General features: G+C 63.3%; 108 protein-coding genes and 1 pseudogene (2 of these 109 running past the window's edge). 44 read left to right on the top strand and 65 right to left on the bottom strand.

Annotation, left to right across the window (positions count from 1 at the left end; all coding sequences use genetic code 11):
- The 3 genes from AC25M7_RS03125 to AC25M7_RS03115 all read right to left on the bottom strand — a co-directional run.
- Window positions 1-933: the 5' portion of a 5-(carboxyamino)imidazole ribonucleotide synthase gene (locus AC25M7_RS03125; protein ID WP_028689976.1), read on the bottom strand. It extends 150 nt beyond the left edge of the window; only the first 933 of its 1,083 coding nucleotides appear in the window; the start codon lies at window positions 931-933; the stop codon falls past the left edge of the window.
- Between the two features lie 10 nt (window positions 934-943).
- Window positions 944-1,435 carry a 5-(carboxyamino)imidazole ribonucleotide mutase gene (gene purE, locus AC25M7_RS03120; RefSeq protein ID WP_028689977.1) on the bottom strand — a complete coding sequence of 164 codons (492 nt, stop codon included), beginning with the start codon at window positions 1,433-1,435 and terminating at the stop codon, window positions 944-946.
- A gap of 171 nt (window positions 1,436-1,606) precedes the next feature.
- The gene (locus AC25M7_RS03115) at window positions 1,607-2,536 is read right to left on the bottom strand and encodes a LysR substrate-binding domain-containing protein (RefSeq protein ID WP_028689978.1); all 930 of its coding nucleotides are present in this window, start codon (window positions 2,534-2,536) and stop codon (window positions 1,607-1,609) included.
- Window positions 2,537-2,717: 181 nt separating this feature from the next.
- Between AC25M7_RS03115 and aspA the strand changes: the two genes are divergently transcribed.
- The 4 genes from aspA (at window position 2,718) to AC25M7_RS03095 (ending at window position 7,578) form a co-directional block, all read left to right on the top strand.
- Window positions 2,718-4,142: an aspartate ammonia-lyase gene (gene aspA, locus AC25M7_RS03110; protein ID WP_028689979.1), complete on the top strand. Its 1,425-nt coding sequence runs from the start codon at window positions 2,718-2,720 to the stop codon at window positions 4,140-4,142.
- Window positions 4,143-4,310: 168 nt separating this feature from the next.
- Window positions 4,311-5,303, top strand: coding sequence for an AraC family transcriptional regulator (locus AC25M7_RS03105; RefSeq protein WP_028689980.1), 993 nt, complete (start codon window positions 4,311-4,313; stop codon window positions 5,301-5,303).
- Between the two features lie 128 nt (window positions 5,304-5,431).
- Window positions 5,432-6,472 carry a histone deacetylase family protein gene (locus AC25M7_RS03100; RefSeq protein ID WP_207851223.1) on the top strand — a complete coding sequence of 347 codons (1,041 nt, stop codon included), beginning with the start codon at window positions 5,432-5,434 and terminating at the stop codon, window positions 6,470-6,472.
- Between the two features lie 2 nt (window positions 6,473-6,474).
- A complete protein-coding gene (locus AC25M7_RS03095) occupies window positions 6,475-7,578 on the top strand; it encodes an extracellular solute-binding protein (RefSeq protein WP_028689982.1) in 1,104 nt (367 codons plus the stop codon).
- Between the two features lie 112 nt (window positions 7,579-7,690).
- Here AC25M7_RS03095 and pdxR read toward each other — a convergent pair whose 3' ends face one another.
- Complete coding sequence (gene pdxR / locus AC25M7_RS03090; RefSeq protein WP_088851467.1) at window positions 7,691-9,220, bottom strand: MocR-like pyridoxine biosynthesis transcription factor PdxR; 1,530 nt, start codon at window positions 9,218-9,220, stop codon at window positions 7,691-7,693.
- 90 nt (window positions 9,221-9,310) lie between these two features.
- Here pdxR and AC25M7_RS03085 point away from each other — a divergent pair, with 90 nt between their 5' ends.
- Genes AC25M7_RS03085 through AC25M7_RS03075 form a run of 3 tightly spaced genes read left to right on the top strand, consistent with a single transcriptional unit; the run spans window position 9,311 to window position 11,077 of the window.
- Complete coding sequence (locus AC25M7_RS03085) at window positions 9,311-9,940, top strand: FMN-binding negative transcriptional regulator (protein WP_182324023.1); 630 nt, start codon at window positions 9,311-9,313, stop codon at window positions 9,938-9,940.
- Window positions 9,941-9,951: 11 nt separating this feature from the next.
- On the top strand, window positions 9,952-10,398 hold the full coding sequence (locus AC25M7_RS03080) for a GNAT family N-acetyltransferase (protein WP_028689985.1): 447 nt from the start codon (window positions 9,952-9,954) through the stop codon (window positions 10,396-10,398).
- Window positions 10,399-10,405: 7 nt separating this feature from the next.
- Window positions 10,406-11,077 carry a GNAT family N-acetyltransferase gene (locus tag AC25M7_RS03075; protein WP_207851224.1) on the top strand — a complete coding sequence of 224 codons (672 nt, stop codon included), beginning with the start codon at window positions 10,406-10,408 and terminating at the stop codon, window positions 11,075-11,077.
- Window positions 11,078-11,144: 67 nt separating this feature from the next.
- On the opposite strand, the gene AC25M7_RS03070 is transcribed toward AC25M7_RS03075, so the two are convergent.
- The 3 genes from AC25M7_RS03070 to AC25M7_RS03060 form a co-directional block, all read right to left on the bottom strand.
- Complete coding sequence (locus AC25M7_RS03070) at window positions 11,145-11,423, bottom strand: helix-turn-helix transcriptional regulator (RefSeq protein ID WP_307943364.1); 279 nt, start codon at window positions 11,421-11,423, stop codon at window positions 11,145-11,147.
- Window positions 11,420-11,596 (bottom strand): hypothetical protein, encoded by a 177-nt coding sequence (locus tag AC25M7_RS03065; RefSeq protein ID WP_486970721.1) that lies wholly within the window; start codon window positions 11,594-11,596, stop codon window positions 11,420-11,422. The genes AC25M7_RS03070 and AC25M7_RS03065 overlap by 4 nt, the downstream gene beginning before the upstream one ends.
- Window positions 11,597-11,661: 65 nt before the next feature.
- Window positions 11,662-12,561, bottom strand: coding sequence for a homocysteine S-methyltransferase family protein (locus AC25M7_RS03060; RefSeq protein ID WP_028689988.1), 900 nt, complete (start codon window positions 12,559-12,561; stop codon window positions 11,662-11,664).
- Window positions 12,562-12,667: 106 nt separating this feature from the next.
- Here AC25M7_RS03060 and AC25M7_RS03055 point away from each other — a divergent pair, with 106 nt between their 5' ends.
- Together AC25M7_RS03055 and AC25M7_RS03050 are read left to right on the top strand one after the other, a co-directional pair.
- Window positions 12,668-13,489, top strand: a complete 822-nt coding sequence (locus AC25M7_RS03055; RefSeq protein WP_028689989.1) for an ABC transporter substrate-binding protein — start codon at window positions 12,668-12,670, stop codon at window positions 13,487-13,489.
- A complete protein-coding gene (locus tag AC25M7_RS03050; protein WP_028689990.1) occupies window positions 13,486-14,307 on the top strand; it encodes an amino acid ABC transporter permease in 822 nt (273 codons plus the stop codon). The genes AC25M7_RS03055 and AC25M7_RS03050 overlap by 4 nt, the downstream gene beginning before the upstream one ends.
- Before the next feature lie 67 nt (window positions 14,308-14,374).
- On the opposite strand, the gene oadA is transcribed toward AC25M7_RS03050, so the two are convergent.
- The gene (gene oadA / locus AC25M7_RS03045; RefSeq protein WP_028689991.1) at window positions 14,375-16,183 is read right to left on the bottom strand and encodes a sodium-extruding oxaloacetate decarboxylase subunit alpha; all 1,809 of its coding nucleotides are present in this window, start codon (window positions 16,181-16,183) and stop codon (window positions 14,375-14,377) included.
- Window positions 16,184-16,194: 11 nt separating this feature from the next.
- The gene (locus tag AC25M7_RS03040) at window positions 16,195-17,610 is read right to left on the bottom strand and encodes an acetyl-CoA carboxylase biotin carboxylase subunit (protein WP_050707570.1); all 1,416 of its coding nucleotides are present in this window, start codon (window positions 17,608-17,610) and stop codon (window positions 16,195-16,197) included.
- Between the two features lie 203 nt (window positions 17,611-17,813).
- On the opposite strand from AC25M7_RS03040, the gene AC25M7_RS03035 reads away from it, so the two are divergent.
- Window positions 17,814-18,761 carry a LysR family transcriptional regulator gene (locus AC25M7_RS03035; RefSeq protein ID WP_162175253.1) on the top strand — a complete coding sequence of 316 codons (948 nt, stop codon included), beginning with the start codon at window positions 17,814-17,816 and terminating at the stop codon, window positions 18,759-18,761.
- Here AC25M7_RS03035 and AC25M7_RS03030 read toward each other — a convergent pair.
- Together AC25M7_RS03030 and hexR are read right to left on the bottom strand one after the other, a co-directional pair.
- Window positions 18,703-18,921 carry a PA3496 family putative envelope integrity protein gene (locus AC25M7_RS03030; protein WP_069015985.1) on the bottom strand — a complete coding sequence of 73 codons (219 nt, stop codon included), beginning with the start codon at window positions 18,919-18,921 and terminating at the stop codon, window positions 18,703-18,705. The genes AC25M7_RS03035 and AC25M7_RS03030 overlap by 59 nt on opposite strands.
- Window positions 18,922-19,020: 99 nt before the next feature.
- Window positions 19,021-19,887, bottom strand: coding sequence for a transcriptional regulator HexR (gene hexR / locus AC25M7_RS03025; protein WP_023630201.1), 867 nt, complete (start codon window positions 19,885-19,887; stop codon window positions 19,021-19,023).
- 103 nt (window positions 19,888-19,990) lie between these two features.
- Here hexR and zwf point away from each other — a divergent pair, with 103 nt between their 5' ends.
- Entirely contained in the window at window positions 19,991-21,433 is a 1,443-nt protein-coding gene (gene zwf / locus AC25M7_RS03020) for a glucose-6-phosphate dehydrogenase (RefSeq protein ID WP_028689995.1), read from the top strand.
- Here the strand turns inward: zwf and AC25M7_RS03015 are convergent.
- A complete protein-coding gene (locus AC25M7_RS03015) occupies window positions 21,430-24,306 on the bottom strand; it encodes a putative bifunctional diguanylate cyclase/phosphodiesterase (protein ID WP_288519406.1) in 2,877 nt (958 codons plus the stop codon). The two genes, zwf and AC25M7_RS03015, sit on opposite strands and share 4 nt — an antisense overlap.
- A 239-nt stretch (window positions 24,307-24,545) precedes the next feature.
- On the opposite strand from AC25M7_RS03015, the gene uvrD reads away from it, so the two are divergent.
- The 3 genes from uvrD (at window position 24,546) to AC25M7_RS03000 (ending at window position 28,398) form a co-directional block, all read left to right on the top strand.
- Window positions 24,546-26,729 carry a DNA helicase II gene (uvrD, locus tag AC25M7_RS03010; RefSeq protein ID WP_028689997.1) on the top strand — a complete coding sequence of 728 codons (2,184 nt, stop codon included), beginning with the start codon at window positions 24,546-24,548 and terminating at the stop codon, window positions 26,727-26,729.
- A gap of 299 nt (window positions 26,730-27,028) precedes the next feature.
- On the top strand, window positions 27,029-27,877 hold the full coding sequence (locus AC25M7_RS03005; protein ID WP_062360080.1) for a Tim44 domain-containing protein: 849 nt from the start codon (window positions 27,029-27,031) through the stop codon (window positions 27,875-27,877).
- A gap of 113 nt (window positions 27,878-27,990) precedes the next feature.
- On the top strand, window positions 27,991-28,398 hold the full coding sequence (locus AC25M7_RS03000; RefSeq protein ID WP_028689999.1) for an SMI1/KNR4 family protein: 408 nt from the start codon (window positions 27,991-27,993) through the stop codon (window positions 28,396-28,398).
- Window positions 28,399-28,541: 143 nt separating this feature from the next.
- Here AC25M7_RS03000 and AC25M7_RS02995 read toward each other — a convergent pair whose 3' ends face one another.
- Entirely contained in the window at window positions 28,542-30,302 is a 1,761-nt protein-coding gene (locus AC25M7_RS02995) for a cation:proton antiporter (RefSeq protein WP_028690000.1), read from the bottom strand.
- Between the two features lie 326 nt (window positions 30,303-30,628).
- Here AC25M7_RS02995 and AC25M7_RS02990 point away from each other — a divergent pair, with 326 nt between their 5' ends.
- Complete coding sequence (locus tag AC25M7_RS02990) at window positions 30,629-31,114, top strand: acyl-CoA thioesterase (protein WP_023629682.1); 486 nt, start codon at window positions 30,629-30,631, stop codon at window positions 31,112-31,114.
- Here the strand turns inward: AC25M7_RS02990 and pdxY are convergent.
- On the bottom strand, window positions 31,111-31,983 hold the full coding sequence (gene pdxY / locus AC25M7_RS02985) for a pyridoxal kinase PdxY (RefSeq protein WP_069015987.1): 873 nt from the start codon (window positions 31,981-31,983) through the stop codon (window positions 31,111-31,113). The genes AC25M7_RS02990 and pdxY overlap by 4 nt on opposite strands.
- Before the next feature lie 120 nt (window positions 31,984-32,103).
- On the opposite strand from pdxY, the gene AC25M7_RS02980 reads away from it, so the two are divergent.
- Window positions 32,104-32,496 carry a DUF3301 domain-containing protein gene (locus AC25M7_RS02980; protein WP_023629680.1) on the top strand — a complete coding sequence of 131 codons (393 nt, stop codon included), beginning with the start codon at window positions 32,104-32,106 and terminating at the stop codon, window positions 32,494-32,496.
- Here AC25M7_RS02980 and AC25M7_RS02975 read toward each other — a convergent pair whose 3' ends face one another.
- The 3 genes from AC25M7_RS02975 to zigA are packed head-to-tail and all read right to left on the bottom strand — an operon-like array spanning window position 32,497 to window position 35,346.
- Window positions 32,497-33,471, bottom strand: a complete 975-nt coding sequence (locus tag AC25M7_RS02975; protein ID WP_197865980.1) for a CobW family GTP-binding protein — start codon at window positions 33,469-33,471, stop codon at window positions 32,497-32,499.
- 52 nt (window positions 33,472-33,523) lie between these two features.
- Window positions 33,524-34,141, bottom strand: a complete 618-nt coding sequence (locus AC25M7_RS02970) for a DUF1826 domain-containing protein (protein ID WP_028690003.1) — start codon at window positions 34,139-34,141, stop codon at window positions 33,524-33,526.
- Complete coding sequence (gene zigA, locus AC25M7_RS02965; protein ID WP_028690004.1) at window positions 34,138-35,346, bottom strand: zinc metallochaperone GTPase ZigA; 1,209 nt, start codon at window positions 35,344-35,346, stop codon at window positions 34,138-34,140. The genes AC25M7_RS02970 and zigA overlap by 4 nt, the downstream gene beginning before the upstream one ends.
- 110 nt (window positions 35,347-35,456) lie before the next feature.
- Between zigA and AC25M7_RS02960 the strand changes: the two genes are divergently transcribed.
- A complete protein-coding gene (locus tag AC25M7_RS02960) occupies window positions 35,457-35,834 on the top strand; it encodes a hypothetical protein (RefSeq protein ID WP_028690005.1) in 378 nt (125 codons plus the stop codon).
- A 24-nt stretch (window positions 35,835-35,858) separates the two neighbouring features.
- The gene (gene folE2 / locus AC25M7_RS02955) at window positions 35,859-36,740 is read left to right on the top strand and encodes a GTP cyclohydrolase FolE2 (protein WP_486970720.1); all 882 of its coding nucleotides are present in this window, start codon (window positions 35,859-35,861) and stop codon (window positions 36,738-36,740) included.
- Window positions 36,741-36,744: 4 nt separating this feature from the next.
- Here folE2 and AC25M7_RS02950 read toward each other — a convergent pair whose 3' ends face one another.
- Entirely contained in the window at window positions 36,745-37,272 is a 528-nt protein-coding gene (locus AC25M7_RS02950) for a DUF3617 domain-containing protein (protein WP_028690007.1), read from the bottom strand.
- Between the two features lie 130 nt (window positions 37,273-37,402).
- On the opposite strand from AC25M7_RS02950, the gene cls reads away from it, so the two are divergent.
- On the top strand, window positions 37,403-38,842 hold the full coding sequence (gene cls, locus AC25M7_RS02945; RefSeq protein WP_486970719.1) for a cardiolipin synthase: 1,440 nt from the start codon (window positions 37,403-37,405) through the stop codon (window positions 38,840-38,842).
- 35 nt (window positions 38,843-38,877) lie between these two features.
- On the opposite strand, the gene cfaB is transcribed toward cls, so the two are convergent.
- Window positions 38,878-40,062, bottom strand: coding sequence for a C17 cyclopropane fatty acid synthase CfaB (gene cfaB, locus AC25M7_RS02940; RefSeq protein WP_028690009.1), 1,185 nt, complete (start codon window positions 40,060-40,062; stop codon window positions 38,878-38,880).
- Between the two features lie 215 nt (window positions 40,063-40,277).
- On the opposite strand from cfaB, the gene lpdA reads away from it, so the two are divergent.
- A complete protein-coding gene (gene lpdA, locus AC25M7_RS02935; protein ID WP_486970718.1) occupies window positions 40,278-41,678 on the top strand; it encodes a dihydrolipoyl dehydrogenase in 1,401 nt (466 codons plus the stop codon).
- A 33-nt stretch (window positions 41,679-41,711) separates the two neighbouring features.
- Here lpdA and hcnC read toward each other — a convergent pair whose 3' ends face one another.
- The 25 genes from hcnC to rpmH form a co-directional block, all read right to left on the bottom strand.
- Window positions 41,712-42,962: a cyanide-forming glycine dehydrogenase subunit HcnC gene (gene hcnC, locus AC25M7_RS02930; protein WP_062360072.1), complete on the bottom strand. Its 1,251-nt coding sequence runs from the start codon at window positions 42,960-42,962 to the stop codon at window positions 41,712-41,714.
- Between the two features lie 2 nt (window positions 42,963-42,964).
- Window positions 42,965-44,359 (bottom strand): cyanide-forming glycine dehydrogenase subunit HcnB, encoded by a 1,395-nt coding sequence (gene hcnB, locus AC25M7_RS02925; RefSeq protein WP_486970717.1) that lies wholly within the window; start codon window positions 44,357-44,359, stop codon window positions 42,965-42,967.
- Window positions 44,356-44,670 carry a cyanide-forming glycine dehydrogenase subunit HcnA gene (hcnA, locus tag AC25M7_RS02920; protein ID WP_028690013.1) on the bottom strand — a complete coding sequence of 105 codons (315 nt, stop codon included), beginning with the start codon at window positions 44,668-44,670 and terminating at the stop codon, window positions 44,356-44,358. The genes hcnB and hcnA overlap by 4 nt, the downstream gene beginning before the upstream one ends.
- Window positions 44,671-44,808: 138 nt before the next feature.
- Complete coding sequence (locus tag AC25M7_RS02915; RefSeq protein WP_028690014.1) at window positions 44,809-45,279, bottom strand: hypothetical protein; 471 nt, start codon at window positions 45,277-45,279, stop codon at window positions 44,809-44,811.
- 166 nt (window positions 45,280-45,445) lie between these two features.
- Window positions 45,446-47,281 (bottom strand): glutamine--fructose-6-phosphate transaminase (isomerizing), encoded by a 1,836-nt coding sequence (gene glmS / locus AC25M7_RS02910; protein ID WP_028690015.1) that lies wholly within the window; start codon window positions 47,279-47,281, stop codon window positions 45,446-45,448.
- A 12-nt stretch (window positions 47,282-47,293) separates the two neighbouring features.
- A complete protein-coding gene (locus AC25M7_RS02905; RefSeq protein WP_028690016.1) occupies window positions 47,294-48,061 on the bottom strand; it encodes a DeoR/GlpR family DNA-binding transcription regulator in 768 nt (255 codons plus the stop codon).
- 287 nt (window positions 48,062-48,348) lie between these two features.
- The gene (glmU, locus tag AC25M7_RS02900) at window positions 48,349-49,716 is read right to left on the bottom strand and encodes a bifunctional UDP-N-acetylglucosamine diphosphorylase/glucosamine-1-phosphate N-acetyltransferase GlmU (RefSeq protein ID WP_197865893.1); all 1,368 of its coding nucleotides are present in this window, start codon (window positions 49,714-49,716) and stop codon (window positions 48,349-48,351) included.
- Between the two features lie 121 nt (window positions 49,717-49,837).
- The gene (locus AC25M7_RS02895) at window positions 49,838-50,257 is read right to left on the bottom strand and encodes a F0F1 ATP synthase subunit epsilon (RefSeq protein WP_028690018.1); all 420 of its coding nucleotides are present in this window, start codon (window positions 50,255-50,257) and stop codon (window positions 49,838-49,840) included.
- A 44-nt stretch (window positions 50,258-50,301) separates the two neighbouring features.
- A complete protein-coding gene (atpD, locus tag AC25M7_RS02890; protein WP_028690019.1) occupies window positions 50,302-51,678 on the bottom strand; it encodes a F0F1 ATP synthase subunit beta in 1,377 nt (458 codons plus the stop codon).
- Window positions 51,679-51,705: 27 nt separating this feature from the next.
- Complete coding sequence (atpG, locus tag AC25M7_RS02885; protein WP_028690020.1) at window positions 51,706-52,566, bottom strand: F0F1 ATP synthase subunit gamma; 861 nt, start codon at window positions 52,564-52,566, stop codon at window positions 51,706-51,708.
- A 48-nt stretch (window positions 52,567-52,614) separates the two neighbouring features.
- The gene (atpA, locus tag AC25M7_RS02880) at window positions 52,615-54,159 is read right to left on the bottom strand and encodes a F0F1 ATP synthase subunit alpha (protein WP_028690021.1); all 1,545 of its coding nucleotides are present in this window, start codon (window positions 54,157-54,159) and stop codon (window positions 52,615-52,617) included.
- A 21-nt stretch (window positions 54,160-54,180) separates the two neighbouring features.
- Window positions 54,181-54,717 (bottom strand): F0F1 ATP synthase subunit delta, encoded by a 537-nt coding sequence (locus tag AC25M7_RS02875; protein ID WP_023628561.1) that lies wholly within the window; start codon window positions 54,715-54,717, stop codon window positions 54,181-54,183.
- Window positions 54,718-54,729: 12 nt separating this feature from the next.
- Window positions 54,730-55,200 carry a F0F1 ATP synthase subunit B gene (locus tag AC25M7_RS02870; protein WP_023383136.1) on the bottom strand — a complete coding sequence of 157 codons (471 nt, stop codon included), beginning with the start codon at window positions 55,198-55,200 and terminating at the stop codon, window positions 54,730-54,732.
- 57 nt (window positions 55,201-55,257) lie between these two features.
- Entirely contained in the window at window positions 55,258-55,515 is a 258-nt protein-coding gene (gene atpE, locus AC25M7_RS02865; RefSeq protein WP_003097235.1) for a F0F1 ATP synthase subunit C, read from the bottom strand.
- A gap of 144 nt (window positions 55,516-55,659) precedes the next feature.
- On the bottom strand, window positions 55,660-56,529 hold the full coding sequence (gene atpB / locus AC25M7_RS02860) for a F0F1 ATP synthase subunit A (RefSeq protein WP_028690022.1): 870 nt from the start codon (window positions 56,527-56,529) through the stop codon (window positions 55,660-55,662).
- 16 nt (window positions 56,530-56,545) lie between these two features.
- Complete coding sequence (locus tag AC25M7_RS02855) at window positions 56,546-56,953, bottom strand: F0F1 ATP synthase subunit I (protein ID WP_008092225.1); 408 nt, start codon at window positions 56,951-56,953, stop codon at window positions 56,546-56,548.
- A 149-nt stretch (window positions 56,954-57,102) separates the two neighbouring features.
- Window positions 57,103-57,975, bottom strand: a complete 873-nt coding sequence (locus tag AC25M7_RS02850) for a ParB/RepB/Spo0J family partition protein (RefSeq protein WP_028690023.1) — start codon at window positions 57,973-57,975, stop codon at window positions 57,103-57,105.
- Between the two features lie 9 nt (window positions 57,976-57,984).
- Window positions 57,985-58,776, bottom strand: a complete 792-nt coding sequence (locus AC25M7_RS02845) for a ParA family protein (RefSeq protein WP_028690024.1) — start codon at window positions 58,774-58,776, stop codon at window positions 57,985-57,987.
- A gap of 18 nt (window positions 58,777-58,794) precedes the next feature.
- Window positions 58,795-59,445: a 16S rRNA (guanine(527)-N(7))-methyltransferase RsmG gene (rsmG, locus tag AC25M7_RS02840; protein WP_062360051.1), complete on the bottom strand. Its 651-nt coding sequence runs from the start codon at window positions 59,443-59,445 to the stop codon at window positions 58,795-58,797.
- A complete protein-coding gene (gene mnmG, locus AC25M7_RS02835) occupies window positions 59,442-61,334 on the bottom strand; it encodes a tRNA uridine-5-carboxymethylaminomethyl(34) synthesis enzyme MnmG (RefSeq protein WP_062360049.1) in 1,893 nt (630 codons plus the stop codon). The genes rsmG and mnmG overlap by 4 nt, the downstream gene beginning before the upstream one ends.
- Before the next feature lie 528 nt (window positions 61,335-61,862).
- Window positions 61,863-63,233: a tRNA uridine-5-carboxymethylaminomethyl(34) synthesis GTPase MnmE gene (gene mnmE, locus AC25M7_RS02830; protein ID WP_028690027.1), complete on the bottom strand. Its 1,371-nt coding sequence runs from the start codon at window positions 63,231-63,233 to the stop codon at window positions 61,863-61,865.
- Window positions 63,234-63,320: 87 nt separating this feature from the next.
- On the bottom strand, window positions 63,321-65,003 hold the full coding sequence (gene yidC / locus AC25M7_RS02825; RefSeq protein ID WP_486970716.1) for a membrane protein insertase YidC: 1,683 nt from the start codon (window positions 65,001-65,003) through the stop codon (window positions 63,321-63,323).
- 2 nt (window positions 65,004-65,005) lie between these two features.
- Window positions 65,006-65,251: a membrane protein insertion efficiency factor YidD gene (gene yidD, locus AC25M7_RS02820; protein ID WP_011536514.1), complete on the bottom strand. Its 246-nt coding sequence runs from the start codon at window positions 65,249-65,251 to the stop codon at window positions 65,006-65,008.
- Window positions 65,244-65,645 carry a ribonuclease P protein component gene (rnpA, locus tag AC25M7_RS02815; RefSeq protein WP_011536515.1) on the bottom strand — a complete coding sequence of 134 codons (402 nt, stop codon included), beginning with the start codon at window positions 65,643-65,645 and terminating at the stop codon, window positions 65,244-65,246. The genes yidD and rnpA overlap by 8 nt, the downstream gene beginning before the upstream one ends.
- 13 nt (window positions 65,646-65,658) lie before the next feature.
- Complete coding sequence (gene rpmH / locus AC25M7_RS02810) at window positions 65,659-65,793, bottom strand: 50S ribosomal protein L34 (protein ID WP_003253163.1); 135 nt, start codon at window positions 65,791-65,793, stop codon at window positions 65,659-65,661.
- A gap of 581 nt (window positions 65,794-66,374) precedes the next feature.
- Here rpmH and dnaA point away from each other — a divergent pair.
- The 4 genes from dnaA to gyrB are packed head-to-tail and all read left to right on the top strand — an operon-like array spanning window position 66,375 to window position 72,589.
- On the top strand, window positions 66,375-67,901 hold the full coding sequence (gene dnaA, locus AC25M7_RS02805; RefSeq protein WP_062360044.1) for a chromosomal replication initiator protein DnaA: 1,527 nt from the start codon (window positions 66,375-66,377) through the stop codon (window positions 67,899-67,901).
- Between the two features lie 40 nt (window positions 67,902-67,941).
- A complete protein-coding gene (dnaN, locus tag AC25M7_RS02800) occupies window positions 67,942-69,045 on the top strand; it encodes a DNA polymerase III subunit beta (protein ID WP_486970715.1) in 1,104 nt (367 codons plus the stop codon).
- Between the two features lie 15 nt (window positions 69,046-69,060).
- A complete protein-coding gene (recF, locus tag AC25M7_RS02795; RefSeq protein ID WP_028690032.1) occupies window positions 69,061-70,164 on the top strand; it encodes a DNA replication/repair protein RecF in 1,104 nt (367 codons plus the stop codon).
- A gap of 4 nt (window positions 70,165-70,168) precedes the next feature.
- Window positions 70,169-72,589, top strand: coding sequence for a DNA topoisomerase (ATP-hydrolyzing) subunit B (gene gyrB / locus AC25M7_RS02790; RefSeq protein ID WP_028690033.1), 2,421 nt, complete (start codon window positions 70,169-70,171; stop codon window positions 72,587-72,589).
- A gap of 75 nt (window positions 72,590-72,664) precedes the next feature.
- Here the strand turns inward: gyrB and AC25M7_RS02785 are convergent, their stop codons facing one another.
- Complete coding sequence (locus tag AC25M7_RS02785) at window positions 72,665-73,963, bottom strand: sigma-54 interaction domain-containing protein (RefSeq protein WP_062360041.1); 1,299 nt, start codon at window positions 73,961-73,963, stop codon at window positions 72,665-72,667.
- A gap of 246 nt (window positions 73,964-74,209) precedes the next feature.
- On the opposite strand from AC25M7_RS02785, the gene AC25M7_RS02780 reads away from it, so the two are divergent.
- From AC25M7_RS02780 to AC25M7_RS02770, 3 genes are read left to right on the top strand one after another with little or no spacing between them, the layout of a single operon-like run.
- Window positions 74,210-75,094, top strand: coding sequence for an MBL fold metallo-hydrolase (locus AC25M7_RS02780; RefSeq protein WP_028690035.1), 885 nt, complete (start codon window positions 74,210-74,212; stop codon window positions 75,092-75,094).
- Window positions 75,095-75,135: 41 nt separating this feature from the next.
- Window positions 75,136-76,416 carry an NAD(P)/FAD-dependent oxidoreductase gene (locus AC25M7_RS02775; RefSeq protein WP_028690036.1) on the top strand — a complete coding sequence of 427 codons (1,281 nt, stop codon included), beginning with the start codon at window positions 75,136-75,138 and terminating at the stop codon, window positions 76,414-76,416.
- The gene (locus tag AC25M7_RS02770) at window positions 76,413-77,231 is read left to right on the top strand and encodes a sulfite exporter TauE/SafE family protein (protein ID WP_241411255.1); all 819 of its coding nucleotides are present in this window, start codon (window positions 76,413-76,415) and stop codon (window positions 77,229-77,231) included. Before AC25M7_RS02775 ends, AC25M7_RS02770 begins: the two co-directional genes overlap by 4 nt.
- On the opposite strand, the gene AC25M7_RS02765 is transcribed toward AC25M7_RS02770, so the two are convergent.
- Entirely contained in the window at window positions 77,220-78,107 is an 888-nt protein-coding gene (locus tag AC25M7_RS02765; protein ID WP_028690038.1) for a LysR family transcriptional regulator, read from the bottom strand. The genes AC25M7_RS02770 and AC25M7_RS02765 overlap by 12 nt on opposite strands.
- A 174-nt stretch (window positions 78,108-78,281) precedes the next feature.
- Between AC25M7_RS02765 and AC25M7_RS02760 the strand changes: the two genes are divergently transcribed.
- Both AC25M7_RS02760 and AC25M7_RS02755 read left to right on the top strand, forming a co-directional pair.
- Window positions 78,282-79,931 carry a GMC family oxidoreductase gene (locus tag AC25M7_RS02760; protein WP_486970714.1) on the top strand — a complete coding sequence of 550 codons (1,650 nt, stop codon included), beginning with the start codon at window positions 78,282-78,284 and terminating at the stop codon, window positions 79,929-79,931.
- Between the two features lie 97 nt (window positions 79,932-80,028).
- Window positions 80,029-81,648 (top strand): MFS transporter, encoded by a 1,620-nt coding sequence (locus tag AC25M7_RS02755; protein ID WP_028690040.1) that lies wholly within the window; start codon window positions 80,029-80,031, stop codon window positions 81,646-81,648.
- 271 nt (window positions 81,649-81,919) lie between these two features.
- Here the strand turns inward: AC25M7_RS02755 and AC25M7_RS02750 are convergent, their stop codons facing one another.
- From AC25M7_RS02750 to glyQ, 4 genes are all read right to left on the bottom strand, one after another.
- Complete coding sequence (locus AC25M7_RS02750; RefSeq protein WP_028690041.1) at window positions 81,920-82,690, bottom strand: lysophospholipid acyltransferase family protein; 771 nt, start codon at window positions 82,688-82,690, stop codon at window positions 81,920-81,922.
- A gap of 65 nt (window positions 82,691-82,755) precedes the next feature.
- Window positions 82,756-83,283 (bottom strand): D-glycero-beta-D-manno-heptose 1,7-bisphosphate 7-phosphatase, encoded by a 528-nt coding sequence (gene gmhB / locus AC25M7_RS02745; RefSeq protein ID WP_028690042.1) that lies wholly within the window; start codon window positions 83,281-83,283, stop codon window positions 82,756-82,758.
- 4 nt (window positions 83,284-83,287) lie between these two features.
- A complete protein-coding gene (gene glyS, locus AC25M7_RS02740) occupies window positions 83,288-85,342 on the bottom strand; it encodes a glycine--tRNA ligase subunit beta (protein WP_062360031.1) in 2,055 nt (684 codons plus the stop codon).
- Complete coding sequence (gene glyQ, locus AC25M7_RS02735) at window positions 85,339-86,286, bottom strand: glycine--tRNA ligase subunit alpha (RefSeq protein WP_011531473.1); 948 nt, start codon at window positions 86,284-86,286, stop codon at window positions 85,339-85,341. The genes glyS and glyQ overlap by 4 nt, the downstream gene beginning before the upstream one ends.
- An 83-nt stretch (window positions 86,287-86,369) precedes the next feature.
- Between glyQ and AC25M7_RS02730 the strand changes: the two genes are divergently transcribed.
- Both AC25M7_RS02730 and AC25M7_RS02725 read left to right on the top strand, forming a co-directional pair.
- Window positions 86,370-86,921 (top strand): DNA-3-methyladenine glycosylase I, encoded by a 552-nt coding sequence (locus AC25M7_RS02730; RefSeq protein WP_028690044.1) that lies wholly within the window; start codon window positions 86,370-86,372, stop codon window positions 86,919-86,921.
- A 41-nt stretch (window positions 86,922-86,962) separates the two neighbouring features.
- Window positions 86,963-87,850 carry a lysophospholipid acyltransferase gene (locus AC25M7_RS02725; protein WP_028690045.1) on the top strand — a complete coding sequence of 296 codons (888 nt, stop codon included), beginning with the start codon at window positions 86,963-86,965 and terminating at the stop codon, window positions 87,848-87,850.
- A 117-nt stretch (window positions 87,851-87,967) separates the two neighbouring features.
- On the opposite strand, the gene AC25M7_RS02720 is transcribed toward AC25M7_RS02725, so the two are convergent.
- The 5 genes from AC25M7_RS02720 to def form a co-directional block, all read right to left on the bottom strand.
- The gene (locus AC25M7_RS02720; RefSeq protein ID WP_028690046.1) at window positions 87,968-88,276 is read right to left on the bottom strand and encodes a tetratricopeptide repeat protein; all 309 of its coding nucleotides are present in this window, start codon (window positions 88,274-88,276) and stop codon (window positions 87,968-87,970) included.
- Between the two features lie 11 nt (window positions 88,277-88,287).
- Window positions 88,288-89,661, bottom strand: a complete 1,374-nt coding sequence (trkA, locus tag AC25M7_RS02715; RefSeq protein WP_028690047.1) for a Trk system potassium transporter TrkA — start codon at window positions 89,659-89,661, stop codon at window positions 88,288-88,290.
- Window positions 89,662-89,685: 24 nt separating this feature from the next.
- A complete protein-coding gene (gene rsmB / locus AC25M7_RS02710) occupies window positions 89,686-90,996 on the bottom strand; it encodes a 16S rRNA (cytosine(967)-C(5))-methyltransferase RsmB (protein WP_069015957.1) in 1,311 nt (436 codons plus the stop codon).
- Window positions 90,993-91,925 (bottom strand): methionyl-tRNA formyltransferase, encoded by a 933-nt coding sequence (gene fmt / locus AC25M7_RS02705; protein ID WP_062360027.1) that lies wholly within the window; start codon window positions 91,923-91,925, stop codon window positions 90,993-90,995. The genes rsmB and fmt overlap by 4 nt, the downstream gene beginning before the upstream one ends.
- A gap of 62 nt (window positions 91,926-91,987) precedes the next feature.
- Complete coding sequence (def, locus tag AC25M7_RS02700; RefSeq protein ID WP_028690050.1) at window positions 91,988-92,494, bottom strand: peptide deformylase; 507 nt, start codon at window positions 92,492-92,494, stop codon at window positions 91,988-91,990.
- 208 nt (window positions 92,495-92,702) lie between these two features.
- Between def and dprA the strand changes: the two genes are divergently transcribed.
- Both dprA and tsaC read left to right on the top strand, forming a co-directional pair.
- Window positions 92,703-93,800, top strand: coding sequence for a DNA-processing protein DprA (gene dprA / locus AC25M7_RS02695; RefSeq protein ID WP_186595184.1), 1,098 nt, complete (start codon window positions 92,703-92,705; stop codon window positions 93,798-93,800).
- 39 nt (window positions 93,801-93,839) lie between these two features.
- Complete coding sequence (gene tsaC, locus AC25M7_RS02690) at window positions 93,840-94,397, top strand: L-threonylcarbamoyladenylate synthase type 1 TsaC (RefSeq protein ID WP_069015955.1); 558 nt, start codon at window positions 93,840-93,842, stop codon at window positions 94,395-94,397.
- Between the two features lie 543 nt (window positions 94,398-94,940).
- On the opposite strand, the pseudogene AC25M7_RS02685 reads toward tsaC, so the two are convergent.
- A pseudogene (locus AC25M7_RS02685) lies at window positions 94,941-95,917 on the bottom strand (NADPH:quinone reductase).
- Window positions 95,918-96,050: 133 nt separating this feature from the next.
- Here AC25M7_RS02685 and hemF point away from each other — a divergent pair.
- Genes hemF through AC25M7_RS02670 form a run of 3 tightly spaced genes read left to right on the top strand, consistent with a single transcriptional unit; the run spans window position 96,051 to window position 98,005 of the window.
- A complete protein-coding gene (hemF, locus tag AC25M7_RS02680; protein WP_011531485.1) occupies window positions 96,051-96,962 on the top strand; it encodes an oxygen-dependent coproporphyrinogen oxidase in 912 nt (303 codons plus the stop codon).
- Between the two features lie 25 nt (window positions 96,963-96,987).
- Window positions 96,988-97,812 carry a shikimate dehydrogenase gene (gene aroE, locus AC25M7_RS02675; RefSeq protein ID WP_062360019.1) on the top strand — a complete coding sequence of 275 codons (825 nt, stop codon included), beginning with the start codon at window positions 96,988-96,990 and terminating at the stop codon, window positions 97,810-97,812.
- Window positions 97,781-98,005, top strand: coding sequence for a hypothetical protein (locus tag AC25M7_RS02670; protein ID WP_139121014.1), 225 nt, complete (start codon window positions 97,781-97,783; stop codon window positions 98,003-98,005). The genes aroE and AC25M7_RS02670 overlap by 32 nt, the downstream gene beginning before the upstream one ends.
- A 125-nt stretch (window positions 98,006-98,130) precedes the next feature.
- On the opposite strand, the gene AC25M7_RS02665 is transcribed toward AC25M7_RS02670, so the two are convergent.
- From AC25M7_RS02665 to betC, 3 genes are all read right to left on the bottom strand, one after another.
- Window positions 98,131-99,696: a SulP family inorganic anion transporter gene (locus AC25M7_RS02665; RefSeq protein ID WP_486970713.1), complete on the bottom strand. Its 1,566-nt coding sequence runs from the start codon at window positions 99,694-99,696 to the stop codon at window positions 98,131-98,133.
- 149 nt (window positions 99,697-99,845) lie between these two features.
- Complete coding sequence (choX, locus tag AC25M7_RS02660) at window positions 99,846-100,769, bottom strand: choline ABC transporter substrate-binding protein (protein WP_028688723.1); 924 nt, start codon at window positions 100,767-100,769, stop codon at window positions 99,846-99,848.
- A 14-nt stretch (window positions 100,770-100,783) separates the two neighbouring features.
- Window positions 100,784-102,301 (bottom strand): choline-sulfatase, encoded by a 1,518-nt coding sequence (gene betC / locus AC25M7_RS02655; RefSeq protein ID WP_069015951.1) that lies wholly within the window; start codon window positions 102,299-102,301, stop codon window positions 100,784-100,786.
- A 109-nt stretch (window positions 102,302-102,410) separates the two neighbouring features.
- Between betC and AC25M7_RS02650 the strand changes: the two genes are divergently transcribed.
- Together AC25M7_RS02650 and AC25M7_RS02645 are read left to right on the top strand one after the other, a co-directional pair.
- Entirely contained in the window at window positions 102,411-103,307 is an 897-nt protein-coding gene (locus AC25M7_RS02650) for a choline sulfate utilization transcriptional regulator (protein ID WP_486970730.1), read from the top strand.
- A 51-nt stretch (window positions 103,308-103,358) separates the two neighbouring features.
- The gene (locus AC25M7_RS02645; protein WP_028688720.1) at window positions 103,359-103,691 is read left to right on the top strand and encodes a DOPA 4,5-dioxygenase family protein; all 333 of its coding nucleotides are present in this window, start codon (window positions 103,359-103,361) and stop codon (window positions 103,689-103,691) included.
- Window positions 103,692-103,789: 98 nt separating this feature from the next.
- Here the strand turns inward: AC25M7_RS02645 and trpA are convergent, their stop codons facing one another.
- Both trpA and trpB read right to left on the bottom strand, forming a co-directional pair.
- Entirely contained in the window at window positions 103,790-104,599 is an 810-nt protein-coding gene (gene trpA / locus AC25M7_RS02640) for a tryptophan synthase subunit alpha (RefSeq protein ID WP_186595188.1), read from the bottom strand.
- A complete protein-coding gene (gene trpB / locus AC25M7_RS02635) occupies window positions 104,596-105,813 on the bottom strand; it encodes a tryptophan synthase subunit beta (protein WP_028688718.1) in 1,218 nt (405 codons plus the stop codon). The genes trpA and trpB overlap by 4 nt, the downstream gene beginning before the upstream one ends.
- Window positions 105,814-105,923: 110 nt before the next feature.
- Here trpB and AC25M7_RS02630 point away from each other — a divergent pair, with 110 nt between their 5' ends.
- Window positions 105,924-106,817, top strand: a complete 894-nt coding sequence (locus tag AC25M7_RS02630; RefSeq protein ID WP_486970712.1) for a LysR family transcriptional regulator — start codon at window positions 105,924-105,926, stop codon at window positions 106,815-106,817.
- Here the strand turns inward: AC25M7_RS02630 and AC25M7_RS02625 are convergent.
- On the bottom strand, window positions 106,814-107,140 hold the full coding sequence (locus tag AC25M7_RS02625; protein ID WP_028688716.1) for an ElaB/YgaM/YqjD family protein: 327 nt from the start codon (window positions 107,138-107,140) through the stop codon (window positions 106,814-106,816). The two genes, AC25M7_RS02630 and AC25M7_RS02625, sit on opposite strands and share 4 nt — an antisense overlap.
- A 150-nt stretch (window positions 107,141-107,290) precedes the next feature.
- Here AC25M7_RS02625 and AC25M7_RS02620 point away from each other — a divergent pair, with 150 nt between their 5' ends.
- Entirely contained in the window at window positions 107,291-107,506 is a 216-nt protein-coding gene (locus tag AC25M7_RS02620) for a dodecin (protein WP_011531496.1), read from the top strand.
- Window positions 107,507-107,608: 102 nt separating this feature from the next.
- Window positions 107,609-107,830: a DUF1161 domain-containing protein gene (locus AC25M7_RS02615; protein WP_028688715.1), complete on the top strand. Its 222-nt coding sequence runs from the start codon at window positions 107,609-107,611 to the stop codon at window positions 107,828-107,830.
- A 72-nt stretch (window positions 107,831-107,902) separates the two neighbouring features.
- Here the strand turns inward: AC25M7_RS02615 and AC25M7_RS02610 are convergent, their stop codons facing one another.
- Window positions 107,903-108,907: an LLM class flavin-dependent oxidoreductase gene (locus AC25M7_RS02610; protein ID WP_028688714.1), complete on the bottom strand. Its 1,005-nt coding sequence runs from the start codon at window positions 108,905-108,907 to the stop codon at window positions 107,903-107,905.
- Window positions 108,908-109,059: 152 nt separating this feature from the next.
- Here AC25M7_RS02610 and AC25M7_RS02605 point away from each other — a divergent pair, with 152 nt between their 5' ends.
- Together AC25M7_RS02605 and AC25M7_RS02600 are read left to right on the top strand one after the other, a co-directional pair.
- A complete protein-coding gene (locus AC25M7_RS02605) occupies window positions 109,060-109,485 on the top strand; it encodes an OsmC family protein (RefSeq protein WP_028688713.1) in 426 nt (141 codons plus the stop codon).
- Window positions 109,486-109,560: 75 nt separating this feature from the next.
- The gene (locus AC25M7_RS02600) at window positions 109,561-109,794 is read left to right on the top strand and encodes a DUF1161 domain-containing protein (RefSeq protein WP_028688712.1); all 234 of its coding nucleotides are present in this window, start codon (window positions 109,561-109,563) and stop codon (window positions 109,792-109,794) included.
- Between the two features lie 39 nt (window positions 109,795-109,833).
- On the opposite strand, the gene AC25M7_RS02595 is transcribed toward AC25M7_RS02600, so the two are convergent.
- Together AC25M7_RS02595 and AC25M7_RS02590 are read right to left on the bottom strand one after the other, a co-directional pair.
- The gene (locus AC25M7_RS02595) at window positions 109,834-110,247 is read right to left on the bottom strand and encodes a PA0061/PA0062 family lipoprotein (protein ID WP_028688711.1); all 414 of its coding nucleotides are present in this window, start codon (window positions 110,245-110,247) and stop codon (window positions 109,834-109,836) included.
- A gap of 55 nt (window positions 110,248-110,302) precedes the next feature.
- Window positions 110,303-110,722 (bottom strand): PA0061/PA0062 family lipoprotein, encoded by a 420-nt coding sequence (locus AC25M7_RS02590; protein WP_028688710.1) that lies wholly within the window; start codon window positions 110,720-110,722, stop codon window positions 110,303-110,305.
- Between the two features lie 88 nt (window positions 110,723-110,810).
- Here AC25M7_RS02590 and AC25M7_RS02585 point away from each other — a divergent pair, with 88 nt between their 5' ends.
- A protein-coding gene (locus AC25M7_RS02585) for an aminopeptidase (RefSeq protein ID WP_486970711.1) crosses the window boundary here: on the top strand, window positions 110,811-111,565 show its 5' portion. 316 nt of this gene lie beyond the right edge of the window; the window shows 755 of its 1,071 coding nt (coding positions 1-755); it begins with the start codon at window positions 110,811-110,813; its stop codon lies beyond the right edge, outside the window.

Genomic DNA, 111,565 nt, shown 5'->3' with positions numbered 1-111,565 from the left:
GTCCACTGGCGGTACTTCGCCGATGAAGTTGAGCATGGCGCTCTCACCCACCTTGGCGGTCGAACCCAACGGCAGGCCGGCGACGGCACGCAGGTGGTTCTCGAACTGGCTGCATTCGCTGCCTTCTATGGTCCAGTGCCCGGAGTTGTGCACGCGCGGGGCGATCTCGTTGGCCTTCAGGCCGCCGTCGACCTCGAAGAACTCGAACGCCATGACACCGACATAGTCCAGCTTCTGCAGCACGCGGCCGACGTAGTCTTCGGCCAGGGCCTGCAGCGGATGCGCCTCGCTGGCCACCGACAATTTCAGGATGCCGCTGTCGTGGGTGTTGTGCACCAACGGGTAGAAGCGGGTTTCGCCATCGCGGGCACGCACGGCCACCAGCGACACTTCGCCGGTGAACGGTACGAAACCTTCCAGCAAGCAGGGCACGCTGCCCAGCTCGGCGAAGGTGCCCACCACGTCCTCAGGCTTGCGCAGGACCTTCTGGCCCTTGCCGTCATACCCCAGGGTACGGGTCTTGAGCACGGCCGGCAGACCGATGCTGGCGACGGCGGCATCCAGGTCCGCTTGCGAGAGGATGTCGGCGAAAGCCGGGGTCGGAATCCCCAGGTCGCGGAACATGCTCTTTTCGAACAGACGATCGCGGGCAATGCGCAGGGCCTCGGCACTCGGATAGACCGGCACGAACTGCGAGAGGAAGGCGACGGTTTCGGCCGGCACGCTCTCGAACTCGAAGGTCACCAGGTCGACTTCGTCGGCCAACTGGCGCAGGTGGTCCTGGTCGCCGTAGTCGGCGCGCAGGTGCTCGCCCAGCGGCGCGGCGCAAGCGTCCGGGGCCGGGTCGAGGAAGGCGAAGTTCATGCCCAGCGGGGTGCCCGCCAGGGCCAGCATGCGGCCCAGCTGGCCGCCACCGATTACACCGATCTTCATAGCGTCAACCTCAAGCCTGGCGCGGGTCTGGATTGTCCAGAACGGTGTCGGTCTGCTCGGTGCGGAACTGCTTGAGCGCCGCGTGGAACTGCGGGTACTTGGCGCCCAGGATGCTTGCCGACAGCAGCGCGGCATTGACCGCGCCGGCCTTGCCGATGGCCAGGGTGGCCACGGGAACCCCAGCTGGCATCTGCACGATCGACAGCAGCGAATCGACACCCGACAGCATCGACGACTGCACCGGCACGCCCAACACCGGCAGGTGGGTCTTGGCGGCGCACATGCCCGGCAGGTGGGCGGCGCCACCGGCACCGGCGATGATCACCTCGATGCCGCGGCCTTCGGCCTCCTCGGCGTACTGGAACAGCAGGTCCGGGGTACGGTGGGCGGAAACCACCTTCACCTCGTAGGGAATGCCGAGTTTTTCCAGCATATCGGCGGTGTGGCTAAGGGTGGACCAATCGGACTTGGAGCCCATGATCACGCCAACCAGTGCACTCATCGTCGAGCCTCTTCGCTTGTGCGCCCGCAGGCGCGTCAAAAAACAACAAGCCACGCGGGACGACCGGCGTGGCTTGTTTGCTGATCATGACCGGATCTATCCGGTCGAGGGGCCGCGCAGTATAGCGTAACGCGAGGCGATCACGGCACCCCCGGCGACCAACTGTCGCCCTTATTTTTCGGGGGTTTGGCTGACTTTCGGGTCAACTGAGCCACCCTCCAGCTTGCGCCACAGCAACCGCACGTTGGCCTTGCGCACCAGCGCGCAGCGGTACAGGCGGATTTCCAGCGGCACATGCCACTGGCTGCCGCCACAGATCACCAGTTCGCCGCGCTCCAGCTCGCCGCGCATCGACAGCCTCGGCACCCAGGCGATGCCCATGCCTTCGAGGGCCATGCTCTTTAGACTGTCGGCCATCGCTGTTTCATAGACAGTGGTATAGCGCAGGTTGCGCTGGCGCAGCAGCAGGTTGACCGAACGGCCGAGGAAGGCACCGGCGCTGTAGGCCAGCAGCGGCACGCTGCCCTCGCCCTCCAGGTCGAACAGCGGCTTGCCGTCCGGGCTAACGGCGCACACCGGAAGCATTTCGGTGGTGCCCATGTGCAACGACGGGAAGATCTCGGCGTCCATCTGCAAGGCGGCGTCCGGATCATAGAAAGCCAGCATCAGGTCGCAACCGCCCTCGCGCAATGCATGAACGGCATCGCCAACGTTGGTGGCCACCAGGCGCGTGGCGATGTTCAAGCCATCGTTACGCAGCTGCGCCACCCAGCGCGGGAAAAAGCCCGACGCCAGCGAGTGCGCAGCCGACACCTGAATCACCTCGCCCTGCCCGCCCTCAAGGTGATGCAAATGGCGGAGAACTTCGCTCAACTGGTCGACAACGGTACGCGCGGTGACGAGAAACAGCTGGCCGGCCTCGGTCAGTTCGATCGGTGTGCGGGAACGATTCACCAAGGTCAGCCCCAACGCCGCCTCCAGGCTGCGTATGCGCCGGCTGAAGGCCGGCTGGGTGACGAACCGGCGCTCGGCCGCCTGGGAGAAACTGCGGGTTGAGGCCAGGGCACTGAAGTCCTCCAGCCATTTGCTTTCGAGGTTCATCGACTACTCCGCAACGCGTGCACCAAAATGGAACACGCTCGATTGTCAATCGGCGTCACATCAAACCGTATGCCGTTTGTGCATAGGTTAGCGTGCAACAGCATTGGCCGCAAAATCCGGGCAGCCCTAGCATTGGCGCCATTCCGGCAGGTGCCGGGTCAAAATCGAGATGATATCCATCATGTCCTCCGCTGCATCGTTCCGCGTCGAAAAAGATCTGCTTGGTACCCTTGAAGTCCCTGCCGATGCCTACTACGGCATCCAGACTCTGCGCGCTGCCAACAACTTCCACCTCTCCGGCGTTCCGCTGTCGCACTACCCGAAACTGGTAGTCGGCCTGGCGATGGTCAAGCAGGCTGCTGCTGACGCCAACCGTGAGCTGGGGCACCTGAGCGATGCTAAGCACGCTGCCATCACTGCAGCCTGCGCCCGACTGATCAAGGGTGATTTCCACGATCAGTTCGTCGTGGACATGATTCAAGGCGGTGCCGGCACCTCCACCAACATGAACGCCAACGAAGTCATCGCCAACGTCGCGCTGGAGCACATGGGCCACCAGAAAGGTGAGTACCAGTACCTGCACCCGAACAACGACGTGAACATGGCGCAGTCGACCAACGACGCCTATCCGACCGCGATCCGTCTGGGCTTGCTGCTGGGCCACGACGCCCTGCTGGCCAGCCTCGACAGCCTGATCCAGGCCTTCGCCGCCAAGGGTAAAGAGTTCGACCACGTACTGAAGATGGGCCGTACCCAGCTGCAGGACGCCGTACCGATGACCCTGGGCCAGGAATTCCGCGCCTTCGCCACCACCATGACCGAAGACCTGCAGCGCCTGCGCTCGCTGGCGCCGGAACTGCTGACCGAAATCAACCTGGGCGGTACCGCCATCGGTACCGGCATCAACGCCGACCCGGGCTACCAGGCCCTGGCCGTGCAGCGCCTGGCGACCATCAGCGGCCAGCCGCTGGTCCCAGCTGCCGACCTGATCGAAGCCACCTCCGACATGGGCGCCTTCGTGCTGTTCTCCGGCATGCTCAAGCGTACCGCGGTCAAGCTGTCGAAGATCTGCAACGACCTGCGCCTGCTGTCCAGCGGCCCACGTACCGGCATCAACGAAATCAACCTGCCAGCACGTCAGCCAGGCAGCTCGATCATGCCAGGCAAGGTCAACCCGGTGATCCCGGAAGCCGTCAACCAGGTGGCCTTCGCCATCATGGGCAACGATCTGGCACTGACCGTCGCCGCCGAAGGTGGCCAGCTGCAGCTGAACGTGATGGAACCGCTGATCGCCTACAAGATCTTCGACTCGATCCGCCTGCTGCAACGCGCCATGGACATGCTGCGCGAGCACTGCATCGTCGGCATCACCGCCAACGAACAGCGCTGCCGTGAACTGGTCGAGCACTCGATCGGCCTGGTCACCGCCCTGAACCCGTACATCGGCTATGAAAACGCCACCCGTATCGCCCGCGTCGCCCTGGAAACCGGCCGCGGCGTGCTAGAACTGGTGCGCGAGGAGAAGCTGCTGGACGAAGCGATGCTCAACGACATCCTGCGTCCGGAAAACATGATCGCTCCCCGTCTGGTTCCGCTGAAGGCGTAACCCAGGCCGCTGCAAACAGTCTCACCAGGTCGAGGGACTAGACACCTCTCAACCTTTCAAGGGCCCGAGCGCACGCTCCGGGCCCTTTTTTTGTGCCAGGGATTCGATATCCCTCCAACGGCACACAACTTGCTCTCCAAAGCTTCTCAGCCCAATGGGACGCCGAGCATGCTGCACAGCCACCTCACCACCCTCAACGCGGTTTCGCTGATCCTCCAGGTGTTCCAGGAGGCCGGCGTCGACCCGCGGCAGCTGCTCGCCGGCAGCGGCATAGGCCCGGCGGACCTGGGCCACGCCGATGCGCGCATCACCACCCAACAGGAGCTGCAGGTGTGCGCCAACGCCGTGGCCCGGCGTGAGGACATCGGCCTGGAACTGGGCCGGCGGATGCATGTGTCGTGCTACGGGATGCTCGGTTACGCCCTGCTCTCCAGTGCCACTTTGGGTGACGCCCTGCGCCTGGCGCTGAGTTATCCGGCACTGCTGGGAACAGTCTTCCAGCTGCGCCTGGTGGATGACGGCCAGCGAGTCTGGCTCAGCGCCACCGACCATTACGACGCCCCCGGCCTTGCCGCCTTCAACGCCGAGTTCTGCCTGGTGTCGCTGAAGGTGATCTGCGATGACCTGCTCGGCCGCCCGCTGCCGCTGCTGGCGGCGCGCTTCGAACACTCGCGTCCCGGCTACCACACGCTCTATGACGGTGCGTTCCAGTGCCCGCTCGGCTTCCAGGCCAGCGACAACGCCTTTGCCTTCGAGCGCCGCTGGCTGGACATGCCACTGCCGCTGGCCGACCCGATCACCCACAAGGCCATGGGCGAACGCTGCAGGCGCCTGAACCTTGAGTTCACCGGACGCCAGGCCTGGCTCGGACGCATTCGCCAGCTGCTGGTCCAACAGCTGGATGCCGCCCCCGGGCTGGAGGGGCTGGCACGGCAAATGAACTGCTCGTCGCGCACCTTGCGCCGGCACCTGCAAGCGCTGGGCAGCAGTTATCAACAGCTGCTCGACGAGTTGCGCTTCGAGCGGGCCAAGCAACTGCTGGCCGAAGACCAGATGCCGATCTATCGCATTGCCGAATCGCTGGGATTCAGCGAGACCGCGAGTTTCAGGCATGCCTTCCAGCGCTGGAGCGGCGTTGCGCCCAGCCATTTCCGCGGCTGACCACACCGCGATAGCGGTCGGCACAGGTGATGGCCATATCTATCCCCTTTTGGCCATTCATGCCGTTCTCCCTGCATCAGGCCAGCCAGCACAATCGGCCCACGCCAGTCATAAACGGAGAACAACACGTGCTGACGATCTATTCCGATGACCACCGCCTGCACCATGGCCGCTGCGAGCTGATCGACGGCCAACTGATGCCCTGCTTCGAAATGCCTTCCCGCGCCGACCACGTCCTGGAGCAGGTGCAAAAGCGCAACCTCGGCCCCGTGCAAGGCCCCACCGATTTCGGTCGCGCCCCGCTGCAACGTATCCACAGCACCGACTACCTGAACTTCTTCGAAGGCGCCTGGGCTCGCTGGGCCGCACTGGGCCACGACGGCGACCTGCTGCCCTTCACCTGGCCGGCGCGCACCCTGCGCCAGGTCAAGCCCACCGGCCTGCACGGTGAACTCGGCTATTACAGCTTCGACGCTGGCGCACCCATCACCGCCGGCACCTGGCAGGCCGCCTACAGCGCGGCGCAAGTGGCCCTGACCGCCCAGGCCGCGATCCAGCAAGGCGCCCACGCGGCCTTCGCCCTGTGCCGCCCGCCGGGACACCACGCCGCCGCCGAGGTGATGGGTGGCTACTGCTACCTGAACAACGCCGCCATCGCCGCCCAGGCCTTCCTTGACCAGGGCCGGCGCAAGGTGGCCATCCTCGATGTCGACTACCACCACGGCAACGGCACCCAGGACATCTTCTACACCCGCAACGATGTGTTTTTCGCCTCGATCCACGGCGATCCGCAGGACGAGTTCCCGTTCTTCCTGGGCTATGCCGACGAAGTCGGCGAAGGCGCGGGCGAAGGCTGCAACATCAATTACCCACTGCCCGCCGGCAGTGATTGGGCCGCCTGGAGCGCTGCATTGGAAGATGCTTGCCAGCGCATCGCCGCCTACGACGCCGAGGTACTGGTGATCTCCCTCGGCGTGGACACCTTCAAGGATGACCCGATCTCCCAGTTCAAGCTCGACAGCCCGGACTATCTGGAAATGGGCAAGCGCATCGCCCAGCTGGGCAAGCCAACCTTGTTCGTGATGGAGGGTGGCTACGCTGTGGAGGAAATCGGCATCAACGCGGTCAATGTGCTGGAAGGCTTCCAGCACGCCCAGCCAGGAGCCTGAACATGGTCCGACTCAAGCGTCTGCTCGCCCCGCTCATCGCCACCGGCCTGCTCGCCGGCGCGCTCCAGGCCCATGCCGACCAGCGCACCCTGCGGGTCTACAACTGGTTCGACTACATCACCCCGCAGACCCTCACCGACTTCCAGAAGGACAGCGGGGTGAAGCTGGTCTACGACATCTTCGACACCAACGAGGCACTGGAGGCCAAGCTGCTGACCGGCAACTCCGGCTACGACGTGGTGGTGCCGTCCAACGTGTTCCTCGCCAAGCAGATCGAAGCGGGCGTGTTCCAGCCGCTCGATCGCGCCAAGCTGCCCAACTGGCAACACCTGGACCCGGCGCTGATGAAGCTGATCGAGGCCAACGATCCCGGCAACAAGTTCGCCGTGCCCTACATGTACGGCACCGTGCTGATCGGCTTCAACCCGGACAAGGTCAAGGCGGTGCTCGGCGACAACGCCCCGGTGGACAGCTGGGACCTGATCTTCAAACCGGAGAACATCGCCAAGCTCAAGCAGTGCGGCGTGGCGCTGCTCGATTCACCGTCGGAGATCCTGCCGCTGGCCCTGTCGTACCTGGGTCTGGACCCTAACAGCGGCAAGCCGGCCGACTATCAGAAAGCCCAGGACCTGCTGCTGAAGATCCGCCCGCATGTCACCTACTTCCACTCTTCCAAGTACATGGCCGACATCGCCAACGGCGACATCTGCGTGGCAGTGGGTTATTCGGGCAGCTTCTCCCAGGCCGCCAACCGCGCCCGCGAGGCAAAGAATGGCGTGACAGTGGACATGCGCCTGCCCAGGGAGGGGGCACCGATCTGGTTCGACATGCTGGCGATCCCGAAGAACGCGGCCAACCCGGAGGATGCCCATGCCTTCATCAACTACCTGCTGCGGCCTGAGGTGATCGCGCCGATCAGCGATTTCGTCGGCTACCCGAACCCGAACAAGGATGCGAACGACAAGGTCAGCCCAGCGATCCGCAACAACCCGAACCTGTACCCGACAACGGAGGCGATGGCCAAGCTGTATACCTTGAAGCCACTGCCACGGGATGCCGAGCGGGCACGCACCCGGGCCTGGACCAAGATCAAGTCGGGAACCTGATGGGGTTGGGGCCTGCTCTGCAGCCCCTCGCCGGCAAGCCGGCTCCTACAAAGGCATGCGCAGTTACTGTGGGAGTCGGCTTGCCGACGACGGGGCGCAGAGCGACCTCAATTCAGCGCCGCCAAGCCTTGCGCAGACGCATCAACGCATCCGCTATCTGCGCCTCCGGCACCGCGGCAAACCCCAGCACCAACCCTGCCCTGTTATCCACTGGCTCCTCGCTATCCTCCAGCCAGTAGCTGCTCAGCGGATTGACCTCCACCCCCACCGCTTCCGCCCGAGCCACCAGCTCCTGCTCCCGCGCGAAGTTATCCACATCTACCTTCACATGCAGCCCCGCTGCCACCACGGGCATGGCCCCCAGCCCCGGCACGTCCTGCGGCCAGCCTGCCTTGAGCACATTGCGCCGCGCCAGCGCAGCCCGGCGCATGCGGCGGATATGCCGCTGGAAATGCCCCTGGGCCATGAATTGCGCCATCACGCACTGGGTGCCGACCTCCGAATGGCGTACCGCCAGCGCCCGGCATCGACTGAACGCCTGCACCAGACGCCCGGGAAGCACCAGGTATCCCAGGCGCAAGGCCGGAAGCGCGATCTTGCCGAAGGTCCCCACGTACAGCACTCGCCCCTGGCGGTCCAGCGAGGCCAGTGGCGCCAGCGGCACACCGCTGTAACGGTACTCGCCGTCGTAGTCGTCCTCGAGGATCCAGCCATCCTGGCGCTCGGCCCAATCCAGCAGCGACAGGCGACGGGCCAGGCTCATGGTGACGCCCGTGGGGTACTGGTGGGCAGGCGTCACGTAGGCCAGCCGGCACTCGGGCATCTCGGTCAGCCTTGCGCAGTCCATGCCCTCGGCATCCACCGGCACGCCCTTGAGCGTGGCCCCGGCCATCGCGAAGGCATGCCCGGCAGCCCGGTAGCCCGGGTTTTCCACAGCCACGCCATCGCCCGGTTGCAGCAGCAGCTGTGCACAAAGGCTGATGGCCTCCTGCGCGCCACTGGTGATCACTATTTGTTCAGCCGTGCAGCTAAGCCCCCGCGAGCGTCGCAGGTAGGTGGCAATCAATTCACGCAGCTGCCACTCACCGGCCGGGTCGCCATAGCCCAGCATCGCCGGGTCGGGATTTCGCCAGAAACCCGCTTGCAGCTTGGCCCACACCTCGAACGGGAACAGGTCGAACGCCGGCACGCCGACGCGAAAAGCCTTGGGCGCCCCGCCTCTGGGCAGCGGCAAATGATGATTCTTCAGACGTTGCAGGGGCTCGCTGATGACTGCCTGCCTGGATAAATCCTCAGTATCTGAAGCACTATATGTGGATAAGTCTGTTGATAACCCCAGGGATAACCCTGTTGATAATTGTGTGGATAGTTTCGGCAGCTGGCTCACATAGGTGCCATCGCCAACCCGGCTCTCGATGAAGCCCTCCGCATACAGCTGGTCGTAGGCTCGCACCACGCTGTTGCGCGACAGCATCAGCATCGCCGCCAAATCGCGGGTGGCCGGCAACCGCGTGCCGCTGCCCAGGCGCCCATCCAGCACCCTGGCGCGCAAGGCATGGTAGAGCTGCTGGCTCAGCCCGCGGCGGCGGTCCAGGACAATACCCGCGGGGTCGAAAGGCAGAGGATGGCAACGTTCGCTCATGACATTGGACCTATGAAAACAGCCGTGAATGGCTCTTACCTAGAGCCAATAGCCTGCCTAGCATGGGGTCATTCAGCAAGGACATCCAGCATGTACAACAACAAGTCCCACCAGGAACACGACCTCGACCGCCTGCACCGGCACATGCTGCAAACCCGCCTGGCGCTGCTGGTCAGCCAGGGTGACCAGGGCCTGCTGGCCACCCACCTGCCCGTACTGGTCGAGGCTGGCGAAGGCGAGTTCGGCACGGTCTACGCCCACCTGGCCCGGGCCAACCGCCAGTGGCAGGACCTGGAGCAAGGGGGCGAGGCGCTGCTGGTGTTTCCCGGTGCCGATGCCTACGTCAGCCCGAGCTACTACCCGAGCAAGGCGGACAACCCCAAGGTGGTGCCGACCTGGAACTACCTGGCCGTGCACGCCTATGGCCCGGTCGAAGTTATCCACAACGCCCAGTCGTTGCTGGACATTGTCACCCGCCTCACCGAACGCCATGAACAACACCGCGACGAGCCCTGGAAAGTGTCTGACGCCCCAAGCGACTACCTCGACGGCATGCTCCGCGCCATCGTTGGCATCCGCCTGTCCATCAGCCGCCTGCAAGGTGCGCGCAAACTGAGCCAGAACCGTTCGGCGCATGACATTGCCGGCGTGCGCAAAGGCCTCAGTGCCAGCAATGACCACCTGGACAACCAACTCGCCGCGCACATGCGCGATCTTTGAAGGACAAGCCCATGACCCCCGTTACCCTGCGCCCGGTCGGCACTCACGATCACGCCGCCTGGCGCTCCCTGTGGCAGGCCTACCTGCGCTTCTACCAGACCGAGCTGGCCGACGAGGTCTACCTCAGCACCTGGCAGCGCCTGCTCGACCCCAACGAGCCCACCCATTCGACCCTGGCCTGGGTCGACGACAAGGCGGTGGGCCTGGTCAACTTCATCTACCATCGCACCAACTGGAGCATCCAGAATTCCTGCTACCTGCAGGACCTCTACGTGGACGGCGAGCAACGCGGCCTGGGTATCGGCCGACAGCTGATCGAGCATGTTTACGCGACGGCCAAGGCCGCCGACTGCACGAGGGTGCACTGGCTGACCCACGAGACCAATGCCACCGCCATCAGCCTGTACGAACAGATCGCCGATCGGCCGGGCTTCATCCAATTCCGCAAAGCACTGTAGGCCGAACATGAACGACGCATTGAACTGGAAGCCCGCCGGCACCCCGAAGGCCGAGCCCCTCGAAGGCCGTTTCATCCGCCTGGAAAAACTCGACCCGGCCCGCCATGGCAATGACCTGTGGGAAGTACTGCAAGGCCCGGGCTCGGACCCGTTGCTGTGGGACTACCTGCCCTACGGCCCGTTTGCCGAGCGCGCCGGCTTCGACCACTGGCTGCAAGGCAACGCCGCCAGCCGCGACCCGCTGTTCTACAGCGTGATCGACCGCGCCAGCGGCCAGGTCCAGGGCATCCTCAGCTACATGTCGATCGTCCCGGAACAGGGTCGCTTCGAAATCGGCCACATCGCCTTCGGCGCCGCCATGCAGCGCACGCCCAAGGGCACCGAGGCGGTCTACCTGCTGAGCAAGCTCGGCTTCGCGCTGGGCAACCGCCGGCTGGAATGGAAGTGCAACAACGCCAATGATCGCTCCAAGCGTGCAGCGGAGCGGTTCGGCTTTGTGTTTGAAGGGGTGTTCCGTAACCACATGGTGGTCAAGGACCGCAATCGGGATACCGCCTGGTACTCGATTACCGATGCCGAGTGGCCGGCCGTGGCGGTGGGGTTCGAGCGTTGGTTGAGTGAGGAAAACCAGCAGCCTCAGGGGCAGTTGCTGACGCTGGAGGCATGTCGCCTGGGTTGAAGCAGTGCGGGGCAAGTCGCATCGGCGCACCGCCGCTCCCACGCTTGCGACTTGCCCCGCGATGCAGTCAACCGATCTGCCGGTGACGACTGACCACACCCATTTTCAAGCCGAACGGCTTGAACACTGCATTCAACGACTTGAGCGTGGGGTTGCCTTCCCCCTGCTCGATCTGAATCAGCGTGCGAAACGAAATCTTGCACATCTTCGCAAACTGCGCCTGCTGCATCTTGGCCACCTCGACACGCAAGCGGCGCACTGCCGCGCCGAGTTCCAGGCTGCCGTCGGCTATACCTTCGCGCACAGCATCGATCAACAACCCGCGCACATCGATGGAAACTGTCATGCCAGCCCCCAGGCAGTCAGCCGCCGTTGCAGTGAGCCGAGGGCAATGGCCGGATGGTTCATTACCGCATCAGAGAGCCCCATATCGGCCAGGACGTCCGGCAATGCCAGCAGGCTGCCGGCATCCTGGCGCAGGCGCTGTAAGGCCTGCTCCGGATCCATCAGGGGCGCCAAGGCATCAATTTCTGGGATACTCGTCCCATTGGCCCACCCTCAGCGGCAGGCCACGATCTACCTCATCAAACCAATTTCGCCTTGAGCTCGGCAATGTGCTCCGGGCCGATTCCGCAGCAACCGCCGACCAGACTGGCACCGCGCTGGCGCCAGTTCTGTGCCCAACTCAGGTAGCCCGGTGGGTCCAGGTCTTCACGCAGCTCGTCCAGGCCATCATTGGCCGTTGCATCCTTGGGCTGGGGTGGGAAGGCGTTGGCGTAGGCACCGATGGCGATATCGGCACCCAGGCGCTCGAATGCTGCCTTGGCGGCATCGATGGCATCACCGATCACTTCGGGCTGGCTGCAGTTGAACAACAACACCTGCGCACCAAGCGCGGCAACGGCTTCGGCGGCTTGCGCGACCGGTTCGCCCGAGCGCAGCCGTGGCACGTCATCGACGTCTTCATCGCGCAGGGTGAACGACACCCAGAACGGCTTGCCATCGCGCGGCAGCTGCGCGTGGATGGCACGCACTTCCGCGATCGAACTCTGGGTTTCCGCCAGCCACAGGTCGACATGCTCGGCCAGGCCTTCAAGCAGCGGCGTCAGCACTGCGGCGACCTGTTGCGGCTGGAACAGGTCTGGGCGATAGGAACCGAACAGCGGCGGCAAGGAGCCGGCAACCCGCACCTTGCCCCCGGCAGCATCGGCAGCCGCCCGTGCCAATTGCCCTGCGGTTTGTGCCAGGGCGTAGCCCTCTTTGGCAAAGCGCGCTTCGCCGATATGAAACGGCACCACCGCATAGCTGTTGCTGGTGATCACTTCGGCACCCGCCGCGATGTAGGCAGCATGGACGGCCACTACGGCCTCCGGCGCCTCGCTCAGCGCCAGCGCCGACCACTCCGGCTGACGAAACGGCGCACCCCGGCGCTGCAATTCCCGCCCCATGCCGCCATCCAGAATAACCAACGACCGTTCGCCCATATGCCATTCACTTATATTGATATGAATAAAATTCACTAGTTAGTACATGTTTATAACTATTAAATATCAAACATCCTTTATTCAAGCACTTTTTCCAGGTATCTCCATGCGTTTACCAACCTTGCTGGGCGCCGGTCTCCTTGCCCTGAGCGCTGCCACTCAAGCCTTCGCAGGCGCCACGCTGGAACGTGTGGAAACCCGCAAGGAACTGGTCAATGTGCTGATGGAGAGCTACCCGCCGTTCTCTTTCCTCAACGAGCAAAATCAGCTCGACGGCTTCGATGTGGACGTGGCCAAGGCAGTCGCCGAAAAGCTGGGGGTGAAACTGCGCCTGGAAACACCCTCCTGGGACGTGATCGCTGCTGGCCGCTGGAGCGGCCGCTACGACATCTGCATCTGCTCGATGACGCCGAGCAAGGCGCGCGCCGAAGTTTTCGACTTCCCGGTGCAGTACTACGCCTCGCCGGCGGTTATCGTGGTCAACGCCAAGGACGAGCGCATCCACTCGGCCAAGGACCTGAACGGGCGCAAGGTCGGCCTGACCAGTGCCTCCAGCTACGAGAGCTACCTGAACAAGAACCTGGTGATCGAAGGCGCCGAAGACCGCAAGATCGACTACCCCTTCGACTTCGTCCAGGCCGCCCCATACGACACCGACAACGTTGCCTTCCAGGACCTCGGCCTGGGCGCCGGCGTGCGCCTGGATGCAATCCTGACCAACCTGGTGACCGCGCAACCCCGCCTGAACCAGGACAAGCGTTTCAAGCTGGCCGGGGCGCCGTTGTATGAAGAGCCCAACTCGGTGGCCATCGAGAAAGGCGACCCAGAATGGGATGCCAAGGTGCGCCAGGTGTTCGCCGAGCTGAAAGCCGAGGGTACGCTGGCGAAGCTTTCGCAGAAGTGGATCGGCGCCGACATCAGTAAATGAATGCACATCAACCTGCTCCCAAACCCGTCGCCACAACGACGGGCTCGCGCCTGCTCGGCTTTCGCAGCCGGCTGTACCTGACGTGGCTGGTATTGTTGCTGCTGTTCGTGGGCTTTTTCTTAAACTTTGATCTGAAATTTTCGATCATCGTAGAGAAATTCCCCAACCTTGCAGGCTTCCGGCTTGGCCCCAACGGCTTTTTGCAAGGCGCCGCGCTGACCCTGTTCCTGTGCATCTGCTCGATGTTCACCTCGGTGCTGCTGGGTTTTGCCGCCGCCTTGGCAAGGCTGTCCAGCAGTGCGGTGCTGTTTGGCCTGGCGAGTTTCTACACCTCGTTCTTTCGCGGCACACCGCTGTTGATCCAGATTCTGCTGATCTACCTGGGCCTGCCACAGCTGGGCCTGGTGCCGGGCGCCATCGCCGCCGGGATCATCGCCCTGTCACTGAACTACGGCGCCTACCTGAGCGAGATCTTCCGCGCCGGCATCATCGGCGTCGCCGTCGGCCAGCGCCAGGCTGCCCTGGCCCTGGGCATGCGCCCGGCAGCGATCTTCTGGCACATCACCCTGCCCCAGGCCATGCGCACCATCATCCCGCCGAGCGCCAACCAGTTCATCTCAATGCTCAAGGACTCGTCGCTGATTTCGGTGATGGGTGTCTGGGAAGTGATGTTCCTGGCCCAGTCCTACGGCCGCTCCAGCTATCGCTACCTGGAGATGCTGACCACCGCGGCGGTGATCTACTGGGTGCTGTCGATCCTGCTGGAGCTGGTGCAGGCCCGGCTGGAGCGGCATTTCGGCAAGGGTTACCAACGCTGAGCGGCAGGCGAAAAAAAGGGGAGCATTCGCTCCCCAGAGGTTAACCGCTTGTAGATGAAGGCTTATCTCAGCCTTCGATCTCGATCAGGATCTCGCCCGGGGTGACCCGGTCGCCCTTGGCCACATGGATGGCCACGACCTTGCCGGCGATCGCCGCCTGCACTTCGGTCTCCATCTTCATGGCTTCGGTGATCAGCACCGCTTGACCGGCCTTGACCACGTCACCTTCCTTGACCAGCACATCGACGATGTTGCCCGGCATGCTGGTGCTGACATGGCCCGGCTCGCTGGCCTGCTTGCGCTTGCTGCCGCCACCGCCGACGAACTCGTTGAGCGGCTCGAACACCACTTCTTCCGGCATCCCGTCGATGGACAGGTAGAAGTGGCGCTTGCCTTCGGCCTTGACGCCCACGCCGGTGATGTCGACGCGGTAGGTCTCGCCGTGCACGTCGATGACGAACTCGGTCGGCACGCCCTCACCGCCCACCGAGCCCACCGCGCCGGCTTCCGGAATCGGCAGCAGGGCTTCGGGCTTGAGGGAGCCGGCTTCGCGCTCCTCGAGGAACTTGCGGCCAATGTCGGGGAACATGGCAAAGGTCAGCACGTCTTCCTCGGAATGCGCCAGGCTGCCGATATCGGCACGCAGCTTGGCCATCTCCGGCTTGAGCAGGTCGGCCGGGCGCACGTCGATCACTTCCTCGCTGCCGATCGCCTGGCGACGCAGCTGCTCGTTGACCACGCCCGGCGCCTTGCCGTAACCGCCCTGCAGGTACAGCTTCACCTCGTTGGTGATGGTCTTGTAGCGCTCGCCGGCCAGCACGTTGAAGAACGCCTGGGTACCGACGATCTGCGAGGTCGGCGTCACCAGCGGCGGGAAGCCGAGGTCTTCGCGCACCCGCGGGATCTCCGCCAGCACTTCGTTCATGCGGTTGAGCGCGCCCTGCTCCTTGAGCTGGTTGGCCAGGTTGGAAATCATCCCGCCCGGCACCTGGTTGACCTGCACGCGGGTGTCCACGGCGGTGAATTCACTCTCGAACTGGTGGTACTTCTTGCGCACGGCGTAGAAGTACAGGCCGATCTCCTGCAACAGCTCCAGGTCCAGGCCGGTGTCGAACTCGCTGCCCTTGAGGGCGGCGACCATCGATTCGGTACCTGGGTGGCTGGTGCCCCAGGCGAAGCTGGAGATGGCGGTGTCGATATGGTCGGCGCCGTTTTCCACCGCCTTGAGCTGGCACATCGCGGCCAGGCCAGCGGTGTCGTGGGAGTGGATGAACACCGGCAGCGACTGTTCGGCCTTCAGTGCCTTGACCAGCTCGCCGGTGGCGAACGGGGTCAACAAGCCGGCCATGTCCTTGATCGCCACCGAGTCGCAGCCCATGGCTTCCATCTGCTTGGCCTGCTGCACGAAGGCGTCGATGGTGTGCACGGGGCTGGTGGTGTAGGCGATGGTGCCCTGGGCGTGCTTGCCGGCGGCCTTCACCGCCTCGATGGCCACGCGCAGGTTACGCACGTCGTTCATGGCGTCGAAGATGCGGAACACATCGATGCCGTTGACCGCCGCCTTGGCGACGAAGGCCTTGACCACATCGTCGCTGTAATGGCGGTAGCCCAGCAGGTTCTGCCCACGCAGGAGCATCTGCAGGCGGGTGTTGGGCAATGCGGCGCGCAGCTTGCGCAGGCGCTCCCACGGGTCTTCCTTGAGGAAGCGCACGCAGGCGTCGAAGGTGGCGCCGCCCCAGACTTCCAGCGACCAGTAGCCAACTTTGTCGAGCTTGTCGCAGATCGGCAGCATGTCTTCGGTGCGCATGCGGGTGGCCAGCAGGGACTGGTGGGCGTCGCGCAGGATTGTGTCGGTGACAAAGATTTTCTTGGACATTGTTCGGTTCCTCACAGGCCTGCGTGCGCGGCGATGGCGGCGGCGATGGCCAGGGCCAGCTCTTCGGGTTTGCGCTTGATCGAGTAGTTGGTCAGTTCAGGGTGGCTTTCGACGAAGCTGGTGTTGAACTGGCCGCTGCGGAATTCCGGATTGCGCAGGATTTCCTGGTAGTACGCGGCGGTGGTCTTCACCCCCTGCACGCGCATGTCGTCCAGGGCCCGCAGGCCGCGGTCCATGGCTTCTTCCCAGGTCAGCGCCCATACCACGAGCTTAAGGCACATGGAGTCGTAGAACGGCGGAATGGTATAGCCGGTGTAGATCGCCGTGTCGGTGCGCACGCCGGGGCCGCCGGGGGCGTAGTAGCGGGTGATCTTGCCGAAGCTGGGCAGGAAGTTGTTCTTCGGATCTTCGGCGTTGATGCGGAACTGCAACGCGAAGCCACGGTGCTGGATGTCTTCCTGCTTGATCGACAGCGGCAGGCCGGAGGCGATGCGAATCTGCTCGCGGACGATGTCGATGCCGGTGATTTCCTCGGTGATGGTGTGTTCCACCTGCACCCGGGTGTTCATCTCCATGAAGTACACCTCGCCATCGGCGAGCAGGAACTCCACGGTACCGGCGTTCTCGTAGTCCACCGCCTTGGCCGCGCGCACCGCCAGGTCGCCGATGTAGGCGCGCTGCTCGGGGGTCAGTTGCGGGCTCGGGGCAATCTCGATCAGCTTCTGGTTGCGGCGCTGGATCGAGCAGTCGCGTTCAAACAGGTGCACCACGTTGCCGAAGCTGTCACCGAGGATCTGCGCCTCGATGTGCTTGGGGTTGACGATGCATTTTTCCAGGAACACTTCCGCCGAGCCGAAGGCCTTGGTGGCCTCGGAGATGACACGGGGGAAGTTCTGCTCCAGCTCTTCACGGCTGTTGCAGCGGCGGATGCCGCGCCCGCCGCCACCGGAGGTGGCCTTGAGCATCACCGGGTAACCGATGCGGTCGCCTTCGCGCAGGGCTTCATGGATATCGGCGACGTTGCCTTCGGTGCCGGGGGTGACCGGGACACCGGCCGCGATCATGGTGCGGCGTGCCTCGGTCTTGTCGCCCATGCGGCGAATGACATCGGCGGCCGGGCCGATGAACTTGATCCCGCGTTCGGCGCAGATCTCCGCAAGCTCGGCGTTTTCCGACAGGAAACCGTAGCCTGGATGCAGGGCATCGCAGCCGGTCTCGACAGCAAGGTTCACCAGCTTGCGCGGGTTCAGGTAGCCGGCCAGGGGCTCGGCACCGATGCTGTAGGCCTCGTCGGCGCGCTTGACGTGCAGGGCGTGACGGTCGGCGTCGGCGTAGATCGCGACGGAGCGAATGCCCATCTCGGCGCAGGCACGCACGATCCGAACTGCGATCTCACCCCGGTTGGCGATCAGGATTTTTGTTATCACTGGAGTCTTCCCAAAGCCGTAGGAACAGACGAGCCGGTTTTACCGGTCGGCGCGTGACCAGACGTCGCTGGCCAGTCGCATATTCACCCTAGCGCCGAAGGTCAATAAACAAAAATCAATATTTGTTAGGGATAGTATTAGCAAAAGCTTATAGTGAGGTAACAAGGTTTTGCCGGAGCCCCGGAAAAATGCGTAAGTCCTTGATGCGTATGACTTTGCGTCAACTGCAGGTGTTCAACGAGGTGTGTGATCTGCGCTCCTACAGCCGGGCGGCCGAGGAGATGGCGCTGACGCAACCCGCCGTTAGTCTACAGATCCGCCAACTCGAGGAGCTGGTCGGCCAGCCGCTGTTCGAGTACGTCGGCAAGAAGCTCTACCTGACCGAGGCAGCCGAGGCGCTGCAACGCGCCAGCCGGGATATCTTCGGGCGCCTGGAAAACCTCGACATGCAGCTGTCGGACCTGCAGGGCTCATTGCAGGGGCAGCTGAAACTGGCGATCGAATCCAGCGCCAAGTACTTCGTGCCACACCTGTTCGCCGCCTTCAAGCAGCGCCACCCGGAGGTCAACCTCACCCTCACGGTGGTCAACCGGGCCCAGGCGATCCGGCGCCTGTCGGACAACCGCGACGACCTGACCATCATGTCCATGGTGCCCCAGGACATGGGCCTGGAGTTCCTGCCCTTCCTCAACAACCCGATCATTGCCGTGGCGCCGCCGGACCATCCGCTTTGCAAGCTCGAACAGCTGCGCCTGCAGGATCTCGAGCCTCATGCCCTGCTGGTCCGCGAGCAAGGGTCGGGCACGCGCAAGGCCTGCGAGGAGTTCTTCAAGGACAAGCGCGTGCACTTCACCCAGACCGTCGAGGTGGCCTCCACGGACGCCCAGCGCGAATGCGTGGTGGCCGGCCTGGGCATCGCCCTGCTGACCCGCCACGCGGTCAATCTGGAGCTGGCCACCGGCGTGCTCAGGGAACTGCCGGTGGAAGAGCTGCCGCTGTACCGCAGTTGGTGCCTGGTGCAATCCAAAAACAAGCGCCAGTCGCCGGTCGCCCTGGCGTTCCAGGCGTTCATCCGCGGTGAACGTGCGCAGATCAGCGGGCTTGTGGAGCGTTTCTCGGGTAAGTTGCCGCCGAGACCTGCCACACCGTGATGGCTTGCAGGTCGGGGTAGTCGGCCAGCTCGCGCAGCAGCTGGCGCTGGTCGCAGTAGCTTTCGATCGCGCGGCGGAACTCCATGCGGCGCTGGTCCTTTTCCTGCTGCTTGCGAGCCTTGGCGTTGGGTTGGTACACACCTGCGTGATCATGTGCCATTGCCTGTCTCCCAAATAGGATGCGGGAGTTTCAGACTGGCCTCAGGGGTTTACCGTTTTGCGGTGAAATAGTGACGAAATGATGAAATCTGCGTATCGCTCAGTCGTCGGTGGCCTTGATCGACTTGGGCGACAAACGCAGGCTGCGCAAGCTGCGCTTCACGCTCTTGAGGTGGTTGACCAGGCTCGGCCCGCGGGCCATGGCCACGCCCATGGCCAGCACGTCGATCACCACAAGGTGAGCGATGCGCGAGGTCAGCGGGGTGTAGATCTCGGTGTCTTCATGCACGTCGATGGCCAGGTTGACCGTCGACAATTCGGCCAGCGGCGTCTGGCTCGGGCACAGGGTGATCAGGTTGGCGCCACTTTCACGCACCAGGTTTGCGGTGATCAGCAGGTCCTTGGAGCGCCCCGACTGCGAAATGCACACCGCCACGTCGCCCGGCTTCAGGGTGACCGCCGACATCGCCTGCATGTGCGGGTCGGAATAGGCCGCAGCGCTGAGCAGCAGGCGGAAGAACTTGTGCTGGGCATCGGCCGCCACCGCGCCAGAAGCGCCAAAGCCGTAGAACTCCACGCGCTGGGCCTGGGCCATGGCGGTCACCGCCTGCTGCAGCGCCTGCGGGTCGAGGTGCTCGCGCACCTCCATCAGCGTGTGCAGGGTGGTGTCGAAGATCTTCAGGCTGTAGTCAGCGACCGAGTCGTCTTCGTGAATCGCGAACTGGCCGAAACTGGCGCCAGCGGCCAGGCTCTGCGCCAGCTTGAGCTTGAGATCCTGGAAACCCGAACAGCCAATCGCCCGGCAGAAACGCACGATGGTCGGCTCGCTGATCCCCACGCTGTGCGCCAGGTCGGCCATCGAACTGTGCATGACGGCAGCCGGATCGAGCAGCACATGGTCGGCCACTTTGAGTTCCGATTTGCGCAGCAGGTGCCGCGATTGGTCGATATGTTGCAACAGATTCACGGGCTGGACTCGGTTATGATCGGCGTGCCGGGATGTAGCTTTCTTGTAGTTATACTACATGCTTGCCAACCCGCCCAGCTAAACGAACGTGGAGAGTGGTGGTTTGACGATTCCTTGCGACATCCTGGTTTTCGGCGGCACGGGCGACCTGGCCCTGCACAAACTGCTTCCCGCGCTTTACCACCTGTATCGCGAGGCCCGCCTGCACAATGCCGTGCGGATCATAGCCCTGGCCCGGCGCCACCTGTCGCGCAACGACTACCTCAAGCTCGCCGAGCGCCATTGCCGGGCGCAGATCGCCCGCCAGGACTTCGACGAGGACGTCTGGCAGCGCTTCTGCGCACGCCTGGACTACTTCCCCATGGACGCCGCGCAGAGCGCCGACTTCGGCCGCCTGGCCCGCTACCTGGGCGAACCCGGCGGTTTGACCCGCATCTACTACCTGGCCACCGCGCCCAAGCTGTTCGTGCCCATCGCCAACCACCTGCGCATCGCCGGCCTGGCCGACAGCGAGGCGCGCATCGTGCTGGAGAAGCCCATCGGCCATTCGCTGGAGTCGGCCACCGCGATCAACGAGGCCATCGGCGCGGTGTTCAGCGAACCGCAGGTATTTCGCATCGACCACTACCTGGGCAAGGAAACCGTGCAGAACCTCATGGCCCTGCGCTTCGCCAATGCCCTGCTGGAGCCGGTGTGGCGCAACGGCCAGGTCGACCATGTGCAGATCAGCGTCTGCGAGACCCTTGGCGTGGAGAACCGTGGCGCCTACTACGACCGCGCCGGCGCCACCCGCGACATGCTGCAGAACCACCTGCTGCAATTGCTCTGCCTGGTGGCGATGGAGCCGCCGGCGCAGTTCGAGGCCGAGGCGGTACGCGACGAAAAGGTGAAGATCCTTCGCGCGCTCAAGCCCATCACCGGCCAGGACGTGCAGGACAAGACCGTGCGCGGCCAGTACGGCGCCGGCAAGATCGGCGGCCAGGAAGTGCCGGCCTACTACTTCGAAAAGGACGTGGACAACGACAGCGACACCGAGACCTTCATCGCGGTACAGGCGCACATCGACAACTGGCGCTGGGCCGGCGTGCCGTTCTACCTGCGCACCGGCAAGCGCATGACACGGCGCTCGTCGCAGATCGTCATCCAGTTCAAGCCGGTGCCCCACGAGTTGTTCAGCGGCGGACAGGTCAACCAGTTGCTGATCCAGCTACAGCCGGAGGAGCACATCAGCCTGCGCATGATGACCAAGAGCCCGGGCAAGGGCATGCGCCTGGCGCCGGTCGAACTGGACCTGAACCTCGCCCAGGCCTTTGCCCAGACCCGCCGCTGGGACGCCTACGAGCGGCTGCTGCTGGATGTGCTGGAAGGCGACTCGACGCTGTTCATGCGCCGCGACGAGGTCGAGGCCGCATGGGCCTGGATCGACCCGATCCTGCAGGGCTGGGAGGAACACTTCCAGGCGCCACGCCCCTACCCCGCCGGCAGCAATGGCCCGGAACAAGCCAACAGCCTGCTGACACGCCAAGGCCAGGCCTGGCATTTTTAGCGCAACAGGTCGGCCGTCGAGCGATCAAGCAACGCGCGGAACGAGGTCGCGTCCACCGGCCGGCTGATCAGGTAGCCCTGCACCTCATCACAACCATGCTCGCGCAGGAACTGCAGCTGCTCGCGGGTTTCCACCCCTTCGGCCACCACTTTCAGTTGCAGGCTCTTGGCCATGGCGATAATCGCCCGGGTAATGGCCGCGTCCTGTGAGCCTTCGAGCAGGCCGCGGATGAAGGCCTGGTCGATCTTCACGTAGTCGACCGGGAAGCGCTTGAGGTAGCTCAGCGACGAATAGCCGGTGCCGAAGTCGTCGATGGCCAGCTTCACTCCCAACGCGTGGAGCTGCTCGAAGGTGGTGATGATGTGCTCGACGCTGTCCAGCAGCTGGCTTTCAGTCAGTTCCAACTCCAGCAGGTGCGGCGCCAGGCCGGACTCCTGCAGGACCTGGCGCACCAGGCTGACCAGCTTGCCTTGGCGCAGCTGATACACCGACAGGTTGACCGAAACGCGCACCTCCAGGCCCTGGCGCAACCATTCGCACGCCTGCCAGCAAGCCTGGCGCAGCACTAACTCACCCATGGGCGCGATCAGCCCGGTCTCTTCGGCCAGCCCGATGAACTCGCTGGGCGGCACCATGCCCCACTCGGGGTGCTGCCAGCGCACCAGCGCCTCGGCCGCGTGCAACTGGCCGGTGCGCAGGCACAGCTTGGGTTGGTAGTAGACCAGTAACTGGCGATCGTCGATGGCCTTGCGCAGCTGGTTCTCCAGTTGCAGGCGTTCCAGAGTGCTGGCGCGCAGGCTCTCGGTGTAGAACTGAAAGCTGTCGCCGCCCAGGTGCTTGGCGTGCTGCTTGGCCATGTCGGCCTGGCTGACCAGGGCATTGAGGTCCTGGGTGGCGTCGGACAACAGGCTGATGCCCACCGATGCACTGATCACCACCTCGTGCCCGCCGACGCGCTGAGGCACACGCAGCTTGTCGAGCAGCCGGGTGGTGACGCGCACCAGGCTCGACAGGTTGGTGTAGCCGTCGAACAACACGGCGAACTCGTCGCCGGACAGGCGCGCCACGGTGTCGGCCTCCGGCACCGCGTTGGCCAGGCGCTGGGCCATCTTCTTGAGCAACTGGTCCGCCAGTTCATGGCCCAGGCTTTCGTTGAGCAGCTTGAAGCGGTCCAGGTCCACATGCAGCAGCGCCAGGCTGCGGCCGTTCAGGCGCATGCGCTGCGCCGCCTCGTGCAAACGCAAGCGGAAAAGTGCGCGGTTGGCCAAACCGGTGAGGTCGTCGTAATGCGCCAGGTAGCGCAGGCGCTCCTCGGATTCGCGGCGTGCGGACAGGTCGGTGAAGAAGCCGACGATATTGACGATTCGTCCCCGAGGGTCATTCACGCTGTTCAGTTGCAACCACTGCGGGTAGAGCTCGCCGTTCTTACGCGCCTCGACCAGCTCGCCCTGCCAGTGGCCCTGCTGCTCCAACGCCTGGTCGATGGCCTGGCTGTGGCGGCGGGCATCGCGGCTGCAGGGCAGCTCCAGGGCGTTGCGGGCGATCAGCTCGGCCCGGCCGTAGCCGGTGACATCGCAGAAGGCCTGGTTCACCGCCAGCAACTGGAAGTCCGCGTCGAGAATGGCGATCCCTTCGCTGGCCGCCTCGAACACCGTCGCGGCCAGGCGCTGCTGCTCTTCCTGTTCCTTGCGCGCGGTGATGTCGCGGCGGGTGCCGAGCATGCGCAGGACCTTGCCCTGGCCATCGGACTCCACCGCCCGCCCGCAGTCCTCGATCCAGCACCAGTGCCCCTGGGCGTGGCGTACCCGGTACTCGACCCGGTAGTCCTCGGTGCGCCCCTTGAGGTGCTCGACCAGCGTGCGTCGCAGCACGGGCAGGTCGTCGGGATGCAGCCGCGGCTTGAGGTCGGCGCGCACCGAGCGTACCTGCTCCGGATCCAGGCCGAACAGCGCATGCAACTGGGTGTGATGGACCTCGTCGGTTTCCAGATTCCAGTCCCACAGCCCAAGTTCGCTGGCCTGCAAGGCCAGGGCCAGGCGCTGCTCGCTCTTGCTCAGGGCCTGGTTGGCCAGGTCCAGCTCATGACTGCGTTGGGCCACGCGCTGCTCGAGGCCGGCATGGGCCTTGCGCAGGTCGTCCTCGGCCCGTCGCCGTTGGGCGATCTCTGCATTGAGCTGACGGTTGAGGCCCTCACCATGACGCTGGGCGTTCTGCAGGTGCTCGATCAGCGCCTGGTTCTGGAAGCGGCGCAGCAGGCCGCGCTCGATCAGGCGATTGACCTGCCAGGCCACCACCATCAGCGCCACCAGCAGGATCAGCCCCAGCCAGCCCCAGCCGCGCTGGTGTCCGGCATCATAGACGAATAGAAACGCGATCGGCGGCAGCAGGCACGGCAGGGCGAAGCTGAGAAACGCCGGCAGGCTGACCGCGTAGGCGACACTGGCCGACAACGCCGCCGCGCCGAGCAGGCCGAAGACCCAGGCCTGCTGCACGAAGTTGTCCGCCGGCGCCAGGGCGATCACCGCGCAGGCCAAGGTCAGGCCACTGAACGCCGAGCCGAGCAGGAACATGCGCCGCCAGGTCGGCTTGGCCTGGCGCGCCGGCGTCGCCGCGTCGAAGGCCGCCACCTGGATCACCCGAAGCGCCACCAGCGCCACCAGCCAAGCCATCCAAACCCCGACCAGCAAATAGCGCGCAGGGCTCCACAGCAGCCAAGCGCAGAGCAGGCCGTTGAGCAACATGAACAAGGTGGGCAGCAACGAGCCCTGGTACAGCAGGCGAGTACGCTCGATCGACAGCTGGGTGGCGAATTGCCTGCGAACGCTCCTTGTCGTCTCCGGCGATGCTCCGATCGCCGCGCAATCCTGGGTCATATTGGCTGGGTTCTTTTGTCTTCTTGTTATGGCTGACCGCAAATGTGCAGGGAGCATACACAAGCACCGCGTCGGACCAAACTGCTCTGCGTCATGATTTCGAAAATGTCTGCTGCGTCCAGGTCTGACCGCTCAACCACGGGTACCGGACAAGTCCACCGATGAACGGTCGCGCGCCCATCAGGCGATTTGCGTCCGGGGCGTTTGCCCCTGCCTTCGCACGGCCATAGAATGCCCGGATGCATAATGACGACCTCTCCCTCCTGCTGAACTCCCTCAACGACGCTCAACGCCAGGCCGTGGCGGCCTCGGTGGGACGCCAACTGGTGCTGGCCGGCGCCGGCTCGGGCAAGACCCGCGTGCTGGTGCACCGCATCGCCTGGCTGATCCAGGTCGAACAGGCCTCGCCGCACTCGATCCTGTCGGTGACGTTCACCAACAAGGCCGCGGCGGAAATGCGCCAACGGATCGAGCAACTGCTGGGCATCAACCCGGCTGGCATGTGGGTCGGCACCTTCCACGGCCTGGCCCACCGCCTGTTGCGGGCGCACTGGCAGGAAGCGGGGCTGGCGCAGAACTTCCAGATCCTCGACAGCGACGACCAGCAGCGCCTGATCAAGCGGGTGATCCGCGAGATGGGCCTGGACGAGCAGAAATGGCCGGCGCGCCAGGTCCAGTGGTTCATCAACGGCCAGAAAGACGAAGGCCTGCGCCCACGGCACATCCAGGCCAGCGGCGACCTGTTCCTGGCCACCATGCGTGACATCTATGTCGCGTACGAGCAGGCCTGCGATCGCGCCGGGGTCATCGACTTCTCCGAGCTGCTGCTGCGTGCCCTCGACCTGTGGCGCGACCACCCGGACCTGCTCAAGCACTACCAGCGCCGCTTCCGCCACCTGCTGGTGGACGAGTTCCAGGACACCAACGCCGTGCAGTACGCGTGGTTGCGCCTGCTGGCCTCCGGTGGCGACAGCCTGATGGCGGTGGGCGACGACGACCAGTCGATCTACGGCTGGCGCGGCGCCAAGATCGAGAACATCCACCAGTACACCGCCGACTTCCCGGACGCCGAGCTGATCCGCCTGGAGCAGAACTACCGCTCCACCGGCGGTATCCTCAAGGCTGCCAACGCCCTGATCGCCAACAACAGCGGGCGCCTGGGCAAGGAGCTGTGGACCGACATGGGCGAGGGCGAACCGCTCACGCTCTATGCCGCGTACAACGAGCACGACGAGGCGCGCTACGTGGTCGAGACCATCGAAAGCCTGGTCAAGCAGGGCAACGCGCGCAGCGAGATCGCCATCCTCTATCGCTCCAACGCCCAGTCGCGGGTGCTGGAAGAGGCCCTGCTGCGCGAACGCATCCCCTACCGCATCTATGGCGGCCAGCGCTTCTTCGAGCGCGCCGAGATCAAGAATGCCATGGCCTACCTGCGCCTGCTCGAAGGTCGCGGCAACGACGCGGCGCTGGAGCGGGTGATCAACGTGCCGCCACGGGGCATAGGCGAAAAGACCGTCGAGGCCATCCGCGACCACGCCCGCCACAGCCAGCTGTCGATGTGGGAAGCCATGTGCCAGCTGCTCGCCGCCAAGGCCCTCAAGGGCCGCGCCGCCAGCGCCCTGGGCGCGTTCATCGAGCTGCTGGAGAACCTCGCCGCCAAGGTGCTGGACATGCCGCTGCACCTGATGACCCAAACGGTCATCGAGCAGTCCGGGCTGATCGTCTACCACCAGGAAGAGAAGGGCGAGAAAGGCCAGGCCCGGGTGGAAAACCTTGAGGAACTGGTCAGCGCGGCGCGCAACTTCGAAACCAGCGACGAAGACGCCGACCTCTCGCCATTGTCGGCGTTCCTCGGCCACGCCTCGCTGGAGGCCGGCGACACCCAGGCCGACGAGCACGAGGACAGCATCCAGCTGATGACCCTGCACAGCGCCAAGGGCCTGGAGTTCCCGTACGTGTTCCTGGTGGGCATGGAGGAAGGCCTGTTCCCTCACAAGATGAGCCTGGAAGAGCCCGGCCGCCTCGAAGAGGAGCGCCGCCTGGCCTACGTGGGCATCACCCGGGCCATGCGCCAGCTGGTCATGACCTACGCCGAGACCCGCCGCCTGTATGGCAGCGAGACCTATAACAAGGTGTCGCGCTTCGTCCGGGAGATCCCCGCCGGGCTGGTGCAGGAGGTGCGTCTGTCGAATACCGTCAGCCGTCCGTTCGGCGGCGCGAAGACGCCGGCCAGCAGCCTGTTCGCCAACGCCAGCATCCCGCAGACCGCCTTCAGCCTCGGCCAGCGGGTGCAGCATGCGGTATTCGGCGAAGGCGTGATCCTCAACTTCGAAGGATCTGGCGCCCAGGCGCGGGTGCAGGTGAATTTCTCCGAGGGCAGCAAGTGGCTAATGCTGGGCTACGCCAAGCTGGAAGCTATCTGACCGAATCGAACGAAACGCCCCTGTAGGAGCAGCCTTGCGTCGCGGCAGGGGCGCGCAGCGGCCCCAGATTCCGAGCCGCCATTGAAATTGCTGGGGCTGCTACGCAGCCCTTTCGCGACGCAAGGCCGCTCCCACAGGGGGCAGTTTCCCAGCTCAAAGGGCTGGGCGATCACCTACAGGTGAACGCATAGATCCGGTCAGTCAGGCAAAAGCTCGAAACATCTTGTCGCTGGCTATGTCTGTCAGTTCATGTGCACCATGACGCGCGTGCAATCCACACAAACGGGAATCCCCATCTTATGCAACGTTTTCTTAGCATCGCTCTGGCGCTCTGCGTCGGCCTGACGCTGAGCCTCGACGCCAACGCCAAGCGCTTCGGTGGTGGCAAGAGCTCGGGCTCCGCGCCTATCCACCAGACCCGCCAGGCCACCCCGACCACGCCTGCCGCCGCCCCGACCGCTCCTGGTCGCGCACCAGCCGCCGCCAGCGGTGCCTCGCGCTGGCTGGGCCCACTCGCCGGCCTCGCCGCCGGTGGCCTGCTGGCCTCCATGTTCATGGGCGACGGCTTCGATGGCATGCAGATCCTCGATTTCCTGATCATGGGCCTGATCGCCTTCCTGGTCTTCCGCTTCATCGCCGCGCGCCGTCGCCAGCAGCAGCCGCAACACGCTGCCGCCGGCCACGCCCCGTACCAGCGCGAAGCCCAGCCGCAGGCCGCCCCGCAGTCGATCTTCGGCGGCTCCGCCGCGCCGGTCGCCTCGCCTGTGATCAACGCTCCGGCCTGGTTCAACGAAGCCAGCTTCCTGTCCGCCGCCCGTTCGCACTTCCAGTCGCTGCAGCAGCACTGGGACGCCAACGAGATGGACAAGATCGCCGAGTTCGTCACCCCGCAGATGCTCGAGTTCCTCAAGCGCGAGCGTGCCGAGCAGGGTGAAGGCTTCCAGTCCACCTACATCGACGACCTCGATGTGCAACTGGACGGCGTCGACGAGCGCGCCGACCAGACCGACGCCACCCTGACCTTCCGTGGCGTGTCGAAGACCTCGCGCTTCGACCAGGGCGAAGCCTTCAGCGAAAGCTGGCACATGGTTCGCGCCCATGGCGAAAATCAGCCTTGGCTGCTGGCCGGTATCCGCCAAAACGGTTAACCGTCGCACGTTGCAGAAAAAACCCCGGGCCTGTCCCGGGGTTTTTGCTTTTGCCAGAGCGGCCTACTAGGGTATAACGCGCAGCGTTGTCATAAGGTCAGAGGATGTGAACCGTGGAAGAAGTGATCGAACAACTCCGTGAAGCCAACGAGCCGGTACCGGTGCCGCTGGAACTGCCGGACGAGGATCAGCTGGTCGAGATCGAGGAAGAGCTGTTCATCAACATCCCGTTCGTGTTCAAGGAATACCTGCTGACCGTCAGCGACGTGGTGTATGGCAGCCTCGAGCCGGTGACCGTGACCGATCCGCAATCCCACACCTACCTGCCGGAAGTGGCGGCCAACGCCTGGGACGCCGGCGTGCCTCGCGACCTCATTCCCATCTGCCAGGACGGTGACGACTACTACTGCGTCGAAGAGGACGGCACCGTGGTGCTGTGGTCTGGCGAAGAAGAAATCGTCACCGAGGAAAGCTGGGAATCGGTCTGGCACTGGGCACGGGATGTCTGGCTGGAAAGCTGAATGAGAAATACCCGCATAAAGTGATGGCTTATCGCTACCCATCACTCGTAGAATCGCCAGGCTCTCTGCGCCTGGCGACACTGCTACCGCTCCATCCCCTCGGACGACGGTGAAATCTTGCGCAGAAAGCGTTAGCCGCCTGCTCAGTGCGAATGATCGCGGCTGTTCTCCAACGTCTCCAGCAACGCCACCTGCATCCGCGTATGCACCCGGATCAGCCAGCGCCACAGCAGCGCCACCACCACTGCCGCCACCACGACGATGACCAGCAGCAGTTCGCTGGTCGGCAGGATGCTTGCCGACAAGGCCGACAGCAGCAGGAAGATCACCAGCAGTGACAGCAGCGGAATCACCTCGGCGATCACCCGCCGTACCCGCTGGGTATGCCGCCCTGCCATCTCGGGTTTGACGCCCATCTCCGCCAGCAACATCGACAGCGCCTTGAGCTTGCGATACGCCGCGATCAGGAACGGCAGCGACAGCAGCAATGCCGCTCCCCAGATCAGCGCCTTCTGCTGGCCGGCATCCGCCACCCACTCGCTCAACCAGTTACCGATGCGCCCGGCGAAATAACCGCCACTGAAGAAGATCGCGATCACCAACGCCAGGTTTACCCCGACCTGCAGCAGAATGCGTCGGATCATCGCCGCCAGCATGGCCCCCTCGCCCTGCGGCTGGATGCTGCGCAACCATTCGCCGTACAGCGACAGCACCCGTGCCACGCGGCTCGGCACCACCTTGCCCAGCCTGATAGACAACGGATCGGCGGCACGGATCAGGTACGGCGTCAGCAAGGTGGTGATGGCCGACACCGCCACTGCGACCGGATAGAGAAAGTCGCTGGTGACCTGCAAGGTCACCCCCAGGGCGGCGATGATGAAGGAGAACTCGCCGATCTGCGAAAGCCCCATCCCCACGCGCAACGAGGTGCGCCCGTCGTTGCCGGCGATAAACGCGCCCATGCCACAGGAGAGCATCTTGCCCAGTACCACCGCCAGGGTGATGACCACGATCGGCCAGGCGTACTCGACCAGGATCGACGGGTCGATCATCAGGCCGATGGCGACGAAGAAGATGGCGCTGAACAGGTCGCGAACTGGCTCGATCAGCCGTTCGATCTTCAGCAACTGGCGCGACTCGGCCATGATCGCGCCGATCAGGAAGGCACCGAGCACCATGCTGTATTCGAGCTTGACCACCAGCAGGCAGAAGCCAAAACACAGGCCCAGCACGGTGATCAGCAGCATCTCGTTGCTTTCGAATTTCGCCACGTAGGCCAGCAGCCGCGGCACCAGCAGGATGCCGATGACCAGAGCAACGATCATGAACAGCGACAGCTTGCCCACGGTAGAGAACACTTCGCCGGAGCTCACCGAGCCGCTGACGGCAATGCCCGACAGCAGCGCGATGATGCCGATGCCGAGGATGTCCTCGACGATCAGCACGCCGAAGATCAGCTGGGCGAAACGCTCGTTTTTCATCTTCAGGTCGTTGAGCGCCTTGACGATGATGGTGGTCGAGGAGATCGCCAGGATTGCCCCGAGGAACAGCGAATCCATGGTGTTCCAGCCGAACCAGCGACCGATCTCGAACCCGATCCAGATCATCAGGACGATTTCCAGGAACGCCGCGATGAAAGCCGTGGCGCCAACCTTGAACAGCTTGCGCAGGCTGAACTCCAGGCCCAGGCAGAACATCAAGAAGATCACACCAAGTTCGGCCAGCGTCTTGATGGTGTCTTCGTCGTGGATCAGACCGAACGGCGGCGTGTGCGGGCCGATGATGAAGCCGGCGACGATGTAGCCCAGCACCACCGGCTGCTTGAGGCGATGGAAGAGGATGGTGACCACCCCGGCAACCAGCATGATCACCGCCAGGTCCTGGATGAAGCTGATGGCATGCATGGCGTGATACTCCTTGTTTTCGGTGCACGGGGCGAACCGCTCCTCTGCCGGACGATCCTTCGGCGCGGAGCAGGCACATACTGTTGTGATAGACGCAAAAGCCCACGTTGCATGGGCGTCGTCAGGTTAACATCGCGCCTTGCCACAAAATGCCGATGCAATATGCAGAAACAGATCGGCCGATTCGACACCGCCGATGGCAAAATTGGCGTGACGATGGAGCGTCAGCCGACGTCCCGTACCAGGATGGGAAACCTCAACGAGGGGAAACAGAAGTGTCTGCAGATACCCGCCCCGAATCCGTGCAAATTCACCGTGAGCTCTCTATGGAACCTGGAAACGCCCAGCTGACCATGACCGTCCTGATGACACCGGACATGGCCAACTTCTCTGGCAACGTACACGGCGGCACCCTGCTCAAGTACCTCGACGAAGTCGCCTATGCCTGCGCCAGCCGCTATGCCGGCACCTATGTGGTGACCCTGTCGGTGGACCAGGTGATCTTCCGCGAACCGGTTCATGTCGGCGAGCTGGTGACCTTCCTGGCCTCGGTCAACTACACCGGCAACACCTCGATGGAGGTGGGCATCAAGGTGGTCACCGAGAACATCCGCGAGCGCTCGGTGCGCCACTCCAACAGCTGCTTCTTCACCATGGTCGCGGTGGACGACGACCGTCGCCCGGTGAAGGTACCACCGCGCCAGCCGCAGAGCAGCGAGGAGAAGCGCCGCTTCCTGCAGGGTCAGCAACGCCGTCAGATCCGCCAGGAGCTGGAACAGCGCTACCAGAACCTCAAGACTGATTCGATCTAACAGAGCAAACGCTGCGCCTCGAAGCGCACCCGCGGGTGGGCGATGCGGTCCTGGGCTCGCACCAGTTGCAGTTCATAGCGGGTGCAGGCCTGGGTTTCCAGCAGCACTTCATGCACGGCGGCGGCGGTGAACTCGAAAGCCTGTAGCCAGTCGTCGCCCAGTAGCACGCGGGCGAGGAACAGCCCGGAGGTCAGGTCGCCCACCCCCACCGGCTGGCGTGGGAAGGCCAGCAAAGGCCGGCGCAGGTGCCAGCTGGCATCGCGGGTCACCAGCAGCATCTCGAAGGCATCGTCCGCCCGCTGTGGATAATTCAGGTGCTTGACCAGTACCACCTGCGGCCCGCGCTCCAGCAACCCGCGCGCCATGCCCACGCAATCTTCCAGCGACTGCGCGCGACGGCCACAGAAGCTGTCCAGCTCGAGCTGGTTCGGGCACAGGATATCGGCCTTGGCGACCGCCTCCTCGAGCAGGAACTCACTGACCTGCGCCGGCACGATGCAGCCCTTCTCGGCATGCCCCATGACCGGGTCGCACAGGTACAGGGCCTTGGGATTGACCGCCTTGATCCGCTCGACGCCGGCCAGGATCGCCCGCCCCTGCTCGGCACTGCCCAGGTAGCCCGATAACACCGCATCGCAATGGCCCAGCTCACCGATATTGGAAATGCCTTCCACCAACGCGGGAATTTGCGCTGGGGCAAGCACTTCCCCGGCCCACTGTCCATACTGAGTATGGTTGGAGAACTGTACGGTGTTGAGCGGCCAGACGTTGACCCCGACCCGCTGCATGGGAAACACCGCGGCGCTGTTGCCGGCGTGTCCAAAGACCACGTGGGACTGAATGGCGAGCAGGTGCGGTGTACGTTTCATGCGGGACGATTCCGAAACTGTGTGAAGAAAGGTGCGGCCCGCAGTATGAACCCGATTGCCATCTGTACGACAGGCCAGAGACGCAGTTAAGCTGGATCGACCTGTCTGGAGCTTACGCAAATGCTGACCCTGGAAAACCTCTTCGTCCTGATGCTGGTGGCGACCGCAGGCGCCTGGCTGTGGCACAACCACGGGCTGCGCGAAAAGGCCCTGGCACGGGTCAAGCAGCATTGCGCCAAGCTCGACCTGGAACTGCTCGACGACGCCGTGGCGCTCAAGCGCATCGCCTTCGTGCGCGACGCCAATGGCAGGAAGCGCCTGGCGCGCATCTACAACTTCGAGTTCACCGTCACCGGTGAACAACGCCACCCCGGGACCGTCACCCAGTTCGGCGCTCACACCATGCAGATCGAACTCGCGCCCTACCCGTTCGAGATCAAGACCCCGCCGCGTACCGACAACGTTATCGAAATGCAGCAGTGGCGCCAGGAGCACAACCGCTGGCGCAATTGATCAACGGATCAGCGGGCAGCCGCCGAAGGCCGCTTGCAGGGCCTGCAAGGGCTGCGGCTGATCGAAAATCAGCTCGATGCGCGAGTCCTTGCGCCATTCGCTGGAACGCCATTCCAGCGTCCCGCCTTCAAGGCCATTGAACGACTGCCAGCCTTCGGTGCTGTGGATAACGCCCTTCGCCCGGCGCCACGGCCATTGTTCCAGAACACCGCGCAGCACGGCCGCGTCGAGGCATTGGTCGGGATGCCAGCGCCAGCCGATGCTCCAACCTCCCTCCCCCTGCTGAAACTGGCAGATCGGCTGTCGTGGATCGGTCCACAGGGTGGGCAACGGCACTGCATCGTTATCCACAGGCAGGCTGCCATGGTCGACTGTACCTGCCGCCACGGGGGTTGAAACAGGCAATGCAGCAAGCGGCAGTGTCCCGTGGTCCGTCCAGCGCGCCGGTATGGCGGGTAGTGATGCAGTTATCAACAAGCGTGCGGCTTCATCCACAACGCTCGCCTTGTTGAACACCAGCAACCCCACCTTCGCCAGTGCCTGGTGCTGAGCCTCAGGCAGGACGTCACCCCGGGACAGGGCCGCGGCATCCAGCACCATCAGCATTGGCTGCACCGACAGTACGCCAGTCCAAGGTGCGCGTCCCAGTTGTTCCAGCAACTCGACCGGGTGACCGAGGCCGGACGGTTCGATGAAAAGGCGGTCCGGGCGCGCCTTGCGCAGCAAGCGGCCAAGCCCCACTTGGAACGGTGCGCCATTGACGCAGCACAGGCAGCCTCCCGCCACTTCACCGATGGCGATGCCCGCCTCGTCGCGGCTGAGCAAGGCGGCATCGAGGCCGATCTGACCGAACTCGTTGACCAGCACGGCCCAGCGCTCGCCGGCTGGACGCTGGCCCAGCAGGTGGCGGATCAGGCTGGTCTTGCCGGCGCCGAGGGGGCCGGCGATCACATGGGTGGGAATGTTCTGCAGCATGGCTCGGTATCGGGATGGCTTGATGGCAGTCTATACCGCCGGGCCCCGCGATTCATGCCAACCAGTCCAGGCTCAGCAACAATCGGCGCTCCCCGGCAGGCGTCAGCGGTGACCGGTGAACCAATCCCGCGCCCTCGTTGCCCAGCCACTTCTCGCCCTTGAGCAGGGCCACCTCTCCCGCCGCCAGGCGCCGAACTTTATCCACAGCCGGTAACGACTGCTGCAAGCGCGCGCGATCGATCGCTCCCTCCGCCAGCCATTCGCTGCCCGCGCCGGCATAGGTACTGAGCAGGCGCACCGGCACATGGTCCACATGCATGCGCGGGCACATCGCCCCGTCCAGTACCCGCACGCGCACACCGAGACGACGGGCGCCCAGCAGGCAGGTATAGGCAGCCACCAGCCAGGCCACATCCGCGACGAAACCGTCATAGCCGTGCAGATCGGCGGCCTCCCTGAGCAAACCGGGCAAGGCTGGCGGGTGGCGTTCATCCACCTCGATCACCCGCTCATCGGCCAGGGATTGGCCAAGGCTGAGCACCAGGTTGGCGAAGTCCTCCACCTGGGCCGGCAGGCGGCGCTGCCAGACCGCCAGGTTGACACCATCCTGAAGGATGTCGGTCATCACCTGGGGCGATTCACCGAACACCTGGCGGATATCCACAGTCATGCCACCGCGTCCTCATGCCAGGCCCCGAAAGGATCGGGCAGACGCAGCCAGGCCATCGGCCCCAACTCCATCTCGTCGTCCGTGAGCAGGCAAGCCTCCAGCTCTGTGGATAACCGCTCGAAGTCGATGTTCTGCCCGATGAACACCAGTTCCTGGCGGCAATCGCCGCTTTCCACCGACCACTGCTTGAGGATCGCCGCGGTACTCTCTTCGTCCTGCGGCCATTGCTCTCGTGGCACGAAGCGCCACCAGCGCCCCGCCAGGCCGTGACGCATCATGCCACCGGCCTGGGACCAGCTCCCAGCCTCCTGGTACTTGCTGGCCAGCCAGAAGAAGCCCTTGGAACGCAGCAACCGGCCGTTGCTCCAGGGTGTGTGGATAAAGTCGTAGAAGCGCTGCGGGTGGAATGGCCGACGTGCCTGCCAGGTGCTGGCGGCGATGCCGTATTCCTCGGTTTCCGGCACATGCTCGCCACGCAGTTCGCGCAGCCAGCCCGGTGCCTGGGCCGCCTGGTCGAAATCGAACAGGCCGGTATCGAGGATGCGCGACAGCGCCACCTGGCCCATCACCATCGGCACGATCTGCGCCCGGGCATTGAGGCTGCGCAGGATGGCCACCAGTTCCTCGCGGTCAGACTGGCTGATCAGGTCGATCTTGCTCAGCAACAGCACGTCGGCGAACTCGACCTGCTCGATCAAGAGGTCGCTGATCGAGCGCTCGTCCTGTTCACCCAAGGTCTCGCCACGGCTGGCGAGACTCTCGGCGGCCTGGTAGTCGCGCAGGAAGTTCAGCCCGTCGACCACGGTGACCATGGTGTCCAGGCGCGCCATGTCGGAGAGGCTGCGCCCCTGCTCGTCGCGAAAGGTGAAGGTCTCGGCGACCGGCAGCGGCTCGGATATTCCGGTCGACTCGATCAGCAGGTAATCGAAGCGGCCCTCACTCGCCAACCTCGCCACCTCTTCCAGCAGGTCCTCGCGCAAGGTGCAACAGATGCAGCCGTTGCTCATCTCCACCAGTTTTTCTTCCGCCCGATTCAGGCTGACGTTGCGCTGGACCTCGCTGGCATCGATGTTGATTTCGCTCATGTCGTTGACGATCACGGCGACGCGCAGGTTGTCGCGGTTGCGCAGGACATGGTTGAGCAGCGTGCTCTTGCCGGCGCCGAGGAAGCCGGACAGCACGGTGACAGGGAGACGGTTGGGCATGACTAACCTCATCGGGCAGGCGCATTCGAATCGATGCATTGCACAATGTTATATTATAACAATACAATTTCGCCAAGCCGTGTCGACCGAACGGTTGTCTGGAGAGCGTCATGAAATCATCCGGCCTCGCTGCCTTGCTGCTGCTCGCAGCACCTATGCAGCTTCTCGCCATGCCTCACACCGACCTCGCCCTGTGCACCCGCAGCGCGACCCTGCTCGCCTGCCAGGATGGCCAAGGCAACTACTACAGCGTGCGTACCGAAGGCAGCACCTTTTACCTGCGAGGCTACGAAGTAGCAGGCAAGCGCCTGTGGGCTCAGACCAACAGCCGCTACGGCACGCTGACCTTCTTCACCGGGCTGGCCAGCGACGGTGAAGCCTGGGTGGGCTACAGCCGTCGCATCGGCTGGACCACCCTAAACCGTGTCTCCAGCTCCAGCGGTCAACGCTTCAACCTGCACTGCAGCCTTGTCGGCGGTTGCCGCTGACTGCCATCACTTCAGGATCCTTCCATGTCTAGCCTTGCCCTTCCCGACATCGCCACACAAAGCAGCCAGCAGACACTGCCGCTGGACTGGGTCGGCATGTGCGGTATCGCCCTGCCGCTGCTGGTCGACGGACGCAGTCTCGGCGCGCACGCCGATGCCGGCGTGAGCCTGGATGACGGCTCAGCCCGGGGCATCCACATGTCACGGTTGTACCTGGCGCTGGAAGCGCTGGAACAGCAAGCCTTGAGTCCACGCCTGATTCGCCGGACGCTCGAGCAGTTTCTCGCCAGCCACGAGGGCCTTTCGAACGCCGCCTACCTGCGCCTGGCGTTCGATCACCTGCTCAAGCGCCCGGCGTTGGTCAGCCCGCTAGCAGGCTGGAAACGCTACCCAGTGAGCATCGACGCACAGCTGAAAGATGGAATGTTCCACGTGGAACTATCGGTGCACATTCCCTACTCCTCGACCTGCCCATGCTCGGCGGCGCTGGCCAGACAGCTGATCCAGGCGCAATTCGACCGGCACTTCGCTGGCCAGTCACTGGAGTGGGAGCGTGTTCGCCAGTGGCTCGGCAGCAGTGACGGCATCGTTGCGACACCCCATAGCCAAAGGAGCATGGCCAAGCTGCAGGTCCGTCTGGACGGCGACGCGTTCAGGCTGACCGAGTTGATCGAGACTGCGGAGGCCGCCTTGGGAACGGCCGTACAGACGGCAGTCAAGCGCGCCGACGAGCAGGCCTTCGCCCTGGCCAACGGACAGAACCTGATGTTCTGCGAGGATGCCGCCCGCCGCTTGCATGCGGCCTTGCGAACGCTAACGGGCGTAAGCGGCTTCAGCGTGCGCGTGGAACATGCAGAGAGCCTGCATGCCCACGACGCGGTGGCGGTCAGTCGTTATCGCGGGTGACCGATCAGGTACGCGGTTTGACCGTTCCACAGTCATTTCCAAGCCAGACCGCCCGTGTATCCATGCTGCCCTGCTGCTGGACCCCGGAGGCATTGAAGGTGCCGTTGACCTTGGTCAGGAACTCCCGGTCGCTGAGGAAGGTGGCCTGGCCGTTACCCTGGGCCTTGGGGCAACTGAACTGGAACTTCCAGACATTGCCATTGCGCTCGGTGATCTTCTGCGTGCAGCCCGATTGCGGATCCTGCAGCGGAATGTCATTGGTCTTGACCTGCTCCGCGGTCAGGCACGAGCGCACCCCCTTGCCCCCCACCGTGATGCCCTGCTTGGCCAGGGCACCTTCCATCATCGCCCGTTGCTCCGGCGGCAGGTTCTTCAACTGACCGAGCATGAACTCCATGTCCGGCAACGGCTTGCCATCGACCTGCATGTTGCTGGTGGTCAGCTCCCACAGGCCGGGTTGCAACATCTGCGCGTGGACCAGCGGGCTGCCCAGCCCCAGCGCCAGGGCGAGCAGTGGCAGACGAATCTTCATGGATGAAAGCTCCTCGAAATACCGGCTCTTGCCGGACTGAGCCGTTAGACGTCAAAAACGCCTGCGGGTTGCAGGCCACCCCTCGAACGTGGTCTGTTAGGCAGCAGTGCTCTCGGCAAGCAGGATGCGTATGGATTTCCACAGCCCCTACTTCTTCGGTTACTTGCTCGGCCTGATTCATCTGCTCGGCTTCATCGCCGCGCTGCATGCGGTGTTCACCGTACGCACCGCCCAAGGTGCGATCGCCTGGGCCATGTCGCTGCTGTTCATCCCCTACCTCACCCTCATCCCCTACCTGGTGTTCGGCGCCCGTTCCTTCTACGCCTACATCCAGGCCCGACGCCAGGCCAACCAGGAAATGCACGTGGCCATGGCCAACCTGAACTGGCGACCCTGGGTCGAGGAAGCGCTGACCGCCCGCGAGTCCGACAGCTACGCCGCCCTGCGCGCCATGCCCAAGCTGGGGCGCATGCCGTGTCTGGCCAACAACGAGGTGAAGCTGCTGATCGATGGCGCAGCCACCTTCGAGGCGATCTTCTCGGCCATCCGCATGGCGCGGGACACCGTGCTGGTGCAGTTCTTCATCATCCATGACGACGCCCTCGGCCGGGAGTTGCAGCAACTGCTGCTGCGCAAGGCCGCCGAAGGCGTGCAGGTGTTCGTGCTGTACGACCGCGTCGGCAGTCATGCCCTGCCAGCCAGCTACAGCCAGGTGCTGCGCGACGGCGGCGTGCAGATCGAGGCGTTCGCCACCCGACGTGGCTGGTTCAATCGTTTCCAGGTCAACTTCCGCAACCATCGCAAGATCGTCGTGGTCGATGGCGTGCAAGGCTTTCTCGGCGGGCACAACGTGGGCGACGAATACCTCGGCGCACACCCCAAGCTGTCACCGTGGCGCGACACCCATGTGCAGATCGGCGGCCCGGTACTGGCCTGCCTGCAAGAATCCTTCGCCGAGGACTGGTACTGGGCCACGCGCCAGCTGCCGCCGCTGATCCTGCCCGACGCCTACCCGGAGAACGGCGTACTGTGCCAGGCCTTGGCCAGCGGCCCGGCCGATCCACAGGAAACCTGTGCGCTGTTCTTCCTCGAGGCGATTCACTCGGCCACCCGGCGGGTATGGATCACCAGTCCCTATTTCATCCCCGACGAAGCCATCTTCGCCGCCCTGCGTCTGGCAGTGCTGCGGGGTGTCGACGTACGTATCCTGATTCCCTCGCGCCCCGACCACCGCATCGTCTACGCCGCCTCCAGCCTGTTCGCCTTCGAGGCGGTACGCGCCGGAGTGCGTATGTTCCGTTACCTGCCCGGCTTCCTGCACCAGAAGGTGGTGCTGGTGGACGATGAGGTCAGCGCCATCGGCAGCGCCAACCTCGACAACCGCTCGTTCCGGCTGAACTTCGAGATCACCCTGCTCACCGTGGACCGCACTTTCGCCGACCAAGTCGAACGGATGTTGGAGAATGACTTCGAACAAGCCCGGGAGATCTCCGCGGAAGACAGCCGCGACACCCACCGCCTGCAACAGTTGGGGATGCGTATCGCGCGGTTGATTTCACCGATCCTGTGACCCGGCGAGCCTTGTCGGCACGCCGGGCTACCCGATCAACGATAGAGGTCCTCACGCGTCCAAGGCAGGTCGTGGTGGCCGTCGGCGTAGGGCTTCACCGCGAGAATCTGGTGCAGGTTGATCCAGCCCTTGGTGAAGGCATAGGCGCAACCGGCCAGGTACAGGCGCCAGATGCGCAAGGTCTTCTCCGGCACCAGCGCGGCGGCGCGGTGCAACTGGTTCTCCAGGTTCTCACTCCAGTGGTTGAGGGTCTTGGCGTAGTGCAGGCGCAGGCTTTCGATATCGACCACCTCCAGGCCCGCCTCGCAGATACGCGCCGTGATCATCGAGATATGCGGCAGCTCGCCGTGGGGGAACACATAACGGTCGATGAAGTCCCCCGCGCCACGGCCGACTGGGCGACCATCGACGTGCTTGGCGGTAATGCCATGGTTCATCACCAAGCCACCTTCGCGCACCGCACCGAACAGCCGCTGGCAGTACAGCTCGAGGTTGGCATGCCCGACGTGTTCGAACATGCCAACGCTGACCGCCTTGTCAAAGCGGCCATCCTGCGGCAGGTCACGGTAGTCGAGAATCTGCAGGTCGACCTTGTCGGCCAGGCCCTCCTCCTTGACCCGCTGGCGGCCCAGCTTCAGTTGCTCCTTGCTCAGGGTGATGCCGAACACCTTGGCGCCGTACTCGCGGGCGGCGAATCGTGCCAGACCGCCCCAACCGCAACCGACATCCAGCAAGTAGTCGCCGGCCTGCAGGCGCAGCTTGCGGCACAGGTGGTCGAACTTGTCCTGCTGCGCCTGGGCCAGGGTGTTGTCCGGTTCCTTGAAGTAGGCGCAGGAATAGACCATGTCCGGGTCGAGCCACAGTCGGTAGAAATCGTTGGACAGGTCGTAGTGGTAGGAAATGGCTTCGGCGTCGGTGCGCTTGTCATGGGAAGTGCGCTCCGGCACAAACTCGTCTTCATCCTTGAGCAATGCTTCGCTGAGCTCGTCGCAGACCCGGATGACTTCACCGATATCACCTTCCAGTTCCAGCTTGCCTTCAACGAAGGCAGAGCCAAGCTCATCCAGGTTCGGATGGGTGAGCTGGGTGATCAGCTGGGGTTCCTTGACCAGGATGGTAACCTGCGGGCTCGGCCCCAGGTCGAACTGGTTGCCGTCCCACAGCTTGACGCGCAAAGGTAAGTGCAGGCTCTGCAATGCGGGTGGAAGTTGCGCAAGCATTCATGACCCTCCCTTTCATTGATACGGACGCCAAGCCTCAAGGTGTCGGACGTCACCGGATCAGGGTAGTTCATTCGTGCGAAGTTTCCGTTAATCGCGACCATAGTCTAGAACTATCTGGTCCGGGTCATCCACCAGATTGTATACAATCATCATCACTCAGACTAACCTTGTGCCCCTCTTCGCTTCCTCACACTCTCGGAGTAACGAAACCCATGAAATCCTATGACGTGGTGATCATCGGCGGCGGCCCCGGCGGCTACAACGCAGCGATCCGTGCCGGCCAGCTGGGCCTGAGCGTGGCCTGTGTCGAAGGTCGCTCGACCTTGGGCGGCACCTGCCTGAACGTTGGCTGCATGCCGTCCAAGGCACTGCTGCATGCGTCCGAGCTCTACGAGGCGGCCAGCGGCGAGGAGTTCGCCCATCTGGGGATCGAGGTCAAACCGACCCTCAACCTGGGCCAGATGATGAAGCAGAAAGACGAAAGCGTGACCGGCCTGACCAAGGGCATCGAGTACCTGTTCCGCAAGAACAAGGTCGACTGGGTCAAGGGCTGGGGCCGCCTGGACGGCGCCGGCAAAGTGCTGGTCAAGGCCGAGGACGGCAGCGAAACCACCCTGCAGGCCAAGGACATCGTCATCGCCACCGGCTCCGAATCCACGCCACTGCCCGGTGTGACCATCGACAATCAGCGCATCATCGATTCCACCGGCGCCCTGTCGCTGCCTCAGGTGCCCAAGCACCTGGTCGTGATCGGCGCCGGCGTGATCGGCCTGGAGCTGGGTTCGGTGTGGCGCCGCCTGGGTGCCGAAGTAACGGTGATCGAATACCTTGATCGCATCTGCCCGGGCACCGATGAGGAAACCGCCAAGACCCTGCAGAAGGCCCTGGCCAAGCAAGGCATGACCTTCAAGCTCGGCAGCAAGGTGACCCAGGCCACATCCAGCGCTGACGGTGTCAGCCTGACCCTGGAGCCCGCCGCCGGTGGCAACGCCGAAACCCTGCAGGCCGACTATGTGCTGGTGGCCATCGGTCGCCGCCCTTACACCAAGGGCCTGAACCTGGAAAGCGTGGGGCTGGAAACCGACAAGCGCGGCATGCTCGCCAACGACCATCACCGTAGCGCGGTCCCGGGCATCTGGGTGATCGGCGACGTCACCTCCGGCCCGATGCTGGCGCACAAGGCCGAGGACGAAGCGGTGGCGTGCATCGAGCGCATCGCCGGCAAGCCCCACGAAGTCAACTACAACCTGATCCCAGGCGTCATCTACACCCGCCCGGAACTGGCCACTGTCGGCAAGACCGAAGAGCAGCTCAAGGCCGAAGGCCGTGCCTACAAGGTCGGCAAATTCCCCTTCACCGCCAACAGCCGGGCCAAGATCAACCACGAGACCGAAGGCTTCGCCAAGGTCATCGCCGACGCCGTCACCGACGAGGTCCTGGGCGTGCACCTGGTGGGCCCGAGCGTGAGCGAGATGATCGGCGAGTTCTGCGTGGCCATGGAATTCTCGGCCTCGGCCGAGGACATCGCCCTCACCTGCCACCCGCACCCGACCCGCTCCGAGGCCCTGCGCCAGGCGGCGATGAATGTGGATGGGAAAGCGATGCAGATCTGATTCCTGGGGGCCGCTTTGCGGCCCCCGCATCCATCAACCGTGCGCCAACTGTTTATCCATTCCCCCATGGAAGCGCGACGCCAAAAATGGCGTGATATCCAACGGTAACGCCTCATTGTGGACAACCTTGTCCAACAGCACACCGGTAATGGCCGACGTGAGGATTCCGGTACGGAAATGCCCACAGGCATTGAAGTAGCCCTGAACATTATCCACAGGCCCGAGAATCGGCAGTTCGTCCGGTGACCCAGGGCGCAGGCCGGCCCAGGTGCGCTTGAGGTTCACCTGCGCCAGCTGCGGCACGCAACGGATCGCGCCCTGCACAAGGCCACTGATTTCCGGGAAAGTGTTGCTGACATCGAAGCCCTTCTCTTCGGTGGTGCTGCCGATCAGGATCTCGCCATTGTCCTTCTGCGCCATGTAGCAATCGCTGGTGGTGATGCAGCCATCGAGCAGTTTGGGCAGGCGCTCGGTCAGCACGATCTGGCCCTTCACCGGCTTGACCGGAATACTCTCCCCCGTCGCCCATTCGCTCAGCTCCGCGGCCCAGGCGCCAGCAGCATTGATCAACGTGCCGCAATGGAACTCGCCGGCCTCGGCAGTGCGCACGCCCTTGATTCGCGAGCCTTCATGCAGCACGCCGGTGATGTTCACGTTCGGGTAAAGGTCGACACCGTTCTGCCGCGCCGCCTCCATGTAGGCATCACCCAGGCGGAACGGGCTGACCTGGTGGTCGCAGAGAAACTCCAGCGCGCCATTGGCCTTGAGCGTCACCGCCGGCTCCGAGGCCCGCAGCGCGTCACGGTCGAGCCAGCGAACCTGGTCGGCCAGGTGCGGGATCTGCTTGACGATGTGCTCGGCGTACAGCTGGTCTTCTTCATCCTGGATGATGTACTTGAGCCCGGTGCGTTCGAACTTGAAGTCCATGCCGTGGCGCTCGATCAGTTCCTGGTGCAGCTGTGGATAAAGCGCGTTGGACTGCAGGGCGAAGTCGAAGAAGCATTCCGGCAGGATATGCGGGGTGCTCGAGTCGACCACCACCGCGGCGCCGTTGGCCTCACGCTTGTTGCGCGAGGACATCATGCGAAAGAAGATCACCCCGCAGCCCAGCCCCACCGACTCACCGATGGCCCACAGGCCGCCGGCCGAGGCGCGGGTGGCGTTGCCCGGACGCTTGCAGTCGATCAGGGCGATCTTCAGGTTGTGCCGCTTGGACAGCTGGTAGGCACAAGACGCGCCGATCACACCGCCACCGGCAATGATGATGTCGTAATGCTTGTTCATGTTCAGGCCTCCGTGCCGAGTTGTTCGAATGCGGAAAAAGGGATCGGGTCCACCGGGAAGCGCGGACGCAGCCAGCCCACGTCCGCGCGGCCGGTGGCGCTGCGCAGGCGGTCGCTGCAGTAGCCGACGCACATGCGCCCCTGGCAGTCGCCCATGCTTACCCGGGTACGCATCTTCAGGCTGGCCATGTCCTCCACACCCTGCTCCAGGGCCAGGTCAATCTGATCGCGGGTGACGTTTTCGCAACGGCAGATCACCGTATCGGCCTGGGGCAGCTGGATCTGCGCTGCGCCGCGCGCGGTGTAGCGTTCCACCCCGGAACGGAAGCGCTTGATCGCCGCCAGCTTGCCCAGGAAGCGTTCACGGCGCTCGATCGCCTGCTCGGCATCGAGCTTGCCCATCTGCTGCAACATCGACACCGCGGCGATACGCCCGGTGAGCATCGCTGCCTCACCACCGCGAATACCGGCCATGTCGCCGGCCAGGTGAATGTTCGGCTGGCTGCTCTGCTGCCACACGTTGCACTCGGCGCGCAGGTAGCCGTCCTCGCTGAAACCATGGGCCAGGCCCAGTTGCTGGCTGAGCTGGGTCCGCGGAATGAAGCCGTAGCCCACCGCCAGGGTGCGCACCTGCTCGCGCTGGATGCGGGTCATGTCCGGCTGCCAATCCTGGGTGTAGGGGGCGACCTGGACCTCCTGCAATTCGCCGTCACCCGTGGCGCCCACCACGCCCCAGCCGTAATGCATGGGGATGCCGTTGAGCTTCATGTAGGCCAGCATGCTCAGGCCGTCGAGGAACAGCTGCGGCTTGTTCATCAACGCCAGGCTTTCCTTGGCGATACGGTTGAACGAGCTGGCCTCGTACACGCCGGCCACCTTGGCGCCGGCGGCGTGCAGCTGGCAGGCGACCAGTGGCAGCAACGGCCCGGTACCGGCAATCAGCGTGCTGCCCAGTGGCTTGACCACGCCACTCTTGATCTGCAGCTGCAAGCCGCCGAGCAGGATCACACCGGGCAAGGTCCAGCCAGGGAACGGCACGTTGCGCTCGTGGCATCCGGCGGCCAACAGCAGGTGCGAGTAGTCGATCTCGTGCAGCTGTTCATCAGCGTCGAGGACCATCAGCCGTTGATCGTCCCCACCCACCACGCGATGGTTCAGGCGCAGGTCGATGCGCTCGGCGCAGGCGGCGAAATCTTCATGCAGCTTGGTCAGGGCCTTGGTGTAGCGCTGCCCCAGGTAGCCCAGGTCGACACCCGCGCGCAGCGGGCCCCGATAGACCACGCCACCGGGGCGCGACGCCTCGTCGAACAGCAGGCAGTCCACGCCATGTTCGGCCAGCTCGATGGCGGCGCCCATGCCGGCCGAACCGCCACCGACGATCACGGGACGAAGGCTCATGGGTGGGCCTCCTCTTGCACGCGATTGACCTCGGTCTCGATGCTCATGCCCGGCTTGACGATGGTCTGGCAGGCGCGACGCTTGGGACGACCATCGATCTGCACCAGGCAGCAATGGCAGACGCCCATGCCGCAGAAGGCACCGCTGAGCTGACCATGATCGTTGCGCGCCAGCTGGCGCAGGCCAACGGCGTTGAGCACACTGAGTACGGTTTCGCCGGCACTGGCGACCGCAGGCAGGCCATTGACCAGCAGGGTCATTTCAGCGCCTTCCAATGGCTGGATATCGTGCTTTCGTTGCAGCGTCTGCATTTCCTGTCGTCCTTGATGACTGATGGGTCGGGCGACGTTAGGGCAAACAACGAGGGAAAACATTGATCCATGCCAGAGGCAGGATTAGGAAACGTCCTACAACGACGAACGTGCAACAGTGTTCACAAACGAGAAGGCTCAGGTTGGACAGATGAGCTTGTCAGGATTGATATCGACACTGAACAAGAAAGCGTTGTCATAGCCCGTATAGAAATGTTCCTGGCGGAACTTGAACCTGCGCATGGCCTCGAGAAACTCTGGCTCCTTGCAGGCCAGGCGCTCCAACCCCGCGCGCACGCGCGCCTCCATCTTCGACTTGCGCTCCCACGGCAGGCTGCTGGAGGCCATGTCGACCTGATAGCGGTAGGCGATCGTGTCGCCGGAGATGATATCGATCCTTTCCAGCCGGGTCAGTGCGTCGACCTGCCTGGGTAGGGTGCTGTTCAGATGAAGCACGTTCTCGACCCACTGGGCTCGCTGCGCAACCCGCTGCTCCTCGGCTTTGAGCGCGTAAAAACGCCCAGCCAGCATGAGCACGAGGGTTGCGCCAATGGACAGGTAGAAGTTGCGCAGGCTGCGCGGCTTTTTCGGTGCCAGTTTCATCAACATCAGGTTTTCTCTTCCTGTAAACGAAAACGCCCCTGGCAGACCAGAGGCGATCGTGAAGCTAAACGAAGAAGGGAGCCAGTTACGACTCCCTTCGTCAGCGACAGTTTTTATTGCCGTGCGACAGTCTTAATTCTCAGAAACCACCCTTGCCTCGACAGCAGTGGCGTTATTCCACCGTCACCGACTTGGCCAGGTTACGCGGCTGGTCGACGTCGGTGCCCTTGAGCACGGCGACGTAGTACGACAGCAGTTGCAGCGGAATGGTGTAGAGGATCGGCGCCAGCGCATCGTTGATGTGCGGCACGTTGATCACATGGGTGCCCTCGCCGTTGCTCATGCCGGCCTGCTCGTCGGCGAACACCACCAGTTCACCGCCACGGGCGCGGACTTCCTGCAGGTTCGACTTGAGCTTCTCCAGCAGTTCGTTGTTCGGCGCCACGGTCACCACCGGCATGTCGTTGTCCACCAGCGCCAGCGGGCCATGCTTGAGCTCGCCGGCCGGGTAGGCTTCGGCGTGGATGTAGGAGATCTCCTTGAGCTTGAGCGCACCTTCCATCGCCACCGGGTACTGGGCGCCGCGGCCAAGGAACAGGGTGTGGTGCTTGTCGGCGAACAGCTCGGCGATCTTCTCGACCACGCCATCCATCGCCAGCGCCTCGCTCAGGCGGGCCGGCAGGCGGCGCAGCTCGTCCACCAGCTCGGCTTCGACACCGGCTTCGAGGGTGCCGCGCACATGGCCGAGGGCCAGGGTCAGCAGCATCAGCGACACCAGCTGGGTAGTGAAGGCCTTGGTCGAGGCGACGCCGATCTCCGGCCCGGCCAGGGTCAGCAGGGTCAGGTCGGATTCGCGCACCAGCGAGCTGATGCCCTTGTTGCAGATCGCCAGGCTGCCGAGGAAGCCCAGCTCCTTGGCATTGCGCAGGGCCGCCAGGGTGTCGGCGGTCTCGCCGGACTGCGAGATGGAGACGAACAGGGTGTCCGGCTGCACCACCACCTTGCGGTAGCGGAACTCGCTGGCCACTTCCACTTGGCAAGGGATACCGGCCAGGCTTTCCAGCCAGTAGCGGGCGACCATGCCGGCGTGGTAGCTGGTGCCACAGGCAACGATCTGCACGTTGCGCACCTTGGCGAACAGCTCGGCGGCCTGTGGGCCGAAGGCCTGGACCATCACGTGGTCCTTGCCCAGGCGCCCTTCCAGGGTGCGCTGCACCACGGTGGGCTGCTCGTGGATTTCCTTGAGCATGAAGTGGCGGTAGTTGCCCTTCTCGGCGGCTTCGGCGCCTTCGTGGTACTGCACCGTCTCACGCTGGACCGGATGACCGGCCTGATCCCAGATCTGCACCTGGTCACGGCGGATCTCGGCGATATCGCCTTCTTCCAGGTACATGAAGCGGTCGGTGACCTGGCGCAGGGCCAATTGGTCGGAGGCCAGGAAGTTTTCACCGAGGCCAAGGCCGATCACCAGCGGGCTGCCGCTGCGGGCGGCGACCAAGCGGTCCGGCTGGCTGGCGCTGATCACCGCCAGGCCATAAGCCCCGTGCAGGCGTTTGACCGCGGCCTTGAGCGCGTCGGTCAGGTCGGGAATGTCCTTGAGCAGGTGGTGGATCAGGTGGACGATGACTTCGGTGTCGGTCTGCGAGACAAAGGCATAGCCCAGGCCCCTGAGCTCTTCACGCAGCTCTTCGTGGTTCTCGATGATGCCGTTGTGCACCACCGCCACGTCGTGCCCGGAGAAATGCGGGTGGGCATTGTTTTCGGTCGGCGCGCCATGGGTTGCCCAGCGAGTGTGGGCGATGCCCAGCTGGCCGGCCAGCGGGTCGGCGGTCACGGCGCCTTCGAGTTCGCTGACCTTGCCGATGCGACGGCGACGCTCCAGCGCGCCTTGCTGGTTCAGCACGGCCAGGCCGGCGCTGTCATAACCACGGTATTCCAGGCGCTTGAGGCCTTCGATGAGGATGGCAGTGATATTGCGCTCGGCAACGGCACCAACGATTCCACACATAAGATGTTGCTCCTAGCTGATAGCGGCGCAGATAAGGGTGATGCCGCGGGCTTGAATCCGGTCGCGTGCCTCGGCGGGCAGGCGATCATCAGTAATCAGGGTATTGACGCTGCCCCAGGGCAGCTCGAGGTTGGGGATCTTGCGACCGACCTTGTCCGACTCGACCATGACGATCACCTCGCGCGCCACCTCGGCCATGACCCGGCTCAAGCCCAACAGCTCGTTGAAGGTGGTGGTGCCACGCTCCAGGTCGATGCCGTCGGCACCGATGAACAGCTGATCGAAGTCGTATGAGCGTAGTACTTGCTCGGCCACCTGGCCCTGGAAGGACTCCGAATGTGGGTCCCAGGTACCACCGGTCATCAGCAATACAGGCTCATGCTCCTGCTCGCTGATGGCGCGGGCCACGTTGAGCGAGTTGGTCATCACCACCAGACCCGGCTGGCGCCCGAGCTGGGGGATCATCGCCGCCGTGGTGCTGCCGCTATCGATGATGATGCGCGCATGCTCGCGGATGCGTCCGACCGCCGCCCGGGCGATGGCCTGCTTGTACAAGGACACCGGCTGGACTGTGTCGCCCAGCAGTTCCTGGGGCATGGTCACAGCGCCACCGTACCGGCGCAGCAGCAAGCCGTTGGCCTCCAGAGCGGCGAGGTCCTTACGGATGGTGACTTCGGAAGTTTCGAAACGCTTGGCCAGGGCGTCGACGCTCACCTCGCCCTGCTCGTTGAGCAGGGCCAGGATATTGTGGCGGCGCTGGGGAGTGTTTCGTTTCGACATGTCAGTTTAAGTTTCGATTCGAAAGATAGTGTTGCAATCAAAACCTAAGATGAGCGATTCGTCAAGTTTCTCTCTGCACTGACACGGCCCTTGTAGGAGCGGCCTTGTGTCGCGAAAGGGCTGCAAAGCAGCCCCAGGATCTTAGCGCCAAGGCAGAAATAGCTGGGGCCGCTTTGCGGCCCTTTCGCGACACAAGGCCGCTCCTACAGGGGACCTCTATACGACACCCAATAAAAAGCCGGCTTATTCACATAAGCCGGCTTTTTATTGAAAGTGCTGTGGATAACTCAGCTCTTCTTGAGCTTCTCCGGCCGCTTCCAGCCTTCGATGTTGCGCTGGCGCGCACGGGCAACGCCCAACTGCCCGGCTTCGACTGTCTGGGTGATGGTCGAGCCCGCGGCGGTAGTGGCTCCCGCCTGGATTTCCACAGGTGCCACCAGCGAGTTGTTGGAACCGATGAACACATCCTCGCCCATCACGGTGCGGAACTTGTTCGCGCCGTCGTAGTTGCAGGTGATGGTGCCGGCACCGATGTTAGTGCGGGCACCGATCTCGGCATCGCCCAGGTAGGTCAGGTGACCGGCCTTGGCGCCCTCGCCCAGGTGCGCGTTCTTCAGCTCGACAAAGTTACCCACATGGGCGCGGGCTTCCAGCACGCTGCCCGGACGCAGACGGGCGAACGGACCAGCATCGCTGCCCTCGCCCAGCACCGCGCCTTCAAGGTGGCTGTTGGCCTTGACCACCACGCCCTTGCGCAGGGTGCTGTCCTTGATCACGCAGTTGGGGCCGATCTGCACGTCATCCTCGATCACCACCTTGCCTTCGAGAATGACGTTAATGTCGATCAGCACATCGCGGCCCACCGTCACCTCACCACGCACATCGAAGCGCGCCGGATCACGCAGCGTGACGCCCTGGGCCATCAAACGGCGGCCTTCACGCAGTTGATAGTGCCGCTCAAGCTCCGCCAATTGACGGCGGTCGTTGGCGCCCTGCACTTCCATCGGATCTTGGGGCTGCTCGGTGGCGACCACCAGGCCATCGGCCACGGCCATGGCGATCACGTCGGTAAGGTAGTACTCGCCCTGAGCGTTGTTATTGGACAACCGTCCCATCCAGTCGGCCAGCCGTGCGGCAGGCATGGCGAGGATGCCGGTGTTGCCTTCCTTGATCGCCTTCTGCGCTTCGCTGGCATCCTTGTGCTCGACGATCGCGGTCACGTTGCCCGCTGCGTCACGCACGATGCGCCCGTAACCGGTCGGATCCTGCAAGGTCACGGTGAGCAGCCCCAGCTGCTGCTCGCTGGCCTTGGCCAGCAGGCGCTGCAGGGTTTCCACCTCGATCAACGGCACATCCCCGTAGAGCACCAGCACGGTTTCGGCGGTGATCGCCGGCAACGCCTGGGCCACGGCATGGCCGGTACCCAGTTGCTTGTCCTGCATGACGAAGTTCAGATCGTCGGCGGCCAGGCGCTCACGGACCAGCTCGGCGCCATGGCCGATAACCACGTGAATACCTTTGGGCTGCAACTGGCGTGCGCTGTGGATAACGTGGCCGAGCATGGAGTTGCCGGCGACCGGGTGCAGGACCTTCGGCAGTGCAGAGCGCATGCGGGTGCCTTGGCCTGCGGCGAGAATGACGATATCGAGGGACATTGACTGGCTACCAATCCTGGGTGGTCAGGGACGTGACCGAAGGGAATTTCAGAAAAAGAAAAAGGGTAGCCGAGGCTACCCTTTAACTCAATCGCAACAGCGGTAAGCGGCCAAGGCCGGTTTACTTGCCTTTGCGCAATTGCTGGACAGTACGCAGCTGAGCTGCAGCCTCGGCCAGACGTGCGGCAGCAGCGCCGTAGTCGAAGTCCGAGCCTTTAGTGTTCAGCGCGTTCTCGGCAGCCTTGAGGGCTTCCTGAGCCTGAGCTTCGTCCAGGTCGGCAGCGCGCTGCACGGTGTCGGCAAGAACCTTGACCATGTTCGGCTGCACTTCGAGGAAGCCACCGGAGATGTAGTACACCTCTTGAGTGCCACCCTGCTTGGTCAGCGTGATCGGACCAGGCTTGAGATTGGTGATCAGCGGCGCGTGGCCTGGAGCGATACCCAGATCGCCCAGGTTGCCGTGCGCTACTACCATCTCGACCAGGCCGGAGAAGATCTCTCCTTCCGCGCTGACGATATCGCAATGGACTGTCATAGCCATCTGCTTGCCTCAACCTGATTAGCGCCCCTTGCGGGGCGCCGGGATTACAGTTTCTTGGCTTTCTCGATCGCTTCGTCGATGCTGCCGACCATGTAGAACGCTTGTTCTGGCAGGTGGTCGTAGTCACCTTTGAGGATGCCGCTGAAGCCAGCGATGGTGTCCTTGAGCGAAACGTACTTGCCTGGCGAGCCGGTGAAGACTTCGGCCACGAAGAACGGCTGCGACAGGAAGCGCTGGATCTTACGAGCGCGGGCAACCAGTTGCTTGTCGGCTTCGGACAGTTCGTCCATACCCAGGATCGCGATGATGTCCTTCAGCTCTTTGTAGCGCTGCAGAACATACTGAACGCCACGAGCGGTCTCGTAGTGCTCGGTGCCGATCACGTTCGGGTCCAGCTGGCGCGAAGTCGAGTCCAGTGGGTCGACCGCTGGGTAGATACCCAGGGAAGCGATGTCACGGGACAGAACGACGGTGGCGTCCAAGTGGGCGAAGGTGGTGGCTGGCGACGGGTCGGTCAGGTCGTCCGCAGGTACGTATACGGCCTGTACGGAGGTGATCGAACCTTCTTTGGTCGAAGTGATACGCTCTTGCAGAACGCCCATCTCTTCGGCCAGGGTCGGCTGGTAACCTACTGCCGAAGGCATACGGCCCAGCAGTGCGGATACTTCGGTACCGGCCAGGGTGTAACGATAGATGTTGTCGACGAACAGCAGAACGTCGTTACCTTCGTCACGGAACTTCTCGGCCATGGTCAGGCCGGTCAGCGCTACGCGCAGACGGTTTCCTGGTGGCTCGTTCATCTGACCGTAGACCAGCGCTACCTTGTCGAGAACGTTGGAGTCCTTCATCTCGTGGTAGAAGTCGTTACCCTCACGAGTACGCTCACCCACACCAGCGAACACGGAGTAACCGCTGTGTTCCATGGCGATGTTACGGATCAGTTCCATCATGTTCACGGTCTTGCCGACGCCGGCACCACCGAACAGACCAACCTTACCACCCTTGGCGAACGGGCAGACCAGGTCGATAACCTTGATACCGGTTTCCAGCAGGTCGTTGCCGCCCGCCTGGTCGGAGAACGAAGGCGCTGGCTGGTGAATACCGCGACGCTCTTCTTCGCCGATTGGGCCGGCTTCGTCGATCGGGTTGCCCAGGACGTCCATGATACGGCCCAGGGTTGCCTTGCCGACAGGTACCGAGATGGCTGCCTTGGTGTCGACGACATCCAGACCGCGCTTCAGACCTTCGGTCGAGCCCATCGCAATGGTACGAACCACGCCGTCGCCCAGCTGCTGCTGAACTTCCAGGGTGGTTTCCGCGCCTTGTACTTTCAGCGCGTTGTAAACACTCGGCACGGCATCACGTGGGAATTCCACGTCGATGACGGCGCCGATGATTTGAACGATACGTCCGCTACTCATAGCTGGATCCTCTGAATTTTTGAACCGTTAAACCGCGGCAGCGCCGCCGACGATTTCCGAGATCTCCTGGGTGATCGCAGCCTGACGCGCCTTGTTGTAGATCAACTGAAGCTCTTTGATCAAATCACCGGCGTTGTCTGTGGCGTTCTTCATGGCGATCATCCGGGCCGCTTGTTCAGCAGCGTTGTTCTCGACCACTGCCTGGTAGACCTGCGACTCCACGTAACGCACCATCAAGCCGTCCAGCAGCTCTTTTGCGTCGGGTTCGTACAGGTAGTCCCAGTGGTGCTTGAGTTCCTGATCCGGGGTTGCCACCAACGGTACCAATTGCTCGACCGTCGGTTTTTGGGTCATGGTGTTGATGAACTTGTTCGAAACCACCGAGAGGCGATCGATGCGGCCGTCCAGGTAGGCGTCCAGCATCACCTTGACGGAGCCGATCAGATCATTGATCGATGGCTCTTCGCCCAGGTGGCTGATCGCGGCTACGACGTTGCCGCCAAAGATGCGGAAGAAAGTCGCACCCTTGCTGCCGATCACGCACAGGTCGATTTCAACGCCCTGTTCGCGGTTTTCGTTCATGTCCTTGACCAGGGCCTTGAACAGGTTGGTGTTCAAGCCACCGCACAGACCACGGTCACTGCTCACCACGATATAACCGGCGCGCTTTACAGGGCGCTCGATCATGAACGGGTGGCGATATTCCGGGTTGGCGTTGGCCAGATGACCGATCACCTGGCGGATACGCTCCGCGTAAGGACGGCTAGCAGCCATGCGCATTTGTGCCTTGCGCATTTTGCTGACCGCCACTTTCTCCATGGCGCTGGTAATTTTTTGCGTGCTTTTGATGCTCGCAATCTTACTGCGAATCTCTTTTGCGCCTGCCATGTATCACCTATCAGGTTAGCAAGCGGGGGCCGGAGCCCCCGCTGCGGCTTACCAGGTCTGGGTGGCCTTGAACTTCTCGATACCGGCTTTCATGCCAGCGTCGATTTCGTCGTTGAAGTCACCCTTCACGTTGATCTTCGCCATCAGTTCGGCGTGATCACGGTTGAAGTAGGCGATCAGAGCTTGCTCGAAGCTACCGACCTTGGCGACTTCTACGTCGGTCAGGAAACCACGCTCAGCGGCGTACAGCGACAGGGCCATGTCGGCGATCGACATTGGCGCGTACTGCTTCTGCTTCATCAGCTCGGTAACGCGCTGACCATGCTCCAGCTGCTTGCGGGTAGCCTCGTCCAGGTCCGAAGCGAACTGGGCGAAGGCCGCCAGTTCACGGTACTGGGCCAGGGCGGTACGGATACCACCGGACAGCTTCTTGATGATCTTGGTCTGGGCGGCACCACCAACACGGGATACCGACACACCGGCGTTAACGGCAGGACGGATGCCTGCGTTGAACATGGCCGATTCCAGGAAGATCTGACCGTCGGTGATCGAGATCACGTTGGTCGGAACGAACGCGGAAACGTCGCCAGCCTGGGTTTCGATGATCGGCAGGGCGGTCAGCGAGCCAGTCTTGCCGGTTACGGCACCGTTGGTGAACTTCTCGACGTACTCTTCGGAAACGCGCGATGCACGCTCCAGCAGACGGGAGTGGAGATAGAACACGTCGCCTGGGTACGCTTCACGTCCTGGTGGACGGCGCAGCAGCAGGGAGATCTGACGGTAGGCAACGGCCTGCTTGGACAGGTCATCGTAGACGATCAGCGCGTCTTCACCGCGGTCACGGAAGAACTCGCCCATGGTGCAGCCGGCGTACGGAGCCAGGAACTGCAGTGCGGCGGATTCCGAGGCGCTGGCAACGACCACGATGGTGTTGGCCAGGGCGCCAGCTTCTTCCAGCTTGCGAACGATGTTGGCAACGGTGGAACGCTTCTGGCCGACTGCAACATAAACACAGAAAATACCGGAGTCTTTCTGGTTGATGATGGCGTCGATGGCCATGGCGGTCTTGCCGATCTGACGGTCACCGATGATCAGCTCGCGCTGGCCACGGCCGACAGGGATCATGGCGTCGACGGACTTGTAGCCAGTCTGTACAGGCTGGTCTACCGACTTACGCCAGATCACGCCTGGAGCTACTTTCTCGACCGCGTCGGTCTGGGTGTTGCCCAGAGGACCTTTGCCGTCGATCGGGTTACCCAGTGCGTCGACGACGCGACCCAGCAGTTCCTTACCAACCGGAACTTCCAGGATGCGGCCGGTGCACTTGGCGCTCATGCCTTCGGCGAGGGTGTCATAGGCACCCAGGACCACTGCACCTACGGAGTCTTGCTCCAGGTTCAGGGCCATGCCGAATACGCTGCCCGGGAACTCGATCATTTCGCCGTACATGACGTCGGCCAGACCGTGGATCCGCACGATGCCGTCGGAAACCGAAACGACGGTACCTTCGTTACGGGCTTGGGAGCCAACATCGAGGTTGTCGATGCGGCCCTTGATGATTTCACTAATTTCGGAAGGATTGAGTTGCTGCATTGCTCTGCTGCCCCTTCAAACTCAAGATTTCAAGGCTTCGGCCAGTTTCGCGATCTTGCCGCGAACCGAACCGTCGATTACCAGGTCGCCAGCGCGGATGACGACGCCGCCGATCAGGCTGGCATCCTCCGACGCGTGCAGGCGCACTTCCTGGCCTAACCGTGCACTGAGAACCTTGGCGAGTTTGTCTTGCTGTTCTTGGTTCAACGCAAAAGCACTGGTGACTTCCACGTCCACGGATTTCTCTTGCTCGGCCTTGTACAGGTCGAACAGAGTCGAAATCTCCGGCAGAAGCAGGAGACGTTCGTTTTCCGCGGCAACATGAATGAAATTCTGTGCCTTGGCGTCAAACTTGTCACCGCACACTTCAATGAATGCGGCGGCCTTTTCTGCGCTAGTCAGTTGCGGGGCCTTGAGCAGGCGCTGCATGGTGTCGTCTTGCGACACCGCAGCAGCCAGGCCGAGCATGGCTGACCAATTGGCCAGTTGCTGATGGGCCTGGGCATGCTCGAAGGCAGCCTTAGCGTAAGGTCGGGCCAACGTGGTCAGTTCTGCCATGATCGCCCTCGCTTAAATTTCAGCGGCCAGTTTGTTAACCAGCTCCGCATGCGCGTTTTGATCGATTGTGGCGCCAAGGATCTTTTCAGCACCGCCAACGGCCAGGGCACCCACTTGGGCACGCAGGGCGTCTTTGACGCTGTTCAGTTCCTGTTCGATCTCGGCTTGAGCCTGAGCCTTCACACGGTCAGCTTCGACGCGAGCCTGTTCACGGGCTTCCTCGACAAGCTGAGCAGCGCGTTTCTTGCTTTGCTCAATGATTTCGGCTGCCTGTGCCTTCGCTTCACGCAGTTGCTGACCCGCTTTCTCTTGGGCCAGCTCCAGGTCGCGAGCTGCGCGGTTGGCAGCGTCCAAGCCGTCGGCAATCTTCTTTTGGCGCTCTTGCAGGGCAGTGATGACCGGAGGCCATACGTACTTCATGCAGAAGAGTACAAAAATCAGAAAAGCAACGGATTGGCCAATCAGGGTTGCATTAATGTTCACGCCAACACCTCGCTCGGTCTTTGTCCATCACACCAATCAACTCGTAGGAACGAGTGATTAGCCGGCGATCTGACCAACGAAGGGGTTCGCGAAGGTGAAGAACAGAGCGATACCAACACCGATCATGGTTACGGCGTCGAGCAGACCGGCAACGATGAACATTTTGACCTGCAGCATCGGAACCATTTCTGGCTGGCGAGCAGCGCCTTCCAGGAACTTGCCGCCCAGCAGGCCGAAACCAATGGCGGTACCCAGAGCACCCAGGCCGATCAGCAGAGCAACAGCGATAGCGGTCAGACCAACTACAGTTTCCATCTTTCCTCCCGACTTTTACGTCGTATTGGTTAGGTTTTTAGTTTGAAGCGGTAAAACAAATCGTTTGGTACAGCATGCCCTTGCGGACTTTTTAAGCCCTCCCCCCAAACGGGCGGGGAAGGCTATCAGACACGCCAGGCGGTCTTAATGGTTATCTTCGTGAGCCATCGACAGGTAAACGATGGTCAGCATCATGAAGATGAAAGCTTGCAGGGTGATGATCAGGATGTGGAACACGGCCCACGCCCACTGCAGCACCACACCCAGGCCGCTGAGCCAGAGGATGCCGGCGCCGAACATCACCGCGATCAGGATGAACACCAGTTCGCCGGCGTACATGTTGCCGAACAGACGCAGGGCCAGCGAGATCGGCTTGGCGATCAGGGTGACGAATTCAAGCAGGAAGTTCACCGGGATCAGCAGGATCTGCACGAAGATATTCTTGCTGCCGAACGGGTGCAGGGTGAGCTCGCCGAGGAAGCCGCCCAGGCCCTTGACCTTGATGCTGTAGAAGATGATCAGGGCGAACACGCAGAAGGCCATGGCCAGGGTCGCGTTCGGGTCGGTGGTCGAAACCGCGCGGAACGGAATGTGCGGATCACCGGAGATCAGGATGGCCAGCTGAGGAATCCAGTCGACCGGTACCAGGTCGATGGCGTTCATCAGGAAGACCCAGACGAAAATGGTCAGCGCCAGCGGAGCAATCACCGGGCTACGGCCGTGGAAGGAATCCTTCACGCTGCCGTTGACGAAGTCCACCAGCACTTCCACGAAGTTCTGCAGACCGCTCGGCTGGCCGGAAGTCGCCTTCTTGGCCGCCATGCGGAAGATGAACAGGAAGATCAGACCCAGCGCAACGGACCAGCCGAGGGTGTCCACGTGGAACGCCCAGAAGCCCATTGCCTTGGCTTCTGCAGCCGAATGGGCGAAGCCCCAGCTGCCGTCTGGTAGTTGACCGTAGGTCAGGTTCTGCAAGTGGTGCTGGATATAGCCCGAAGCGGTTTCTGCTGCCATGGTTGCCTCAAACGCCCTAAGGTCTCGAAAGTCTTTTATTCATCAGCAGGGGCGCGAACCAGCTGACCAAAAGGGTCAGCACGAAGACGCCGAATACTGCCAACGGCGCCAATGGCTTCACTCCTGCGAAGGTCAGTGCAAACAGCACTGCCGTCAAAATCATCTTGCCTGCCTCGCCCGCGTAGAACGACTTGACGATGGCCTGCGCCGCCCGGGCTCCGCTGAAGCGAAAAGCCTTCCAGGCGAAATACACATTGGGCAGCCAGGCAATCAATCCTCCGCAGAGGCCTGAATATCCACTGACCGCCCCTTTCCACTGCCACAACACCAAGGTTGCCAGCAGCAGGACGACAAATTGAGCCAGCAGTACCGGAAAAACCGCCCAGCGATGGAAAGGCAGGCGGTTTGGCGTGCGTATTTCCATCACAACTGCTCCTCGAAAGTCGACCGCCTAGTCAGCAATGACTTGGCATAATTTGTGCCGACAAAATGCGCGCAGAGTATAGGGGTGGATTAACCCCTATTCAACTCTTCGGTAGTGATTTCCGACTGCGCGCTACAACAGGAATTGTTTCAGCGGATGTGAGCAAGCACGCCTTGCAACTCGTCAAGGGAGTTGTAGCGAATAACCAACTGGCCTTTGCCCTTGTTGCCGTGGCGAATTTGTACCGCCGAGCCCAGGCGCTCTGCCAGACGCTGTTCAAGACGGGCGATATCCGGATCAGGTTTGCTGGCCTCGACCGGCTCAGGTTTGCCATTGAGCCACTGGCGCACCAGTGCCTCGGTCTGGCGCACGGTGAGCCCGCGTGCGACAACATGACGCGCCCCTTCTTCCTGACGATCCTCCTCGAGGCCGAGCAAGGCGCGGGCGTGGCCCATCTCCAGGTCGCCGTGGGCGAGCATGGTCTTGATGGCCTCGGGCAGCGAGATCAGGCGCAGCAGGTTGGCCACGGTCACCCGCGACTTGCCGACGGCATCGGCCACCTGCTGCTGGGTCAGCTCGAACTCCTGCTGCAGGCGCTGCAGGGCCAGGGCTTCCTCCAGCGGGTTGAGGTCCTCGCGCTGGATGTTCTCGATCAGCGCCATGGCGATGGCGGCTTCGTCGGGCACTTCGCGGACCATGGCCGGCACGGTGTCCAGGCCGGCCTGCTGGGTGGCGCGCCAGCGGCGCTCACCGGCGATGATCTCGTAGCGGTTGTCGCCGATCGGGCGCACCACGATCGGTTGCATGACGCCGTGGGTGCGGATCGAGTGCGCCAGTTCCTCCAGCGCCTCGGGATCCATGTCGCGGCGCGGCTGGTACTTGCCGCGCTGGATCAGCTCGACCGGCAGCTGTTGCAGTTCATTCTGGTCGATCTTCACTGCCTGCGCTTCGAGCGCGCTGACGGAAGGACCACTGAGCAGTGCATCCAACCCACGTCCGAGACCGCGTTTCTTGATGGCCATGCGGATTCCTTAAGTTGTTTGTGCAGTGCGTGATGGACGGCGTTGACGGCGGACCAGTTCCCCGGCCAGCGCCAGATAGGCGAGCGCGCCGCGGGATTGCTTGTCGTAGGCCAGGGCCGGCATGCCGAAGCTCGGCGCCTCGGCCAGGCGGATGTTGCGTGGAATCACCGTGTCGTACAGCTGATCGCCGAAGTGTTCCTTGAGCTGCGCCGAAACATCGTTGTTCAGGCTCAGGCGCGGGTCGTACATGGTCCGCAACAGGCCTTCGATCTTCAGCTCCGGGTTCAGCCGGGCGGCGATGCGCTTGATGTTATCCACAAGGTCGCTGAGCCCTTCCAGCGCGTAGTACTCGCACTGCATGGGGATGATCACGCCATCGGAGGCGACCAGGGCGTTGAGCGTCAGCATCGACAGCGACGGCGGGCAGTCGATGAGGATGTAGTCGTAGTTCTCGCGGATCGGCGCCAGCGCGTTGCGCAGGCGGCTCTCCTTCATCTGCATCTCGAGCAGCACGACTTCCGCGGCGGTGAGGTCGCGGTTGGCCGGCAGCAACTGGAAGTTGCCGTGCTCGGAATAGTGCATGGCCTGGGCCAGGTCGCATTCCCCGATCAGCAGGTCGTACACCGAGTGCTCGAGCTCGTGTTTATCCACACCGCTGCCCATGGTGGCGTTGCCCTGTGGATCGAGGTCGATCAGCAGCACGCGACGCTTGGTCGCGGCCAGCGATGCGGCGAGATTGATGCAGGTGGTGGTCTTGCCCACGCCACCCTTCTGGTTCGCGATTGCGAATACCTTAGCCATTGTTGCGTGTGTTCCCAGTCATGCCTTGCGGCGCAGTATCAGCAGATGGCGCTGGCCCTGGCAACCTGGAACGGTCAGGGCCTGCTCGCTTTCCACTGTGAAGTCTGCGGGCAATGCTACCAGTTCGTCGGCAGGATGCAGCCCCTTCATTGCAAGCCATTGCGTGCGGGCGTCACCCAGGTGGCGGGTCCAGTTGGTGAAATTCTCCATGCTGCTGAAGGCCCGGGAAATGATCCCGCAGAACGGCTGCTCGGGCTGGACCTCTTCCACCCGGCTGTGGATAACCGTGAGGTTGTCCAGTTTCAGTTCCATCTTCACCTGGGTCAGGAAGCGGGTCTTCTTGCCGTTGCTGTCCAGCACCGTTACCTGCTTATGCGGATGCAGGATGGCCAGCGGAATGCCCGGCATGCCGCCGCCGCTGCCGACATCCAGCCAGCGCTGGGTGTCATTGTGGATAAACGGCATGACGCTCAGGCTGTCGAGCAGATGGCGCGAGACCATCTCGTCCGGGTCGCGCACGGCGGTCAGGTTGTAGGCCTTGTTCCATTTGATCAACAGGGCCAGGTAGCCCAGCAGCGACTCGTGCTGCTGCGCGCTCAGCTCGACACCGAGCTGGCGCGCACCTGTGGACAACTCTTCGGCGTGTTGCGGGGTGACCAGGGAACTCAAGCGCTTTGCTCCAATTCGCGGCCTGCGCCGCGTTTTTTCAAGTGAATCAGCAACAGGGAAATCGCCGCCGGGGTGACGCCTGGAATGCGCGACGCCTGGCCCAGGGTCTGCGGGCGGGTCTGCCCGAGCTTGCCCTGGATCTCCTTGGACAGGCCGGAAATCGTGGTGTAGTCGATATCCACAGGCAGGCGCGTGTCTTCGCTGGCGCGCAGACGGGCGATCTCTTCCTGTTGGCGGTCGATGTAGCCGGCGTACTTGGTCTTGATCTCGACCTGTTCGGCGACCTGTGGATCGATCACTTCACCGCCGGTCGCCTCGATCAAGCCAGCGTAGTCGACTTCCGGACGGGCGAGCAGGTTGAGCAGGCTGTATTCGTGGGCCAGCGGCGTGCCGAACTTATCCACAATGGCCTGGCCCTGCGGCGTGCCCGGGCGGACCCAGGTGCTCTTCAGGCGTTGTTCCTCGCGCTCGATGCCTTCGCGCTTGGCGCAGAACGCGGCCCAGCGCTGGTCGTCGACCAGGCCCAGCTCGCGGCCTTTCTCGGTCAGGCGCAGGTCTGCGTTGTCTTCGCGCAGGATCAGCCGGTATTCGGCGCGCGAGGTGAACATGCGGTACGGCTCCTGGGTCCCCAGGGTGATCAGGTCGTCGACCAGCACACCGATGTAGGCTTCGTCGCGGCGCGGGCACCAGCTTTCACGGCCCTGGGCACGCAGCGCGGCGTTGGTCCCGGCCAGCAGGCCCTGGGCGCCGGCCTCTTCGTAACCGGTGGTGCCATTGATCTGGCCGGCGAAGAACAGGCCGCCGATGACCTTGGTCTCGAGGCTGTACTTCAAGTCGCGCGGGTCGAAGTAGTCGTACTCGATGGCATAGCCCGGGCGGACGATGTGGGCGTTTTCCATGCCGCGGATCGAGCGAACGATGTCCAGTTGCACGTCGAACGGCAGCGAGGTGGAAATACCGTTGGGATACAGCTCGTGGGTGGTCAGGCCTTCCGGCTCGATGAACACCTGGTGGCTTTCCTTGTCGGCGAAGCGATGGATCTTGTCCTCGATCGACGGGCAGTAGCGCGGGCCGATGCCTTCGATCACGCCGGAGTACATCGGCGAACGGTCGAGGTTCGAGGCGATGATCTCGTGGGTACGGGCATTGGTGTGGGTAATCCAGCAACTGACCTGGCGCGGATGCATGTCGGCATTGCCCATGAACGACATTACCGGGATCGGCGTGTCGCCCGGCTGCTCGGTCATCACCGAGAAGTCCACCGAACGGCCATCGATGCGCGGCGGTGTGCCGGTCTTCAGGCGACCGACGCGAAGCGGCAGTTCACGCATGCGCTGGGCCAGGGCGTTGGCGGGCGGATCACCGGCGCGGCCACCGGAGTAGTTCTGCAGACCGATGTGGATAAGTCCGCCGAGGAAGGTGCCGCTGGTCAGGACCACGGAGTCAGCGAAAAAGCGCAGACCCATTTGCGTGACCACGCCCTTGACCTGGTCCTGCTCGACGATCAGGTCATCGCACGACTGCTGGAATATCCACAGGTTCGGCTGGTTTTCCAGGATTTCGCGCACCACCGCCTTGTAGATGGCGCGGTCGGCCTGCGCACGGGTGGCGCGCACGGCCGGCCCCTTGCGGTTGTTCAGGATGCGGAACTGGATGCCGCTCTTGTCGGTGGCCAACGCCATGGCGCCGCCGAGCGCATCGATTTCCTTGACCAGGTGGCTCTTGCCGATGCCGCCGATGGCCGGGTTGCAACTCATGTGACCGAGGGTTTCCACGTTGTGGGTCAGCAGCAGGGTTTTCACACCCATGCGTGCGGACGCAAGCGCAGCCTCGGTACCGGCATGGCCGCCGCCGATGACGATCACTTCAAAACGGGAAGGGAAATCCACCACGCACCTCGTGCCTGTTTTTGCGAATAGAGAAGGTAAGCGGACAAGTATAGGGACTTACCGCCCTTCAAAGAAACCTTCTGAGCAAAAAATGAGCAGGCTGTGGATGAGTGGCAGGTAAAAGAAAACAAAAAGGAAAAATTTAAAAAAGCTTTGTTTTTATGTTTATGTTTAGGCACCTATCCACATGTGGATAAGTTACCTAAGCCCTTTCACTGCGTGGCTTTGCCGGAATCATAACCCTGTGGTGTAGTAGGCTTGGGGGTTCTGGATAACGGCGTGTAAGCTGTGGATTAAAGTGTCGATTACCCACAGGCGGGTTTGTCCTCAGAAAAAAAGGCCAGTTATCAACGGAGCTGATGGCGAGTTTTCCACAGAGCTCCTGGGCCTGAAATCTCATCTGTGGATGACGGCTTGGGCGGCGGGCCTACAGATACCACAGACCAAGCCGGCTCTCGCCCTACCCGAATCACAGGCAAAAAAAAGCCGCTCCAGACAGAAGCGGCCTTGTTATCGAAGGGCTGTGGACTATTTGCCGATGCAGAAGCTCGAGAAAATCCTGCCAAGCAGGTCGTCCGAACTGAACGCCCCGGTGATTTCACCCAACGCTTGCTGTGCCTGGCGCAGATCCTCTGCCAGCAGCTCTCCGGCGCCAGCCAGGGTCAGTTGTGCCCGACCATGCTCCAGGTGCTCGCTGGCCTGGCGCAGCGCTTCCAGGTGTCGGCGACGGGCGCTGAAGCTGCTCTCCGCGGTCTGTTCATACCCCATGCAGGCCTTGAGGTGGTCACGCAGCAGATCCAGCCCCATGTCGTCTTCGCGGGCACTCAGGGTAATGGTTACGTGGCCATCGTCACTCTGCTCCATGCCGACATGCTCACCGCTCAAGTCGGCCTTGTTACGGATGAGCGTGACTTTTGCCACATCTGGCCGTTGGTCCAGGAACTCCGGCCACAGCGCAAAGGGGTCACTGGCTTCCGGCGCGGTCGAGTCGACGACCAGCAGCACCCGGTCAGCCTCGCCGATGGCCTTGAGCGCCCTTTCCACCCCGATCTTTTCCACATGGTCATCGGTATCGCGCAGACCGGCGGTGTCGACCACATGCAGCGGCATGCCATCGATGTGGATATGTTCGCGCAGAATATCCCGGGTGGTGCCGGCGATATCGGTGACGATCGCCGCCTCGCGTCCGGCCAGCTGGTTGAGCAGGCTAGATTTGCCGGCGTTCGGCCGGCCGGCGATGACCACCGTCATGCCGTCGCGCAACAGGGCACCCTGCCCGGCTTCACGCTGCACTGTGGACAACTCGTTGCGCACATCATCGAGCATGCGCAGCACATGGCCGTCGGCGAGAAAGTCGATTTCTTCCTCAGGGAAGTCGATCGCCGCCTCGACGTAGATGCGCAAGGCAATCAGCGCCTCGGTCAGCCCATGCACGCGCTTGGAGAAAGCCCCCTGCAACGAGCGCAGGGCATTACGGGCAGCTTGCGTGGAGCTGGCTTCGATCAGGTCAGCGATGGCTTCGGCCTGGGCCAGGTCGAGCTTGTCGTTGAGAAACGCACGCTCGCTGAACTCGCCCGGGCGTGCCAACCGGCAGCCCAACTGCAGGCAACGCTGCAGCAGCATGTCCATGACCACCGGTCCCCCGTGGCCCTGCAGCTCGAGCACGTCTTCGCCGGTGAACGAGTTCGGCCCGGGGAAGAACAGCGCGATGCCTTCGTCCAGGACCAGGCCATCGGCATCGCGGAACGGGCCATAGTGGGCATGGCGCGGGGTCAGCGTGCGGCCGGTAATGGCCTGCCCGGCCTGGCTGGCCAACGGCCCGGACAAACGGACAATGCCGACCCCGCCGCGGCCTTGGGCGGTGGCGATGGCAGCGATGGTTTCACGCACAGTGTTCATGCTCGAAAGCCTCTACAACGAATTCGTCAGATAGCAAAAACGCCCCACTAGGGGGCGTTTTTATTCACAGGCAAACAGGCTTGCCCGTCAAGCGGCAGCTTTCTTGGTCGCTGCCTCGATGCTGCGGGTGATGTACCACTGCTGTGCAATCGACAGGCAGTTGTTCACAACCCAATACAGCACCAGACCGGCCGGGAACCACAGGAAGAAGAAGGTGAAGATGATCGGCATCATTTTCATCACCTTGGCCTGCATCGGATCCGGCGGGGTCGGGTTCAGACGCTGCTGGATGAACATGGTAGCGCCCATGATGATCGGCAGGATGAAGAACGGATCCTTGATCGACAGGTCGGTGATCCACAGCATCCACGGAGCCTGGCGCATCTCTACGCTTTCCAGCAGTACCCAGTACAGGGCCAGGAACACCGGCATCTGTACCAGGATCGGCAGGCAGCCGCCCAGCGGGTTGATCTTCTCTTTCTTGTACAGCTCCATCATCGCCTGGGACATCTTCTGGCGATCGTCACCGAAGCGTTCCTTGAGCTGAGCCAGTTTCGGCGCCACGGCACGCATGCGCGCCATCGAGCGGTAGCTGGCGGCCGACAGCGGGAAGAACAGGCCTTTGATCAGCATGGTCAGGACGATGATCGACCAGCCCCAGTTGCCGAGCAGGCTGTGGATATGTTGCAGCAGCCAGAAGATCGGCTGGGCGATGAACCACAGGAAACCGTAGTCGACGGTCAGTTCCAGGCCTGGGGACAGTTCCTTGAGCTTGGACTGGATTTTCGGACCTGCATACAGCATGGCGCTGGTTTCGACCTTGCCGCCGGCAGGGACGTTAAGCGCAGGGCCGGTGTAGCCGATGATGTAGTTGCCCTGGCTGTCCTTGCGGGTCTGGACAGCGTTGTTGTCCGATTTGCTCGGAATCCAGGCGGTCACGAAGTAGTGCTGCAGCCAGGCGACCCAGCCGCCGGTCACATTTTCTTTCAAACTGCCTTTGTCGATGTCTTTCATCGACACTTTCTTGTACGGCTCGGAAGCTGTCCACAGGGCGGCGCCCAGGTAGGTGGCCGTACCGGTCGCGGTGCTCGACGACGGGTCGGAGCTGGCGTCGCGCTTGAGCTGGGCAAACATGTTGCCGCTCCAGGCCTGGCCGCTCTGGTTGTCGATCAGGTAGCTGACGGTCAGGTCGTACTCACCGCGCTTGAAGCTGAAGCGCTTGATGTAGTTGATCCCGTTCTCGCTGAACTTCAGGTCCACGACCATCTGGTCCTGACCGTCGGCAAGCTGGAAGCTCTTCTGCTGCGCGGCGTACAGCGGGCGACCAGTGGCGCGGGCGTCCGGGCCGTTGGTGCCGGTCAGGCCGCTCTGGGCCAGGTACACGCGCTCGCCGCCGTTGTCGAACAGCTGGAACGGAATGTCCGGATGGTCCTGGCGACGTGGGTACTTCGGCAGGTTCAGCTGGACGATGTCACCACCGACCGGGTCGATAGCCAGGTCCAGGACATCGGTCTTGATCCGGATCAGGTCCTTGCTGACCGCGACCGGCGCCAGTTCAGCAGGGCTGGATTCAGCATTGGCGCTCGGCACATCGGCGCTGGCACCGGCGTTGCCGGCCGGCACGGTGTCCGGCAGGGCCGGGGCAGCATTGCTGGCAGCAGCATTCTGAGTCGGCAGGGCAGCCTGGCCATAGTCCTGGTTCCACTTGAGGACCATGACATAGGACACGATTGCCAGGGCGACGATCAGGATCGTGCGTTTAATATCCATGATTACTCGGCTATCGAAGAAGTTCGGGAGGAAGGAGCAGGTGGAACGGGATCGAAACCGCCGTCGTTCCACGGATGACAACGCCCCAGGCGACGAACGGCCAGCCACCCACCACGCAAGAGGCCATGGTTTTCGATGGCTTCATAGGCGTAACAGGAACAGCTGGGATAGAAACGACAGTGACTGGCCATCAGTGGACTGATGGCGTAACGGTAGAACTGGATCGGAACGAGGGCCAGTTTACGCATTGTGACTGTCTACCCCTGCGGAATCGGCGACCGCTGGAGAGGGCCGACTGCGGACCAGTCGCTTCCAGAGCTTGCCAAAGTGTTGGTGCAATTCTGGGTTTTCCACTTCGCCCAACCCCTTGCGTGCAACGATCACGATATCCAACCCGGCCAACATCTGCTGGTTCAGGCGGAACGAATCGCGCATCAGGCGTTTCAGGCGATTGCGTTGAACGGCGAGCTTGACGCTCTTCTTGCCGATCACCAGGCCGAGGCGTGGATGATCGAGACCGTTCTCGCGGGCAAGGATAAGCAGGTTTTTCCCTGGAACCTTGCCGGTTGGGGAGTCGAAGACCGCTTTGAAATGCCGGGGTGTAAGCAGTCGCTTGTCCCGACTGAAGTCCTGACTCACCACCTGTACCGAAAAATCAAATGGCCAGACGCTTACGGCCTTTGGCACGGCGACGCGACAGAACGGCACGGCCGTTCTTGGTGGCCATACGGGCACGGAAACCGTGGGTGCGGGCGCGCTTGATGGTGCTTGGTTGGAAAGTACGTTTCATGGCGTGTTACCTGGGTTGGTCGACAACGGGCCGGAAGGGCCCCCTTTTTAAGAGATCGGCGATTCTAGAGAAAGCAAGCCGATAGGTCAATTTCCAACCAGCCTTTCCTTATGGAAGGTCGAGCCAGGTCGATGGGCATCCTGTTGACCTTGCTAACCTGAAAGCGGGCAAATCAAAAAAACAGAAGAGGCATATAAAAAGCTTTTCTGAAGAACTTATAGATCTTAGGTGGATAACCTTCTGTGGATAACCTTCTCAAGGCCACGATTGACGTACTGTACAGAAAATCACAACCTTGTCGGTAAGGAGTGTTCTGTCTGTGTCCCGCATGAGGAAAACCTGTGCGGGAAAAGGCGCTTTATCCACAGGTGATTTATCCACAGCCCAGAACCCAGGGTTGTGCATAGCCCTCATGTGTCGTTATCCACAGGGCTTATCAACAGTGGCCGAAGGGTATTCAAGTCGTTTTTTGGCGGATTTACCCTGATAGTGGGTGGCGTCACGTGTGGATAACTGATCGCCCGCCCGGTACAATGGCGGTTTGTTTTTGCCTCATCCGGCTTTCAACTCAGGGGATATCCGTGTCAGTGGAACTTTGGCAGCAGTGCGTGGAGCTTCTGCGCGATGAGCTGCCTGCCCAGCAATTCAACACCTGGATCCGTCCGCTACAGGTCGAAGCCGAAGGCGACGAGTTGCGCGTCTATGCGCCCAACCGCTTCGTGCTCGACTGGGTCAATGAAAAGTACCTTGGCCGCCTGCTCGAACTGCTGGGTGAACAGGGCAGCGGTATCGCACCTGCCCTTTCCTTATTAATAGGCAGCCGGCGCAGTTCCGCAGCCCGTGCCGCACCCAACGCCCCTGTCAGTGCCGCCGTTGCGGCAACCCTCGCGCAACAGGCGCAGGTACAGCAGGCGGCGCCTGCACTCGAGCCTGTCAGCGCACCTGTGGTGGAGCCGGCGCAGGTGGCCGAAGTCGAGGAACCCTCTTCGCGTGACAGCTTCGACAGCATGGCCGAGATCGCGAGCGCTCCGGTTGCCAGCGGTCGCACCGAGCAGCGCACGGTGCAGGTCGAGGGTGCCCTGAAGCACACCAGCTACCTGAACCGCACCTTCACCTTCGAAACCTTCGTCGAAGGCAAGTCGAACCAACTGGCTCGCGCCGCGGCATGGCAGGTGGCCGACAACCCCAAGCACGGCTACAACCCACTGTTCCTTTATGGTGGCGTCGGCCTGGGTAAGACACACTTGATGCACGCTGTGGGTAACCACCTGCTGAAGAAGAACCCGAATGCCAAGGTGGTCTACCTGCATTCGGAGCGCTTCGTCGCCGACATGGTCAAGGCGCTGCAGCTGAACGCGATCAACGAATTCAAACGTTTCTACCGTTCGGTCGATGCGTTGCTGATCGATGACATCCAGTTCTTTGCCCGCAAGGAGCGTTCCCAGGAAGAGTTTTTCCATACCTTCAACGCCCTGCTCGAGGGCGGCCAGCAGGTGATCCTCACCAGCGACCGCTACCCGAAGGAAATCGAAGGCCTGGAAGAGCGCCTGAAGTCCCGCTTCGGCTGGGGCCTGACGGTGGCCGTCGAGCCGCCGGAGCTGGAAACCCGCGTGGCGATCCTGATGAAGAAGGCCGACCAGGCCAAGGTCGAGCTGCCGCACGATGCCGCGTTCTTCATCGCCCAGCGGATCCGTTCCAACGTGCGTGAGCTTGAAGGCGCCCTGAAGCGGGTGATCGCCCACTCGCACTTCATGGGCCGCGACATCACCATCGAGCTGATCCGAGAATCGCTCAAGGATCTGCTGGCGCTGCAGGACAAGCTGGTCAGTGTGGATAACATCCAGCGCACCGTGGCCGAGTACTACAAGATCAAGATCTCCGATCTGCTGTCCAAGCGACGGTCGCGCTCCGTGGCGCGTCCACGCCAGGTAGCCATGGCCTTGTCGAAAGAGCTTACCAACCACAGCCTGCCGGAGATCGGCGACATGTTCGGCGGCCGCGACCACACCACCGTGCTGCACGCCTGCCGCAAGATCAACGAATTGAAGGAATCCGACGCGGACATCCGCGAGGACTACAAGAACCTGCTGCGCACGCTGACGACCTGATGGCCGTCAGCGCAGCTAATTGAAGGCAAGGGACTAGACCATGCATTTCACCATTCAACGCGAAGCCCTGTTGAAACCCCTGCAACTGGTCGCAGGCGTCGTCGAGCGCCGCCAGACCTTGCCGGTCCTGTCCAACGTCCTGCTGGTCGTGCAAGGCCAGCAACTGTCGTTGACCGGTACCGACCTGGAAGTCGAACTGGTTGGCCGCGTCCAGCTGGAAGAGCCTGCGGAGCCGGGCGAGATCACCGTTCCGGCGCGCAAGCTGATGGACATCTGCAAGAGCCTGCCCAGCGATGTGCTGGTCGACATCAAGGTCGACGAGCAGAAGCTGCTGGTCAAGGCCGGCCGCAGCCGTTTCACCCTGTCCACCCTGCCGGCCAACGACTTCCCTACCGTGGAAGAAGGCCCGGGCTCGCTGACCTGCAACCTGGAACAGAGTAAGCTGCGCCGCCTGATCGAGCGGACCAGCTTCGCCATGGCCCAGCAGGATGTGCGCTACTACCTCAACGGCATGCTGCTGGAAGTGTCCACCGATACCCTGCGCGCCGTCGCCACCGACGGTCACCGTCTGGCGCTGTGCGCCATGCAGGCACCGATCGGTCAGGCTGACCGTCACCAGGTCATCGTGCCACGCAAGGGTATCCTCGAGCTGGCGCGCCTGCTCACCGATCCGGAAGGCATGGTCAGCATCGTCCTGGGCCAGCATCACATTCGCGCCACCACCGGTGAGTTCACCTTCACCTCCAAGCTGGTCGACGGCAAGTTCCCGGACTACGAGCGTGTCCTGCCCAAGGGCGGCGACAAGCTGGTGATCGGTGATCGCCAGGCGCTGCGCGAGGCGTTCAGCCGTACCGCGATCCTGTCCAACGAGAAGTACCGCGGCATCCGTCTGCAACTGGCCGCCGGCCAGCTGAAGATCCAGGCCAACAACCCGGAACAGGAAGAAGCGGAAGAAGAGATCAGCGTCGACTACAAGGGCAGCTCGCTGGAGATCGGTTTCAACGTCAGCTACCTGCTGGATGTGCTGGGCGTCATGACCACCGAACAGGTTCGCCTGATTCTGTCCGACTCCAATAGCAGCGCCCTGTTGCAGGAAGCCGGCAATGACGATTCGTCCTACGTTGTCATGCCGATGCGTCTGTAACCCATAGCAGGCGACATGTCCCTTCGACGTCTCTCGGTCACCGCGGTGCGCAATCTGCACCCGGTGACCCTTTCACCCTCCCCCCGCATCAACATCCTTTACGGCGCCAACGGCAGCGGCAAGACCAGCGTGCTCGAAGCCGTGCACCTGCTGGGGCTCGCCCGTTCGTTCCGCAGCACCCGGTTGAACCCGGTGATTCAGTACGAGCAGCCGACCTGCACCGTGTTCGGTCAGGTCGAACTGGCCGAAGGCGGTACCAGCAACCTGGGTGTTTCACGGGAGCGGCAGGGTGATTTCACCATTCGTATCGACGGACAGAATGCGCGCAGCGCCGCGCAACTGGCCGAGATGCTGCCCCTGCAACTGATCAATCCGGACAGTTTCCGCCTGCTCGAAGGTGCGCCCAAGGTGCGCCGGCAGTTCCTCGATTGGGGCGTGTTCCACGTGGAACCTCGCTTCATGGCGACCTGGCAGCGCCTGCAGAAGGCCCTGCGGCAGCGGAACTCATGGCTGCGGCATGGTACACTTGATGCCGTTTCGCAAGCCGCCTGGGATCGGGAGCTATGTCTCGCCAGTGCGGAAATAGATGAATACCGTCGCAACTACATCAAGGCCTTGAAGCCTGTCTTCGAGCGTACCCTGAGCGAGCTGGTCGAACTGGACGGGCTGACCCTGAGCTACTACCGAGGTTGGGACAAGGACCGGGAACTCAACGAAGTCCTCGCAACCTCTCTCCTTCGCGATCAGCAGATGGGCCATACCCAGGCCGGGCCACAACGTGCCGATCTGCGCCTGCGATTGGGCGCGAACAACGCGGCCGACATCCTCTCGCGGGGGCAGCAGAAGCTGGTGGTCTGCGCCTTGCGCATTGCCCAGGGACATCTGGTCAGCCAGGTTCGTCGGGGCCAGTGTATTTATCTGGTGGACGACCTGCCGTCCGAGTTGGACGAGCAGCATCGCCGCGCCCTGTGCCGCTTGCTTGAAGAATTGAACTGCCAGGTGTTCATCACCTGTGTAGACCACGAATTTCTGAGGGAAGGCTGGCAGACGGAAACGCCAGTCGCCTTGTTCCACGTGGAACAAGGCCGTATCACCCAGACCCACGACCATCGGGAGTGAAGGCATGAGCGAAAATCAAACGTACGACTCCTCCAGCATCAAGGTGCTGAAAGGGCTGGATGCCGTACGCAAGCGTCCCGGCATGTACATTGGCGACACCGATGACGGCAGCGGCCTGCACCACATGGTATTCGAGGTGGTCGACAACTCGATCGACGAAGCCCTGGCCGGGCACTGCGATGACATCACCGTCATCATTCACCCGGACGAATCCATCAGCGTCCGTGACAATGGCCGTGGTATTCCGGTCGACGTGCATAAAGAAGAAGGCGTTTCCGCGGCCGAGGTCATCATGACCGTGCTGCACGCCGGCGGTAAGTTCGACGACAACTCCTACAAGGTTTCCGGCGGTCTGCACGGCGTAGGTGTATCGGTGGTAAACGCCCTGTCCGAGCAACTGGTGCTCACCGTTCGTCGTAGCGGCAAGATCTGGGAACAGACCTACGTCCATGGCGTGCCACAGGCGCCGATGGCGGTGGTCGGTGAAAGCGAAACCACCGGTACCCACATTCACTTCAAGCCTTCGGCTGAAACCTTCAAGAACATTCACTTCAGCTGGGACATTCTCGCCAAGCGTATCCGCGAGCTGTCGTTCCTGAACTCGGGTGTCGGCATCCTGCTGAAGGACGAGCGCAGCGGCAAGGAAGAGTTCTTCAAGTACGAAGGCGGCCTGCGCGCATTCGTTGAATACCTGAACACCAACAAGACCCCGGTCAACTCCCAGGTCTTCCACTTCAACGTCCAGCGTGACGATGGCGTGGGTGTCGAAGTCGCCCTGCAGTGGAACGACAGCTTCAACGAAAACCTGCTGTGCTTCACCAACAACATTCCCCAGCGCGACGGTGGTACCCACCTGGTCGGCTTCCGTTCCTCGCTGACCCGTAGCCTGAACAGCTACATCGAGCAGGAAGGCCTGGCGAAGAAAAACAAGGTCGCCACCACTGGTGATGACGCCCGTGAAGGCCTGACCGCGATCATCTCGGTCAAGGTGCCGGATCCTAAGTTCAGCTCGCAGACCAAGGACAAGCTGGTTTCCTCGGAGGTGAAGACTGCCGTGGAACAGGAGATGAACAAGTACTTCGCCGACTTCCTGTTGGAGAACCCCAACGAAGCCAAGGCCGTGGTCGGCAAGATGATCGACGCTGCCCGGGCCCGTGAAGCGGCGCGTAAAGCCCGTGAGATGACTCGCCGCAAAGGTGCTCTGGACATCGCCGGCCTGCCGGGCAAATTGGCCGACTGCCAGGAGAAGGACCCTGCCCTTTCCGAACTGTATCTGGTGGAGGGTGACTCCGCGGGTGGTTCGGCCAAGCAAGGCCGCAACCGTCGCACCCAGGCGATCCTGCCGCTCAAGGGCAAGATCCTCAACGTCGAGAAAGCGCGCTTCGATAAGATGATCTCTTCCCAGGAGGTCGGCACGCTGATCACCGCGCTGGGTTGTGGCATCGGCCGTGAAGAGTACAACATCGACAAGCTGCGTTATCACAACATCATCATCATGACCGATGCTGACGTCGACGGTTCGCACATCCGTACCCTGCTGCTGACCTTCTTCTTCCGTCAGCTGCCGGAACTGGTCGAGCGTGGCTACATCTATATCGCCCAGCCGCCGCTGTACAAGGTGAAGAAAGGTAAGCAGGAGCAATACATCAAGGACGACGAGGCCATGGAAGAGTACATGACCCAGTCGGCCCTGGAAGATGCCAGCCTGCACCTGGACGAGTCCGCGCCAGCCGTTTCCGGCGTGCAGCTCGAGGCGCTGGTCAACGAATTCCGCGCGGTGATGAAAACCCTCAAGCGTCTTTCGCGCCTGTACCCGGAAGAGCTGACCGAGCACTTCATCTACCTGCCAAAGGTTTCCCTCGAGCAACTGGCCGATAAGGCGCAGATGGACATTTGGCTGAAGGCGTTCCAGCAGCGTCTGGATAATAGCCAGCGTTCTGGTCTGGCTTACAAGGCCGACTTGCACGAGGACAAGGAGCGCAACCTCTGGCTGCCTGTCGTTGAAACGACCTCCCATGGTTTGGCCAGCTATGTCACCTTCAACCGTGACTTCTTCGGTAGCAATGACTACAAGACAGTCGTTGCCCTGGGTGAAAAGCTGGGTACCTTGCTGGGCGACGGCGCCTATGTGCAGCGTGGCGAACGTCGCAAGGCTGTCACCGAGTTCAAGGAAGCCCTCGACTGGCTGATGAACGAGAGCACCAAGCGCCACACCATCCAGCGATACAAAGGACTGGGTGAGATGAACCCGGACCAGCTGTGGGAAACCACCATGGACCCGACCGTGCGCCGCATGCTCAAGGTGACCATCGAGGACGCCATCGCCGCCGATCAGCTGTTCAACACCCTGATGGGGGATGCGGTCGAACCGCGTCGCGACTTCATCGAAAGCAACGCGCTGTCGGTGTCCAACCTGGACTTCTGATCTGCGGGTAGTACAAGAAAGCCAATCCCCAGGGATTGGCTTTTTTTTTTACCTTCATGAATGTTCCACGTGGAACTACGAAATCCCCAATGCTTTAAGTCGGCGGTACAACGTGCGTTCGCTCATCCCGAGGTGATCGGCCAATTCACTTCGGGAACCGCTGAAGGTTTCCAGGGCATGGGCCAGATCGGCCATTTCGTTCCTACGTCCCCGAACACCTGGTTGCCTTACAGTCGGGTGGATATCTTCCGGAAGATGTTCGGGACGAATCAGCCCATCATCAGCAAACAATCGCGCGCGCTCCAAGATGTTTCTGAGCTCGCGAATGTTGCCTGGGAATGTATGCAGGTTGAGGCAAGCGAGTGCTTCGGCGGTGACCTTGGGCGAGTGCTTGCCGGCCATGCGTTGTAGCAGACTCTCACAGAGCAACGGTAAATCCTCGACTCGCTCACGCAGCGATGGCAGGCGAATCGGGAATCCGCTGATGCGGTAATACAGGTCTTCGCGAAACGTCCCTTCGGCGGCCATCTCCTTCAAGGGCTTGTGCGTGGCCGAGACCAGGCGGAAATCCGAATGGACCGTGCGCGTGCTGCCGACCGGACGGAAGCTGCCGGATTCGATCAGGCGCAGCAGTTTCACCTGCATCGCCAGCGGTACTTCACCGATCTCATCGAGGAACAGGGTGCCACCGTGAGCAGCCTCGGCCAGGCCGATCTTGCGTTGAGTCGCGCCGGTGAAGGCGCCCTTCTCATAGCCGAACAGTTCACTCTCGAACAACGACTCGGTCAGCCCGGTGCAGTCCACCACCACCAGGGGGCCATTGGCTCGGGGGCTACCCAGGTGCAAGGCGCGGGCGAACAGCTCCTTGCCCGTACCCGACTCGCCCTGGAGCAGTACCGGAATCTGCGCAGGGGCTGCACGTTGCAAACTGGCCACGGCGTTCTTGAAGGCTGGCGCCCGGCCAACCAACCCTTGTTGTTGAGGTTGTGCCGATGCCAGTGTGACGCTGGTCAGGCGTTCGACGAAGGCCACCACCCTGCCCTCGTCATCGAGGATCGGGCGCAGTTCCACATCCACATGCTCCGGCCCTCGCGGGGTGTGATGGATGTGCAGCACGCGCTCGGGCACTTTGCTGTCCAGCGACTTGCGCAGCGGGCAATGTTCCCCGGCTTGGTCGCAGGGCACGGCATAGTGGTGCGAGACCCGGTGGCATTTTTCGCCGATCGGCGCGTGCTCCTCGTTGCCGAACTGACGACGGTACGCCGCGTTGGCAGCCAGGATGTTGTAGTCGGTATCCAGCACGATGCTGGGTAGCACATCGTGTTCGAGGTAGGACACCAGCGCGAGGATCGCGGGATGGGAAGCGGCTAGCATGACAGCACCAGGTGAAGGACCTGGCGAGGGTAGCAAGGACTGCCAAACACTGCCATCGGCTGACAGTCGACTGCCAGGAACTGTCACCTTTGGCTGGCTGTAATGGGGCTGCTGCGCAGCCATCGCGGCACGAGGCCGCTCCTGCAAGGGGACGGCGTCCTATCTGAAGGGCTGGCATGTATCTTGATAAAGCACCCTTCACTGCCTATGCCTTCAAGGAGGCTCGGTGGATAACTGGAGAGTGCAATGATCATCGGCAACAACCTTCACGTCGAAGCGTTCTTCGACAAGGCGACCTGGACCATCAGCTACCTGGTCATGGATGGCGAGACGCGCCAATGCGCGCTGATCGACAGCGTGCTGGACTACGACCCCAAGTCCGGGCGCACCTGCACCGATTCGGCGGACAAGCTGATCGCCCGCGTCGAAGCGCTGGATGCCAAGGTGCAATGGATCCTGGATACCCATGTGCACGCCGACCATCTGTCTGCGGCGGCCTACCTCAAGGAGCGGCTTGGCGGCAGCATCGCGATCGGCGCGCAGATCACCCAGGTGCAGAAAGTCTTCGGCACCCTGTTCAACGCCGAGCCGGGTTTTGCCCGTGACGGCAGCCAGTTCGACGTCCTGTTCGAAGATGAGGAGGGATTTCGCATCGGCAACCTGCATGCCCGTGCCCTGCACACCCCTGGGCATACCCCGGCGTGCATGAGCTACATGGTCGAGGATGCGGGCGAGATCGCTGTGTTCGTCGGCGACACCTTGTTCACCCCCGACTATGGCACCGCCCGTTGCGACTTTCCTGGCGCCAGCGCGCGAACCCTGTACCAGTCGATCCGTCGCCTGCTCGCCTTCCCCGACCAGACCCGGCTGTTCATGTGCCACGACTACCTGCCTGGTGGCCGTGAGCTGCGCTTCGTCACCACCGTGGCCGAGCAACGCGCCGACAACATTCATATCCATGAAGGGGTCAGCGAAGACAGCTTCGTGCAGATGCGCGAAGCCCGTGACAAGACCCTCGACATGCCTGTGCTGATCCTGCCGTCGGTGCAGATCAACATGCGCAGCGGGCAATTCCCCGAACCTGAAGCCAACGGTGTGAGCTACCTGAAGATCCCGCTGAACAAGCTGTAAGCCACGCCGTACCCATAACGAGATTTCCAAGGAACACCGCCATGCCTGCCTTGCTGTCCCCTGCCGATTCCTCCCGTGCCGACCACCACAAGGTGGTGATCGTCGGCGCCGGTGCCGCTGGTATCGCCACCGCGTCCAGCCTGATCGCCCGTGATCCGTCGCTGGACATTGCCCTGATCGACCCTGCCGACGTGCACTACTACCAGCCTGGCTGGACCATGGTCGGTGCCGGTGTTTTCAAGGCGCCGAGCACCGCCCAGACCATGGCGGCCACCCTGCCCCGTGGCGTGCGTTGGATCAAGGCGCGGGTGGAGAGCTTCGACCCTCAAGGGCAACTGGTCGTGCTCGAGGACGGGCGTGCGGTCAGCTATGAGCAACTGGTGGTTTGCCCGGGATTGAAACTCGATTGGAACGCCATCGAGGGTTTGAGCGAAACGCTCGGTCGCAACGGTGTCACCTCCAACTACCGCTATGACCTGGCGCCCTACACCTGGCAACTGGTACAGAACCTCAAGCAGGGGCGCGCCCTCTTTACCCAGCCGCCGATGCCGATCAAATGCGCCGGTGCGCCGCAGAAGGCGCTGTACCTGTCCTGTGATCACTGGTTGCGCAAGGGGCACCTGGGCAATGTCAGGGCCAGCTTCTTCAATGCTGGGGCGGTGCTGTTCGGTGTGCCGGATTATGTGCCGGCGCTGATGAGCTACATCGACAAGTACGGCGTGGACCTGAACTACCAGCATCGCCTGACGGCGGTGGATGGTCCGAACAAGCGCGCCACGTTTATCCGTACCCTCCCCGATGGCACCACCGAGACCCGGGTCGAAGCCTTCGACATGCTGCATGTGGTGCCGCCGCAGGTGGCGCCTGACTTCATCCGCCAGAGCCCGCTGGCCGATGCGGCGGGCTGGGTGGATGTCGACCCGCATACCTTGCGTCATCGCCAGTTCGGCAATGTCCACGCGTTGGGTGACGTGGCCAATACCAGCAACGCCAAGACCGCCGCCGCCGCCCGCAAGCAGGCGCCGGTGGTGGCCAACAATGTGCTGGTGGCACTCGGTCGCCTGTCGACCCTGGCCCAGTACGATGGCTATGGTTCCTGCCCGTTGACGGTGGAACGCGGCAAGATCGTCCTGGCCGAGTTCACCTATGGCGGCAAGGTGGCGCCGAGCTTCCCGCGCTGGCTGCTCGATGGCCGCAAGCCAACCCGCCTGGCCTGGTTGCTCAAGGCGCAGATCCTGCCGCCGCTGTACTGGAAGGCCATGCTCAAGGGCCGCGAATGGCTAGCCCGGCCGCAACCTCTGGTGGTCGAGGCGCAGCAGTGATCGAACACCAACTGCTGGGCGCCGGGCTCGGCGCGATCATTGGCGCGGTGCTGGCGCTGACCGGCGCCGGCGGTGGCATCCTGGCGGTGCCGCTGCTGGTGTTCGGCCTGGGACTGAGCATGGTCGAGGCGGCGCCGATCGGACTGCTGGCCGTAGGGCTGGCGGCGTCGGTTGGTGCGGTGCTCGGCCTGCGCCAAGGGCTGGTGCGCTATCGGGCGGCCGCGTTCATCGCGGTGATCGGAATTGTCTGCGCGCCGTTCGGCCTGATGCTCGCCCATCGTTTGCCCAACACGCCGTTGGCCTTGGTGTTCGCCGGGGTACTGGTGTACGCCTGCCTGCGGATCTGGCGCAAGGCCGCGCGTGAACTGCGTGGCGAGTCGCCCTGTGGGGAGCGGGAGATCATGCCCTGCGTGCTCAACCCGCTGCAGGGGCGCTTGCGCTGGACCCTGCCCTGCGCCCGGGCACTGGCGTTCACCGGGATGCTGTCGGGGTTGCTGTCAGGCCTGTTGGGGGTCGGTGGTGGTTTCGTGATCATCCCGGCGCTGAACCGTTATACCAACCTGAACATGAAAAGCATCGTCGCCACCTCGCTGGCGGTGATTGCCCTGGTGTCTACCGGTAGCGTGATCAGCGCCAGCGTGGCGGGCGTGATGCACTGGTGGGTCGCGGCGCCGTTCGCGGTGGGGGCAGTGCTGGGTTTGCTGCTGGCGCGGCCGTTGGCGAGCAAGCTGGCCGGCCCGCGCCTGCAGCAGCTGTTCGCCGTGGTGGGTTGTGGCGCCGCGGTGTTGCTGGCCGGCAAGGCGCTATTCGGCTAGCAACTCGTCCTGCTCGGCGGCGCAGAGCGCCAGCAGGTAGTCCCACACCACTCGCAGGCGTACCGACTTGTGCAGCTCGCGGCGTGTGCAGATCCAGTAGCTGCGCTGGATGGTCTCGCTGGGCAGCACGCGCACCAGCTTCGGATCGTGGCGGGCCATGTAGTTCGGCAACACGGCGATGCCCAGCCCGGCCTGTGCGGCGTGCTGCTGGGCGATCACGCTGGTGCTGCGGAACACCACGGTGGGCGCCCGGCAGAAACTGTTGAGGAACAGCAGCTCCTGGCTGAACAGCAGGTCGTCGACATAGCCGATCCAGCTGTGCCGGGCCAGGTCTTCGCGGCTGTGCAGCGGTGGTGCGCGGTCCAGGTAGTCCTGGCTGGCGTACAGGGCCAGGCGGTAATCGGTGAGCTTGCGGGTGATCAGCAGGTCGGCGTTGGGACGTTCCAGGTGAATGCTGATCTCGGCTTCGCGGTTGAGGATGCTGACGAAACGCGGCACCGCCACCAATTCCACTTCGAGCCCCGGGTAGCGTTGGAACAAGGCTTTCATGCGCGGGGTGAAGAACATGATGCCGATGCCTTCGGTCACCCCCAGGCGGATCTTGCCCAGTGGCGTGATGGCCTGGGTGATTTCTTCCTGCGCCAGCAGGGCAACGTTCTCCATGGCTTCGGCGTGCTTGAGTAGGGCCTGGCCGGAAGGCGTGAGTTCATAGCCCTGGGCGTGCTGGACGAACAGCGCGGTACCCAGGTGCTTTTCGATGCTCTCGATATGCCGGGCCACGGTGCTGTGGGTGGTGTTGAGGCGCTTGGCGGCGGTGAGCAGGCGGCCGCTGCGCTGCAACTCGAGGAAAAACCGCAGATCGTTCCAGTCGAACATGGGCGTCCTTGGAAGTGCTGGCTGTTGAAGCCATCGCGGGGCAAGCCCGCTCCCACAATCAGATAGTCGTTGTGCTAAAACGCACAACGGCTGCGCGAAATCTCGTGTTTCCTCGGCGAAATTAATCAATAAGATGGATCGGGACAAGAATAATAATCAGGCGCGAGGTTGCACATGCCATCAGCCGATCCTGTCTACGACTATGTGGTCGTGGGAGCCGGTCCCGCCGGTTGCCTATTGGCCAACCGCTTGTCCGCCGACCCTTCGTGCCGCGTATTGCTGCTCGAGGCGGGTGGCCGCGACAACTATCCCTGGATTCACATCCCCGTCGGTTACCTCTACTGCATCGGCAATCCACGCACCGACTGGTGCTTCAAGACCGAGGCCCAGCCCGGCCTGAACGGTCGCAGCCTGGGTTATCCACGGGGCAAGGTGCTGGGCGGCTGCTCGTCGATCAACGGCATGATCTACATGCGGGGCCAGGCCGCCGACTACGACCGCTGGGCCGAGCAAGGCAACGACGGCTGGGCGTGGAAGGATGTGCTGCCCTTGTTCAAGGCTTGCGAGAACCACTTCGCCGGCGCCAGCGACAGCCACGGCGCCGAGGGGGAATGGCGGGTCGAGCAGCAGCGCTACAGCTGGCCGATCCTCGATGCCTTCCGCGATGCCGCCGAGCAGAGTGGCATCGCCAAGGTCGACGACTTCAACATGGGCGACAACGCGGGCTGTGGATATTTTCAGGTCAATCAGCGCAGCGGTGTGCGCTGGAACTCGGCCAAGGCGTTTCTCAGGTCCATCCTCAAGCGCCCCAACCTGACAGTGTTGACGGGCGTGCAGGTCGACCAGGTGCTGCTCGACAACACCCGCGTCCGGGCGGTGAAGGCCTCGTGGCAAGGCGCCTGGCATGAGTTCGCCGCTCGCCGCGAGATCGTCCTGTGCGCGGGCTCCGTGGGCTCCCCCGGCATTCTGCAACGCTCCGGCATCGGCCCACGCAAGCTGCTCGAAGGCTTGGGTATCGGAGTTCGCCATGAGATGCCCGGGGTTGGCGGCAACCTGCAGGATCACCTGCAACTGCGCCTGATCTATCAGGTCCACAACACCCGCACCCTCAATCAGATGGCCAACAGCCTGTGGGGCAAGCTGGGCATGGGCCTGCGCTACGCTTACGACCGCAGTGGCCCATTGGCCATGGCGCCGAGCCAGCTGGGCGCCTTCGCCCGTTCAGGCCCCGAGCAGGCAACGGCCAACCTGCAATACCACGTGCAGCCGTTGTCGCTGGACCGCTTCGGCGAGCCGCTGCATCGCTTTCCGGCGTTCACCGCCTCGGTGTGCAACCTGCGCCCGGCGAGCCGTGGACGCATCGACATCCGCTCGGCGGACATGAATGCCGCGCCGGTGATCGACCCCAACTACCTGAGCGACCCCGAGGACCTGCGCGTCGCCGCCGAGGCCATCCGCCTCACCCGACGCATCGTCCAGGCCCCTGCCCTGGCGGCCTTCGATCCTCGCGAGTATTTGCCAGGCCCCGCCTTGCAGAGCGAGGACGACCTGCACCAGGCCGCCGGCCAGATCGGTACCACCATCTTCCACCCGGTGGGCACCTGCCGCATGGGCAGTGGCGCGCTCGATGTTGTGGATAACCAGCTTCGCGTGCATGGCATTCCCGGCCTGCGCGTGGCCGACGCCTCGATCATGCCGCAGATCGTCTCCGGCAATACCTGTTCACCCACGTTGATGATTGCCGAAAAGGCGGCACAACTGATCCTCAAGGGGGCCAATACCCAGACCAACCTCAGCGACGCCAGCGCGATACCGACGCCCTGACCCGGGTGTTTGCAACAGCGGCGGCTTGTGGTCGCAAGTCGCCGACAGTGGAACAACAAGAATAATCACTGTGGCCTGCGGGCCGAGGACAGCAACGATGTCGGATTACATCCAGGAACAGGGGGCGGCGGCGAGCAGCCCAAGCCGTCGTGAAGAGCGCAAGATCATTTTCGCGTCATCCCTCGGGACGGTGTTCGAGTGGTATGACTTTTTTCTCTATGGCGCGCTGGCCGCGGTCATCAGCAAGCAATTCTTCGCGGGGGTCAACGACACCACCGCCTTCATCTTCGCCCTGATGGCCTTCGCCGCCGGCTTCCTGGTGCGCCCGTTCGGCGCGCTGGTGTTCGGCCGGCTGGGCGACATGATCGGGCGCAAGTACACCTTCTTGGTGACCATTGTGCTGATGGGCCTGTCGACCTTCGCCGTGGGTCTTTTGCCCACCTACGCCAGCATCGGTATCGCCGCGCCGATCATCCTGGTGGTGCTGCGCATGCTCCAGGGCCTGGCGTTGGGCGGTGAATACGGCGGCGCGGCCACCTATGTCGCCGAGCACGCGCCTCATGGCAAACGTGGTTTCCACACCGGCTTCATCCAATCCACTGCCACATTGGGCCTGCTGCTGTCGCTGACCGTCGTCCTGGCCAGCCGCTACATCAGTGGCGACCAGTTCGAAACCTGGGGCTGGCGCCTGCCGTTCCTGCTGTCGATCGTGCTGCTGGCGATATCCACCTGGATCCGCATGAGCATGCACGAGTCGCCGGCCTTCGTGAAAATGAAGGCCCAGGGCAAGGTGAGCAAGTCGCCGATCCGCGAGTCGTTCACCTCCTGGCCGAACCTGAAAGTGGTGCTCACGGCACTGTTCAGCATCAATGCCGGGCAAGCGGTGACCTTCTACACCGCGCAGTTCTACGTGCTGTTCTTCATGACCCAGATGCTCAAGATGGACCCGGCCCAGGCCAACACCCTGCTGATCATCAGCGTGGTGATCGGTGCGCCGTTCTTCGTGTTCTTCGGCTGGCTATCGGACCGGGTCGGGCGCAAGCCGATCCTGATGCTTGGCCTTTTGCTGGCGACGGTGTTGTACTTCCCGCTGTTCAAGGCCCTGAGCCATTACGCCAATCCGCAGATCGACGCCGCCAGTCGCCAGGCGCCGATCGTCGTCACCGCAGATCCCAAGGGCTGCACCTTCCAGTTCGATCCGGTGGGCAAGGCACGCTTCGACAGCCCGTGCGACAAGGTCAAGACGTTCCTGGTCAAGCAGGGCCTGCCCTACAGCTCGGTGAGTGTCGCTGGCAGCGAGGTGATCGTCAGCATCGGCGACAAGACCATCAATGGCTTCGACGAAACGGCCATGCGCAGTGCCATCGATAGCGCCGGCTACCCGGCCAAGGCGGACCCAGCGCAGGTGAACCAGGTGATGGTGGTGGTGCTGATCGTCGCCATGATCCTGATCGCCACCATGACCTACGGGCCGCTGGCGGCGGTGATGGTCGAGCTGTTCCCGACGCGCATCCGCTACACCTCGATGTCGCTGCCCTACCACATCGGCAACGGCTGGTTCGGCGGCTTCCTGCCGACGGTGTCGTTCGCGTTGGTGGTGTACACCGGGGACATCTTCTATGGGCTGTGGTACCCGGTGCTGATCACCGGGGTGAGCCTGGTGGTGGGGATCTTCTGCCTGAAAGAGACCCGGGATGTGGATATCGACAAGGTGTGAGGATTGAGAGGGATACAACGTGGGAGCGGGCTTGCCCCGCGATGTCGCCAGCACTGAGGACGCCATCGCGGGGCAAGCCCGCTCCCACGACTCGATCAAAGCGATCAACCTATAAAAAAACCGGCGTAAAAGCCGGTTTTTTATCGCGGGAAAAAACTTATGCACGATTTTCGAAAAAACGTCATACACGGAAATAAATAGCTAATTCAATCACTTAGCTATGTTTTAAGACGCTTAATCCAAAAATTGCTAACAAGTTATCCACAGAACGTCAGGCAGGCTGCTGCTCGGGTTTTTCCGCCGCTGGCGGCAGCGAACCCATGGCGCGTTGAGCCGCCTCGTTCCATGCCTGGGCACGGTCGTTGAGCTCGGCGATGGCACGCGGGCCTGTCCCCTCCGGATACATCGGCTCGCCAATTACCACCTCGATGGTGCCCGGGCGCTTGCCCCAGCCTTCACGCGGCCAGAACTTGCCGGCGTTGTGGGCGATCGGCAATACCGGCAGGCCGGCATTCACCGCCAGCGCGGTGCCGCCGCGGGAAAACTTGCCCATCTGCCCATGCGGCACGCGGGTGCCTTCGGGGAAGATCAGCACCCAGGTACCCTGCTTGAGCAGTTCGTCGCCCTGGCTGGCAACTTGGCGCAGAGCCTCCTTCGGGTTCTTCCGGTCGATGGCGATCGGTCGCAGCATGGCCATGGCCCAGCCGAAGAACGGCACGTACAGCAACTCGCGCTTGAGTACCTGGCTCAGCGGCGAGAAGTACGCCGAGAGGAAGAATGTCTCCCAGGTGCTCTGGTGGTTCGACAGGATCACGCAGGGCACGTCAGGCACGTTCTCGGCGCCGGTGACCTTGTAGTCGATACGCAGGATCGTCCGCACCAGGAACAGCGCGCAGCGGCACCAGTACACGTTGATGAACTTGTAGCGCTTGGGGAACGGCAGGAAAGGCGCGACGAAGAAGCTCAGCGAGCACCACAGCAGCGAACTGGTGCCCAACAGCAGGTAAAAAAGAAAGATTCTGATCGCCTGCAGGATCGACATAGTGGCATGTACCGTTGCGGGGCGTGCCCGCCTAATGAAAAGTGCGCCGGTCCTGGCGCACTCATTTAAATAATTTCTCTGGCGATGGCTGCCAGATCGTCGAAAATCAGTGTAGTTTGCGGGACACCTTTTTCCAGGGTCCTTTCACCCTTGCCGGTTTTTACCAACACGGGTTGTGCATCGACGGCCAGGGCCGCCTCCAGGTCACCTTTGCTGTCACCGACGAACCATACGCCGGCCAGCGGTACCTGGTAGTGCTCGGCGATTGTCCGCAACATGCCGGGCTTGGGCTTGCGGCAGTCGCAGCCCTCGTCCGGGCCGTGCGGACAATGCACGATCAGGCCGACCTCGCCGCCCTGCTCGGCCACCAGCGCGCGCAGGCGCGCATGCATGGCCTCGAGGGTTTCCAGCGGGTAGTAGCCGCGGGCAATGCCGGACTGGTTGGTGGCAACCGCCACCGTCCAGCCTGCCTTGCTCAACTGCGCGATGGCCTCGATCGAGCCAGGAATGGGGATCCACTCCTCCAGCGACTTGATGTAGGCGTCGGAGTCGTGGTTGATCACTCCGTCTCGATCAAGGATCAGCAGTTTCAACGACTCACCCCAGCAGCGAGATATCGGCCACGCCCAGGAACAGACCGCGCAGGCGGCTGAGCAGGGCATAACGGTTGGCGCGCACCTTGGCATCCTCGGCGTTGACCATCACCGCCTCGAAGAAGGCGTCGACCGGGTCACGCAGGGCGGCCAGGCGGGCCAGGGCCTCGCTGTACTGACGCGCGGCCGCCATCGGTTGCACGGCCTGGTCGGCCTGCTGGATGGCCGAGTACAGGGAGAACTCATTGGCGTTGTCGAAGTACTTCGGCTCGACCTGGTCGGCGATGGCGCCTTCGGCCTTGCCCAGCAGGTTCGATACGCGTTTGTTCGCCGCGGCCAGGGCTTCGGCTTCCGGCAGCTTGCGGAAGGCCTGCACGGCCTGCACGCGTTGGTCGAAGTCCAGCGCCGAGCCCGGCTTCAGGGCACGCACCGACAGGTAGGTGGAGACGTCGATGCCTTCGTCCTCGTAGCGCGCGCGCAGGCGGTCGAAGACGAACTCCAGCACCTGCTCGGACAGGCCGGCGGCCTTGACCTTGGCACCGAACTGCTTGACCGCGAACTCGACCGCGACGGCCAGGTCCAGGTCCAGCTGCTTCTCGATCAGGATACGCAGCACGCCCAGGGCAGCACGACGCAGGGCGTACGGGTCCTTGCTGCCGGTGGGCAGCATGCCGATGCCGAAGATCCCGACCAGGGTGTCGAGCTTGTCGGCGATGGCCACGGCGGCACCGGTGAGGGTCTGCGGCAACTCGGCGCCGGCGCCGCGCGGCATGTACTGCTCGTTCAGCGCCAGGGCGACGTCTTGCGGCTCGCCGTCGTTGAGGGCGTAGTAGTAGCCGGCGATGCCCTGCATTTCAGGGAATTCGCCGACCATTTCCGAGGCCAGGTCGCACTTGGACAGCAGGCCGGCACGGCCGGCGTTGGCGGCGCTGCCACCGATGTACGGGGCAATGAAGGCGGCCAGCTTGGAAACGCGCTCGGCCTTGTCGAACACGGTGCCCAGCTGAGCCTGGAACACCACGTTCTTCAGGCGCTCGTTGAAGCTTTCCAGCGGCTGCTTCTTGTCCTGCTTGAAGAAGAACTCGGCGTCGGTCAGTCGTGGGCGCACGACCTTCTCGTTACCCTGCACGATCTGCTTCGGATCGCGGCTCTCGACGTTGGCCACGGTGATGAAGCGCGGCAGCAGCTTGCCTTCGCTGTCCAGCAGGCAGAAGTATTTCTGGTTGTCCTGCATGGTGGTGATCAGGGCTTCCTGCGGCACCTCGAGGAAACGCTCCTCGAACGAGCACACCAGCGGCACCGGCCACTCGACCAGGGCGGTCACTTCGTCCAGCAGCGCCGGCGGCACGATGGCCGTGCCTTCCTGCTGCATGGCAAGCTCGGCGGTGCGCTTGCTGATCAGCTCGCGACGCTCGGCGAAGTCGGCCAGCACGTGGGCCTTGCGCAGGTCCTCGACGTAGTTGGCAGGGGTGGTGATGAGTACGTTTTCCGGGTGGTGGAAGCGGTGGCCACGCGATTCACGGCCGGCCTTCTGGGCCAGGAGGGTGCAGTCGACCACCTGATCGCCCAGCAGCATCACCAGCCACTGGGTTGGGCGCACGAACTCTTCACGGCTGGCGCCCCAGTGCATGCGCTTGGGGATTGGCAGGTCGTTGAGCGAATCCTCGACGATGGTCGGCAGCAGGCTGGCGGTGGCCTTGCCCGGAATGTGCTGGGAGAAGCGCAGCTTGGGGCCGCTCTGGTCGATGTCCGACAGCTCCACGCCGCACTTCTTGGCAAAGCCCAGGGCGGCCTGGGTCGGCTGGCCTTCGGCGTTGAACGCGGCCTGCACGGGCGGGCCGTCGATGTTGATGCTGCGGTCCGGCTGCTGCACGTCCAGCTGGCGGATCAACACGGCCAGGCGGCGCGGCGCGGCGTAGACCTGCTTGCCGGTGTAGTTCAGGCCGGCGGCCTGCAGGCCTTTCTCGATGCCGGCGAGGAAGGCGTCGCCCAGGGTGGCGAGGGCCTTCGGTGGCAGCTCTTCGGTGCCCAGTTCAACCAGGAAATCTTGAGCACTCATTGTGCAGCCTCCAGCTTAGCCAACACTTCGTCACGCAGTTCGGGAGAGGCCATCGGGAAGCCCAGGCGTGCGCGGGCTTGCAGATAGCTTTGCGCCACGTCCCGGGCCAGGGTACGCACGCGCAGGATGTAGCGCTGGCGCTCGGTCACCGAGATGGCGCGGCGGGCGTCCAGCAGGTTGAAGGTGTGCGAGGCCTTCAGGACCATTTCGTAGGTCGGCAGCGGCAGGTCCAGCTTGATCAGGCGGTTCGCTTCGCTTTCGTAGAAGTCGAACAGTTCGAACAGCTTCTCGACGTTGGCGTGCTCGAAGTTGTAGGTCGACTGCTCCACTTCGTTCTGGTGGAACACGTCGCCGTAGGTGACCTTGCCGAACGGGCCGTCGGCCCATACCAGGTCGTAGACCGAGTCCACGCCCTGCAGGTACATGGCCAGGCGCTCCAGGCCGTAGGTGATCTCACCGGTGACCGGGTAGCACTCGATGCCACCGACCTGCTGGAAGTAGGTGAACTGGGTCACTTCCATGCCGTTCAGCCAGATTTCCCAACCCAGGCCCCAGGCGCCGAGGGTCGGCGATTCCCAGTTGTCTTCGACGAAGCGGATGTCGTGAACCAGCGGATCCAGGCCGATGGCTTTCAGCGAGCCGAGGTACAGCTCCTGGAAGTTGGCCGGGTTCGGCTTGAGCACCACCTGGAACTGGTAGTAGTGCTGCAGGCGGTTGGGGTTTTCGCCATACCGCCCGTCGGCAGGGCGACGGCTGGGCTGCACGTAGGCGGCGTTCCAGGTCTCCGGGCCGACGGCGCGCAGGAAGGTAGCGGTGTGGAAAGTGCCGGCGCCTACTTCCATATCGTAGGGCTGAAGCACCACACAACCTTGCTCGGCCCAGTAGTTCTGCAGGGCGAGGATCAGGTCTTGGAAGGTACGCACGGCTGGCGTAGGCTGGCTCACGAAATTCACCTGTATCTGGGGATGCGGATGTAAAGAGCGGGAGTATACCCGATTCGCCTCGCCCTCTACGTTATTGGAGCCTTATGCCACGCTGCTTTTGGTGTTCCGACGATCCGTTGTACCAGGCCTATCACGACCACGAGTGGGGAACGCCGCAGCACGACCCGGCGTTGCTCTTCGAGATGCTTTTGCTCGAAGGGTTCCAGGCGGGGTTGTCGTGGATCACGGTATTGAAGAAACGCGAACGCTATCGCCAGGTGCTGGATGGCTTCGATCCGGTGAAGCTGGCGCGCCTGAGCGATGAGCGCATCGAGGAACTGATGCTGGACCCCGGCATCATCCGCAATCGTCTCAAGCTCAAGGCCGTGCGCCGCAACGCCCTCGCCTGGCTGGCTGTGGATAACCCGGCGCAGTGGCTGTGGTCGTTCGTCGGAGGCGCGCCGAAGATCAATCATTTCCAGGGCCGCGGCGACGTGCCGGCGGTCACCGACGAGGCCAAGGCCATGAGCAAGGCCCTGCAAAAGGCCGGTTTCACCTTTGTCGGGCCGACCATCTGCTACGCCTTCATGCAGGCCACCGGCATGGTCATGGACCACACCACCGACTGCGATCGCTACGCCGCGCTGGTGCGCTGACGGGGTACAATGCGCGCCTTGCTGAAATAAGGAATTCGCCTGTGGAAAAGTTCAAGGGCGCCCTGATGGTCGGGGTGCTGCGCCTGTTTGCCAAGCTGCCCTGGGGCGCTGTGCAGCGCGTCGGCGCTGGTATCGGCTGGCTGATGTGGAAAATCCCCAATGGCTCGCGCAATGTCGTGCGCATCAACCTGGCCAAGTGTTTCCCGGAGATGGACCCGGTCGAACGCGAGCAGCTGGTTGGCCGTGCGTTGAAGGACATCGGCAAGTCGTTTGTCGAGAGCGCCTGTGCCTGGATCTGGCCGCCGCAGCGCTCGCTGGAGCTGGTCAAGGAAGTGCACGGCCTTGAAGTGCTGGAGCAGGCCCTGGCCTCGGGCAAGGGCGTGGTGGGCATCACCAGCCACCTGGGCAACTGGGAAGTGCTCAACCACTTCTATTGCAACCAGTGCAAACCGATCATCTTCTACCGCCCGCCCAAGCTGAAGGCGGTGGATGACCTGCTGCGTGAACAGCGGGTGCAGATGGGCAACCGCGTGGCGCCTTCGACCAAGGAAGGCATCCTCAGCGTGATCAAGGAAGTGCGCCGGGGTGGCCAGGTGGGGATTCCGGCCGACCCGGAGCCGGCCGAGTCCGCGGGTGTGTTCGTGCCGTTCCTCGGCACCCAGGCGCTGACCAGCAAGTTCGTGCCGAACATGCTGGCTGGCGGCAAGGCGGTGGGGGTTTTCCTGCATGCCCTGCGGTTGCCGGATGGCTCGGGTTTCAAGGTGTTCCTGGAAGCGGCGCCGGAAGCGATGTACAGCACCGATGTGACTGAATCGGCGGCGGCCATGAGCAAGGTGGTCGAGCGTTATGTGCGCGAGTATCCGAGCCAGTACATGTGGAGCATGAAGCGCTTCAAGAAGCGTCCGGCGGGTGAGGCGCGCTGGTATTGAGATTGTTGGGGGCGCTTTGCGCCCCTTTCGCGACACAAGGCCGCTCCTACAGGCGACCGCAATCCTCTGTAGGAGCGGCCTTGTGTCGCGATGGGCTGCAAAGCAGCCCCGGCGATCTCAAGCCTTGTTTAGCTTCTTGAGAAAAACGGTCATTTCTTTCTCGGCCTGCTTGTCGCCATGGGCCTGCGCCGCGACGATCCCCTCTTCCCAGGCCTTGCGCGCGCCGTCCAGATCCCCGCTCAACTGATACGCCTTCCCCAGCAGCTTCCACGCAGCCGAGTACTTCGGATCCTGCTTCACACAAGCCGACAGGTGCACCGCCGCTTGCGCGCCATTGCCCTCGTCCAGCCAGGCCTTGCCCAGCCCGAATCTCAGCAGCGGGTTATCCACACCCTTGGCCAGCATCTTCTCCAGCGATTCGCGCATGTCCTTCCCTCCTAGAAGAAACTCAGGCCCACGTGGAACAGCTTCTCCACGTCCCGAATATGCTTTTTATCCACAACGAACAGGATCACATGGTCGCCCGACTCGATCACCGTGTCGTCGTGGGCGATCAGCACTTCCTCGTCGCGGATGATCGCGCCGATGGTGGTGCCCGGTGGCAACGAGATGTCCTCGATGGCCTTGCCCACCACCTTGCTCGATTTCGAATCGCCATGGGCCACCGCTTCGATGGCCTCGGCCGCGCCCCGGCGCAGCGAGTGCACGCTGACGATATCGCCGCGGCGCACGTGGGCCAGCAAAGTGCCGATGGTGGCCAGCTGCGGGCTGATGGCGATGTCGATCTCGCCGCCCTGCACCAGGTCGACGTAGGCCGGGTTGTTGATGATGGTCATCACCTTGCGCGAGCCCAGGCGCTTGGCCAGCAGCGACGACATGATGTTGGCTTCGTCGTCGTTGGTCAGGGCCAGGAAGATGTCGGCGTCGGCGATGTTCTCTTCGAGCATCAGGTCGCGATCAGAAGCGCTGCCCTGCAGCACCACGGTGCTCTCCAGGGTATCGGAGAGGTAGCGGCAGCGCGCCGGGTTCATCTCGATGATCTTTACCTGGTAGCGGCTCTCGATGGCCTCGGCCAGACGCTCGCCAATCTGTCCGCCGCCGGCGATGACCACGCGCTTGTTGGTCTCGTCGATGCGCCGCAGCTCGCCCATCACTGCGCGGATATCCTTTTTTGCGGCAATGAAGAACACCTCGTCGTCGGCCTCGATCACCGTGTCGCCCTGAGGCGTGATCGGCCGGTCGCGACGGAAGATCGCCGCCACGCGGGTATCGACGTTGGGCATGTGGGCACGGATCTGGCGCAGTTGCTGGCCCACCAGCGGGCCGCCGTAGTAGGCCTTGACCGCCACCAGCTGGGCCTTGCCTTCGGCGAAGTCGATCACCTGCAGCGAGCCGGGGTGTTCGATCAGGCGCTTGATGTAGTTGGTCACCACCTGTTCAGGGCTGATCAGCACGTCCACCGGGATATGGTCGTTGTCGAACAGCTCTTCGCGGGTCAGGTAGGCCGACTCGCGCACCCGGGCGATCTTGGTCGGGGTGTGGAACAGCGAATAGGCGACCTGGCAGGCGACCATGTTGGTCTCGTCGCTGTTGGTCACCGCCACCAGCATGTCGGCGTCGTCGGCGCCGGCCTGGCGCAGCACCGTCGGCAGCGAGCCGCGGCCCTGCACGGTGCGGATGTCCAGGCGGTCGCCCAGGTCGCGCAGACGGTCGCCATCGGTGTCGACCACGGTGATGTCGTTGGCTTCGCTGGCCAGATGCTCCGCCAGCGTGCCGCCGACCTGTCCTGCGCCGAGGATGATGATCTTCATCCGCTACTCCCTAGGTTCTTGTTCTTACCCGCGCGAGGCGGCGATCTTGATCAGCTTGGCATAGTAGAAACCGTCGTGGCCGCCTTCCTGGGCCAGCAACTGGCGGCCGTGGGGCTGGCGCAGGCCGGCCTCGGTGGCCAGGTCCAGTTCGCGGGCGCCGGGGGTGCGGGCGAGGAAGGCGTCGATCACTTCGGTGTTCTCGGTCGGCAGGCTCGAGCAGGTGGCGTAGAGCAGCATGCCGCCCACTTCCAGGGTCGGCCACAGGGCGTCGAGCAGCTCGCCTTGCAGCGTGGCCAGGGCCGGGATGTCCTCGGCCTGGCGGGTCAGCTTGATGTCGGGGTGGCGGCGGATCACGCCGGTGGCCGAGCAGGGCGCATCGAGCAGGATGCGCTGGAACGGTTTGCCGTCCCACCAGCTGGCGGTATCGCGGGCGTCGCAGGCGATCAGCTCGGCGTCGAGCTTGAGGCGGTCGAGGTTCTCGCGCACGCGGGCCAGCCGCTTGGCTTCCAGGTCGATGGCGACCATGTGGGCCAGGCCAGGTTCGGCTTCCAGCAGGTGGCAGGTCTTGCCGCCCGGGGCGCAGCAGGCGTCGAGCACGCGCTGGCCGGGGGCCAGTTCGAGTAGGTCGGCGGACAGCTGCGCGGCTTCGTCCTGCACGCTCACCCAGCCGTCGGCGAAGCCCGGCAGGCCGCGCACGTCGCAGGCCTCGGCCAGGACGATGCCGTCACGGCTGTACTGGCAGGCACTGGCCTGGATGCCGGCCTCGGCCAACAGCGCCAGGTAGGCATCGCGGCTGTGATGGCGGCGGTTGATCCGCAGGATCATCGGCGGGTGGGCGTTGTTGGCGGCGCAGATGGCTTCCCATTGTTCCGGCCAGAAGGCTTTCAGCGACTTCTGCAGCCAGCGCGGGTGGGCGGTACGCACCACCGGGTCGCGTTCCATGCTGGCGAGCAGTTCCTCGCCTTCACGCTGGGCGCGGCGCAGAACGGCGTTGAGCAGCCCCTTGGCCCACGGCTTCTTGAGCTTGTCAGCGCACCCCACGGTTTCGCCGATGGCGGCGTGGGCCGGGATGCGCGTGTAGAACAGCTGGTACAGGCCGACCAGCAGCAGCGCCTGCACATCGGCGTCGGCGGCCTTGAACGGTTTCTGCAGAAGTTGTGCGGCTAGCAGGTCCAGGCGTGGCTGCCAGCGGGCGGTGCCGAAGGCCAGGTCTTGCGTGAGGCCGCGGTCGCGCTCCTCGACCTTGTCCAGTTGCGCCGGCAGCGAGCTGTTCAGCGAGGCCTTGCCGCTGAGCACGGCGGCAAGGGCACGGGCGGCGGCCAGGCGTGGGTTCATTGGCCGAGCACCTTGCCACCGGCGAATTTCTCGCGACGGCTGTTGAACAGGTCGCTGAAGGCCAGGGCCTTGCCGCCGGGCAGTTGCAGGCGGGTCAGGCTCAGTGCGCCGTCACCGCAGGCGACCACCAGGCCGTCCTTGCTGGCGGAGAGGATTTCGCCGGGGGTGCCCTTGCCTGTGGACAAGTTGGCGGCCAGCACCTTCACGCTTTCGCCGTCGAGGGTGCTGTGGCACACCGGCCAGGGGTTGAAGGCACGGATGAGGCGCTCCAGCTCGACGGCCGGGCGGCTCCAGTCGATGCGGGCTTCGTCCTTGTTCAGCTTGTGGGCATAAGTGGCCAGGGCATCGTCCTGCACTTCACCTTGCAGCGAACCGTCTGCCAAGCCGGCGATTGCCTGGACTACAGCAGGCGGGCCCATTTCGGCGAGGCGGTCATGCAGGGTGCCACCGGTGTCCTCGGCGCTGATCGGGGTGACCACCTTGAGCAGCATCGGGCCGGTATCCAGGCCGGCTTCCATGCGCATCACGGTCACACCGCTCTCGGCGTCGCCGGCTTCCACGGCGCGCTGGATCGGCGCCGCCCCGCGCCAGCGTGGCAGCAGCGATGCGTGGCTGTTGATGCAGCCCAGGCGCGGAATATCCAGCACCACTTGCGGCAGGATCAGGCCGTAGGCGACCACCACCATCAGGTCCGGCTTGAGCGCGGCGAGCTCGGCTTGCGCCTCGGCGTTGCGCAGGGTCTGCGGCTGGTACACCGGGATGTCGTGGGCCACGGCCAGCGCCTTGACTGCGCTCGGCATGAGCTTCTGGCCACGGCCGGCCGGGCGGTCGGGCTGGGTGTAGACGGCCACGATCTCGTACGGGCTGTCGAGCAGGGCCTTGAGGTGTTCGGCGGCAAACTCTGGAGTGCCTGCGAAGACGATGCGCATGGAGTTCTCGCTTGTTCAAAAAGAAAAAGGCTTGCCGGAGCAAGCCTTCTGGAAGGTGGGGATCAGGCTTGCTGGCGGTGCTGCTTTTCCAGCTTCTTCTTGATCCGATCGCGTTTGAGCTGGGACAGGTAATCGACGAACAGCTTGCCGTTGAGGTGATCGAACTCGTGCTGCACGCACACGGCCAGCAGGCCTTCGCATTCCAGTTCGTAGGGCTTGCCGTCGCGGTCCTGGGCCTTGACCCGCACGCGCAGCGGGCGATCGACGTTCTCGTAGAAGCCGGGCACCGACAGGCAGCCTTCCTGGTACTGGCCCATGTCGTGGGTCAGCTCCTCGACCGTGGGGTTGATGAAGACGCGCGGCTCGCTGCGGTCTTCGCTCAGGTCCATCACCACGACCTGCTTGTGCACGTTGACCTGGGTCGCGGCCAGGCCGATGCCGGGCGCCTCGTACATGGTCTCGAACATGTCGTCGATCAGCTGGCTCAAGGCGTCGTCGAACTCCGTCACCGGTTTGGCGATGGTGCGCAGGCGCGGATCGGGAAATTCGAGAATGTTCAAAATAGCCATGGCGGTCAGGCAGTCACTGTGCGGTCGGTTGAAAACTGAGCACACATAATAAAGGGAAATGGGGCGTTCGGCACCTGTGAAGCTTGGCTAGGGTCTCTATGGGCTTGATAGCTGCCATTTCATGGACAGCTTTTCAAAGTGTTACTCACAAAGTTATCCACAGGCTGTGCCACGTATCTGGCCCCCTGTCGATCAAGGATGATCCACCATGAATCCATCCCGTTCGTCGCCTTGTCCGCCTGCGGAACTGGAGGCGCGGCTGCGTCTTCATAGCCTTCCGGAGATTGGCTTGCGTCGTTTCCATACCCTCATCGAAGCGTTCGGCAGTGCCTCGTCGGCACTCAGCGCGCCGGCCAGTGCCTGGCAGGCGTTGGGACTGAAGGTTGCCAGTATAGACGCCCGGCGCAGCCCGCAAGTGCGCGATGGCGCATTGGCTGCAATGCGCTGGCTAGAGCGTCCGGGCCAGTATTTACTGATGTGGGACGGGCCTGGCTACCCGGCGTTGCTGGCCGAGATAGACGATCCGCCGCCGCTGTTGTTCGTCGCGGGCGACCCCGATTTACTCGAACAACCGCAACTGGCGATCGTGGGTAGCAGGCGTGCTTCACCCCCGGCGCTGGATACCGCAGGCGCGTTTTCCCGATGCCTTTCCCAGGCTGGTTTCACCATCACCAGCGGGCTGGCGCTGGGCGTCGACGGTGCCGCTCATCGGGCCGCTTTGAAGGCCGGCGGGCAGACCATCGGGGTGCTCGGCACGGGGTTGCAAAAACTTTATCCACAGCGCCACCGTGACCTGGCACGGGCAATGCTCGACAGTGGCAGCGCGCTGGTTTCCGAGTACCCGCTGGATGCCGGCCCGCTGGCCGGCAACTTCCCGCGTCGCAACCGGATCATCAGCGGCTTGTCGCTGGGTGTGCTGGTGGTCGAGGCCAGCCTGGCCAGCGGTTCGTTGATCACCGCACGGCTTGCCGCCGAACAGGGGCGGGAGGTGTACGCGATTCCCGGGTCCATTCATCACCCCGGCGCCAAGGGCTGCCATCAGTTGATCCGCGACGGTGCCCTGCTGGTGGAAAGCGTGGAGCAGATCCTCGACAGCCTGCGTGGGTGGCAGAACCTGCCGCCTGCGATTGTGGATAAACCCGCTCATCCATTGATCGCCCTGCTCCACGCCGCACCCCAGACCACCGAGGGCCTGGCCAGCAGCAGCGGCCTGCCACTGGCCCAGGTACTGGCCAGCCTGACCGAGCTGGAGCTCGAAGGCCGGGTGAGCAATGAAGCCGGGCGTTGGTTTGCCCGTGCGGGCTAAGTACACTGCGCGCACGGCGTTAATGCGGAGAGACGGAAAATGGTGAGCAGTTGGCGTGTGCAACAAGCCGCGCGCGAGGTGAAGGCGGGTGCGGTGATCGCCTATCCGACGGAAGCGGTCTGGGGCCTGGGCTGCGACCCGTGGAACGAGGACGCGGTGTATCGCCTGCTGGCGCTCAAGTCGCGGCCTGTGGATAAAGGGCTGATCCTGGTCGCCGACAACATTCGCCAGTTCGACTTTCTGTTCGAGGATTTCCCCCAGGACTGGATCGACCGCATGAGCGCCACCTGGCCTGGGCCTAACACCTGGCTGGTGCCGCACCAGGGCCTGCTGCCCGAGTGGGTGACCGGGCAGCACGACACCGTGGCGCTGCGGGTCAGCGATCACCCACAGGTGCGGGAGCTGTGCGCGCTGGTCGGGCCGTTGATCTCCACCTCGTGCAACCCGGCCGGGCGGCCGGCGGCCAAGAGCCGGTTGCGAGTGGAGCAGTATTTCCACAAGCAGCTGGACATGGTGCTGGGTGGGGCGTTGGGTGGGCGGAAGAACCCGAGCCTGATTCGCGACCTGGCGACCGGCGAGGTTGTGCGCCCGGGCTGATACCGCTGGCGAGGGCTTCGCCCTCGTTTCGCGGCACAAGGCCCCTCTTACAGGTACAGCGCAGCTCTCAGGCTTGGCGCTGTAACCTGTGGGAGCGGCCTTGTGTCGCGAAAGGGCCGCAAAGCGGCCCCAGAATTCCCGCCGATTTTTCTGATTTGCACCCAGATGGCTGCCCATTCTGAATTCAGAGAAATATCCTACGCAGTCTGTCGACTGCGATTACCTTCTCAGTGGGAACGCCTGCCTTTAGGCTCCAAACCGTCGCCGAATAACTTGGCGATCGGGTGTGGTAACCCGGTAACAGGAAGGTATCAGAGTCGTCCATGGCGGCTGTGCGCGGGAGGCTTTCGAGCCTGCCGGGTCTGGTACCTCCCCGGTTTACCACCCCGTGTACAGCTGCCACCCATTCGTGTGGTAACGGACGAGGTGTCAGCCCTACTCTGGTAGAGGTTGCCATGAACAAGAAGATTGTCCCCGATCCACCACTTCCTAACACCACAACCCACCCCTTCGGCCGCTGCGACTTGCCCCGCGATAGGGGCTTCAAGGCAGAAGCACAGTCGAGCCAACGGTCCGCCGCGCCGACAACTCCGCCTGCGCCTTGGCCGCCTCGCTCAACGGATACCGCTGCTGGATATCCACAACCAGCTTGCCGCTGGCGATCATCGCGAACAGGTCATCGGCCATGGCCTGGGTGTTCTCGGCATTGTTGGCGTAGCTCGCCAGCGTCGGCCGGGTGACATACAACGACCCCTTCTGCGACAGGATCCCCAAGTTGACCCCGGTTACCGCGCCGGAGGCATTGCCAAAGCTGACCATCAAACCGCGCGGCCGCAGGCAATCCAGCGAAGTCAGCCAGGTATCGGCGCCCACGCCGTCATACACCACCGCGCACTTCTGACCGTCTGTCAGCTCCAGCACACGCTTGGCCACGTCTTCATGGCTGTAGTCGATGGTCGCCCAGGCGCCGAGGGCCTTGGCCCGTTCGGCTTTCTCAGCAGAGCTGACGGTACCGATCAGCTTCGCGCCCAGCGCCTTGGCCCACTGGCAAGCCAGCGACCCCACACCGCCGGCGGCGGCATGGAACAGCACGAAGTCCCCCGGCTGCACGGCATAGGTCTGCTTGAGCAAATACTGCGTGGTCAGCCCCTTGAGCATTACCGCCGCCGCCTGTTCGAAGCTGATCGCCTCCGGCAGCTTCACCAGGTTGGCCTCCGGCAGCGTATGCACCTCGCTGTAGGCCCCAAGCGGCCCACCGGCATAGGCCACGCGGTCGCCGACCTTGATCCGGCTGACACCCTCGCCCACCGCCTCGACCACGCCGGCCGCTTCGGTGCCCAGCCCGGAAGGCAGCGCAGGCGGCGCATCAGCCCGCCACGGAAATAGGTGTCGATGAAATTCAAGCCGATTGCATGGTTACGCACCCGCACCTGCTGCGGGCCGGGCGGTGTCGGGTCGAACTCCACCAGTTGCAGGACTTCCGGGCCGCCATGCTGGCTGAACTGGATACGCTTGGCCATCACATACTCCTGTCGTCGAGGGTCGCAAAGGCCTTCTATCGGACGCCTTTGCTTGACCGCCGTCAACTGCGACGCGGCGTTGGCCGGTGGTATGCTACGCGGCGAATTTTCCCGCTCCTTCCAGGTGACCCCGATGACCAGCCGCACCGAGGCCGTAAAAGCCTACCTGCTCGACCTGCAAGACCGCATCTGCTCTGCCCTCGAAACCGAAGACGGCGGCGCCCGCTTCGTCGAGGATGCCTGGGTGCGCGATGCCGGCGGCGGTGGTCGCACGCGGGTGATCGGCGAGGGCAAGGTGATCGAGAAAGGCGGGGTGAACTTCTCCCACGTGTTCGGCGCCGGCCTGCCGCCGTCGGCCAGTGCCCACCGCCCGGAGCTGGCGGGCCGTGGCTTCGAGGCCCTGGGCGTGTCGCTGGTGATCCACCCGCACAACCCGCATGTGCCGACCTCCCACGCCAATGTGCGCTTCTTCATCGCCGAAAAAGAGGGTGAAGAGGCGGTATGGTGGTTCGGTGGCGGCTTCGACCTGACCCCGTACTACGGCAACGAAGAAGACTGCGTGCACTGGCACCGCGTCGCCGAGCAGGCCTGCGCGCCGTTCGGCGCCGACGTCTACCCGCGCTACAAGGCCTGGTGCGACCGCTACTTCCACCTCAAGCACCGCGGCGAGCCGCGCGGCATTGGCGGCCTGTTCTTCGACGATCTGAACGAGTGGGACTTCGACACCTGCTTCGCCTTCATGCGCGCCATCGGCGACGCCTACGTCGATGCCTACCTGCCGATCATCCAGCGCCGCAAGGACACGCCGTACACCGCCAAGCAGCGCGAATTCCAGGAATACCGCCGTGGCCGCTACGTCGAATTCAACCTGGTCTACGACCGTGGCACGCTGTTCGGCTTGCAGTCGGGCGGTCGCACCGAGTCGATCCTGATGTCGCTGCCGCCGCAGGTGCGCTGGGGTTACGATTGGAAAGCGGAGCCTGGCAGCGAGGAAGCGCGCCTGACCGACTATTTCCTGCAGGACCGCGACTGGCTCGCCCAGTAAGCCTGTGGATAACCGAGGAGCTCCCATGGACCAGTACGTCGTATTCGGCAACCCCATCGGCCATAGCAAGTCGCCGCTGATCCACCGCCTGTTCGCTGACCAGACCGGCCAGGACCTGGAGTACGCCACCCTGCTGGCGCCGTTGGACGAGTTCAGCGACTGCGCCACAGGCTTCTTCAAGCAAGGCAGCGGCGCCAACGTCACCGTGCCATTCAAGGAAGAGGCCTATCGCCTGTGCGACAGCCTCACCCCGCGTGCGCAACGTGCTGGCGCGGTGAACACCCTGACCAAGCTGGCCGACGGTACCTTGCAAGGCGACAACACCGACGGCGCCGGGCTGGTGCGTGACCTGACGGTGAACGCCGGGGTGACCTTGGCTGGCAAGCGCATCCTTATCCTTGGCGCCGGCGGTGCTGTTCGGGGTGTGCTGGAGCCGATCCTGGCGCACAAGCCACAGTCGCTGGTGATCGCCAACCGTACCGTCGAGAAAGCCGAGCAGCTGGCGCGGGAGTTCGATGAGCTGGGGCCGGTGGTGGCCAGTGGTTTCAGCTGGTTGCAGGAGCCGGTAGACGTGATCATCAACGCTACTTCTGCGAGCTTGTCTGGCGAACTGCCGCCGATTGCCGACAGCCTGGTCGAGGCGGGGCGCACCGTCTGCTACGACATGATGTATGGCAAGGAGCCGACACCTTTCTGCCAGTGGGCCAGCAAGCTGGGTGCGGCCAAGGTGCTGGATGGGCTGGGGATGCTGGCCGAGCAGGCGGCCGAGGCGTTCTTTATCTGGCGGGGGGTGCGTCCTGACACGGTGCCTGTGCTGGATGAGTTGCGTCGGCAACTGGCGCGCAGTTGACTTCGGGGCGCTGTTGGATGAATTGGCGTTCCAGGTCGATTTGCTGCTGGTAGTGAGCGAGTTTGGCTGTGGATTGCGTTTCGCCAGTGTAGGGATCGCGAGCGGTCATGTCGCTTTCCAGCCGGGCAATCCGTACTTGAGCATCGGCAACGCTCCAGCAGTTATCCACAGCGCCGCTGCCTTGAGCAGCTAGTAATGGCACGAGTGCCAGGGCGAGATGAACGCAACTACTCATGGCGTGCTCCGCAGTGAATGAGCGTTGTTTACTCTTTCATCGCCTGCACGCTGTTCGCAACTGACAGAAATGCCAGTTGACCATCAGCCCTCGAAGCGAATCGGGCAACTCGCCATGCCTTCCAGCTTCTGCAGTTCCTCGATCACCTGCGGCCTTGCCCGCTGCAACGTCAGGCTTCCGCCATTACGCATCAACCGCCGCGCCTCGCGGTGCAACATATCCACACCCGAATAATCGATGAAGTTCACCTGTCGCGCATCGATCACCACATGCGGCCCCTGGCAGCGCTGCAAGCGCAGCTGCAGGTAATGCGCCGCGCCGAAGAAGATCGACCCGCCCACCCGCAACACGTCCGCCTCCCCTTCCCGGCTCTGCTGCACTCGCGGCCTCGAGGTGCGCTTGAGGTAGAAGAACAGCGATGCCAGCACCCCGGCGTAGATCGCCGTCTGCAGCTCGAGCAGCAGGGTCGCGGCGGCGGTCAGCGCCATGACCAGGAACTCCGAACGGCTGACCCGGAACAGCGCGCGGATGCCGCGATGGTCCACCAGCCCCCAGCAAATCAGCAAGATGCTGCCCGCCATCGCCGGGATCGGCAGATGGGCGATCAGCCCGGCCCCCGCCACCGCGAACAGCGCCACCCACAGTGCCGAGAACACCCCGGCCAACGGCGAGCGGGCCCCTGCGTCGTAGCTGAGCCCGGAGCGGGTAAAGGAGCCGGAGGACAGGTAGCCGGATAACAATGCCCCGATGATGTTCGACAAGCCCTGGGCGCGAATCTCATGGTTGGCGTCGATCAGTTGCTCGGAACGTGCGGACAGGGAACGGGCGATGGACAGGCTGGTGACCAGCCCGAGCATGCCGACAGCCACGGCACTGGGCAGCAGGCGTAGGATCAGCTCCACATCGAGTAACGGCAGTGGGCTGAGCGGTGGCAACTGGCCGACGAAGGCGGGCACACGCGGCACATGGCCGAACACGCCGGGCAACAGCCAGGCCGTCAGGCTGACCAGCAGCAGACTTATCAACAGGCTCGGCCAGCGTGGCCGCCACAGTTTCAACAGCACGCCAATCGCCAGGGTGCTCAGCCCCAGCACCAGCGATGGCATGTCCACCTCGCCAACATGACCAGCCAGTTCCTCCACGGTCTTCAGAGCCGTGGCCTGGCTTGGCAGGTCCAGGCCCAGCAGGTTGGGCAGTTGCCCCAGCGCGATGACGACGGCGGCACCGAGGGTGAAGCCCAGCACCACCGAATGGGAGACGAAGTTGACCAGCGCGCCGAAGCGCAGCAGCCCCAGCATGAGCTGGAAGACGCCGCCGAGGAAGGTCAGCAGCAGCACCAGGGTCACGTAGTCGTCGCTGCCGGCCACGGCCAGCGGGCTGATGCTGGCATACAGGACGATGGAGATGGCGGCGGTGGGGCCGCAGATCAGGTGCCAGGACGAGCCCCACAGGCAGGCCACCAGCACCGGCACGATGGCGGCGTACAGGCCGTACTCGGCGGGCAGGCCGGCGATCAGGGCGTAGGCGATCGATTGCGGCAGGGCAAGGATAGCGCCGCTTAGGCCTACCAGCAGGTCCTGGCGCAGGCTGCGGCCCGATTGACGGGGGAGCCAGGTGAGGAAGGGCAGCAGGTGGTGGAGACGAGGCATGCGTCATTCCTGTTCAGTATCGCTGGCGAGGGCCTTGCCCTCGTTTCGCGACACAAGGCCGCCCCCACAGAAGAGCGCGAATCCCTGTGGGAGCGGCCTTGCGTCGCGAAAGGGCCGCAAAGCGGCCCCGGCAGCCTAACAGACAAAAATCAGAGTTTGGCTTTAACCGCTTCTGCTGCGTCCCCACCAGCCTTGGTAGTCACTCCAGCCAACCAACCATCCAGCAACTCTGGGCGCTTCTTCACCCAAGCCCTGGCCGCCTCATCAAAGCTCACCTTCTTGTCCACAACCTCGGCCATGATGCTGTTCTCCATGCCCAGCGTGAACGTCAGGTTGCTCAACAGCTTCGCCGCATTCGGGCAAGCCTGTGGATATCCCTTGCGAGTCAGCGTGTACACATCACCTTTGCTCCCAAACCATTTTTCGCCACCCGTGAGGTAATGCATCTTCAACTTCACGTTCATTGGATGCGGTGTCCAGCCGAGGAAGGTGATGAACTGCTGCTTCTTCACCGCCCGATCCACCTGGGCCAGCATCGCCTGTTCGCTGGATTCGACCAGCTTCCACTGCCCAAGCGCGAAGTCGTTCTTGTCGATGATCGCCTTCAGCGACAGGTTGGCCGGTGCGCCGGAGCCGATGCCGTAGAGCTTCTTGTCGAACCTGTCGGCGTACTTGTGCAGGTCGGCGAAGTCCTTAACGCCGGCCTCCCAGACATAATCGGGCACCGCCAGGGTAAATTCGGTGCCCTCCAGGTTGCGCGCCAGCTGTTGCACGTCGCCATTGGCGATGAACTTGTCATGAAAACCCTGCTGCGCCGGCATCCAGTTGCCGAGGAAGGCATCCACCCGGCCATCTTTCAGGCCGCCGTAGATGATCGGCACGGCCAGGCTGTCGATCTTCACCTGGTAACCCAGGCTTTCCAGGAGCAGGCGGGCGACGGCGTTGGTGCTGGCGATATCGCTCCAGCCGGGGTCGGCCAGTTTCACGGTGCTGCATTGCGCGTCGCCGTCGGCGGCGTGGGCCGTGCCCAGGCTCAGGGCCAGGGCAAGTACGGCGGTGGAGAACTTCTGCATGGCGGCCTCTCTTCTCAATCCAGGGGTGCGGGCTGTGGATAACGTGCCTTGCGCTCGAGGTCGTCGAGATCGATGTGGTTGCGCATGTACTGTTGGCTGGCGTCGACCAGCGGTTGGTGGTCCCAGCTTTTCAGCGTGCCGATGGCCAGCGCCTCGGCTACCAGGCGGCGGCGGCGTTGGCTGGCCAGCACCTGCTGGCGCAGGCTGGGGATATCCCAGCGCAGCTTGGCTTCATCGACAAATGCCTGCAGCAGCGCCTGGTGGTCGGGGCTGCCGGTGAGGTTCTCCCGCTCGTGCGGGTCGCGGCTCAGGTCGTAGAGTAAACAGGGGTCGTCCTCGCTGTACACGAACTTGTAGGCGCCGCGGCGGATCATCATCAGCGGGCCGACGGTACCTTCGGCCATGTATTCGCCGATCACCTCGTCATGCCCGCCCTGCCCTTGCAGGTGGCCGAGCAGCGAGCGGCCGTCCAGGTGCAGATCTTTATCCACAGCACCGCCAGCCAGCTCGACCAACGTCGGCAGCAGGTCGCAGGTGGAAACGCTGGCGCTGATGCGCGCAGGTTTGAAGTGCTTGGGCGCGTGGATCAGCAGCGGTACCCGCGCCGACATCTCGAACCAGTGCATCTTGTACCAAAGCCCCCGCTCGCCAAGCATGTCGCCGTGGTCGCCGGAGAAGATGATCAGGGTGTCGTCGGCCAGGCCGCAGTCTTCCAGCGTCTGCAGAAGCAGGCCGATATTGTCGTCGATATAGCTGCAGGCGCCGAAGTAGGCGCGGCGGGCATCGCGGATCTTGTCCACGGGCAGCGGCTTGTCCCACAGGTCATAGACCTTGAGCAGGCGCTGCGAGTGCGGGTCTTGCTGGCTCTGGGCGATCACGTCGCGGGGTAGCGGGATATCCACAGCCTCGTAGAGATCCCAGTAGCGTTTGGGGATGGTGTACGGATCGTGCGGGTGGGTCATCGACACGGTCAGGCAGAACGGCCGGCCATCGTCTTCGCGCACGTGGTCATAGAGGTACTGGCGTGCCTTGAACACCACCTCCTCGTCGAAATCCAGCTGGTTGGTGCGCACGCACGGCCCGGCCTGAAGCACCGAGGACATGTTGTGGTACCAGCTCGGGCGCTCGTCAGGCGCGTCCCAGTTCACCGCCCAGCCATAGTCGGCCGGGTAGATGTCGCTGGTCAGGCGCTCTTCGTAGCCGTGCAACTGGTCCGGGCCGCAGAAATGCATCTTGCCCGACAGCGCGGTGCGGTAGCCGATGCGGCGCAGGTAGTGGGCGTAGGTCGGAATGTCGGCGGGAAAGTCGGCGGCGTTGTCGTAGGCGCCGATGTGGCTGGGCAACTGGCCGCTGACCAGGGTGAAGCGCGAGGGCGCGCACAGCGGGCTGTTGCAGTAGGCGGAGTCGAACACCACGGCCTGCTCGGCGAGGCGCGCCAGGTTGGGCATCTTGATCGGCGACGGGCTGTAGATCGGCAACAGCGGCGCGGCCATCTGGTCGGCCATGATGAACAGGATATTGGGTTGCTTCATGGTGCCCTTCCATCGTCGAGAGTTATGGTGAACGCTTGCAATACAGCATGGAGCTGTGGATAAGGTGGGTAAAGCCCACGTCGGGCAATGACTGGGATTAGCCATGCTTATGTTTGAACACCTTGCCGACCTGTCTCTGGACGCATTGCGCGTGTTCGAGTCCGCCGCGCGCTTGCGTAGCTTCACGGCTGCGGCCGTGGAGCTGGGCACCACCCAGCCGGCGGTCAGCCAGCAGATGAAGCGCCTGGAGGCGCAGTTGGGCACGCGGTTGTTCGACCGGATCTACCGGGGCATCGAGTTGACCGAGGCGGGGTTGCTATTGTTCGAACAGGTGCACCAGGGCTTGCAGGCGATGGACGATGGCGTCGCTCAAGCCAGTGGGCGCGGCCAGCGCGAGGTGCTGCAGGTGGCTACGGACTTCGCCTTTGCGGCGTTCTGGCTGATGCCGCGCTTGCAGCGTTTCCACGACGCTTATCCACAGGTGGACGTGAGCCTGGTGACCGGCGAGCGCAGCCAGGGGATGTTGCGCCCGGACATCGATGTGGCGGTGCTGTTTGGTGATGGGCGTTTCCATCAGGGCGAGAGTCGCTGGTTGTTCGATGAGGAGGTCTTCCCGGTCTGCAGCTCACGGCTGACTCATGGCAAACCCTTGTCAGCCGAGGCTTTGCAACGATTGCCGTTGTTGCACCTGAAGGGCGAGCAGGCCAGTCGCTGGTTCGATTGGGCCGGTGTCTTCCGTGGTCTTGGTGTGGACAGCCCTCCTCCGTCCGGTCAACTGCGGTTCGACAACTACACCCTGCTGATTCAGGCGGCGATTGCTGGCCAAGGCGTGGCGATCGGCTGGGCGCATCTGGTGGACGGGCTGGTCGGGCAGGGGCTGCTGTGCCGGCCGCTGGAAGGCAGCTTGCGCTCGAAGCGGGGGTATTACGTGGTGCTGCCGCCACGCAAGCGGCGTGGGGCGTTGATCGAGCGGTTTGTGGATTGGCTAGAGCAGGAGCGCCTGTAATGAGATGGCGTAGACTTCAAGATGTTCGCATTACTGCAATCAGGAGCCACCGTGCAAAGGATCAAGGGCTATCACGCCCACGTGTACTACGACGCATCGACCATGGAGCAGGCCCGTGAACTATGCGAGGAAGCAACGCGGCTGTTTCCCGTGACCATGGGACGCATGCACCAGAAACCGGTCGGGCCGCACCCTGACTGGAGCTGTCAGCTGGCCTTCGGGCCGGAGGTGGTGGGTGTGGTGTTGCCGTGGCTGGCGCTGTATCGCAAGGGGCTGGTGGTGTTCCTGCACCCGGAAACCGGGGATGAGCTGGCGGATCACCGCGATCATGCGATCTGGATGGGGGCGATCAGGCCGTTGGATCTGTCGATATTTGGTGCTTGATGCAACGTGGGAGCGGGCTTGTCCCGCGACAGCGGCGGTGAGTCCACCATCGTTATCGCGGGGCAAGCCCGCTCCCACAAATACACCTGCTGCGCGGATCAGTTGCGGGCGGCGCGCACGCCTTCGGCCAGCGCCGAGCACAGGCTCAGCACATCGTTCACTGCCTGACCGGCATCCTTGGCCTGGGCGATCTTGTCGACCAGCGCCGAACCGACCACCACGCCATCGGCCAGGCGGGCAATGGCAGCAGCCTGCTCCGGCGTGCGGATGCCGAAACCGACGCTGATCGGCAGATCGGTATGCCGACGCAGGCGGGCAATGGCCTCGGTCACATGCTCGGTGGTTGCCGAACCCGCACCGGTCACACCTGCCACCGACACGTAGTAGACGAACCCGGAGCTGCGCTCCAGCACGCGCGGCAGGCGCGCATCGTCGGTGGTCGGGGTGGTCAGGCGGATGAAGTCGATGCCTGCGGCCTGGGCCGGGGTGGCCAGTTCGGCGTCGTGTTCCGGTGGCAGGTCGACGATGATCAGGCCATCGACGCCCGCTTCTTTTGCCTCGGCGACGAACTGCTCCACGCCGAAGCGGTGGATCGGGTTGTAGTAACCCATCAGCACGATGGGCGTGGTCTGGTTATCCACACGGAATTCGCGAACCATCTGCAGGGTCTTGGCCAGGGTCTGGCCGGCTTCCAGGGCGCGCAGGGTGGCGAGCTGGATGGCCACGCCGTCGGCCATCGGGTCGGTGAACGGCATACCCAGTTCGATCACATCGGCGCCAGCGGCCGGCAGGCCCTTGAGGATCTCCAGCGAGGCAGCGTAGCCCGGATCGCCGGCGGTGACGAAGGTGACCAGGGCGGAACGGCCTTCGGCCTTCAGTTCGGCGAAGCGTTGTTCGAGACGGCTCATGCCTGTTTCTCCTGGGCGGCCATGTGGTTCATCACGGTTTGCATGTCCTTGTCGCCGCGACCGGACAGGCAGATCACCATCAGGTGGTCCTTGGGCAGCTTCGGCGCGCGCTTGATTGCCTCGGCCAGGGCGTGGGAGCTTTCCAGCGCCGGGATGATGCCCTCCAGGCGGCAGGTGGCGTGGAAGGCGTCGAGGGCCTCGTCGTCGGTGATGCTGACGTACTCCACGCGCTTCACTTCGTGCAGGTAGGCGTGCTCCGGGCCGATGCCGGGGTAGTCCAGGCCTGCGGAGATCGAGTGGGCGTCGGTGATCTGGCCGTCGTCGTCCTGCAGCAGGTAGGTGCGGTTGCCGTGCAGCACACCCGGCACGCCGCCGTTAAGGCTGGCCGCGTGCTTGTCGGTGTGCACGCCGTGGCCGCCGGCTTCGACGCCGATGATCTGCACGCTGGCGTCATCGAGGAAGTCGTGGAACAGGCCCATGGCGTTGGAGCCGCCGCCGACGCAGGCGATCAGGCTGTCGGGCAGGCGCCCTTCCTTCTCCTGCAGCTGGGCGCGGGTTTCCTTGCCGATGATCGACTGGAAGTCGCGGACCATCGCCGGGTACGGGTGCGGGCCTGCCACGGTGCCGATCAGGTAGAAGGTGTCCTCGACGTTGGTGACCCAGTCGCGCAGGGCCTCGTTCATGGCGTCCTTCAGGGTGCCGGTGCCGGCGGTCACCGGGACGATCTCGGCACCCAGCAGCTTCATGCGGAACACGTTGGCCTGCTGGCGCTCGATGTCGGTGGCGCCCATGTAGATCACGCAGGGCAGGCCGAAGCGCGCGGCGACGGTGGCGGTGGCCACGCCGTGCATGCCGGCGCCGGTCTCGGCGATCAGGCGCTTCTTGCCCATGCGCTTGGCCAGCAGCACCTGGCCGATGCAGTTGTTCACCTTGTGCGCGCCGGTGTGGTTGAGCTCTTCACGCTTGAAGAAGATCTTCGCGCCGCCGCAGTGCTCGGTCAGGCGCTCGGCGAAGTACAGCGGGTTGGGGCGGCCGATGTAGTCGCGCTGGAAGTAGGCCAGTTCTTCGAGGAACGTGGGGTCGGCCTTGGCCGCTTCGTATTCGCGGGCCAGGTCCAGCACCAGGGGCATCAGGGTTTCGGCCACGTAGCGGCCGCCGAACGAGCCGAACAGGCCGTTGGCATCGGGGCCGGCGCGGTATTGGGTCTGGGTCATGGGGCGCTCCAGGGCGTAATGGATGAGTGATGGGCTTTACTCTAACCACGACGTGGCCGGCTGAAAACCGATAAGATTGCGCAAACCTGTCAGGAAAACTCACAACTCAAATGGCCCATGACCTTCCCCCCCTCAACGCCCTGCGGGCTTTCGAGGCGACCGCCCGGCTGAACAGTGTCAGCCAGGCTGCCGAGGCGCTGCATGTGACCCATGGTGCCGTCAGCCGGCAGATCAAGGTGCTCGAGGAGCATCTGGGCGTGGCCCTGTTCGGCAAGGATGGGCGTGGCGTCAAACTCACAGATGCCGGGGTGCGCCTGCGTGATGCCAGCTTCGAGGCGTTCGACCGGCTGCGCGGTGTCTGCGCCGAGCTTTCCCGCGATGCCGACGAAGCACCCTTCGTGCTCGGCTGTTCTGGCAGCCTGCTGGCGCGCTGGTTCATTCCGCGGCTGGGGCGCCTGAAGGCCGACCTGCCGGAGTTGCGCCTGCACCTGTCCGCGGGTGAAGGCGATCTCGATCCGCGGCGCCCGGGGCTGGATGCGTTGTTGGTCTATGCCGAGCCGCCATGGCCGGCGGACATGCAGGTGCATGTGCTCGCCGAAGAGTGGATCGGTCCGGTGATGAGTCCGCACTTCGAAGGCTTCGATCGTTTGAAAGCCGCGCCAGCCGTGGCGTTGCAACGCGAGGCCGTGCTCCACACGACTTCGCGGCCACAGGCCTGGCCGACCTGGGCGCAGCAGCATGGCATCGAGCCTGGCACTTTGAGTTACGGCCAGGCATTCGAGCATTTGTACTACCTGCTGGAAGCGGCGGTGGCCGGCCTTGGCGTGGCCATCGCGCCACAGCCGCTGGTGGCGGACGACCTGAAGGCCGGGCGGCTGGCTGCGCCTTGGGGATTCTCCCCGACCCGCGCCGCGTTGGCCCTGTGGGTGCCCTGGCGCGCCGCGGACGGGCGCGCCGAGCAGCTGGCGCAATGGCTGCGCCGGGAGCTGCAGCAGGTCGGCTAGTTATTACGCCGGCACATCAGGTAGGCGGCCAGCAGGCCGAGGGCGCCAACTGCCACACCCGCAGTGGTCCAGGGATGTTCCTGGGCATAGTCTCGGGTGGCAACACCGGTCTGGCGGGTGCGGGTCTTCACTTCCTCGTAGGCATCGCTGAGCAGGCTGCGCGAATGCTTGAGGGCGTTCTCGGCATTGCCGCGCAGCGCCTTCATGGTCTTGTGGGACTCCTCCGAGGCATCGTGCTTGAGGTGCTCCAGTGTCTTGAGCAGGCTTTCGATCTCGGCTTCCATGCTTTCCAGGGAGGTTTGGCGCAGGGAATTGCGTGGCATGTTGACTCTCCTTCGCGGTATGGGCTGTTAGGAATGCGACTGCGCGGCGCTGAGAAAGTGCAGTCGAACTTTCTCCTGCGCCGATCGCTCGCAGGTAAACCGGGCCTGCGCTGCTAGGCTCAACGGACTACCCAACCCAGGAGAGCACTCATGTCGGATCATCACACCTACAAGAAGATCGAGCTGGTCGGATCCTCCCCCACCAGCATCGAAGAAGCGATCAACAATGCCCTGGCCGAGGCCGGCAAGAGCATCAAGCACCTGGAATGGTTCGAGGTGGTCGATACCCGCGGGCATATCCGCGACAACAAGGCCGCGCACTTCCAGGTGACGCTGAAGGTGGGCTTCCGCATCGCCAACAGCTGAAACGAAGCTGGGCTAGGCTTGCCCGGCCTGATCGGGTAATAAGGTTGCAGGGCGCGAGCTTCGCGCCCTTTTCGTCTTGGATCTGTACAAGGAAAGCGATCGATGAAGAAGTTGATTCTGGCCGTGGGGCTGATGGCGTTGGCCGGTGGTGCGCTGGCGGCGGGCAAGCCGTGCGAGGAGCTCAAGGCGGAGATTGCGGCGAAGCTGGATGCGAAGGGGGTGAAGGGTTACAAGCTTACGATCGCCCCCAAGGGTGATCCTGCCGACAAGGTGGTGGGTACCTGCGAGGCTGGGACCAAGGTAATTGCCTATAGCCGTGACTGATTGTGGCTCCATCGCGGGGCAAGCTCGCTCCCACAGAGCGTACCCTGGAGCGGGCTTGCCCCGCGATGACCTTTAACCGGTCTTCAAGGCCTGAGCCATCAGCTCATAGGACCTGATCCGGTCGGCATGCTCGTACAGGTCGCTGGTGAAGATCAGCTCATCCGCCCCGGTCTGTTCCAGCAGCACCTCCACCTTCGCCCGCACCTTCTGTGGGCTGCCGATCATCGCCAGGCCCAGGAAACTGCTCACCGCATCGCGCTCATGGGGCAGCCACAGTCCATTCATGCTTTCGACCGGCGGGCGCTGCATCAGGCTCTGGCCACGGATCAGCGCGAGGATACGCTGGTACACCGACGTCGCCAGGTACTCGGCCTTCTCGTCGGTCTCGGCAACCACCATCGGGATGCCGAGCATCACGTAAGGCTTGTCCAGCGTGGTGGACGGCTTGAAATGGTCGCGGTAGATGCGGATCGCCTCGTGCATGTAGCGCGGCGCGAAGTGCGAGGCAAAGGCATAGGGCATGCCGCGCATGCCTGCCAGCTGGGCACTGAACAGGCTGGAGCCGAGCAACCACATTGGCACCTCGGTGTCGTGGCCAGGCACGGCGATCACTTTCTGATCATCTGTACGCGGGCCGAGGTAACGCGACAGTTCCTCGACATCGTCGGGGAAGTCGTCGGCACTGCCGGAGCGTTCACGGCGCAGGGCGCGGGCGGTCATCTGGTCGGAGCCCGGGGCGCGGCCCAGGCCCAGGTCGATACGCCCCGGGTACAGGCTGGCCAGGGTGCCGAACTGCTCGGCGATCACCAGCGGTGCATGGTTGGGCAGCATCACCCCGCCGGAGCCGACGCGGATGCTCGAGGTGCCGCCGGCCAGGTAGCCGATCAGCACGGCGGTGGCCGAACTGGCGATGCCGTCCATGTTGTGGTGTTCGGCGACCCAGAAGCGGTTGTAGCCGAAGCGCTCGACGTGCCGGGCCAGGTCCAGCGAGTTGCGCAGTGATTGCGCGGGGCTCCCATCGGCGCGCACGGGCACCAGGTCGAGGGTGGATATCTTCAGGTCTCGCAGGTGCGTCATTGGAGCCTCCGCTTCAGGTGATTGGCCATGGCCTTCTGGACTCTGTATGGGCATATTCGCCGGATTCAATGCCTTCCTGCGGATTGATCTGAACTTGGCGTGGGCTTGGTCCTCAGAACCGTAGACACCCCAACCCTGTGACAGGAGGCAGCATGAAGAAGACAGCATCGGCGGTCTGGCAAGGTGGCCTGAAGGATGGCAAGGGCCAGATCTCCACTGAAAGCGGCGCGCTCAAGCAAGCGCCCTACGGCTTCAACACCCGTTTCGAAGGCACGCCTGGGACCAACCCGGAGGAACTGATCGGCGCTGCCCATGCCGGCTGCTTCTCCATGGCGTTGTCGATGATGTTGGGCGAGGCGGGATTCACGCCTGAACGGATCGACACTCACGCCGAGGTAAGCCTGGACAAGCAGGCTGATGGCTTTGCCATCACCGCCGTTCACCTGACCCTCAAGGCCACCGTGCCTGGGGCCAGCGAGGCGCAGTTCCAGGAGATCGCCAACAAGGCCAAGGCTGGGTGTCCGGTGTCCAAGGTGCTCAACGCGACGATCAGCTTGGACGCCACCCTGCTGTCCTAGGCGGCGCAACGGCGGCGGTTTCCTGTAGTCTAAACAGCGTTGGCAGCTCGTCTGCCCTGCCCCAGGAGCCGTTCCATGATCCGCGTTGCATTTGGTGTGCTGGCTTCCCTGCTGGCCACCGCCGCACTGGCCGCGCCCAAGCCGTGCGAGGAACTGAAGGCCGAGATCGAAGCGAAGATCCAGGCGAACAAGGTTTCCTCCTACACGCTTGAGATCGTGCCCAATGCCGAGGTCAGTGATCCCAACATGATCGTTGGCAGCTGCGAGGGCGGCACGAAGAAGATCATCTACCAGAAGAACGATCGGTAAGGCTCGACGGTCGGGGCTGCACGGCAGCCCCGTCATCGATCAAGGAATACAGGTGACGTTGCTCGGCTCGTTCACGACCACCTTTCGGTTGGCGTCGTACAACAGCACCTGCGGCTGCATCGCCGGGGCCCGCGCCTCCAGGCGATAACGCTGGCCGGCCTTGAAATCGTTGTAGCGCACGGTGAGATAGCAGGTTCGCTCGGTGGGGTCAGTGCTGAAACCGCCGGAATAGATCTCGTAGTCGAAGCGCACCACCAGCTCATGCTTGCCAGGTGTCACCTGGAAGTAGCGGCCGTCATCCAGGCGCTGGCCGTCCAGACGGTCGGCCATGATGGTTCTGCCGGGGGTGATGGTGTAGAGATCGACCCAGGCCTTGCCTGGGTCAACGGGCGGCAAGGGGCTGGCGCACGCCCCCAGGGCACTGAGGGCCATCAGCATCATGGGCTGGCGCATGGTGAAACTCCCGCTCGCGGTTCACAGGTTACAAGCATAGCGCCGTTCGCGGGGTTCAGGTGCGCTGGCAGCCTGCCGGCTCGCCTTGGCCGATCAGTTTCTGCTGCTGGTCGTAAAGCTTGATCCAGGGGCGGAAACCGATACTGCCGGCCTGCATCTGATAGCGCTGCCCGGCCGTGAAGTCCTTGTAGGTGAGATTGAGCTGACAGTCGCGCCACAGCGGCTCGTCCACCGGGCCGATGTTGCTGGGCGTCACGGCGAACTGGTAGCGCACGGTCAGCTCGTGATTGCCGGGCTGCACCTCGAAATAGCGGGTGTCGGCCCAGGCGCGCTCATCAACCTGCAAGGCATGCAGCGAGTCGTTGTCACCCGGGGCCAGGTCGATCCAGGCCTGGTTCGGGTCGGCGCTGGGCAGGAATGAGGCACAACCGGACAGCAGCACGAGCGTGCCGGCGGCAAACAGCAGAGTACGCATGGCGAAGCTTCCCCTTTGCGAGATAGTCTTGGTCGCATTCGGCCGACGAGCGAGATAGACAGCCTCGATGTTTGGACTTTTTCTTTTCATGCGCTGCAGCCGTCGGGTTCTCGACCGCGTTTTCACCGGGTTGGTTCCCGTGGCGCTGGGCGTTCTGCTGAGCGGTTGCTCCAGCGTGAGCTACTACGGCCAACTGGCGGAGGGCCAGTGGCAGCTGTTGCGGGCACGCCAGCCGCTGGACCGGGTTATCGAGAGTCCTGCCACCAGCCCGGTGTTGCGCCAGCGCCTGTTGTTTGCCGAAAAGGCCCGGGCCTTCGCCAGCGCGCAGTTGAAGTTGCCGGACAACGGCAGTTACCGGGTCTACGCCGATTTGGGGCGACCGTATGTGGTATGGAATGTGTTCGCGACCCCTGAGCTGTCGTTGCAGCCGGTGACCCATTGCTTCCCCATCGCCGGCTGCGTGGCCTATCGAGGATATTACCGGCAGGGCGCGGCCCGCGGCGCGGCGGCGTTGATGCGCCAGGAGGGCCTGGATGTCTATGTGGGAGGTGTGGAGGCTTATTCCACCCTGGGCTGGTTCGACGATCCGATCCTGTCGACCATGGCCGGCTGGGGCGATGAGCGCCTGGCCACGGTGATCTTTCATGAGCTGGCGCACCAGCGCTTCTACGTGCAGGACGATACCGAGTTCAACGAGTCGTTCGCCTCCTTTGTCGAGCAGGAGGGAACACGGCAATGGCGCGCGGCACGTGGGTTGGCTGCCATCGAGGAGGTCGGGGCCCGGCAGCGCGAACAGTTCACCCGGCTGGTGTTGGCCAGCCGCGAGCGATTGCAGACAATTTA

This window comes from Pseudomonas sp. P106(2024), from assembly GCF_057480815.1.
This window is presented reverse-complemented; position numbering and strand designations above follow the sequence as displayed.

Bases quoted from the DNA above. Each gene is read 5' to 3' on its own strand.
- oadA (WP_028689991.1), bottom strand. From the start codon at position 16,183: ATGTCCAAGAAAATCTTTGTCACCGACACAATCCTGCGCGACGCCCAC.
- fmt (WP_062360027.1), bottom strand. From the start codon at position 91,925: ATGCGCATCGTCTTCGCAGGCACTCCAGAGTTTGCCGCCGAACACCTC.
- AC25M7_RS02915 (WP_028690014.1), bottom strand. From the start codon at position 45,279: ATGTTGATGAAACTGGCACCGAAAAAGCCGCGCAGCCTGCGCAACTTC.
- folE2 (WP_486970720.1), top strand. From the start codon at position 35,859: ATGTCTAGCCTTGCCCTTCCCGACATCGCCACACAAAGCAGCCAGCAG.
- AC25M7_RS02855 (WP_008092225.1), bottom strand. From the start codon at position 56,953: ATGGAAATACGCACGCCAAACCGCCTGCCTTTCCATCGCTGGGCGGTT.
- AC25M7_RS02960 (WP_028690005.1), top strand. From the start codon at position 35,457: ATGAAATCATCCGGCCTCGCTGCCTTGCTGCTGCTCGCAGCACCTATG.
- AC25M7_RS02595 (WP_028688711.1), bottom strand. From the start codon at position 110,247: ATGCGCCAGCCCATGATGCTGATGGCCCTCAGTGCCCTGGGGGCGTGC.
- AC25M7_RS02630 (WP_486970712.1), top strand. From the start codon at position 105,924: ATGGCCCATGACCTTCCCCCCCTCAACGCCCTGCGGGCTTTCGAGGCG.
- glyS (WP_062360031.1), bottom strand. From the start codon at position 85,342: ATGAGTGCTCAAGATTTCCTGGTTGAACTGGGCACCGAAGAGCTGCCA.
- lpdA (WP_486970718.1), top strand. From the start codon at position 40,278: ATGAAATCCTATGACGTGGTGATCATCGGCGGCGGCCCCGGCGGCTAC.
- AC25M7_RS03075 (WP_207851224.1), top strand. From the start codon at position 10,406: ATGAACGACGCATTGAACTGGAAGCCCGCCGGCACCCCGAAGGCCGAG.
- AC25M7_RS03070 (WP_307943364.1), bottom strand. From the start codon at position 11,423: ATGACAGTTTCCATCGATGTGCGCGGGTTGTTGATCGATGCTGTGCGC.
- AC25M7_RS02875 (WP_023628561.1), bottom strand. From the start codon at position 54,717: ATGGCAGAACTGACCACGTTGGCCCGACCTTACGCTAAGGCTGCCTTC.
- AC25M7_RS03115 (WP_028689978.1), bottom strand. From the start codon at position 2,536: ATGAACCTCGAAAGCAAATGGCTGGAGGACTTCAGTGCCCTGGCCTCA.
- dprA (WP_186595184.1), top strand. From the start codon at position 92,703: ATGAATCCATCCCGTTCGTCGCCTTGTCCGCCTGCGGAACTGGAGGCG.
- def (WP_028690050.1), bottom strand. From the start codon at position 92,494: ATGGCTATTTTGAACATTCTCGAATTTCCCGATCCGCGCCTGCGCACC.
- hcnA (WP_028690013.1), bottom strand. From the start codon at position 44,670: ATGCAGACGCTGCAACGAAAGCACGATATCCAGCCATTGGAAGGCGCT.
- AC25M7_RS02785 (WP_062360041.1), bottom strand. From the start codon at position 73,963: ATGCTAGCCGCTTCCCATCCCGCGATCCTCGCGCTGGTGTCCTACCTC.
- AC25M7_RS02650 (WP_486970730.1), top strand. From the start codon at position 102,411: ATGTTTGAACACCTTGCCGACCTGTCTCTGGACGCATTGCGCGTGTTC.
- yidD (WP_011536514.1), bottom strand. From the start codon at position 65,251: ATGCGTAAACTGGCCCTCGTTCCGATCCAGTTCTACCGTTACGCCATC.
- AC25M7_RS02845 (WP_028690024.1), bottom strand. From the start codon at position 58,776: ATGGCTAAGGTATTCGCAATCGCGAACCAGAAGGGTGGCGTGGGCAAG.
- AC25M7_RS03080 (WP_028689985.1), top strand. From the start codon at position 9,952: ATGACCCCCGTTACCCTGCGCCCGGTCGGCACTCACGATCACGCCGCC.
- AC25M7_RS02625 (WP_028688716.1), bottom strand. From the start codon at position 107,140: ATGCCACGCAATTCCCTGCGCCAAACCTCCCTGGAAAGCATGGAAGCC.
- AC25M7_RS03105 (WP_028689980.1), top strand. From the start codon at position 4,311: ATGCTGCACAGCCACCTCACCACCCTCAACGCGGTTTCGCTGATCCTC.
- atpE (WP_003097235.1), bottom strand. From the start codon at position 55,515: ATGGAAACTGTAGTTGGTCTGACCGCTATCGCTGTTGCTCTGCTGATC.
- AC25M7_RS02590 (WP_028688710.1), bottom strand. From the start codon at position 110,722: ATGCGTACTCTGCTGTTTGCCGCCGGCACGCTCGTGCTGCTGTCCGGT.
- betC (WP_069015951.1), bottom strand. From the start codon at position 102,301: ATGAAGCAACCCAATATCCTGTTCATCATGGCCGACCAGATGGCCGCG.
- AC25M7_RS02895 (WP_028690018.1), bottom strand. From the start codon at position 50,257: ATGGCTATGACAGTCCATTGCGATATCGTCAGCGCGGAAGGAGAGATC.
- aroE (WP_062360019.1), top strand. From the start codon at position 96,988: ATGGACCAGTACGTCGTATTCGGCAACCCCATCGGCCATAGCAAGTCG.
- AC25M7_RS03050 (WP_028689990.1), top strand. From the start codon at position 13,486: ATGAATGCACATCAACCTGCTCCCAAACCCGTCGCCACAACGACGGGC.
- AC25M7_RS02975 (WP_197865980.1), bottom strand. From the start codon at position 33,471: ATGCTGCAGAACATTCCCACCCATGTGATCGCCGGCCCCCTCGGCGCC.
- tsaC (WP_069015955.1), top strand. From the start codon at position 93,840: ATGGTGAGCAGTTGGCGTGTGCAACAAGCCGCGCGCGAGGTGAAGGCG.
- pdxY (WP_069015987.1), bottom strand. From the start codon at position 31,983: ATGAAACGTACACCGCACCTGCTCGCCATTCAGTCCCACGTGGTCTTT.
- pdxR (WP_088851467.1), bottom strand. From the start codon at position 9,220: ATGAGCGAACGTTGCCATCCTCTGCCTTTCGACCCCGCGGGTATTGTC.
- atpB (WP_028690022.1), bottom strand. From the start codon at position 56,529: ATGGCAGCAGAAACCGCTTCGGGCTATATCCAGCACCACTTGCAGAAC.
- mnmE (WP_028690027.1), bottom strand. From the start codon at position 63,233: ATGAACACTGTGCGTGAAACCATCGCTGCCATCGCCACCGCCCAAGGC.
- AC25M7_RS02995 (WP_028690000.1), bottom strand. From the start codon at position 30,302: ATGCATGCCATCAGCTTCATCCAGGACCTGGCGGTGATCATGCTGGTT.
- dnaN (WP_486970715.1), top strand. From the start codon at position 67,942: ATGCATTTCACCATTCAACGCGAAGCCCTGTTGAAACCCCTGCAACTG.
- glmU (WP_197865893.1), bottom strand. From the start codon at position 49,716: ATGTCCCTCGATATCGTCATTCTCGCCGCAGGCCAAGGCACCCGCATG.
- AC25M7_RS03035 (WP_162175253.1), top strand. From the start codon at position 17,814: ATGCGTATGACTTTGCGTCAACTGCAGGTGTTCAACGAGGTGTGTGAT.
- choX (WP_028688723.1), bottom strand. From the start codon at position 100,769: ATGCAGAAGTTCTCCACCGCCGTACTTGCCCTGGCCCTGAGCCTGGGC.
- trpA (WP_186595188.1), bottom strand. From the start codon at position 104,599: ATGAGCCGTCTCGAACAACGCTTCGCCGAACTGAAGGCCGAAGGCCGT.
- AC25M7_RS02980 (WP_023629680.1), top strand. From the start codon at position 32,104: ATGCTGACCCTGGAAAACCTCTTCGTCCTGATGCTGGTGGCGACCGCA.
- AC25M7_RS02775 (WP_028690036.1), top strand. From the start codon at position 75,136: ATGCCTGCCTTGCTGTCCCCTGCCGATTCCTCCCGTGCCGACCACCAC.
- glmS (WP_028690015.1), bottom strand. From the start codon at position 47,281: ATGTGTGGAATCGTTGGTGCCGTTGCCGAGCGCAATATCACTGCCATC.
- AC25M7_RS02780 (WP_028690035.1), top strand. From the start codon at position 74,210: ATGATCATCGGCAACAACCTTCACGTCGAAGCGTTCTTCGACAAGGCG.
- cfaB (WP_028690009.1), bottom strand. From the start codon at position 40,062: ATGCTTGCGCAACTTCCACCCGCATTGCAGAGCCTGCACTTACCTTTG.
- uvrD (WP_028689997.1), top strand. From the start codon at position 24,546: ATGCATAATGACGACCTCTCCCTCCTGCTGAACTCCCTCAACGACGCT.
- zigA (WP_028690004.1), bottom strand. From the start codon at position 35,346: ATGCCCAACCGTCTCCCTGTCACCGTGCTGTCCGGCTTCCTCGGCGCC.
- AC25M7_RS02755 (WP_028690040.1), top strand. From the start codon at position 80,029: ATGTCGGATTACATCCAGGAACAGGGGGCGGCGGCGAGCAGCCCAAGC.
- AC25M7_RS02670 (WP_139121014.1), top strand. From the start codon at position 97,781: ATGAGTTGCGTCGGCAACTGGCGCGCAGTTGACTTCGGGGCGCTGTTG.
- AC25M7_RS03085 (WP_182324023.1), top strand. From the start codon at position 9,311: ATGTACAACAACAAGTCCCACCAGGAACACGACCTCGACCGCCTGCAC.
- AC25M7_RS02970 (WP_028690003.1), bottom strand. From the start codon at position 34,141: ATGACTGTGGATATCCGCCAGGTGTTCGGTGAATCGCCCCAGGTGATG.
- rsmB (WP_069015957.1), bottom strand. From the start codon at position 90,996: ATGAACCCACGCCTGGCCGCCGCCCGTGCCCTTGCCGCCGTGCTCAGC.
- trpB (WP_028688718.1), bottom strand. From the start codon at position 105,813: ATGACCCAGACCCAATACCGCGCCGGCCCCGATGCCAACGGCCTGTTC.
- AC25M7_RS02760 (WP_486970714.1), top strand. From the start codon at position 78,282: ATGCCATCAGCCGATCCTGTCTACGACTATGTGGTCGTGGGAGCCGGT.
- AC25M7_RS02600 (WP_028688712.1), top strand. From the start codon at position 109,561: ATGATCCGCGTTGCATTTGGTGTGCTGGCTTCCCTGCTGGCCACCGCC.
- AC25M7_RS03015 (WP_288519406.1), bottom strand. From the start codon at position 24,306: ATGACCCAGGATTGCGCGGCGATCGGAGCATCGCCGGAGACGACAAGG.
- AC25M7_RS03055 (WP_028689989.1), top strand. From the start codon at position 12,668: ATGCGTTTACCAACCTTGCTGGGCGCCGGTCTCCTTGCCCTGAGCGCT.
- AC25M7_RS02730 (WP_028690044.1), top strand. From the start codon at position 86,370: ATGCCACGCTGCTTTTGGTGTTCCGACGATCCGTTGTACCAGGCCTAT.
- AC25M7_RS02990 (WP_023629682.1), top strand. From the start codon at position 30,629: ATGGAACCTGGAAACGCCCAGCTGACCATGACCGTCCTGATGACACCG.
- atpA (WP_028690021.1), bottom strand. From the start codon at position 54,159: ATGCAGCAACTCAATCCTTCCGAAATTAGTGAAATCATCAAGGGCCGC.
- AC25M7_RS03030 (WP_069015985.1), bottom strand. From the start codon at position 18,921: ATGGCACATGATCACGCAGGTGTGTACCAACCCAACGCCAAGGCTCGC.
- atpG (WP_028690020.1), bottom strand. From the start codon at position 52,566: ATGGCAGGCGCAAAAGAGATTCGCAGTAAGATTGCGAGCATCAAAAGC.
- gyrB (WP_028690033.1), top strand. From the start codon at position 70,169: ATGAGCGAAAATCAAACGTACGACTCCTCCAGCATCAAGGTGCTGAAA.
- aspA (WP_028689979.1), top strand. From the start codon at position 2,718: ATGTCCTCCGCTGCATCGTTCCGCGTCGAAAAAGATCTGCTTGGTACC.
- recF (WP_028690032.1), top strand. From the start codon at position 69,061: ATGTCCCTTCGACGTCTCTCGGTCACCGCGGTGCGCAATCTGCACCCG.
- AC25M7_RS03060 (WP_028689988.1), bottom strand. From the start codon at position 12,561: ATGGGCGAACGGTCGTTGGTTATTCTGGATGGCGGCATGGGGCGGGAA.
- AC25M7_RS03095 (WP_028689982.1), top strand. From the start codon at position 6,475: ATGGTCCGACTCAAGCGTCTGCTCGCCCCGCTCATCGCCACCGGCCTG.
- hcnB (WP_486970717.1), bottom strand. From the start codon at position 44,359: ATGAGCCTTCGTCCCGTGATCGTCGGTGGCGGTTCGGCCGGCATGGGC.
- hemF (WP_011531485.1), top strand. From the start codon at position 96,051: ATGACCAGCCGCACCGAGGCCGTAAAAGCCTACCTGCTCGACCTGCAA.
- cls (WP_486970719.1), top strand. From the start codon at position 37,403: ATGGATTTCCACAGCCCCTACTTCTTCGGTTACTTGCTCGGCCTGATT.
- hcnC (WP_062360072.1), bottom strand. From the start codon at position 42,962: ATGAACAAGCATTACGACATCATCATTGCCGGTGGCGGTGTGATCGGC.
- trkA (WP_028690047.1), bottom strand. From the start codon at position 89,661: ATGAAGATCATCATCCTCGGCGCAGGACAGGTCGGCGGCACGCTGGCG.
- yidC (WP_486970716.1), bottom strand. From the start codon at position 65,003: ATGGATATTAAACGCACGATCCTGATCGTCGCCCTGGCAATCGTGTCC.
- purE (WP_028689977.1), bottom strand. From the start codon at position 1,435: ATGAGTGCACTGGTTGGCGTGATCATGGGCTCCAAGTCCGATTGGTCC.
- AC25M7_RS02905 (WP_028690016.1), bottom strand. From the start codon at position 48,061: ATGTCGAAACGAAACACTCCCCAGCGCCGCCACAATATCCTGGCCCTG.
- atpD (WP_028690019.1), bottom strand. From the start codon at position 51,678: ATGAGTAGCGGACGTATCGTTCAAATCATCGGCGCCGTCATCGACGTG.
- AC25M7_RS02620 (WP_011531496.1), top strand. From the start codon at position 107,291: ATGTCGGATCATCACACCTACAAGAAGATCGAGCTGGTCGGATCCTCC.
- AC25M7_RS02720 (WP_028690046.1), bottom strand. From the start codon at position 88,276: ATGCGCGAATCGCTGGAGAAGATGCTGGCCAAGGGTGTGGATAACCCG.
- rpmH (WP_003253163.1), bottom strand. From the start codon at position 65,793: ATGAAACGTACTTTCCAACCAAGCACCATCAAGCGCGCCCGCACCCAC.
- AC25M7_RS02750 (WP_028690041.1), bottom strand. From the start codon at position 82,690: ATGTCGATCCTGCAGGCGATCAGAATCTTTCTTTTTTACCTGCTGTTG.
- AC25M7_RS02950 (WP_028690007.1), bottom strand. From the start codon at position 37,272: ATGAAGATTCGTCTGCCACTGCTCGCCCTGGCGCTGGGGCTGGGCAGC.
- AC25M7_RS02850 (WP_028690023.1), bottom strand. From the start codon at position 57,975: ATGGCCATCAAGAAACGCGGTCTCGGACGTGGGTTGGATGCACTGCTC.
- AC25M7_RS02615 (WP_028688715.1), top strand. From the start codon at position 107,609: ATGAAGAAGTTGATTCTGGCCGTGGGGCTGATGGCGTTGGCCGGTGGT.
- AC25M7_RS02605 (WP_028688713.1), top strand. From the start codon at position 109,060: ATGAAGAAGACAGCATCGGCGGTCTGGCAAGGTGGCCTGAAGGATGGC.
- AC25M7_RS02665 (WP_486970713.1), bottom strand. From the start codon at position 99,696: ATGCCTCGTCTCCACCACCTGCTGCCCTTCCTCACCTGGCTCCCCCGT.
- AC25M7_RS03005 (WP_062360080.1), top strand. From the start codon at position 27,029: ATGCAACGTTTTCTTAGCATCGCTCTGGCGCTCTGCGTCGGCCTGACG.
- AC25M7_RS02610 (WP_028688714.1), bottom strand. From the start codon at position 108,907: ATGACGCACCTGCGAGACCTGAAGATATCCACCCTCGACCTGGTGCCC.
- AC25M7_RS02765 (WP_028690038.1), bottom strand. From the start codon at position 78,107: ATGTTCGACTGGAACGATCTGCGGTTTTTCCTCGAGTTGCAGCGCAGC.